Genomic DNA, 112894 nt, shown 5'->3' on the forward strand with positions numbered 1-112894 from the left:
CGGTATGCTTTGGGACTTTGTTATAAGACACGCACACCATCTTAACATCTTTGCCGTCTTTAAAAAGCCTAGCCTTTGAGCCTGCAACCGCGCCATGTATATAGACACTCATGCCCTCTCTTGCTATAGAGATAGGTATAGAAAATACTCCACCACTCTCATCTACGCAGCTTATAACGGCATATTCGCTTTTATCAATTATCTCAAGCGCCTCTTCGTCGCATAAATTTCTATCTTTTCTGCGCATATTTATCCTTAAATTTTCTTATATTTTTCGATCTGCTGCAAGGCGTAAATGTGATCTAAAATTGATTTTAAAATTTTAAAAATTTTCTTATCCTTTCTATAATCAGCCTCGGCGGCATAGGTGGCTCTTTTATATTTTATAAGCTCTTCGGCTTTAAATTTAGCGTTTCTTTTATTAGGTGGATAGACGGCTATAGAAAAGCCTCCTTGATAATTAACCATCTTCATAGCGGGTATATCCGTCTCTCCATCGCCTATGTAAATCATCCTGCTAAAAGGAATTTCTCTTTGCTCTTCGTCTACGTATTTGTTGATCAAAGAGTTGTCCCATGCGTTATCAATGCCTTTATTTATCCTGAATAAAAACTGCGTCTTTGTAGTGTAGTTTATAGCCATCGCAGGCCATATAGGTATATCGTGCTGATCGTAAAAATACGATGAAGCGTAGATGTATTTGAAATTTTTGGCTATAGAAGTGCCCTCTATCATCTCTTTGGTGCCTGAAGATATGATATAGTGCTCAAGCTCGATATTTTTGCTTTTTGCATACTCGTTGATCTTGCCAAAATACTCTTCAACTCCGCTAAACAACACAACGCTTTCTCCGTGCGCCCTTATGCTGTTTTTGTCGTATTTAGCTTTATTTAGCGACGCTTTTGAGATCATAAGATACATATAGGCTAAAATTTCATCCATCTCGTTTGCTTTGGATATCTGCTTTACCTCTTTCCAAAAGCTATCTTTGCTTGTGCCGATACTAGGCAAAAATGAGTTTTCTTGTATATTGCCTTGAGCTAAAGTCCCGTCAAAATCATAAACTATCGCCGCTTTAATTTTATTTTGCTTAGCCATTAAAACTCTTTTTAATACTTATAATTATTCAAATCCCAATCAATCGCTCTCATGCCTTTGCTAACAAGATAGTCGTTACACTTTGAAAAATGACGCGAACCAAAGAACGCACCACGAGCTAACGGACTTGGATGCGCAGCCGTTAGTACAAGGTGTTTGTTAGTATCAATTAGCGGCATTTTAGCCTTTGCGGGATTTCCCCAAAGCATAAATACTACATTTTCTTTTTTATCGCTAACAGCTCTTATAGCAGCATCGGTAAATTCCTGCCAGCCAAAATTTGCATGCGAATTTGCTTGCCCTGCCCCAACCGTCAAAGTCGCGTTTAAAAGCAACACCCCTTGCTTCGCCCAGTAAGTAAGATCGCCGGAATTTGGCTCGCTGATCCCAAGATCATCGTAAATTTCTTTATAGATATTAACCAGACTCGGCGGCACTCGCACTCCGTTTGGCACGCTAAAACTAAGCCCCATAGCCTGACCTGCTCCATGATATGGATCTTGCCCGAGGATTACGACTTTCACTTTATCAAAAGGCGTTAGATTAAAAGCGTTAAATATAAGCGAATTTGGCGGATAGACCCTGCCTAATCTCAAAGCACTTATCAAATTTTGTTTTATCTGAGCGAAATAAGGGCTTAAAAACTCTTGCTTGAGAGCCTCCTTCCAGCCCGCTTCGATCTGAACGTTATTGATATCTATCTGCATATAATCCTCGTTTTAAGCTTTATCCGCTCTAGTTTTCTTAAAATCATAACCAAATTAAGCTAAAATTTCTAAACTCAAATTTAAAATTTAGCGTAAGTTTAAGATTAAAAAAGGAAATTTATGTCAGAGCAAATTTTGAATAAAATCATCACTCTTTTAAACGAAAACGAAGCTGATTTTAGAGTCGTAAACCACGAGCCTGCAGCTACTTCAGAGGCCTCAGCTAAAGCACGCGGCACGATCATAGGACAGGGAGCAAAGGCTCTTGTGTGCGTGATAAAAGGAGTTAGTCCGCAAATTTCAACTACAATCAAAGAAAGCCCTACAGCGGAACAAACACGTCCAAGTAGTTCTCTTAAAAACTCAAAACATTATGTTTTAGCAGTTCTTCCTGCGGATTATAAAGCAAATTTAGAGGCTATTACTTGCGAATTTGACGGCACTAAAACCTCTTTGGCAAGTCCTGCGGAAGTTAGCGAACTTACAGATTGCGTTATCGGCTCGGTTCCGCCCTTTAGTTTTCATGAAAGACTTGAGCTGATCGTTGATAGCAGGCTGTTTGAAAGATTTGACGAGATAGCCTTTAACGCAGGCTTACTTGATCGCTCTATCATCTTAAGCACGAAAGACTATAAGCGAATAGTAAAGCCACGAATCGTGAATTTTGCCACTATTTAAATAAAAACATTAATGCGGTAAATTTCAAATTTGTTATAATCAATCTACTTAATACCCAAAAGGAGTGAAAATGTATCATTTTAGCTTTTATAACCCTGTTAGGATAGAATTCGGCGAAGGCAAAGAGCAGCATATCGGAACTTATATGAAAAAATTCGGCGCTAAAAAGACGCTTTTGCTCTATGGAAGCGAGCGAATCAAGCAGACCGGGTTATTTGACGTAGTGGCAAAAAGCCTAAAGCAAGAGCAGATAGAATTTAACGCTCTTGGCGGAGTTAAGAGCAATCCCGTGCTAAGTAAGGTAAATGAAGCGATCAAAATCGCACGAGAATTTGGCGCAGATAGCGTGCTCGCGGTTGGAGGCGGCTCGGTACTTGACAGCGCTAAAGCTATCGCTGTGGGAGCTTGTTATGAAGGCGATGTGTGGGATTTTTTCACGGGCAAAACTCCAAAGACCGCTCTTAAAATTTTTGATATCATAACTCTAGCCGCAACAGCAAGCGAGATGAATAACGGAGCCATCATAACCAAAGAAGAAACAAAAGAAAAGTACGCTATAAGCGGCGAAGCTCTATTCCCTAAAGTTTCCGTGATAAATCCAAAGCTTCAATCAACCGTAACAAGCGAGTACTTAGCCTACTCCGCAAGCGATGTGATCGCGCATTCTATCGAGGGGTATTTCACGGCAAGCATTCATCCTGAAATCATAAATTTACAAGTTGAAGCCAACATCAAAACGATAATAAAAACAACCGAAATTTTACTTCAAAATCCCGATGAATACGACGCAAGAGGTGAGTTTGCATGGGCTGCGACAATGGCTTTAAACCACATAACCAGAGCAGGCACGAAGGACATAAGCTTTCCAAATCACATGATAGAGCACGCCATGAGCGCGGTAACTGACTGTGCGCACGGTGCGGGGCTTAGCGTAGTGATGCCTGCATGGATGAAATGGTATAAAGATAAAAATTTAGCCCAGTTTGAGAGGTTTGGGCGAGAAATTTTTGGCGTAAATTCGGCAGACGAAGGCATACAAGCGCTTAAATCGTGGTTTGATAAGATAGGCACGCCGACAAGCCTTAAACAACTAAACATAGATAAAAGCACGCTAGAAGAGATCATTGATGTCGCCGCGCAAAATGCCGTAGCCTGGAGAATGGATAAAATTTACACTAAAAAGACGATAGAAGAAATTTTAAATTTGGCATACTAACGCCAACTAACAATACCGCATGTTAGCCAAAAACAGGAGTAAAAATGATAAAAGAAGTAGAACTCTCAAAAGTCTATAGACTGGTAAATACCGGCCCAACCTGCCTCATAAGCGCGAAATTTGAAGACATAGAAAACGCGATGAGCGCATCTTGGGTTTGTGCGCTTGATTACGACAAGATAAGCGTAGTTATTGATTCTTCGGCATTTACGCGCTCGCTTATAGAAAGAAGCGGATACTTTGCCGTTAGTATTCCGTGCGCAAGACAAGCAAATTTAGTTATGAAGCTAGGATTAATATCAAGGCATCAAAACTCCGCTAAAATGCAAGATATAAAGCTCTTTTATCAAGATAAATTTGACGTGCCGTTAGTTAGCGACTGCATAGCTTGGTTAGTATGTAAGGTGCTAACAAACAAAGCTAACCAGAGCGAATTTGATCTATTTATGGGAGAAGTTGTGGGTGCGTGGGCCGATACTAGAGTATTTGAAGAAGGTAGATGGAAATTTGACGAGTGCGAGGAGGAGTTAAGAAGCCTTCACTACGTAGCGGGCGGAGAATTTTATACGCTTGGTAAAAAGATAAATGTAAAGAGCTAAAATTTACTTTTGTTTAATAAAATTCAAAAATAATTTCATACCAAAAGGAAAAGAATGAAGAAATTTTTACCGCTTGCGATCTTGGCGGCGTTTTACGGATGTGGCGATAATAATATCGACACGGTTAAAAAATATACTTTCGAGCAAGACAAATCAATGAGCATAGGCACTGCGATCGATGGATTTAAAGAGTGCGAGAGCGTAAAGTGGCTTGATGAGAGCAACAAGGATCAAAAGATAGTAAGCGCTACTTGCACAGTAAAACCAAGCGTATTAAAGACGGAATTTGAAGATATAAACGGCAAATATCAAGCCGCACTTAAAAAAGAGCAAGACGAAAATCAAGAGCAGCTAGACAAAGCCGTAGAAAGAATTACGAGCGAATTTGAGCGCATAAAGCCGGGCGCAAAACTAAACAAAGAAAAGATCATTGAGATTGCAGATAAATTTTGCAAATATGAAAAAGAAAATATATTTCCCGCAACTTGCGATAACGAAGCGATTGCAAAAACGCTCGCCGAGGGACATGATATAAAACAAGGTTCATCATTTGCGTTAGCGGGCTTTGCTCACAACTTCTCTCATATCACGCTTCTTGCCAAACGCGAAGTTAAACCGCTGTGGCTAGGTGCGCTTCCTAAAGAGATCAAATCTCGCGAATACAAATTCAGCTTTTTTATCAACACCGACAAAAGCGTGAGTATCAAAGAGATCGTTTTAACCGAGGATGGCGAGAGCAAGAAAATCAGCAAATCGATACTATCTAAGGTTTATGCTAGATAAATTTAAGGGGCGCTTCGCCTCTTAAATCAAACAAACTCGTCAAAGAAATCCTTATCAACTTCGCAAATTTCGATATTTTGCCTGACCTCAACACCCACCTTATACTTTATCATCAATTCCGCAAGTCGCTCGCCGTCAATGAGAGCTATAGAGTGATCCTGCAAGTTTTTCGCATAATGCTCGGCATCTTTAGTAAATTTTGAAGTAGTGATGAAAATGCCCTTTTTCGTCTGCTTATCTAAAATAGCTCCTGCAAATTTATTAAGCTCAGGGCGAGTGATGCTTCCTTGCCGGCGCCTAGTTTTTGCTAAATTTGATAAATTTTTAAATTTTATAATCAAGATAAGCCAAAAATACTTCTCTTGCAAGCGATTTCAAAGCTCGTTTAAAAATTTTATATACTCTTTAGCGCCGCTTTCTATCTCATCATCACTTGATCTATAATCTATGCCAGGCGTTACTTCGGCTCCATAAAACGCAAAGAAACCGCTATAATCAGCATGGCAATACTGCTTAAAAGTCATATCAAAAGGGGTTAAAATTTGCTCTAAGGTATATTTGTAGCGTCCACTTGACTGATAATCGCTCTTTTTGATTCCGCAAGTTACGGCTAGTGCGACCTTGCGATCTTTTATTCCATCCGATTTACTGCCATAAGCAAATCCGTAAATAAGAACCTCATCTAGCCACTTTTTGAGAATCGGCGGCGAAGAGAACCAGAAAATAGGAAATTGAAGCACTAAAACCTCATGTTTTCTAATCAAAGCTTGCTCTTTTTCAACATCTATCGGTTTATCTATGTATATAGCGCTAATGTCATGGATGGTAAATTTATCGGGATATTTTTTAGCTTCTGCAATAAATCTTTTATTTATAACCGAATTTGAAATATCAGGGTGAGCTAAAATTATTAGCTTCTTCATAAATTTCTCCTTAGTATTTTAAATTAATAGTAATTTTACTCGCACTTCTTAAATAATAAACCACTTCTGAGCGGGGCTTTTATCCTCAAATGGCTTTGTAATGATAGTTCTTTCGCCGACTTTAGCGCTATACTCGCGCTCTTTATCCGCTCTTGTATAAGCAAGCGCAAGCCTAACGGCGAATTTAAGATCCTCCTCATCGGCATTTAAATTTATAAGACTAACCGCGCCCACAACGCTATCGTCAAACTCTATTTGAGCAAATTTCGGATTTTGAAGCGCGAGCAGTTTTTCATTATCACTCTCATCACGCCCGATAACCATCTTTGAGCCGTTTTTAAGCCGCAAATGCCGCCCGATCCTAAGAAGCTGCATGTCTTTTAAGCTCATATCCTTATCAAATTTTAAAAAGTCTTTTATCTTGTTTGCAAAGCCTTCAACCGTGAGCAAGCACCCACCCGCAGGGCTTTCAAAATCCACAAAACCGAATTTCTTAGCAAGCGCTATCTGAGGCTTTCTATCTCTTCCACTAAATCCAAGCAGACGCTCTCTATCCACCCAACCTTCGCGCTCTGGCTTGGTTGGCTTCATAAGAAGTGCCGACATCGGACGCAAGATAAGATCGTCTTCATCCCTAGCCAAAGTCTTTACATGCACCATCGCATCACGCCTTTGACTCATGGGGCGCTGCCCAAGAACCTCGCCCGTAGCGATAAAGCTCGCACCCTCGTCCTCCATCATACTAAGAGCCGTCTTAAACATATACGCGTGACAATCGATACAGGGATTAAAATGCTTGCCATAGCCAAATTTCGGGTTAAAAAGCACATTTTGCAAATATTCGCTTCTGATATCGACTATCTTTAACTCCGCTCCCGCCATCGCCGCACGCTTTTTAAGCACCTCAAATTTACTCTCGCCCGCACCAAATCCTATATCAATATGAATAGCAAGCACATCTACGCCTTGCTCCTTTAAAAGCCTGATAGCAAGCATACTATCAAGCCCACCGCTAAATAACACCAATGCCTTCATCGTTTGAGTTTCTCCAAAATCATCCCTATCTTTTTTAAAATTTCTATTTTGTCACTGCGATTTGAGGACAAATACTCTCTTCGCATATTTTCGTAAAATCTTATCTTGAGTATCTTTACCGCTTCTAAAATTTGCTCCTCGCTTTGCATGATATCCACCTCTTCAAGCGAAATTTCACGCAAGATAACTTCATCCTCGGGTGATCTGCGTAAAATAGCCTCAAAAATTTCGCCATGATGAGTAAAATACTCTTTTTTCACTAGATCCAAAATCATATCGCTAAGCCCGTTTGCCTCCGCAAGCGTCTTTAAAAGCTCAAGCTCAAGCTTGTCCTTTTGATAAATTTTGCTAGGCATAGCTTGTATAGCCTGTTGCCTAGGTGCATTAACTCGCGTGCGTCCGTTCGTAAGCGCAAAGGAATTCATATCTATCTTAAGCAAATTTGCCACAAGCGGCGCATAAGAATTTGCAATTATCGGCTTTAAACTCATCGTAAATTCACGCACCTCTTCAAGAGCCTTTTGCTTTTGTATCGGGCGAGTTAGGTCAAATTTAGCCACTAAATTTCTTATATAAAACTCCCCGATCTCAACTCCGCTTTCAAACATATCGCCAAGCTCTTTTATCTTGCCTGCTACGACCATATCGGCAGGATCGGCTCCGCCTTCAAGGATAACGACACTTCCGTCTATCTCGTTTTGTGCAAGCAGGTGAGCGGATTTAACCGCTGCGTTTATGCCCGCACTATCACCGTCAAAGCAAAGCACCACGCTTAGCTCGCCTCGTTTTAAAAGCGGCAAGTGCTTTTGCGTAAGAGACGTTCCAAGCACTGCTACGGCGTTGGTAAATCCCGCATGATGAAGCATAATCACGTCAAGATAGCCCTCGGTGATGATGATTTGATTTTTGGTGTGGATATCGCGTTTTGCCAAGTGATAGCCGTAAAAAAGCGTTGATTTATCAAAAATTTCACTCTGAGGCGAATTTACGTATTTGGCCTGATGTCCAGAAAGTGTGCGTCCTCCAAAGCCAACAAGCTTGCCCGTGTGCGTGTAGATCGGAAAGGTGATACGCTGAATGAAACTTGCGTAAATTCCGCTTTCATTTTGCTTGACGATGCCTGATTCAAGCGCTTCGTTTGGCAAAATTTGCTCGTTTTCAAGCAGTCTTATCGTCTGAATGCTATCAGGCGCAAAACCAAGTTCAAATTTCTCACAAAGCGCATCCGTAACACCCCGCGAGTATAGATACTCTATCGCCGCAGGAGTCTTATAAAGCAAACTGCGATAGTAGGCGTTTGCTTTTTCAAGGACGTGTTTATTTTCTTTCACATTTTCACGCTCGTTTTTTACGTAATTAAGCGTGAAATTTGAAAGCATCGCGATCTTTTCTATAGCTTCCGGATATGTAAGCTTCTCGTAATCCATCACGAATTTTATGACGTCTCCGCCCGCCTTGCATGAAAAGCAGTGAAATATCCCGCGGCTTGGGCTCACGCTCATGCTCGGGTTTTTATCGTCGTGAAACGGACATACGCAGACGTAGTTTGAGCCTGATTTTTTAAGTGGGATATAGTGCCCTACGATGTCGATTATATCGGCTTGTTCTTTGAGTTTTTCAATGGATTTTGGATCTATCATAAGCGAGATTATACAATCACTTGTTTGATTTCACACTGAACCGCTACCTAAAAGCCATGCGGGAAATTTATGAAGCTAAACTGGGCACCAAAGAGAAGCGGGAATAAAACCAAACGACATTTTTGCTATAATAAGCTTAAAATTTAGCGTTGGAATTTACATTGGATATATTTTTTATAGAGTTTAGAGATCCGATTTTCGGGCTTGTCGTGTTTGTTTCGCTTGTCCTTATGATAGCTGTTTTAAGCTACATCTGGGGTGTTTTTAGAAACAAAGACGAAAAGCAGGAGCTGGAGAAATTTTTAAAGAAATTTGACAAAACCGAAGGGCTTAGCAGCGAGCATAAAGATATGCTTGTCAAATTTGACGTAGATAGCGCCTCTCTTTGTTTTCTAGCAAACACGTTTGCAAAGAGCGGTTACTTCGAAAAGGCGATAAACATCTACTCGATCGCACTTAGCAAAGCAAAGAGCAAAAGCGAAAAAGAGCCTATTTTTACGGATTTGGGGCAGGTCTTTTTCAAAGCGGGTTTTTTACAAAAGGCTAGAGATATATTTTTAGAAGCGTTAAAGCTATCTCCGCGCAACCAAACCGCGCTTAAATTTCTAACAGTCGTTTATGAAAAATTAAAAGAGTATGACGAAGCGCTAAACGCTCTTGATGCGCTTGAAGAGCTTGGACTTGACGTCAAATCCCAAAAAGCTTATATCGATATCATGAAAATTTTGATAGATAAACAGATGAGTCTGGAAGAAAAAACCGATAAAATTTTAAAGCTTAAAGACAAATTTACTCTTGCCAATCGCATGGCGCTTGAAAACTGGCTGCAAAAAGGAGCGGATATCGTAAATTTCCCTGATTTTCCGCCATTAAAAGACGTTTTTGATATCATCTACAGACAAGAGCGGGCGGTAAATTTAAGCGATGAAGAGTATAAATCGCTATTTTACGCTAAAAATTTAAGCGACGAGCCGGCAAAAGAGCTTGGATTTGAGCTTGAAGTGATGACAAATTTAAAAAAAGCGGGCTTTAACAAAGCCGATCTTAGCTTTAATTACATCTGTAAAAATTGCAAAAACTCCTTTCCGCTTCATTTTTACCGCTGTCCGATCTGTCACGAGCTAGGAAGCGCTCAAATTTTGCCTCATATCACGGAAAAATCCAATGAAAACAGTATGCCTTTTTAGCGACGGCTCATGCCTTAATAACCCTGGCGCAGGCGGTTGGGCATATATCCTAGAATACGGCAAACACACAAAAGAAGCAAGCGGAGCCGAAGCCATGACAACCAACAATCAAATGGAACTTAGGGCTGTTATCGAAGGGCTAAAAGCTCTAAAAGAGCCTTGCGTCGTTAAGCTTTACACCGATAGCTCATACGTGGCAAACGCGATAAACGAGTGGCTTGAGGGCTGGGTAAAAAAGGCATTTAAAAACGTAAAAAACGTCCCGATGTGGCAGGAGTTTTTAGAAATTTCAAAACCTCACGACATCCGTGCCACATGGGTTAAGGCTCACAACGGACATCCGCAAAATGAGCGTTGCGACACGCTAGCAAGGCAGGCGGCAACTAAGATAAAAGATGAAGGCAACCTATAAAAATGCAAAATTTAAAAGCACTCGAAGAAAAGCTGGGATACAAATTTAAAGAGATAAATAACCTAAAAAACGCACTTACACACAAAAGCTGCAAAAAAGGCAAAAACAACGAACGGCTTGAATTTTTAGGCGATGCAGTGATGGATCTGGTGATCGCTGATTACTTATTTCGCAAATTTAAAAACACTGACGAAGGTGATATGAGCAAGCTTCGCGCCGCACTTGTCAATGAAAAAAGTTTTGCAAATTTGGCAAGCTATCTGAATTTAGGCGAGCATATATTTATATCCGCAGCCGAAGAAAACAACGGCGGACGCGAAAAGGCTTCGATACTCTCGGACGCTTTTGAAGCGGTAATGGGCGCGATTTACATAGAAAGCGGCTTTGAAGCGGTAAACGATATCGCGGTAAGGCTCTTTGAAATTTGCTATCCTGACATCGATCTTAAAAATTTGATGAAAGACTACAAAACAACCCTGCAAGAGATAACGCAAGCAAGACTTGGAGTAACGCCTGAATACAAGCTCGTGCGCTCATTTGGTCCAGATCACAAGAAGGAGTTTGAGATCGCGCTTTTGCTAAAAGATGTCGAGGTCTCGCGAGCGATTGGCAAGAGTAAAAAAGAGGCTCAGCAGCTAGCCGCCAAAACTGCGATAGAAAAGATCAAGGAAAACTCATGAATTCATTCGGACGAAAGCTTATCTTAACGACCTTCGGTGAGAGTCATGGAGCGGCAATCGGCGGCGTGCTTGACGGATTTCCTGCGGGAGTTAGGATAGATGAGGAATTTTTGCAAGCTGAGCTAGATAGGCGCAAACCGGGTCAATCAAAATTTGCCACCGCAAGACGCGAGGGCGATAAGATAGAGGTGTTAAGCGGGGTTTTTGAAGGTGTTAGTACCGGCACGCCGATAGGATTTGTCATCTACAACGAAAATCAAAAATCAAAAGATTATGAGAATTTGCGTGAAATTTTTCGCCCGGGACATGCTGATTATGCATACTTTAAAAAATATGCAATTCGCGACCACAGAGGCGGCGGACGAAGCTCTGCAAGAGAAACTGCCGTGCGAGTGGCGGGCGGGGCGTTTGCTCAAATTTTATTAAATGAATTTGGTGTGAAAGTAGAGAGCGGCGTAAGCGGAGTAGGAACCGTAAAAGCGCAAAAATTTGACTTTGACGCAGCGGGGAATTCTGAAATTTTCGCACTTGACAAAGAAAATTTGATGATGGATGAAATTTTAAAGGCTAAGCAAGCTCACGACAGCGTGGGAGCTAGCGTTATAACGAGAATTTTAAACGCTCCTGCGGGGCTTGGCGAAGGGTTATACGACAAGCTTGACGCAAGACTTGCTGCTGCGATGATGAGCATAAACGGAGTAAAAGCAGTAGAAATCGGCGAGGGTGTAGAAGCAAGCGCAATGCTAGGAAGCGAGAATAACGACTGCATGAATGAAGCGGGCTTTCTCTCAAATCACGCAGGCGGAATACTTGGAGGCATGAGCACGGGGGCTGAAATTTTAATAACTACGCATTTTAAGCCGACTCCTTCGATATTTCTTGCTCAACAAACACAAAATATCCACGGCGAAAATGCGATCTGCGAGCTTCGCGGCAGACACGATCCGTGTATCGGCATCCGTGGAAGCGTCGTTGCAACTGCGATGGCAAGACTCGTGATAGCTGATTTTATGCTTTTAAATTTGAGTGCAAATTTGGGGAATTTAAAGAGGGTTTATAAGTAAAAAACTTTAAATTTATTCTTGTTTTAATAACTCTAATGCCTTGTTTCGTATTTCACATTCAACCATCTTTGAGTTTGAAATAATTCTTAGGGCGTCTATTGCCTGATTTTGTTTTGCAATTTTTAATCCGGCCGATACTTTAGTGTTCAAACTTGTATCTTTATAATTTTCGTTGCTTCTCATTTTTTCAATAATTTTCTGGCGAGAAAAATATGGATCTACGAAGCATATATAATACTCTACAAATGTTTTCATTCCAATTCTTCTAAGATCTTCAAGCAATGCTTCTTTATTTGGTTTATTATTTTTTACATCCTCAAAAGAATTAGTCATTTTAGTTTGGATTTTTTTGTTTTATTTGATCCATAATTGTTTGTGCCTTTCTCATTTCATAGATGACTTTTTCATATTGCATCCAATATTCTTGCCAAAGATCACTCCCTGCATATTCTTCTAAATTTAATTTAGTCTTTTTAAATTCTATTTCATATTTTTCTATTAAACGAATTCTTTTATGTAAGTTTTTAGTTCTTTTAGAGTTTGGAGATAATGTTGCATTGCTAAGTATCCATTCCTTCCAGTCAGAATTACCCTTTGACTGATTGCATTTACCACAAGCAGGAACAAGATTTGAAATCTCTATAATATACCCTGTTGGATATTTTCCTTTAACAAGCGGATATAAATGATCCCACTCTGTCATCTTATCTCCACAATATACACAAGAAACATCATATTGACTTTGCTCTAAAATTTTTAAAGCTTTTAATATATCATTTTCAGAAGGCTTTTTTACTATTAGCAAATGAATTTGTTATACTAGAAGAACGACCCATAATTGTAACAGATTTTGGCAATTTAAATACTTTTTTGAAGCTCATTTCTTTTCCGTATCGTTAATAAAATTTAATCCATGCAAACTTTAGCTCTTAATTGTTATAAATTTACTGACACCCCTCGCACTCGATAGAGCGATCGGCTACATTATTTACTTTGTTGCTATCAGGGCTTTCGCTTCTTAGATAGTAGGTTGATTTAAGTCCAAGCTCCCAAGCAAGCGTGTAAATTTCGTTCAGATAGCCGCCACTTGCCTTATCAAGGCTCATGAATATATTTAGGCTTTGTCCTTGATCTATCCACTTTTGGCGGATAGCACCGGCTTTTACCAAGACTCTTTGATCAAGCTCATATGCAGGCGTGTAAAACTGCCACGTATCAGGGCTTAGATCAGGCACGACAGTCGGTATCATACCGCTTAAATTTTGTTCAAACCACTTGCGCTTATACACAGGCTCAATCGTCTGCGTGGTACCCACAAGGATGGATATCGAGCTAGTCGGCGCGATAGCCATTAAGTAGCCGTTTCTCATGCCGTCGGTTTTAACCTTCTGCCTCAACCAATCCCAGTCGCAAGTATCCTCATCAAACAGCCCTCCACGATTTACGAGAGCTTTTGCGTTTTCGTTTGCTACATCTATCGGGAAGATTCCCTTGCTCCATTTTGAGCCTTCAAAGGTCGGGTATTTGCCCTTTTCAACGGCTAAATTTGAGCTTGAGTAGATAGCCTGATAGCTGATATTTTCCATTATGCTGTCTATCAAGGCTAGGTGGTCGTAGCTACCCCATTTGATGCCTTTAAGCGCGAGCATTTGCGCTTCGCCCATCACGCCAAGTCCGATCGAGCGAGAGGATAAATTCGTATGTTTTACTTTTTTGTGTGGATAGAAATTTAGATCGATTACGTTATCAAGCATCCTAACGGCAATCGGCACTACTCGCTTGATGTCCTCTTTGGAATTTATCTTGCTTAAATTTATGCTTGCTAGGTTGCAAACCGCTGTTTTGCCCTCTACGTTTTCTTTCTCAACGATGAAAATTTGCTTTTTGTCTATGCTATCAAGCGCGCTTAGCTTCTTAGCCTTTTTCGTTATGCCACTATCGATAGTAACGTCATCTTCCTCATCAAACACCCTCTCTTCACCATTATCAAAAGTTATTTTGATCTTGTAATAATTCGGCTCGGTATTTTGGAAAATTTCGGTGCATAAATTTGAGCTTCTTATAAGTCCGTCGTGATCGTTTGGATTGGCTCTGTTTGCATTATCCTTAAAGCACAAAAACGGCATACCCGTCTCAAAGTAGCTGGTTAGAATTTTCTTCCAAAGCTCTTTGGCCAAGATAGTGTTTTTCTGAATACTCTCGTCATTTTCATATTCCACATAACGCTTTTCAAATTCTTCGCCATACAGGTCGCACAGATCACTAACTTGCGCAGGGTCAAATAGCGTCCAGCGATCATTTGACTTAAGTCGCTTCATAAAGAGATCATTTATCCACAGCGACGGGAATAGCTCGTGCGCCCTGCGTCTTTCTTCGCCCGAATTTTTGCGAAGGTCTAAGAAATCACCGACATCCATATGCCAAGGCTCGACATATACGGCTATAGCGCCCTTTCTCGTGCCAAGCTGATCGACCGCTACGGCTATGTCGTTAGTTACTTTTAAGAATGGTATAATTCCGCCTGCTGCGTTTTTATGTCCGTCGATACTGCCGCCCATAGCGCGTACCTTGCACCAATCCCAACCGATACCGCCTCCAAATTTGCTTAAAAGAGCCATCTCTTTGTAGCTATCAAAAATCCCTTCGATATTATCAGGCGTGCTTCCGATATAGCAGCTACTTAGCTGGTGGCGAGTTGTGCGGGCGTTTGAAAGCGTAGGAGTTGCAAGCATGACTTCAAATTTGCTGATAAGGTCGTAAAATTTCTTAGCCCAACCCTGAGAATCAAGCTCATTTTGCGCTAAAAACATCGCGATAGCCATAAACATCTGCTGCGGAAGCTCGATAGGCATACCCTTGCTATCCTTAATCAAATAGCGATCATAAAGCGTCTTTATGCCAAGATAGGCAAACTGCAAGTCGCGCTCAGGCTTAATGTAGGCGTTTAGATCGTCCAAATCGTATTTTTCTTTAAGTCCGGGGATAATGCGCCCTGCTTTCTCGCCCTTTTCAAAATATTCGCGCAGATGATTGTAGCCGTTATAACCCGTAACCTTATGATAAAGATCGTATAAAAACAGGCGCGCCGCGACAAAAGTCCAGTTAGGGCGGTCTATATCTATCTTATCCACGGCGGTCTTGATGAGTGTTTGTTGGATCTCTTCGGTCGTTATCATGTCACGAAACTGAATCTTAGCATCGACCTCAAGCTCGCTTAAATTTACGTTTTCTAGCCCTTCAACCGCGGCACCTGTGTATTTTTTGATCTTACTTATATCAAGCTCTTCAGCTCTTCCGTTACGTTTTATGACTTTCACTTACTTCCTTATCTTTTTATTCTGTTTGTTATTAAATTTAAGTTATTCATCCGCAAGAGGTTTAATTAAAATAAAAAAGCTCAAACCAGACATTAAGTCCAGTTTGAGCCGCCAAAATTATTATTTAAACACTCTTGCAAAAATTTTATCAACATTTTTCGTATAGTAGCTATACTCAAAACAAGCCTTTATCTCATCCTCGCTAAGCGCTTTATTTAAATCCTCGTCATTTAGCAAATTCTGCAGATACAAGCTCTCACCCTTTTCATTTATCGCAGGCTTGTTTTGCTGCAGATCAGCCCAAACTTTCATCGCGTTTCTTTGCACGATTTTATAGGCATCTTCGCGTGAAATTCCGCGCTTTGGAAGCTCTAAAAGCACGCGTTGAGAAAAGACAAGCCCACCCGTTAGATTTAAATTTTTCATCATATTTTCAGGATAAACGACTAAATTTTCTATCAAATTGCTAAGGCGAACCAGCATAAAATCAGCCGTCACAAAGGCATCAGGCAGCACAAATCTCTCAACAGAGCTGTGGCTGATATCGCGCTCATGCCAAAGCGCTACGTTTTCAAGCATAGGCATAATGTAGCCTCTAAGAACTCGGCAAAGACCGGTGATATTTTCGCTTAGAACCGGATTTCGCTTGTGCGGCATGGCGCTTGAGCCCTTTTGTCCGGCGCTAAAATACTCCTCGCACTCATAAACTTCCGTGCGCTGATAGTGGCGAACGGCTACAGCTATCTTTTCGCAGCTTGAAGCAAGGATTGCGATGGCGTTTATAACGTGAGCATAGCGGTCGCGCTGGATAACTTGATTGCTTGCGGGCGCGCAGCTTAATCCAAGCTCGGCGCAAGTAAATTCTTCAAGCTCAAGCGGAGCGTGAGCGAAATTTCCCATTGCGCCTGAAATTTTGCCGTAGCTTATGACCTCTTTTGCATTTTTTATAAGTTCAATACCTCTTTTTATCTCGTCATACCAGATCGCAAGCACAAGCCCGAATGTGATCGGCTCGCCGTGAATTCCGTGGCTTCTGCCGACCATCAATGTATGTTTATGCTCATAAGCACGTTTTTTAATCGCACTCATCAAATTTTGCACATCTTTTATGATAAGCTCTAGGCTATCTCTTACCTGCAAAGCAACGGCAGTATCGATACAATCGCTACTTGTCATGCCGTAATGCACAAAACGACTCTCATCCCCCAAACTCTCGCTAACACTGGTTAAAAATGCTATAACGTCATGCTTCGTGGTCTTTTCTATCTCGTCTATTCTAGCGATGTCAAATTTTGCATTTTTGGCTATCTTTTCACAGTCCTCATCGCTTATGAACCCAAGCTTGTTCCAAGCCTTGACCGCCGCTATCTCAACCTTTAGCCAAGCGTCATACTTAGCCTGCATACTCCACTTATCAGCCATCTCTTTGCGAGAGTATCGTTCTACCATAATTAGCCTTTTATGAATATTTTTGTATAATTTTTTAAGAAAAAAATTATACAAAAACTGCCCTGAAAGACGGGTTATAAACGGCTAAATTTGAACTTAAATTTCATATTTGGTTATTTAATAAAATTTAAATTAAAGAGTTAAATTTGCCATACGTTAATAGATTTATCGCACGCGCCAACGAGCAAAAAGCCTATGAAATTTTGATAAATTCTGGCTTTTCTATGAGAGAGGCTCAACGGCTGATTGATAAAGGAAGGTTAATTTGCAACGGAATAGTAGTGAGTGAAAAAAACGTTATTTTAAGCGGTGAAATTTGCCTGATTGACTACGAAACTAACCCGCGCGGACTAAAGCCGATATTTGAGTGCGATAAATTTGCGGTTTTTGACAAACCAAGCGGAGTTTTAAGCCACCCAAACGGCAGAAACTGCGAATACTCACTAAATGATGAAATTTGGCACTTATACGGGCGTGAGGCAAGTGTAGCACATCGCTTGGATTTCGAGACGAGCGGGTTAATCGTAGTAGCGCGAGATAAAATTTCGCAAATTCAATTAAAAAAGCTCTTTGAGAATAGAAAAGTTGCAAAAAGCTATGTCGCGATGGTCTCAGGCAAAATTTCTACAAATTTAATCATAAATGCCAAGATGGATCTAGCAAACGATTATGACGACGTCAAGATGAGAATGCAAATTTGCGAAAATGGTAAAGAGGCGATCACTGAAATTTCACCGCTAGAATACTTTGAAGATATTGACGCGACTTTTATTAGAGCCATTCCGCTTACGGGAAGGCAACACCAAATTCGCTTGCATTTGTTTCACGTAGAACGAAAAATTTTAGGTGAACCGCTTTACGGATTACAAAAAGAGCAGATAATCAAAATTTTAGATAAAAATATGAGTGAGATCGAGCGCATAAATTTAACAGGAGCTTCGAGGCTTTTACTTCATGCGGATAGAATTTCATTTGAGTTAGAAGATCAAATTTATGACATAGAGACAAAATTTGATGTAAAAAGAGAATTTTATAGGCTTGCGAAAGAGAAATTTGCTCACGAAGCTTAGCAAAAAGCTAAATTTTGTTAGTGAAATTCAACTAACAAAATTAAAAGTTAGTATTATTTTTGATCCCTATCTTCAAAAAACATAACTTTTACCATAAGAGATAGTCCCAAAACAACAACGATAGAGATAAAAATAATCTGAGCGATATCAAGAGCCGTCATATACTCTCATTTCTCTCTTTGAGTTGTCCGCAAGCAGCAGAAATATCAAGTCCCTTGCTTTGGCGAATAGTGCAAGTTACACCATGACCCCTAAGATACTCTTGAAATTTAAGCATATCCTCAAGCTCTGGTCGTTTATACAAACTTCCTTCGTGAGGATTAAAATATATCAAATTTACTTTTGCTTTGATGCCGTGAAGTAGCTTGACAAGCTTTTTAGCATCCTTAATGCTGTCGTTCATATCCTTGATAACAAGATACTCAAACATAACCCGTTTGCGCATATCGATGGGAAATTCTCTAACAGCCTGCATAACTGATTCGATATTGTAAGCTTTATTTATAGGCATTAATTTCGTTCTAAGCTCGTCGGTAACAGCATGCAGCGATATCGCTAACAACACACCCAAATCCATCTCGCCAAGCTTTTTTATCTGCGAGCCAAGCCCGCTGGTTGAAACGGTCTGACGTCTGGCGCCTATGGCAAGTCCGTCATTTTCCATAAGAATTTTTATCGCTTTACTAACGTTAGTAAGATTATCAAGAGGTTCGCCCATGCCCATATAAACGATATTTATTCGCCTCTCATAAGGTATATTGTTAGCTTTTTTTATCCACAAAATTTGACCTACGATCTCGCCGGGCGTTAGATTGCGCGTTAGTCCGCCTTTGGCGGTCAGACAAAACGAACATCCCATTCTACAGCCAACCTGCGAACTAACACATATCGTATAGCGAGCATGCCGTGTTAGCTTGCCGTCTTCATCGCTTTGCTCCTCTTTCATGGGCAAAAGAACACTTTCGATTCGGTATCCGTCTTTTAGTTCAAAAAGATATTTTATAGAGCCATCACTACTCTGTTCGGCTTTTACGCATTTAAGTGGATCGAAATAAAACTCTTGTGCAAGCTGCTCTCGCATAGTTTTAGGCAAATTTAACATCTCGTCAAACGAATTTGCATTTTTCTTATAAATCCACTCATAAATTTGTTTGGCACGAAATTTGGGACTAAATTCACTCTCAAGCTCATCAAGTGTATAATCAAGCATGTTTTTCATATCAAATTTCTCTCTTTAAGTGAATTTATAAGTATCTCTTTGGCTTTTTGGTGATTTTTCACAAAATCATCGTGTGCATTTTGGTTGCAAAAATTTGTTGCGACGAAGATACCTCTGGCGGGAATTTTAAATTTTGTCGCAACTTTTAAAACCGCAAAAAATTCCATATTTTCCAAAGTATAGCCAAGCTCAGCGAGTCTATATGCCAAATTTTCATCAGTTGTGATAAAGTTTGAAGAATTTACTCGGATAGTTTCATGTGAAACTTTGGTGTTTAAATTTTTGTCACAAATTTGTATTGATGAAATTTCTTTCTTGCATGGAGTATAGCTTTTGTCTTCCAAGCTTGAAATTTCGATGTTTGCACCAACCGTACTCTCATAAATTCCAAAAATTTTTCCATCTTTATAAATGCCTGCCGAACCTACAAATAAAATCTCATCAGGCAAATTTCGCTGATTTTCACATAAAAATTTTGTCAAATTTATGCTCATATCGACAAGTCCTACTCCCATAGGCAAAGCAAAATCAAAAATTTCATTTTGACCGGCAGAGATTATCATTTTTTAAGTCCCGTAAGACTAAAGCTTGAAAAATTCAACTTCATAAAATCAAATCCACAAAAATCAAATTTAGCCATCACAGCCTAACTTCAATCCCGTTTTCACGCAGATACTCTTTAAGTTTTTTTATTTCTACTTCCCTAAAGTGAAAAATCGAGGCAGCCAAGCAAGCATCGGCACCAGCTAAAAACGCCTCCTTAAAATGCTGCATATTGCCCGCTCCGCCACTTGCTATTACAGGTATACCAAGCTCGCTAAAAAGCCTAGTAATACGCAAATCATAACCGCTTTTAGTGCCGTCTTTATCCATCGTGGTTAGTAAAATTTCACCCGCTCCACGATCTTTAGCCTCTTTCGCCCAAGCAAGAGCGTCCTTGCCCGTATCTATCCTGCCGCCGTTTATAAAGACGTGATAATCTTCATCAAAACTCTTCGCGTCAATGGCGACTACGACGCACTGAGAGCCGAATTTCTTCGCAGCTTCGTCTATCAAATTCGGATTATGAATGGCTGCGGAGTTTAGACTTATCTTATCGCACCCCACGTTTAAAAGCCGTGAAATATCATCAAGAGTCTTGATGCCTCCGCCAACCGTTAGCGGGATAAAAAGCTCGCGAGCAACTTTTTCTACCACGTCCACGATGGTGTCTCGCCCCAAGTGAGTCGCCGTGATGTCAAGAAACGTTAGCTCATCGGCACCCTCTTCATTGTATCTTTTGGCTATCTCCACAGGATCTCCGGCATCTACAAGACCTACGAAATTTACGCCCTTTACGACACGACCGTCTTTAACGTCAAGGCATGGGATTATGCGTTTGGCAAATTTATTCACGGCTTACCCTTTAAGTAATTTTTGCCGATTTTATCAAAAATTTACTTAATAACCGCCAGAAGATCAAAGCAAGAAAAAGCAGATAAGAGCAAGCCAAATTTAAAAAGCTTGCTCTAAAAATTTTATTTTTTATCTAGAATTTGCGTTTTTGCAACCACATTTATAAACACAAGCGGCTCTTCGCCCGTATTTGCTAAAGCATGGCTTTGTCCGGGACGAGCGATAGTTACGTCACCTGCGCTCACTTCGGTCTGCTTGCCGTGAGAGTCCGTAAATACGCCTTTGCCCGAAATGATGATATAGACATCTTCGTTATCGATATGTTTATGAAGCCCTATGGAGGCGCCCTTTGGCAAGGTTAGCCATCCTATCTCTCTAAAAGCGTCTTGTTCGCTTGTCTGATGGCGGTTATAAGCAAAATCCCCAAGCAAAGGCCCCATACCTCCGCCTGCATTTTCACGGTTCCAAGGAACTAGCGCGTCTCTTTTATAGACCTGCACGCTCCTATCGGTCTCAGGTATGAGCGGGTGAGCGTTTAAAGCGCCAAATGATAGCGCGACAAAGCAAACTGCAAGACTAAATTTCTTCATAACTCTCTCCTTGGATAAAAGTTTCGTGGCTTTATTTTAGCCAAATTTTACACTTACTAAGCATTTTTAAAATGGCTCAAATTTAAGGTGCTTTAAGATGAATTTCATCAATTTTCTTAAAGTTATCCTTATCAAAAACAAACGCACGGTAGTCCTTGCCGTCATCAAATCTCACTTGCAAAAATTTCGGATCAAAGCTTACCCTAAGACGCATTGTATCCGGATCGAATTTGGTCATTTCAAGCTCTTTTAGTTCATACTCTTTGCTAAACAGATAAATCCTGCCTTCATTAAATGCAAGCCCCATAAATTCACTATTTTTACTCTCGTTTATATGCAGATACTCAAAATTTTTAAGGCTCTTAACCGCTTCAAAACTTACATTGTTATCATAAATTTTGATATTAAAAAACTCACCCGAGTTATCCTTAAAAAACACTCCCGCATCAAAAGGCTTTAGGTTAGTAAATCTTCCAAAAACAGCCTGAATCGGAAATTTCACGCCCAAATTTTTAGCCTCTTTATTTAAAATTTGGCTAAATTCGCCCTCCTCGTCACCGTCATGATGAAAAACGCGAAATTTATCCTTATCAAAATAAATCATATCGTCGCTAAAAGGTATGGCTGAAATTTTAGGATCGGGGTTAAAGAGCGGATAGAGCGGAATTTCAATCGGCACCCTGTCCTTTGGCGCGTAAGTCATCGACATCCTAGCCTGCCTTATATCAGCCTCACTAAATACCTCATCGCCGATTTTAACGGGCATTTTACCTTGCTGTTTTAAGTCCATATAGTAGTTAAAGGCAAGCTCGTTTTTATACTCCGTTTCGTTTTTAAAAACCTTTCCGCTAGCGCTTCTGTAGGCGAAATAATGCCCGCCCAAATTCTCTTGAAATACAAATTCTTTCAGGCTTGGCGAGTAAAATATATAATACCTTTCGGATTTGTTTGCGAATTTCTGCTCGTAAAATTTATATCCGCCAAATCCCGCTATGGCTAAAATTCCTGCGTAAATTAACGACAAAAAGGCTAAATTTATCGAGGTTTCCTTGTGAGATATGAGAGCGTTAAACCCAAGTAAAACGGACAGCAAAAGTAAAATAAAAATAAGGATAAAACTCTTAAAATAAAACGCAACCGCAAAGCAGATTATGACAAAAATAACGCTTGAGATAGCCGCTCTAAGGCTTTTTTTATCAATTAACGCCGAACTTGTAAATATATAAAAAACTGCCGAACTTAAGCAAAAATAACACCAATTTATAAAAATCTCTTTTGTGATGACGATAGGATAAAATTTGTTTGCTAAAAACACAAGCCAAGTGCCAAAAACAGCCCAAATAACCACAAAAAACAAGGCGGCAAAAATATAGTGCCAAATCAAAATTTGAAAGCTTGACACAGGTAGATGAAGCAGGCACTTTATGCGGTTTCGTTGCGGTAAAAACTGCGCCAAAGCCACACAGATAAAGCTTGCCGAAATAGCCGCAAAAGTTACAAATTCGGGCTCGTTATCAAAAAACACATAGCCGTACCAGATAACAGACCCTGGATGGATAGCGCCAAATTTATAGTTAAGATCAAAGCTGAACCAGGCAAAAAATAGTGCTAGCACCAAGATCAAAAAGGCAAAAAAGAGCCCAAGTCTACTAATCTCTTTTAAAAATATCGACCTCACTTCACCCTCCCTACTCGTATCTGCCTACAAAGCCTAAAAATTTATCCTCAAAACTTGCATTTTGCGCCTCAAAACCGTTGATATCTACAAATCCATAAGCCATTTTGTGATGTTTAAATTCGTCTATGTTTTTGAAGTTTTTTCCGCTTGTATCAAATTCTTTCGGCAGCCTATAAACCTTAAAATCCTGCATAAATTCACTCATCTTGCTTTGAAAAATTCGCCCTCCTCGCTCGACAATCAAAAACTCATCGATCAAATTTTCAAGATCGCTCATCACGTGACTTGTGACGATCACTGTCTTATCCTTGCCGTCAAGATAGTCCTTCAGATAATCGCCAAAAAGCCGCCTATATCCCGCATCAAGCCCCATGGAATAATCATCAAATATAAGCACTTTGGCATCTTGTGCAAACAGCGAAGCAAGGATAACTTGGGACTTTTGCCCAAAGGACATGGAATTTAGCTTTTGATCCTTGCCGAGTTTTAAAAGCTTTGCCAAATCGTTATAAATTTTGCTGTCCCAGCGCGGATAAAACGCGGATAAAAACTCCTCATACTGCGCGATACTTAGATGATCAAAACTCGTAAATCCCTCAAATAGCAAGGCGATATCGCGCTTGGCCTCGCTGTCAAGACTGAAGCTATTTTTGCCAAGCACCCTGCACTCACCACTTTTTGGACGGATGTAGCCCATTAGGATATTTATAAGCGTGCTCTTACCCACGCCGTTTCTACCCAAAATCCCAAACACACTGCCCTGCTTTACGTTAAAACTCAAATTTTCGTAAATCAGCTTTTTGCCGTAAAAATGCGTGACGTTCTTTACTTCGATAGCGTTCATAAAAAGCCTTATATAAAATATTACTGAAAATTCTATTACATTATTTATAAGAAGAATCTTAAGAGTTATTATCATAAATATGCCAAAAATTCAGGGCTAAAATTTCGTCCAAATTTAGATAGAAAACAAAGCCGTAATGATATTTATTTTTCAAAATAAACTTTTTATAAGCAAAGTTTGGATAAATTTGCCAAATGATCAAGGCAAAGAAACATTTTGGACAAAATTTTTTACACGATCAAAATGTGCTGAACAAAATCATCCAATCGATTCCCAAAGATATGCAAAATATAGTAGAAATTGGGCCTGGCTTAGGTGATTTGACGTCAAAAATTTTGCAAATTTCAGATTCGGTTACGAGCTACGAGATAGACGGCGAGCTTTACGAACTGCTTGAAAAAAAGTTTGCAAAAGAGATCAAAGACGGACGATTAAGACTTTTTTGCGTAGATGCGTTAAGTCGGTGGGACGAAAGCGGTTTGAGTGAGACAGACTACTTTTTAACGGCAAATTTGCCCTACTACGTCGCCACAAAGATGATTTTAAACGCTATCGAAGATGAGAGATGTCGCGGGCTTGTTGTGATGATACAAAAAGAGGTCGCGGTCAAATTTAGCACCAAAGGCGGTGAGAGCGAATTTAGCGCGCTGGCGATTTTAGCATCGCTTCAAGGTGGCTGCGAGCTACTTTTTGACGTGCCAAGCGAGTGTTTTAACCCGCCTCCAAAGGTAACTTCATCTGTTATAAAGATCCAAAAAAGCAAAAATTTGATAGGCAAAAATGCTGTTTTTAATACCGAATTCGAGTATGAAAAATTTAAAAAATTTCTAAAAACCGCTTTTAGCGCACCGAGAAAGACGCTTAGTAAAAATTTATCGGCAAATTTCGATAAATGCTTACTGGCTGAAATTTACGGCGAGCTAAATTTGAGCCAAAATTTACGTCCTCACGAGATCGATGTCAATCTTTATCTAAAAATATTTGAAAAATTAAAGGTAAAAGATGAACGAAGACAAAGTTGTAGTCTCCAAAGGAAAGAGCAATAAAAAGCGAAGATTTCGCCCTAAAAACAAAAATAATCAAGGCGAAAACAATGCAGAAATAAGTGCCGAACAAAAAGCGAGCAATAACGTTATAGATAATTTTTTTGCGACCTCTTTTGACGGCGAAACGCAAAATAAAAGCCACGAAAGCTCCGCTAAACAAAACGGTAAAAAAGCCAACTCAAAGCAGCACAAAAAACAAAATTCTCAAAATGGCGGACAAAATTCTCAAAACAATTCAAAAAACGGCAAGAAAAACGCTGAAAATAAAAATGCTAGCACTCAGCAAAATAACCAAAACGGCTCAAACGATGACACTCAAAAGCCAAAAAAGAGTAAAAAACCGAAAAAAAATTTGCCGGCCAAACTAAACGGTAACGAGCAATGGCAACAAGACATCGCAAGCGCGATAGAGGCGAACAAAGCCACTCAAGAACTTCGGCTTGAACCGCTAAAATATCTAAATTCAAGCGATCACAAAGTCCGAGTAACTCCGCTTGGCGGACTTGGCGAGATCGGCGGAAACATGACAGTGTTTGAGACCGAAACAAGCGCGATAATCGTAGATATCGGTATGAGCTTTCCAAGCGAGAGCATGCATGGAGTTGATATACTTATACCTGATTTTGACTACGTGCGAAAGATAAAAGACAAAATAAAAGGCGTTATCATAACTCATGCGCACGAAGATCACATCGGTGCGGTGCCGTATTTTTACAAAGAGTTTAAATTTCCTATCTACGCCACACCTCTTCCGCTTGGAATGATAAATAATAAATTTGAAGAGCATGGGCTAAAGCAGGAGCGTTCGCTATTTCGCTCGGTTGAAAAGCGAAAGCCTTATCTGATCGGTGATTTTGAAGTGGAGTGGATACATATAACTCACTCGATTATCGATTCATCCGCACTTGCTATCACGACAAAGGCGGGTACGATCTTGCATACGGGTGACTTTAAGATAGATCACACGCCCATAGACGGCTATCCGACCGACTTAGGACGTATCGCATACTACGGCGAGCGAGGCGTGCTGTGCTTGATGAGTGATAGCACAAACAGCTACAGAGAAGGTATCACAAAGAGCGAAAGCAGCGTAGGAAAGACCTTTGACGCTATATTTGCCAAATCCAAAGGGCGCGTGATAATGAGCACATTTAGCTCAAACATCCACCGCGTATATCAGGCTATCGAGTGGGGGCTTAAATATAACCGCAAAGTCTGCGTCATCGGCAGAAGCATGGAGCGAAACCTCTACACCGCGATGGAGCTAGGCTACGTAAAGCTTGATAAGAAAATTTTCATAGACGCAAATGAGGTCGGCAAATACAAAGACAATGAGGTGCTAATCGTAACCACTGGCAGCCAAGGCGAAACAATGAGCGCGCTATATCGCATGGCGACCGATGAGCATAAATATATAAAAATCAAGCCGACCGATCAGATTATAATCAGCTCTAAAGCGATCCCTGGAAATGAAGGAAGTGTATCGACGGTGCTAAATTTCCTCATCAAATCAGGCGCAAGCGTAGCGTATCAGGATTTTAGCGAAATTCACGTAAGCGGACACGCCGCGCAAGAGGAGCAAAAGCTCATGATCCGCCTAACAAAGCCGAAATTTTTCCTTCCGGTTCATGGCGAATACAACCACATCGCAAAGCACAAAGAGACAGCCATAAGCTGCGGAGTGGACGAAAGAAACATATATCTTATGAGCGACGGCGATCAGGTTGAAATTTGCCAAAAATACATGAAACGAGCAAAGACCGTTAAAACGGGCAAAGTCTTTATAGACAATCAAATCAACAAACAAATTTCAGATGATGTCGTTATCGACCGTCAAAATTTGGCAGAAGCAGGCGTAGTCATGATCATCGCTCAAATTTCACGCCACAGCCAAAAGCTCATAAACAAACCGCGCGTAATTAGCTACGGTCTTGTTGCAGACAAGCAAGACGGGGAATTTAGCAAAGAGATGGAAGAGGTGCTCGTGCAGTTTTTAAGCAACGTAAAAGAGGAGCTGCTAAAAGACAGCCGCATGCTTGAAAGCCAAGTGCGCCAAGTGATAAGAAAGCATATATTTAGAAAAGTGAAAAAATACCCGACTATCGTTCCGATAATTTATTTGATGTAAGGTTTAAAATGGAAGATATGATACAAATAGCAAGCGAAGTGCTGAAAGAAGAGGCCGCCGAGCTCATTCGTCAGGCTAACAAGCTTGGAAGCGAGATAGATGAGGCGGTAAATTTGATGTATAACGCCAAAGGCAAGGTCATCGTAACGGGAGTCGGCAAAAGCGGCCATATAGGCGCTAAGATAGCCGCTACGCTTGCAAGCACGGGCACGCCAAGCTTTTTTATACACCCGACCGAAGCGATGCACGGAGACCTTGGCATGATAGATGAAAATGACGTTGTTTTGGCGATAAGCTTTAGCGGCGAGAGTGATGAGCTCGTGCGAATTTTGCCGCATATCAAGCGATTTGGTATCAAGATAATCGGCATGGCAAAGAGCAAGGAAAGTAGCCTTGGCAAATTTAGCGACGCTCTTTTAAATTTAGACATCATCAAAGAGGCCTGCCCGCTAAATATCGCTCCGACAACATCAACCACGCTAACCTTAGCACTTGGCGACGCGCTTGCGGTTTGCCTGATGAGAAAAAGAGAATTTAGGCAAGAAGATTTTGCAAATTTCCACCCGGGCGGAAGCCTTGGCAAAAGGCTATTTGTCAAAGTAAAAGACGTGATGAAAACGCAAAATTTACCGATTATAAAAGATAACGTTAGTTTAAAAACCGCGATTGATGCGATGACTCACGGCAAGCTTGGCAATGTACTGCTGGTTGATGGCGAGGGCAAATTAAAAGCCGTTTTAAGCGACGGGGACTTGCGTAGAGCGCTCATGAGCGAGAGCTTTGACATCAACGAAAAAGCGATAACATACGCAACCAAAACACCAAAAACACTAACAAACAAAGAGATGTTAGCAATAGATTCGCTAAGGCTGATTGAAGAGTATAAGATCCAAATTTTAGTAGTGCTTGACGAGGGCGAAAGACCGATCGGAGTGCTGCACATACACGATTTATCGAGCTTGGGGCTATGATGGAAAATTCAAAAATGAGACTAAACAAATTTATCTCGCACAACACAAACTACTCGCGCCGAGAGGCTGATGAGCTCATCAAAAACGGCAAAGTTAGCGTAAATAACCGCGTTGTTAGCGAGCTTGCCACAAGCGTTAGCGATGAAGATAAAGTTAAGATAAACGGTCGCCCGGTCAAGCTTAAAAAGGATTTTACAGTGATCATCTATCACAAACAAAAGGGCGAGCTCGTTAGCAAAAAAGATGATCGCGGACGAAAGACGATATATGATAGCTTGCCGCGAAATTTTGCTAAATTTGTAAGCGTTGGCAGGCTTGATTATGCGAGCGAAGGGCTTTTGCTGCTAACTGACGCGCCTGCAATTGCAACTGCGCTCATGGAAAGCGACATAGAAAGAATGTACTATCTAAAAGTGAAAGGCGAAGTAGGGCAGGAGGTGATAACCGCGATGCAAGAGGGCTTTTTCGCTGCAGACGCAACCAAAGGCGCGCATGCTAAAACCGAGATCAAATCAATGGAATTTAAGCCTTTTTTGGCGTATAAAATTTTTGGCTCAAGCGGAGGATACACAAAGCTAAAAGTCATCATAAACGAGGGTAAAAACCGAGAGTTAAGAAGGTTTTTTGGATATTTTGATCTTGAAGTTATGGATCTGAAGCGAGTGAGTTTCGGGCGAGTTGATCTTGGTATGCTAAAGCCCGGGAAATGGCGCTACTTTGAAAACAGCGAATACGAAGACTTGAGGGATTTTTTAAAAACCAACAAAATTCGCTACTAAATTTAGCCGATTTTCTCGGCTAAATCTCAAATTTCACACTACATAACACTTCTTTTATTACAATTTTGCAAATTTTAAAAAATAGGACAAACATGCAAAATCTAATTCATAAATTTATAAATTCGGAATTCGAGATCAAATTCGCAAGATTTGCGCTCATCTTAGTGCTGTTTTTATTTGGCAACTACAAATGGTTTGAATTTGAAGTAGAGCTTTTAAAGCCGATCATCTCTGGCACTTGGCTAAATTTTCTCTATACTATTTTCGGCTTTCACGGAGCAAGCTATTTTCTGGGAGTTGTTGAAAGTATCGGATATATCGCACTTGCGGTTGGATATAAAAAACCAAGAGCCGGAATTTTAGGCGCGCTTATCGTTATCATGACGGGTTTTACCACACTTAGCCTTATGCCACAACTTGGCAAGCCAGATGGTTTCATACTAAAAGATATTTTCATGGTCGCACTTGGCTTTATAATCCTAAAACACGATCTAATCAGAATACAAAAAGCTAGCAACCAAGCCTCGCTAGTCTAAATTTACACTTTCAAGCTCGCACGATAAATAAGCCTAATCGCTAAAAAGCCGTGCGGGTTAATAAATCAAATTTGGCTTTTAATTTCAGCAAATTTCATCCTTGACAAACTATTTTTAAAGTTATATACTTGCTCAAATGAATAATTATTCATATATAAAGGCAAAAAATGCAAGAAAATATACAAAATAGCGATTTAGAAGCAGTTTGCGAAAGCACGATCATACATCAAGATGTAATAGAAAAAGTAAAAAGCGAGCTGAAAAGCGAAGAAATCCTATACGATCTTGGCGATTTTTTTAAAATTTTAGGCGACACGACGAGGATAAAAATTTTAAGCGCGCTATCCAAATCGCAAATGTGTGTCTGCGATATCGCGGCACTTTTTGGCATGAGTCACTCGGCCATCTCACATCAACTTAGAGTGCTCAAGCAAGGAAGGTTAGTTAAGCACAAAAAGCAGGGTAAGGTGGTTTATTATTCGCTTGATGACGAACACGTAAAAAGTATCATCGAACAAGGGCTTACACACATCATGGAGAGATAAAATGAGCACCAAAATAACTCTATCGCTTGAAAATTTAACTTGCGCTAATTGCGCTGCGAAGATCGAAGTGAAAATAGCAAAAATGCACGGTATCAAAGAGGCGAATTTAGACTTTTTGGGGCAAAAAATTTCAATAACAAGCGACAAAAAAATAAATACAAATGAGTTTATCAAAGAAATTCAAGCTCTCGTTGACAGCATAGAAGATGGTGTGCTAGTAAGTGAGAAAAAGGCGAATTTAAATTCGCATAAAAGCCTGCAAGAAAACACCAAAACAAAACTCATAGCCCTTAAGATAGCGATAGGTTCGGTGATATTTGCCTTCGCTCTTGTCGCTCCTATCGATCATGGGCTTAAATTTGCCCTGCTTTTCATAAGTTACCTGATAATAGGCGGAGGAGTTGTGGTAAATGCCGCTAGAAACATCATAAAAGGACGTGTGTTTGATGAAAATTTCCTTATGAGTATAGCTACGATCGGGGCTTTTGCCATAGGCGAGTACTCCGAAGCTGTTGCGGTTATGCTTTTTTACAGGATAGGCGAGCTGTTTCAAGAAACGGCTGTAAATAAATCTCGCAAATCAATCGCCTCACTAATGGACATAAGGCCTGAATTTGCAAATTTAAAACTCGGCACACAGGTTCAAAAAGTCTCGCCACAAAAGGTTCAGATAGGAGATCTCATCGTCGTAAAACCAGGTGAAAAAGTGCCTCTTGACGGCGAGATCGTAGAGGGATTTTCTACTTTTGACACCTCGGCTCTTACAGGAGAATCGCTTCCAAAAGAGATCGGCGTAGGGCAAAGCGCACTAAGCGGCTATATAAACAAAAGCGCACTAGTAACGATAAAAGTAAGTAAAATTTTTGCCGAATCAACGGTTTCAAAGATACTTGATCTAGTCCAAAACGCAAGCTCCAGAAAATCAAAAACCGAAAATTTCATCACTAAATTTGCAAGATACTACACGCCAAGCGTAGTTTTTATCGCTCTTATAATCGCCTTTATCCCGCCGCTTGTGTTTAACGAAGAGCTTGCGGGTTGGGTTTATAAAGCGCTTGTGTTTTTGGTTATCTCATGCCCTTGCGCACTTGTGGTTTCAATCCCGCTTGGGTTTTTCGGCGGAATCGCAGGAGCTTCAAGGCACGGTATACTCATCAAGGGTGCAAACTATTTAGAGGCGTTAAACAGCGTGGACACGGTCGTATTTGATAAAACAGGAACGCTCACAAATGGAATTTTTAAAGTAAGCCAAATCAAGCTAAACGACAAAAATTTACAAATAAAAAACCAAGAGGAATTCCTAAAACTAGTAGCTCACGCGGAATTTTTCTCAACCCATCCGGTAGCAACTTCGATCGTAAAAGAGTATGAAAGAACAAGCGGCAACATAGACGAGTCGCTCGTGCTTAAATTTGAAGAGATAGCAGGGCAGGGCATAAAAGCAAACATAAACGGCAAAGAGATAGTGGCTGGAAATGCTAAATTTATGTTCTCGCAAGGAGTTAAATTCAAAGCTTCAGCCCAACTTGAAACGGTGCTTTATGCAGCCATAGACGGTAAATTTGCAGGCAAATTTATAATAACCGACGAGCTAAAAACAGACGCCAAAGAGGCAATTTTGCAAATCAAAAAAGAGGGCTCAAAAGAGATAGTAATGCTAACGGGCGATAATCAAAATATCGCCCAAAACATCGCAAATAAACTTGGTATAACAAAATTTTTTGCAGAGCTTTTGCCGACGCAAAAGGTTGAAATTTTGGAAGAAATTTTAGCCCAAAAAGCAGGGCAGGGCAAAGTGGCTTTCATAGGAGACGGCATAAATGACGCGCCCGTGCTTGCAAGAGCCGACGTGGGAGTAGCTATGGGCGCGGCAGGAAGCGACGCGGCGATAGAAGCTGCCGATATCGTCATAATGAACGACGAGCCATCAAAAGTGGCAACCGCCATCAAAATAGCTAAAAAAACCCGCACGATAGTCTGGCAAAATATCGTATTTGCACTCGGCGTGAAAGTCGCTATCATGATAATGGGAGCTTTGGGATACGCAACTATGTGGGAAGCAGTCTTTGGCGATGTTGGCGTGGCGCTCATAGCGATATTAAATTCCATCAGGGCGATGAGATAGCGTAAGTTAGCTATGTTTTGGCTAAAAATAGAAGTATTGTTTTAAGAGAATTTATTACAAATGTCGTATAAAATCAAATAGCTGGTTGTGTTAATCAAGAATACAATAGAGCCGCCAAATACACCAAACCAACTTGATTTGTTTAAATAGCGATATAACAACTACTTTAAGGATAAGTTAAACAAAATTCAAAAAGAGACTGAAAATTTATATTACGAGCTTTTTATCACACTGGCAAAGACCGATCACGTCGTGTTTAAAGTAAACGGCTATGAGAAAATTTCAAAACAAGATCAAGAAAAAATGAGCGATCATCATAGCTGCAGACTTGGCAAATGGTATCAAGGCGACGGCAGGGAAATTTTTGGCTCAAGCGAGATATTTAAGCAGCTTGATAAACCTCACTCCGAAGTTCATAAGCTCATCAACGATTCGTTAGCTATAGATAGCGACGAGAGTCTGATCGCACAAAATTTCCAAAAAACAGAAGAAGCGTCGCAAACTCTATTTAGCTTATTTGATAGAATGCTTGAAGAGAGGCTTCATCGGCTTAATTGATTTAGACCTGTCAAGCCCGCGCGACATGAAAGCGAATTCGTAAATTTAACTCCAAAAAAACTACAATAAATTTGCGCTTAAATTTTATGCAAAGGATAAACCATGCCACGACCTACCACAAAAGACGATCTGATCTCGCTTGCGAATGGAAATTTTATTAAACTTTTTGATCTTATCGAATCTATGGGCACAGAAGAGCAGGAGATGAAATTTAACTTTGAAGATAGAGATAAAAATATAAAAGATGTGCTTATGCATCTTTACGAGTGGCATGTTTTGCTTTTAAATTTCATCAGATCAAATCAAAATTCAAAAGAGATAAAGCCGTTTTTACCGCATCCTTACAACTGGCGAACATATCCGAAGATGAATATTGAAATTTGGCAAAAACACCAAAACACACCGCTTAATACAGCCAAAATTTTGCTAAAAAATAGCCACAAAGAGGTCATAAAAGCAGTTGATAAATTCAGCGATGAAGAGCTTTTTACTAAAGGCAAATTTGCCTATACTCTTAACTCTACGCTTGGAAGTTACTGTATATCAGCCACCTCTTCGCACTATGATTGGGCGATAAAGAAGATAAAAAAGCATAAAAAGAGTTTTAAGAAGCTATAAGTACAAAGCTAGGCAAATCAACTTATACAAACATCAAAAACAAAAACACACCTAAAACAAGTCTGTAAACAACAAAAGGAAGCATACTCATCTTAGAGATAACCACCATAAACAGTTTCACGCACAGATAAGCACTTACTGCACTTACCGACATCGCTATAGCAAGATCTCCCCAAGCAACCGCCTCTTTAAGCCTTACAAGCTTAACCGCTTCAAGTCCGCCCGCAAGCAATATAACGGGTATAGACATGAGAAAAGAGAAGTTTGCACTTCCTGTTCTGCTAAATCCTAAAAATAGCGCCGCACTCATAGTAATGCCCGAGCGAGAAACACCCGGAATAAGAGCTAAAATTTGAGCCGCACCGATGATAAGAGCAAGCTTAATAGTCATATCATATTCGCTTTTTGAGCCGTGATTTTTATCCGCAAAATAAAGCACTACACCAAAAAATATAGTCGTAAATGCTATGATAATGCCGCTTCTTGCGTAATTTTCGATAAAGTCATTCAAGAGTAAGCCTGCAAGCCCCACAGGGATCGTCGCAAATCCGACCGACCAGACAAGCGCGCTATCGCCAACTTTTTTACGCGCCTTAATAGAAGCAAAAAAGTCGCTTAAAAGCGACAATATCCTATCTTTAAAATAAAACAAAATCGCCACAAGAGTGCCTACATGCACCGCCACGTCAAAGGCAAGTCCCTGATCGCTCCAGCCTAGCAGTTTTGGCACTAGCACGAGGTGAGCGGAGCTTGATATGGGCAAAAACTCGCTTATGCCTTGAATGACTGCAAGCAAGATGATATGTGAAATTTCCATTAAAGGCCTCTCTTTTCTAAAATTTCACCGAACACTTTAACTTCAAATTTCACTTAACGGCTTGCATAGCAAATTTACAAAGCTTTTCAGGGCTAAATCCAAAATGCTCAAACAGCATTTCAGCCTTGCCGCTTTCGCCAAAACTTTGCATTCCATAGACGATATCGGCGAACTTATACCACTCCATCGCGGTTGCAGCTTCAACGGCTATGATTTTGGTGTTTGGATCTAAAATTTTATCCACATACTCTTTAGGCTGTTTACAAAGCAGATCAAAACAAGGCGCAGAAACCACGTTTGCGCCTACGCCGTTTTCTTTGAGTAAATTTGCAGCTTTTACACACAAGCTCACTTCGCTACCGCTTGATACAAATGTGATTTTGGCATTTGGTTGAGATTTAAGAAGATAAGCTCCGTTTTCAACGCTACCGAATTCTCCGCTTTGCAGAGGATCAAGTCCCTGACGAGAACAAACAAACGCGCAAGGAGCGCTTAAATTTAAAGCAACTTGCCAGCATTTGGCGTTTTCATTACCATCGGCAGGACGAAATGTATAAAAATTCGGCATAGCTCTAAACTGACTTAGTTGCTCTATAGGCTGATGAGTAGGTCCGTCTTCGCCCACGCCGATACTATCGTGAGTGAAAACGAAAAAGTGTTTAATGCCCATAAGTGCGGCTATCCTAGCACTTGGCTTGAGATAGTCGCTAAATATAAAAAATGTCGCCGAAAACGGCAAAAATAGTCCGTATCTGGCAAAGGCGTTATTTATCGCAGCCATTGCATGCTCACGAATTCCGTAGTGGATATTGCGACCGTTTGGAAAATCGCCCATGCCTTTTAATTCGGTCTTGTTTGAAGGTGCTAAATCAGCACTTCCGCCGATAAATCCCGGCAAGACTTTGGCGATCTCGTTCATGATTACGCCGTTGCTATCCCTTGTGGCTACTTTTTTATCGGTAAAATCAGGGAAATTTATCTTTGAAAAATCAGGATTTAAAAGCGAATTTAAAATTTTCTTGCTATCCGCGCTTAATTTTTCTATCTGTTTATTCCATAAAGCCTCTGCCAAATCGCCTTTTTCCACAGCGGCTCTAAATCTAAAAAGCACGTCTTCATCTATGGCAAATTTTACTTCAGGGTCAAATCCCGCAGCCGTTTTTGCAGCTTTGATCACATCTTCACCAAGCGGTGCGCCGTGACTATGATGACTTCCTTCAAGCTCGCCCGCACCCTTTGCGATGCGAGTGTTTGCGATAATGAGATAAGGACACTCCTTCTCCTTTGCCTGCTCGAGCGCGAACTCTATCTCATCGTAATCATGCCCGTTGATACGAGCCACGTCCCAGCCTTGGGCTTCAAAGCGCGCCTTTACATCCTCGCTCCATGCTATAGAAGTGTCGCCTTCGATAGTTATGTTGTTTGAGTCGTAAATCACGACTAAATTATCAAGCTTTAAATTTCCGGCTATCGCACACGCTTCATAGCTTATGCCCTCTTGCAAATCCCCGTCACCGCAAAGACAATACACCTTATGATTTATCACTTCGTTATCAGGCAAATTTAGCAAATTCGCAGCATATTTTGCGGCCATAGCAAACCCAACCGCATTAGCGATCCCTTGTCCAAGAGGACCGGTTGCCACTTCAACGCCTTTTGTGTGAATTTCAGGGTGTCCCGGCGTAAGAGAGCCGAGCTGACGGAAATTTTTAAGCTCGTCAAGGCTTAGATCATATCCGCTTAGATGTAAAAAGCTATAAACCAAACTGCTTGCATGCCCGCCGCTAAAAACAAGCCTATCGCGATTAAGCCAGTTTGGATTTTTTGGATTGTGATTTAAAAATTTCATAAGCACGACCATGATATCCGCTAGCCCCATCGGCGCTCCCGGATGGCCGCTATTTGCCTTTTGAACCATATCCGCACATAAAAATCTTATAGTGTCCGCTTGTTTTTTTAACATCTTAATTCCCTTCTTAAAATTAACGCAAATGCTTATCTATCAAATTTAAGATCATCTCGCCCATTTTAGGCTCAAATTCCCTTAAATCGTCTTGAATTTTATCTATCATTTTGTTTTTTGTCTCTATGGCTTCTTTGACACCGAGTAAATTTGTAAATGAGTTTTTCATGCCGTCGTTTCCGGTAGGCTTGCCCGCTTCATTTGCACTCGTAGTGGCATCGATGATGTCATCTTGAATTTGAAATGCAAGACCTAGGTCAAGTCCGATTTGATAAATTTTCTCGCACACCTCATCGCTCATCTGAGCTATTACGCAGCCTGCTTTTAAACTAGCGGCGATTAGCTTTGCGGTTTTATGGATATGCAAGAAGGTAAGCTCCTCTAAATTTAGCCGCCTGTCCGCCACTTTAAATTTCTCTCTCGCGGCTTTTGCTTTTTGGCTCGTTTCAAAAAAGCAATCAATCGCTTGCCCCAAAACCATGCCCGATACGCCTGCGTTTAGAGATAAAATTTCAACGCATTTTAAAGCTGTTTTAGGATCTAAATTAGCCTTTGAAATTTGATAAAAGGCGTGAGTATTTAAGCCGTCTCCGACTAAAATCGCCGTTACGTCGTCGTATTTAACATGCAATGTAGGCTTTCCGCGTCTAAGATCTGAATCATCCATCAAAGGCAAATCATCATGTACAAGCGAATATGTATGCATAAGCTCAAATCCCAAAGCTACGTCAAATGCGCTCTTTAGCATCTCAGGCTTTAGTGCATTTACTACGCCAAGCACAAGCATAGCTCGAAAATGTTTGCCTCCCGCAAGAAGCATGTATTTTAAAGCTTCATCGAAATTTGGATGAAAACTAGGCGCACTTGGCAAATTTTCTCGTAAAAAAGACTTAAATTCCTCTAGTAAATTTTCGCTTCTCATCATCTTGCTTTATAGAAAAAATCAAATCCGTTTCGCCTAAACAGCAAGATATGCTCGGCGCTGTTTTTTGATGTTAGCTTGATGGCGTCGTTGCGATTTTTCACTTGATTTTTACCAACCTGTATCAGCTTATCGCCTGTTTTGATGCCGAAATTTGCCGCTTTTGAGCCTTCATCTACCTTCTTAACGTTTAGCTGTCCGTCAAGAGTTATGCCTTGAGTTTTGAAGAAATCATTAGTCGTATTTGCCTGCTTTATCTCTTTTGTCTCTTGGCTCTTAACATCAGGCTTCATCTCATCTTTGGATTTTTTATCTTTTGCACCAGCCGAGTCCGAAACGGCTATGTTAAATCTTTCGACAACTCCGTCGCGCATAATCTCAAAAGTTAAAATTTCGCCCTTTTTAGCAAATAAAATTCTCTCATTTAGCTCTCTTAAGGTTTTAAATTTCTCTTTATTTATAGATAAAATTTCATCTTTTGCCATGAGAGCTTGACCTCGCCCGAGCTGTTCTACGCTTTTTACGTAAAATTTGCCGTCCATTGCTTCAAAGACAGCCCCGACATCGCCATAATAAACATCTGGATAAGCTATAAAGTGTCTTAAATATCTATTCGGGATAAATTTGTTTCCGCCCACGCTAATGCCTCTTAAGTTGCAACATGCCGATAGCACGGCTGTGGTATCATTTACGTCAAAAGTAAGCGTATCAAGCTCGCCAAGCCTTTCGCCAAGAGATTTAACGTGCCCGTAAACGGTTGAGTTGATATCCTTTGTAACACTCACCCAATCGCTTTTTTTAGTTCTGTTATCCTCGCTCATCTTGATAGGATCAAGGCTCATATCCGAAGCGACCAGATAAAGCCCTAAAAAAGGATCAAATTTTATGTAGTTTCTAAGCGGCATCTCATCTTTTTTTACAACCGCGATTAGATTAGGGCTAAGTGCGATGCCTTCATGACCTGCGACGTTTACTATACTTGGGAGGTTTTTTTCGTAGCAGGCGTTAAAATCATCTTGAGTCGGGCGCGGTGCGCTAAAAGCCAATGCACATAAAGATATGAGAAATAAAATTTTTCTCATTTGCCGCCCATTCCCGCAAATCCACCAAGCATCTTTGCGGCAAGATGCCTTTTATCATCCTCGACCATTTTCATCACGTCATTTACCGCACTAATCAGTAAAATCTGCAAACTCTCCTTATCTTCAAGTAGACTATCGTCTATCGTGATGTCAAGCAGTTCGCCCTTGCCGTTTGCTTTGACGCTGATAAGTCCGCCACCGCTTTTTACGCTAAATTCTCTGCTTGAGGTCTCATTTTCAAGCTCGCGCGCCTTTTTTTGAACCTCTTCAAGCATATGGTTCATTTTCGATAAATCAAGTCCTTCAAACATAAAAAATCCTTTTCAATTTTGCTTGATTATAACAAATTTGAGCTTATATAATTTTTTCAAACAGCTTGCAAGCTAAGCGTAAAATCAAAATTTATGAGCTTTTTAAGCGGAATAAAAAATAAAATTTTAAGCAAATTTGTTTAATCAAACTATCTCGTTTTTTTCATTTACATGAACTATCGTGGGCTCAAATTTTTTAGCTTTTTTAAATTTCATAGTTGCGTAAGCTACGATTATAACTACATCACCGATACAAACTTTTCTTGCAGCAGCACCGTTTAAGCAGATCTCGCCTTTTTTGTCGCCTTTTATGACATATGTGGAAAATCTCTCGCCGTTATTTACGTTTAGAATTTCGACCTTTTGAAATTCCGTTAAATTTGCAGCATTTATAAGCTCTTCATCGATGGTTATAGAGCCTACGTAGTTTAAATTCGCATCCGTTACAACGGCTCTGTGGATTTTACTTGCTAAAACTTCTACTCTCAAAAAAACTCCTTATTTATCTCGCGCTAAAAATTAGGTCAAATTTCGCAGGCAATTATCTATCTTTTCTTCCTAAAAATTCCAAAACGACCTCCTTATCGCTAAAAGGATATTTAACCCCTTTTATCTCCTGATAAGGCTCGTCTCCTTTGCCCAAAATCACTAAAATTTGCCCTTCTTTTAGGCTTTTTAGCCCGATTTCAATCGCTTTTTTGCGATCAGGCTCGCAGATAACGGTATCGTTCATTTGCATGCCGTTATATATCTGCTGGATGATTGACATCGGCTCTTCGCTTCTTGGATTGTCGCTTGTTACTATGCAAAGCTTTGCAAAATGCTGCACGATAGAGCCCATCTTAGGACGCTTGGTGTTATCCCTATCGCCTCCGGCTCCAAAAACGACAACTTGCTCATAGTGGCAAAGTGCGCTTAAAACTTTCTCGATCCCATCGGGCGTATGAGCAAAATCAACGACAACGAGAGGATCTTGGCTAACAACCTCCATCCTGCCCTCAACGCCGCCAAAATTACTAACCGCAGATGAAATCTCCTCGCAACTCTTATCCGTTAAGCTAACAACGCAAGCGGTGGCGGCGATAAGGTTATAGAGGTTAAATTCACCCTGCAAATTCGAAGCTATCTCAAGATCGCCTTTTGGGGTTTTAATAATAGCGTTTATGCCGTTTTTTAGTCCGTAAGCGATAGGCGAAAATGATGCGTGCTTTCTAAGAGAGTAAGTAAGCGCATTTTTAGCGTTAAATTTCAAATTTCCGTCGTCTATGTTTATAATTTTTAAGCTGTCATCTTCAAAAAAGCTGCTCTTAACGCGTGCATACTCCTCAAATGTTTTGTGATAATCAAGATGATCTTGAGTTAAATTCGTAAAAATTTTAGCTGCGAATTTAAGCTCTTCTATGCGATTTTGATCTATCGCGTGAGAGCTTACCTCCATCACGAAATACTCGCATTTTTGCTCACCGGCGGATTTTAAATAACTAAGCGTGCGTAAAATTTCGCTTGTGGTAAGCGCCTTTTGATCTATTCGCTCATCATTTATAAAAGCTCCACGGGTTCCGCAAAGTCCGCACTTATAACCCAAATCAAGCAAAATAGAATAAATCGCCGCAGCAGTTGTCGTCTTGCCGTTTGTGCCTGTTATGCCTATTATCTTGATATTTTCATCTATGTTTAAGAGCTTTTTACACTCCTTTAGGCTGATGATTTTAGCGCCTTTATCTATAGCGTTTTGAGTAAATTTCGAGTTTGTGTGAGTTTGGACAAACAAACACTCCTCTTCGCATTCGTTTGAATTGTCCGTGATAAATGAATTTTCAATGTAAATTTTCACTTTTGCGCCTTTTGCTTATCTCGCAAATCAAAGAGTTTAACCTCTCGTCGCCAGCAAATAACACAGCCGCGCTTTCAAGGTAGTTTAATCCCATCTCTATAAAATCATTTTTAATTAAATTTTCTAAAAAGTCTAAAAAATCATCGCGATTGTTTATCATAACCCTAGTTGAGAACATTATATCTTCAAAAACGCTTTTGAAATTTCCCTCTTTTTTAACCGCATCCATAAAATCATCATAACTTATGGCGTTTTGAGCTTCAAGCTCGTCTTTTTCATCAAATTTAGACTCCAAAGTAGCTAAAATTTCGTCCAAATCCTCAGCGCTCATGCCGACTTTTTCTTTAACTTTAAAAATTTCAAACAGCATCATGGCTTCATCGTGTCTGGTTTTAGCAAGCGAGCAAATCATGATAAAAAACAAAAGCCTTTTATCCTTTTTTTTATCGTAAGCCAAAGAAAAATAATTTATAGCCTCGTCAAAGCTGCCTTTATAAAAGGCCTTGATACCAAGTTTTTTATAATCAATCAATCTAATCTTACCTCTTCTCCGATAGGGATATTTATTACCTCAAGCTCGGGGTGAATATCCATTCTAAGCTGTCTTTCGATACCGTATTTAAGAGTAGTTCCGCTGGCTGCACAACCGTGGCAATGCCCCGTTAGGCGAACATAAACTTTGCCGTTTTTTATACCTAAAAGCTCCATGCCGCCGCCGTCTCGCTCAAGCATAGGCATTACCTTTTGCAAGCTTGCGCTAACAGGTTTTAAAAGCTCTTCATCTGTAAATGGGATCATCTCTTGCCCTTTGTTTTTGTTTGAATTATACACCTACTTTGGCAAAATAAATTTTAAATTTTGGAAGTTTCGGGAGTTTTTAAGGTTTAAGGGCGAATCCGCCCTTAAAATTTTAGTTTAGCAGAAGTGATTTTATGTCTATTTTTTGCTCTATCATCTTACTTTCAAGCATAAATTCCTGAGTAGCCTCAAGCGCTTTTATATCTTCAGCCGTGATCTTTGAGCTAAAATCATACTGAGGATACATGCTTTTAACGGCCTCTATGCTAAGTCCTGTCTCCTCGGCGGTAAATTTAAGCGCCTCTTCTTCGTTTGCTTTTATAAATTCTAAAATTTCATCTTGAGTCTTTTTAAATTTTTCAACTAAATCTTTGTGCTTCTTATAAAACTCTCCGCTTGTCGCAGTTACTATCACGGGGCTTATCACGCCTTTGCCCGTAGTTACGATGTGAAGTCCCGATTTTTGTGCGTTATAGGCGGCAGGTCCCGCTAAAAGCGCCATATCAACGCTTCCGTTTTCAAGTGCGGCTTGCGCAGGCGGGATACCCATGGATATAAACTCAACGTCGTTTATGCCAAGTCCTCCAAGCGCAAGGTATCTAACTAAAAGCTCGTTTAATATCGTGCCTTTTGGCCCTGCGATCTTTTTGCCTTTTAGATCTTTTGGCGATTTTATGCTTTTATCTTTTGCAAATATCACAAAAGCTTCAGGCGCTCTTGAATACGCGCTTATGATCTTGATGTCAGCCTTGTTTGCGGCTGCTAGGATAACCGAAGTGCCGCCCACGCAGTTAAGAAACTGAAGCGAATTTGACGCAAGCGCTTGAGTCTGCTTGGCTCCTGAGGTTATCTCAAAGTATTCAACCGGCACGCCAAATGATTTGGCGTAAAAGCCTTTGAATTTATCGACGATTGAAGGGACGTTTAGCGGTGATTTGACGTAAGTTATGCCGATTTTGTCTAAGCCTTCTTTAGCGTTTGCAATAGAGCAAAGCAAAGAAAACGCACATAAAATTTTAAAAATTTTTCTCATCTTTTCTCCTTTTTGATATTTTAAAATAAAATTATATAAAAACTTAACTTTATCTTGGTTTTAATTATCAATTACTATAATGCTTTTTGCAAATTTCAAATCATTCAAAGGAGTAAAGATGAAAGATTTAGTTATTTTGGAAAATTCCGGAAATTTCAATCCCGCAGATATCGATGAGATAATGCTAAGTATCGGTTGGGCGAGTAAAGAGCACACCAGAAAAGATATGCAATGGGCGCATTATGATATGTTTAGGACGTATGACTATGTCGCTATGGCTAAGCTTGGGGATAAGACGATCGGCACACTTGAAGCGTTTTGCGACAGGGATAATTTTGCAACTTCATATCTTTACTCGATCATGGTGCACAAAGACTATCAACGCAAAGGCGTTGGAACTGCACTCATGGAGGCTTTCAACAAGAAATTTAAGAATACTACGACTTGGGTCGTAACGCCGATTAGCAAAGGTAAAGATGCGATCGCTTTTTTAGAGAAATTCGGCTTTAAGGATAACTCGGCAAATTTTGCCGTTTGCACTAGAATGCGAGATAGATCGCTAAATGTGAGCTAAAATTTCGCGCTTTAGCCTTATGAGATCGCCCTCAAGCAGATCTCTGGGCTTAGCTAAATTTGATAAATCATAACTTGCTTTGATAGCGCCGTTTTCAAGTAGGATTATCTCGTCGGCCAAAAACAGCGCTTCATCGATGTTGTGCGTTACAAAAAGGATGGTTTTATCCGCTTGAATCTTTAAAATTTCAGCCTGCATATTAGCTCTCGTAAAGGCATCAAGCGCTGCAAAAGGCTCATCCATGAGGATCAAATTCGCCTCATACGCAAGCACTCTTGCAAGCGCCACGCGAGAAGCCATGCCGCCTGAAAGCTGAGAAGGAGCAGCGAATTTAAACTCGCTAAGCCCTATCGTGTCGATTAGTTTATCGATTTTAGCCTCGTTTATCTCATGTTTTTTAAGCGAAAAAACGATATTTTCATATACGTTTAAAAAAGGCATGAGCCTAGCCTCTTGAAAAACAAATCCGATTTTAGCGCCTTGCTTGATATCAATCTCGCCTGCGGTTGGATTTTCAAGCTCTGAGATAAGACGCAAAAGAGTGGTTTTACCACATCCGCTTCTACCAAGAACTACGGTAATCTTGTCTTTTTTTATAGTCAAATTTAAATTTTTTAAAATTTCAAAGCTCTTATCTTGAATGACAAAGCTCTTGGATAAATTTGATATTTGTATCATCTGTCAGCCTTTAAGGGCTCAAATTTAGATATGAGCTTTAAAAATATACGGTCAATCAGCACCCCGCAAACTCCAATCGTAAAGATACCCACAAATATCCTATCTGCGCGCGAAAGCTCCTCTGCATCAAGGATAAGGTAGCCAAGCCCGCTTGACGCCGCGATCATCTCAGCTCCTATGATAGCCCTCATCGCATATCCAAAGCCGATACGCATACCGACAAAGATATCTTTAAGCGCGCTTTTTAAGATGATTTTGTAAAAAATTTCAAATTTGCTAAAACCGAAAATTTTACCTACTTCAATGAGCTTGATATCGCAACTCGTTAGTCCCTTGGAGATACTTAAAAACATCGGAAAAAACGAGGCAAGAACGATGATGATAACTTTTGGAGTCTCGTTTATGCCAAACCAAAGTACTAAAATCGCAATCAAGCTAAGAGGCGGGATATTTCTAAAAAACTCCAAAATCCACTCGTAATAAGAGGTGATTTTAGGCTTGAGCGATGCAAGTCCGCCAAGAAGTAAAGCAAGCGCAAAAGCAAAGGTATAACCTATAAAAATGCGCTTAAAGCTAATGAAAGTGTGAGTCGCAAGCTCGCCGCTTAAAACCATGTTAAACATTGTTTTAAAGGTTGCAGCAGGACTTGGCAGGATATAGGCGGTAAAAATTTCAAGCTCGCAAACCATATACCAAGCTGCAAATATAATAAAAATCAAAATGCTCTTTTTGAAAATTTGCCTCATAGGCCGTCTCCGTTGTGGCAGCCGTTTTCGCAGTGTAAAAGCTCGACGATCTGATATCTCTTAAGCTCGTGAAATCTATAAGTAAAAGCATTTTCTATCTCATCTTTGCTTTTTAAGCTTATGGCTTTAACGCCTAAATTTTCAAAAAATCCAACCGGAATAGGACTTAAATTTATCCTAACAGCAGGCAAATTTATCTCATTTAGCTCTCTAAATTCTTTCCATGTCAAAAATGTGGTTCGAGCCAAATTTAACCCTCTACCAAGCTCGGCTAAATCCTCGCAAGGAGTGGTTATAAAAAGATGTTCATCATCTTTTAAATTTGCGCTAAGCTCAAGTGCAGTCTCTATCAAGATGGGATTTAAGGTTGAAATTTGAGCTGATTTATCTTTAAAATTCGAACTTATAAAATTTACGGCTCTTGGGCATCTAGAGTCTAATATGAACTGTTTGGATTTTAATTGTGCTTTATATGAATTTTTAACATTTAGGATATGATTTATCTTGCACTCTACAATCTCAAATCCTTTGTCAGCAAGTAGCTTTTGCAAATTTTTTACTTGATACATACTTTTTACGACGGGATTTAGCCAAACTAATTTTTTCATAAGCTCTTTCGTTAAATTTATGAATAAACTTGATAATTAAACTTAAAATTGTATCCTTTGAAAATTTAAAATGAAGTAAAAATCGGATTTAAAAATATACTTTATGCAGATTATGTGGATTAAATTTTAGAGAGCCGAAGCTCTCTAAAAAATTATTCGCTTACTAGCTCTATATAAGCCATTTCCGCAGCATCGCCGCGTCTTAAGCGAGTTTTGATTATTCTTGTATAGCCGCCGTTGCGCCCTACGAATTTAGGAGCAATCTCAGTAACCAGCTTATTTGTAGTCTCTTTATCTTGAAGACTTGCAAAAACGGCTCTATGAGCGTTACTATCGCCTTTTCTGGCTCTTGTGATAAGCTTTTCTATATAGCTTCTCAGCTCTTTTGCTTTTGGCAGAGTAGTCTCAATTTTTTCGCTTTTTATAATTGCGATTGCTAAATTTTTAAGCAATGCCGAGCGATGAGATGATGTTCTGCCTAATTTTCTATAACCATGTCTATGTCTCATTTATTTTCCTTTACTCGTTTGCACTCATTTGTGATTTCAGCTCAGCAATCTTCTTTTTGAGCTGGTCTTTGCCGTCTTTTAGAACGTCGCCACCTACGGGATAACCGATCTCTTCCATAACGGCTTTTATCTCTTCGAGAGATTTTTTACCTAAATTTTTAAGCTCTTTTAACTCATTCTCATCCATTAAGGCAAGCTCGCCAATAAATCTAACTTCAGCTCTATCAAGACAATTAAAGCTTCTAGCGCTTAAATTTAGCTCTTCAACGCTTTGAAGTAGTTTTGCATGCTCTCCACTTATTGTACCGCTTCCGATCTGTGATGCAATGTCAATATCCAAAATTCCTTTAAATACAGACATCTGCTGATACATAGCATCAACAGCATTCTTAAATGCCTCAATCGCACCGACTTGACCGTCAGTTGTGACAGTAAAAACTATCTTTTCATAGTCTGGATTATCTTCAACCAAAACATTTTCAATATCATATACCGCTTTTTTAACCGGAGTAAAGAAAGCATCAAGAGCTATATAATCCTCTTCCATCGCATCGCGAATTTCTTCACTTGGAACATATCCTATGCCTTTTTGGATAATAACTGAAAATTTAAACTCAGCATCTTCATTTATAGTAGCAAGATATGCTTCAGGATTAACAACTTCTACTATAGAACTATTTAAGTCCTTTCCGTTTATCTCTTTCGGTCCTTTAAATGAGTATTCTACAACTTCACGCTCAGAATCGGTTTTAAGCTTAAATCTTAAATTTTTCAAATTTATAATAAACTGCGCGACGTCTTCAAGCATTCCTCTCATGGAGTCAAACTCATGAGAAACACCTTCGATCTTAACACCCGTAGGAGCAAATCCAACAGTGCTGCTATAAAGCAGACGGCGCAACGGATGAGCTAATGTTACGGCGTATCCTGCTTCAAAAGGATAGGTCGTTATTTTAGCAACATTCTCGCTTATACTTTGAACCTCAATCTCTGTAGGCATATAAGCTGATGTAGTAATCTTTCTCATTATTACACCTCTTATTATTTAGAATAAAGCTCTACTATAAATCTTTCCTCTACAGGAATGACAACCTCTTCTCTTTCCGGTGTTCTTGTAAAAATTCCAAATTTTTTATCTTTTTCAACATCAACCCAAGAAACAATTCCAGTTTGAGCGGTAAGATCAATCGCTCGAACGATTTGAGGATTGTTTTTTGACTTCTCTACTATTTCGATCTTAGATCCCGCATCAACTCTATATGACGGGATATCTACTTTTTTGCCATTTACCAATATATGTCCGTGAGTAACAAGCTGACGAGCAAATCTTCTAGTTGTTGCAAAGCCCATTCTATAAACTACGTTATCAAGTCTTTGCTCTAAAAGTTGAACCAAAAGTGCGCCCGTATTACCTTCTCTTCTAGCCGCTTCTTGAAACAATCTTCTAAACTGCTTTTCAGAAATTCCATACATAAATTTAGCTTTTTGTTTTTCGCGAAGCTGCAAGCCGTATTCGCTGATCTTAGCTCTTCTTTGTCCGTGCTGTCCCGGTGCATAAGGGCGTTTATCAAGCGCTGATTTACCGGCCAATCTTCTCTCGCCTTTAAGAGCCAAACTTACACCCAAACGTCTTTCTAATTTTTCAACAGGTCCTCTATATCTTGCCATAATAATTCTCCTAAATTTCTAATTACACGCGGCGGCGTTTTGGTGGTCTGCAACCATTGTGAGCAAGCGGAGTTATATCTTTAAGGAATACAACTTTAATGCCTTCGATTGCACCTACGCTTTTCACGGCTGTTTCTCTACCGCTTCCAGGACCTTGAACTTTTATGCCCACCTCTTTAATTCCATGCTCTTTAGCTTTATTCATAGCATCTTCTACCGCTTGCTGAGCTGCATATGGAGTTGATTTTTTACTACCTTTAAAGCCAAGCGCGCCTGCACTGCTCCAAGCTATAGCATTACCCATTTCATCGGTAACCGTAACCATAGTGTTGTTAAAAGTCGCACTGATATAAACAACGCCTTTGGCAATACTTTTTCTTACTACTTTCTTTTTAGTTATCTTTCTTTTTGCCATCATCTATCCTTATTTTGTTGCAGAGCCAACAGTTTTACGCTTACCTTTTCTGGTTCTAGCGTTTGTTTTAGTCTTTTGACCGCGCACCGGAAGACCCTTTCTATGGCGAAGACCTCTATAGCTTCCAAGATCCATAAGAGCTTTTATATCCATAGCAACGCTCTTTCTAAGATCACCTTCAACCACATGCTTCTCTTGGATCTCTTTACGAATAGCAGCAGCCTCATCTTCAGTTAGCTCATGAACTCTCTTATCATAAGAAATTCCCGTAGCCGTAAGAATCTCTCTTGATTTATGAAGGCCGATACCATAAATGTAAGTTAGACCATACTCAATTCTCTTTTTTTTCGGTAAATCTACACCTGCAATACGAGCCATTCTTTTATCCTTGTCTTTGTTTATGTTTTGGATTTTCACAAATTACGTGAACTATGCCTTTACGTTTGACAACTTTACATTTGTCACACATCTTCTTTACAGAAGGACGAACTTTCATCTTAGTCTCCTAAAAATTTATTCCACTTTTTTAGGGCTGCATCAGGTTTAAAGAAATTGTTAAACCAACTATTTTCAAAACAAGTGGTAGGCTTTGAAAACAATTCTTCATACAGCATTTGTTGCAAAGGGCTGATTTTAGCCAAATTTAGCTTTTATTTTACTTATGGCGATAAATTATCCTGCCCTTGTCAAGACTATACGGTGTGAGTTCTACCTTTACCCTGTCTCCGGGCATTATCTTGATATAATGCATTCTCATCTTGCCTGCGATATGGCACAAAATGACATGCTTATTATCAAGTTCAACTTTAAAAGTTGCATTAGGCAGAGCCTCTATAACGTTACCGTCAATCTCTATGACGTCGTCTTTTGCCACTATTTTCCTCCTTTCATAAATTTTATTTTTATTCGGTTGCAAGATTGCAACGTGAATAACTTTAAATTTTAACTCACCACAAATTAAAATTTTGCAATTCACAAATCAAATTTGTAAACTGCAAAAACTTAGGCGATAAATTTGATATAAATTTTACACTTTGCTTAAAATTTCAGCTCTTCCGTTTATAATGGCCACGCAGTGTTCATAATGGCTAGTTCTTAAACCATCCTTGCTAGTTACTTTCCACTTATCATCACCGACTACAGGAGTGCCTTCTTTTTGACAAATCATTGGCTCTATGCAAAAAACCATTCCGTTTTTAATTTTTGGACCGGCTTTTGGATTGTTTCCCTCTAAGTAGTTTGGCACTTCAGGCTCTTCATGTGGGCGCTTGCCTATGCCGTGTCCGCAAAATCCTCTTAGTGGTACAAACCCTGTTGCAAGGATAAATTTCTCAAGCTCATAACTAAGCTCTTTAAAATGCATTCCCTCCCTTATGATATCAATGGCAAAATAAAGTGCATCTTTAGAGCAAGCTATTAAAGCTTCATCTTCTTTTGAAATTTGACCCACTCCGAATGTACGAGCGGAATCACCGAAAAAACCGTTTAAATTCGTACCTATATCAACTCCGACTATATCGCCTTCTTGCAGGATTGTTTTATCAGGAATTCCGTGGATTACAACTTCATTTAGACTTATACAAGCCGCATTAGGAAAGCCGTAAAGTCCTTTGAAAGCAGGCTTTGCACCGGCTTTTATTATCATATCCTCACAAATTTTATCAATCTCAAGAAGCGAAATTCCTGGCTTTATGATACTTTCAACATAATCAAGAGTGCGAGCGACAATTTGATTTGCCGCTCTAAGCTTTTCAATTTCAGCCGGTTTTTTAAGCGAAATCGCCATTTTATAAACCTACCGCACTTAAAGTTTGGTATTTGTTCATATAAATTTGAGCCTCGATCCTTCTCATAGTATCAAGAGCAACCGAAACGACGATCAAAACAGATGTTCCGCCAAAATAAAACGGCACGCCCATAAATTTAACCAAAACCCAAGGTAGGGTTGAGATAAGGCCAAGATATATAGAACCGCTAAAAGTTAGTCTTGAAGCAATCTCATTTAGATATCCTGCAGTGCCCTCGCCCGGTCTAATTCCAGGTATAAATCCGCCTTGTCTTTTTAAATTCTCGCTGATATCTTTTGCATTAAATACGATTGACGCGTAAAAGTATGCAAAAAACACGACAAGCAAGAAGGTTAAGAAGTTAAACATATAGCTGTTCGGGTTTAAGAAGTCGTTAATCGCTTGGATGTATTTATTTGTACTTGCCTGAAAGATGGTGCTTGGAAACATCAATATAGCGCTAGCAAAGATAGGCGGGATAACACCGCTTAAATTTACTTTAATAGGTATATAGTTCATTATGCGCTTATTTTGATTTTCCATAACAACTTTTCTTGAGTAAGAGACAGGAATTCTCCTCTCGCCCATTTCGACAAATATAACAACGCCTACGGTTATGAGTATAACAAGCAAAATTCCAATAACTACCAAGAAATTCATCTCGCCCGTATTTACTAAATTTATAGTTCCGCCGATCGCTGCAGGGATTCCGCTAACGATACCTGCAAAGATGATAAGACTGATTCCGTTACCTATACCTCTTTGAGTTATTTGCTCGCCTATCCACATCAAAAGCATCGTTCCAGCCAGCATTGAAGCTGCCGAAATAGCTATAAACAAACTCATATCTATCATGATAGCTTGCTCGCCGCCTCTTCCGCTTAGACCTTGCAAGCCTATACTAACACCGATTGCCTGAACGATAGTAATGACTATAGTTGCATAACGGATAATCTGCATATATTTTTGCATACCGTCGCGATCTTTTTTCATTTTTCCCAGTGCTGGGAATGTGGCTGCGAGTAGCTCCATAATAATAGAAGATGTAATGTAAGGCATAATGCCAAGCGAGATGATACTTAATCTTTCTGCAGCATTACCGCTGAACATATTAAATAATCCTAGTGCATTAGAACTGTTTGAATCAAAAAATTCTTTAATGACGTCGACATTAACACCAGGAACCGGCACGTATGCCAGTATCCTGTAAGCAAATAAAAATGCCAACGTGATGAGTATCTTGTTGGTCAATGTCTTATTCATTATGCACGTCCGCTAACGGTTACGTTCTCGTCTTTGATTTTTGCAACAAGCCCTTTAGCTCCTGTTCCGATCAATTTAATTTTCAAAACGCTGCTTGAAATTTTATGAACGGTTGCTATGCTAGCCACAGTAATCTCGCTTAGCTCTTTTACGGCTGTTATCTTATCTACGTTGATTACATAAGGCTTTACTACTCTGGATGTAAATCCAACTTTTGGAAGACGTCTTTGAAGCGGTTGTTGCCCACCCTCAAAACCTCTTTTTTCGTTATAGCCTTTTCTAGCTCTTTGACCTTTATGTCCTTTGCCTGCAGTTTTACCTTGACCGCTACCTTGTCCGCGTCCTAATCTCTTAGTTTCGCGAGTTGAGCCGGCAGCCGGAGTTAATTTTTCAAGTCCCATATTCCCTCTCCTTAGCTTTTAAGCATACTTAATGCTTTGATTGTAGCGCGAACAACGTTTGCAGAGTTGTTTGAGCCAAGTGATTTTGTCAAGATATCCTTGATACCTGCAAGCTCTAGAATAGGGCGAGTTGAACCGCCTGCGATAACACCTGTACCTTCGCTTGCCGGACGAAGTAAAATTCTACTTGCGTTGTATTTTACCTCTATATCGTGAGGAATTGTCGAGCCTTTAAGCTTAACATTGATAATGTTTTTAAACGCATCATCAACGGCTTTTCTAATCGCATCAGGAACTTCTTTAGCTTTACCGAAGCCAAAACCGACTAGTCCGTTTCTATTTCCGACTACTATAAGAGCCGTAAATCTAAATCTACGACCGCCTTTAACAACCTTTGTAACCCGACCGATATCGACGATTACTTCTTCAAATTCTTCTCTATTATATTTTTCCATCGATTTTCCTTTGGGTTATAGCTTAATGCCATTTTCTCTTAAAGCGTCCGCAAAAGCCGCTACAACGCCGTGATACAAATAGCCGTTTCTATCAAATAAAGCCTCTTCTACGCCTTTTGCTTTAAGAGCTTTTGCAAATTCTTTTGCCAAAACTACGGCGCCTTCTTTATTGGCTTTAATGCCTAGCTTTCTTCCGTCAACCGCTGCAATAGTAGTTGCCGTAACATCTTCAATAGCCTGAACATAAAGCGTTCTATTTGATTTAAAAATAGAAACTCTAGGTTTTGATGCAGTGCCGGAAATTTTAGCTCTAATTCTTCTCTTTCTCTTTATTCTAAGAGCGAGTTTTCTTTTTAATACATTTGCTGTCATTACCTATCCCTTACTTCTTAGATGTTTTACCGGCTTTGCGGATAATGCGCTCTTCAGCATATTTTATACCTTTGCCTTTGTATGGCTCAGGCGGGCGATATCCTCTAACTTGAGCTGCTATTTGTCCTACAACTTGCTTATCATCGCCTTTTATAGTGATGACGTTTTTCTCTACGCTTATCTCGACACCTTTTGGTACTTCATGATTTATCGGGTGAGAAAATCCTAAACTTAGCTCAAGTACATTACCTTTTGCGGCTGCTTTATAACCAACACCGTTTATTTCAAGCTTGCGAACAAATCCGTCCGTAAGACCTGTAACGATATTATTAGCTAGCGCTCTGTATGTGCCCCAGTATGCTCTACTTTGTCTATCTTCGCCTTTAGGAGAAAATACTATTGAGTCGTTTTCTACCTTAACATCAACATGACCTTTTGTGTCAAGTTCTTTTGTATTATTGCCTTTTTTAAATTTAAGCAAATTTCCTTCTACGCTGACATCTAATCCGCTTGGAATAGCTATCGGCTGCTTACCTATACGTGACATTTTTTTCCTTTTTACTTGTCTAGGGTATGTCTACTTTATACGAATGGATACCACAATACCATAAAAAGCAGAAACTAAATTCCACCTCGTCCAAATTTTAAATTCGGACTATTAAAAGAATCGAAACTCTTTTAAACCTATTTGAATTCTTTGCTATCTCAAATTTGAGATTTATATCGTAAATTTAGCAAATTTAAAGCTAAATTTTGGAGTTTTGCAAAGTAGGCAATAAACTTAGCCTATTATATAAACTCCATTACAAAGTGTTATAAACGATGTTTTGACATCGTTTATATTCATTACCACACAGTACAAAGAATTTCGCCGCCAACACCCGCTTTATGAGCGTCTTCGTTGCTCAAAACGCCTTTGCTGGTGCTAACGATAATTGTTCCATAACCGTTTTTAAATCTTTTAATCTCGTCTTTGCCTTTATAGACGCGGCGACCAGGCTTTGAAACTCTTTTAAGTTCGTTTATAACGCTATTTCCACGCTCATCATACTTTAAAACAACGTTTATAAATTTCTTTTTATCCTCTTCAACTACATTGTAGCTTTCTATGTAGCCTTTTGCGGCCAAGATCGCCAAAGTAGCTTCAACAACGTTTGAGTGAAGTAGCTTCGTAGTCTCAAGCTTTCTCATAGAGGCGTTTCTGATGCGTGTTAGTCCATCTGATATTAAATCATTCAACATTTTTCTTCCTTACCAGCTTGCTTTTTTAAGACCAGGGATTAGTCCTTCGTTAGCCATTTTTCTTAGGCATACTCGGCAAATTCCAAAATCTTTATAAACAGAGTGCGGGCGTCCGCAAATTTGGCATCTTGTATAACCGCGAACCTTAAATTTAGGAGTGCGAGCTGCCTTTGCTATCATTGATTTTTTTGCCATATTACTTTCCTTTTGCAAACGGCAAACCAAAAAGCTCAAGCAATTTGAATGCCTCTTTGTCGCTATCTGTTGTCGTAACAATTACGATATTCATACCGTGAGTGCGCATAATCTTATCATACTCAACCTCAGGAAACATTAGCTGCTCATCAAGACCAAAGTTAAAATTTCCTCTTCCGTCAAAACCATCTCTCGGTAAGCCTCTAAAGTCCTTAACTCTCGGAAGAGCAACGCTTATAAGCTTATCTAAAAACGCATACATCTGCTCTTTTCTAAGAGTTACTTTGATACCCACAGGAAAGCCTTCGCGAACTTTAAAGCCTGCAACTGATTTTTTAGCATCGGTTACAACAGCTTTTTGTCCTGCTATAAGCGAGATGGTATCTGCCATATTTTGAAGAAGCTTTTGATCTTTTGCACCTTCGCCGGCACCTACGCTAATTACAATTTTTTCAATTGCAGGTATAAGCATAGGGTTTTTGATATCAAATTCTTTTGCTAAAGCCGGTTTAACAACTTCATTATATTTAACTTTTAATCTACTCATAATTAAGCCTCAACCTTCGCCACATTTGAAATATCAATTGGCATCTCTTTATTTATAAAGCCACCGTTTGGAGTCTTTTCACTTGGCTTGATAGCCTTTTTGGCTACTTTGCAACCCTCAACGATAACTTGTCCTTTTTTTGCTAATACAGATAAAACTTTTCCTGTTTTACCTTTATCATCACCGGCAATAATCTTTACGGTATCGCCTTTTTTAATCTTAAATTTAATATTAGCCATTATAAAACCTCCGGAGCAAGCGAAACAATTTTCATGAAGTTTGCATATCTGACTTCACGACCGACCGGTCCGAAGATACGAGTTCCGATAGGCTCTCTTTTGTTATCAAGTATTACAGCTGCATTTTCGTCAAATCTAATAAGCGAGCCGTTTTCTCTTTGAACCTCTTTTTTAGTTCTTACGACTACGGCTTTTACGACTTGACCTTTTTTAATTTTGCCGTTTGGAAGCGCCTTTTTAACAGAGCACACGATAACATCGCCAAGCGTTGCATATCTTCTTTTGCTACCGCCTAATACTTTTATACACATTAACTCTTTTGCACCGCTATTATCAGCTACTGCAAGTCTTGTAAAAGATTGTATCATTACTCAACTCCCTTTGCCAATACAGCTTTTAAGCGAAAGCTTTTGCGTGCAGAAAGCGGTCTACACTCAACTGCTATAACGGTATCTCCGGCTTTTGTCTCATTTTTTTCATCATGAATCATATATTTCTTAAAACGTTTTACAAATTTATGATATCTTGGGTGCATAACACGTCTTTCTACCAAAATAGTAGCCGTTTTGTCACCGGCCTTTTGCAAAACTACACCTTGAATTTCTCTTTTAAATGCCATTTCTCACCCCTTACTTTGAAGCGCTAATTGCAGTATTGATTTGTGCAATCTCTTTTTTAACTGCACGAATCTCGTTAGGGTTGCTTAGCTGCATAGTTTTTAGCTTTTGTCTTAATGTAAATAAAAGCACCTTTTTCTCTTTCAATAACGCGTTTAATTCTGCAACGCTTTTTTCTTTTAACTCAGTATATTTCATTTTCACTCTCTCGCGTTACAATTTTAGTTTTAAACGGCAACTTATGCATAGCAAGCGTAAGTGCCTCACGTGCTAACTCTTCATTAACTCCAGCCATCTCATAAATGATTCTGCCAGGTTTAATGTTCATAACCCACTCTTCAACACCTGCTTTACCTTTACCCATACGAGTTTGTAGAGGTTTTTTAGTTAGTGGCTTATCAGGGAAAACCCTAATCCAAGTTTTCGCTTGTCTTTTAACATGACGAGTCAAAGCAACACGAGCCGCTTCGATTTGGCGAGAATTTATTCTTCCGGCCTCAATAGCCTTTATACCGAATTCTCCCATCGCAAGATCTGTTCCGCGAGTAGCTTTACCGCGGTTACGACCTTTCATCTGTTTACGAAATTTCGTTCTTTTTGGCATCAACATGATTATTTACCTCTTCTTGCTCTGCGTGGTTTTTTTGGAGCTTCGTTCTCTTCGGTTTTTTCAGTTTGAACACCTTTTTGAAGAACTTCGCCTTTAAATATCCACACTTTTATACCTATGTTTCCATAAGTTGTATGCGCCTCTGCAAAACCGTAATCAATCTTTGCTCTTAGCGTATGAAGCGGCACGCGACCCTCTAGATACCATTCGGTTCTTGCCATCTCGGCACCACCCAAACGACCTGCAACTGAAATTTTAATACCCTTAGCGCCTGATTTTTGAGCGCCTTGGATTACCTTTTTCATAGCGCGTCTAAATGCGACACGTTTTTCAAGCTGCATTGCAACGTTTTCGGCGGCAAGTTGAGCAGAAGCTTGAGCTTTTCTCTCTTCTTTAATATTTACGTTAACCTCTTTGTTGATCAGCTTTTGGATATCCTCTTTAAGCTTTTCTACATCAGAGCCTTTTTTGCCTATTATTATGCCCGGGCGAGCAGCTACAACGGTTACTCTGATCTTCTTAGCCGTTCTTTCGATAAGAATTTGAGAAACCCCAGCATAATATAGTTTTTTCTTTAAAAACGCACGAATTTTATAGTCTTCACCGATATTTTCTACCAAATTTCCTTTAGCAGGAAACCATCTTGACTCCCAGTTACGGTTAATTCCTAGTCTTAAACCGATCGGATTTACTTTTTGTCCCATATTATGCTTCCTTCTTTTCAGGTTTAGATACTTCTACCAAAATGTGGGCAGTTGGCTTGCGAATTCTGCTTGCACTTCCTCTTGCTCTTGGTCTAAATCTCTTAAGTACGGGACCTGCGTCAACTCTACAAGAGCTAACGATAACTTCCTCAGGTTCAAAACCACCGTTTGCAACGGCAGAACTGATCGCGTTTGCTATAAATTTAGCTCCCTTGTTTGGCATAAAGCTTAGGCTTGCAAGTGCTAGTTCGGCATTCATACCCTGAACCTCTCTTGCTATAAGTCTTGCTTTAGTAGGAGATAGTCTAATAAATTTAATAATAGCTTTACTCATTTATCTCCCCTTATTTGCCAATTTTTTTCTGAACAGAGCCTTTATGACCCTTAAACGTTCTAGTTGGAGCAAATTCGCCAAGTTTATATCCGATGTGGTTTTCAGTTACATACACAGGGATAAAGCTTTTACCGTTATGGACATTAAATGTAAGTCCAATCATTTCAGGTACAATCGTACTGCGTCTTGACCATGTTTTGATCGGCTTGTTGTCGTTTGCTTTCTTAGCAGCAACAACTTTTTTCATTACATGTCCGTCTACGAAAGGACCTTTTTTGAGTGATCTAGCCATCTCTATTTTCCTTTCCTTCTTGAGATAATTAGCTTGTCGCTAGCTTTTTTGCGGCGAGTCTTAGCACCTTTTGTCGGTTTACCCCATGGAGTTACCGGATGACGACCTGAATTTTTCTTGCCTTCACCACCACCGTGCGGGTGATCAACAGGGTTCATCGCAGAACCGCGAGTTTGAGGGCGAATTCCTCTATGACGATTTCTACCTGCTTTACCGATAGTTACGTTAGCCCAATCTTCGTTACCGATAACGCCGACGCTTGCCATACACTCTGCTAAAATTTGTCTCATCTCACCACTTGGAAGTCTTAAGATGACATATTTTTCCTCTTTACCCATTAGCTGAGCATATCCGCCGGCAGATCTTGCTATCTGTCCGCCTTTACCAGGCTTAAGCTCGATATTATGAACGATCGTTCCCACAGGGATATTTCTTAGTTTCATAGCGTTGCCGGGTTTTATATCAAGACCGCTCTCGGCAGCTGCAACTACGTCACCTACATTTAGACCGTTTGGTCTGATGATATAGCGTTTCTCACCGTCTTTATAAGCGATAAGCGCTATACGGCAGTTTCTGTTTGGATCATATTCGATCGCTTCAACTTTGCCTTCGATGCCAAATTTGCGTCTTTTAAAGTCTATGATTCTATATAGTTTTTTAGCGCCGGCTTGTTTATGTCTTGATGTGATACGACCGTTATTGTTTCTACCGCCTGTTGCAGGTAGTTTTACAAGTAGGCTTCTAACACTTGGTTTAGCCGTGATATCTTCACTGCTAAGACCCGTCATAAATCTACGGCTCGGTGTATATGGTTTATATGTTTTAATCGCCATCTTACGCCTCCATGCTTTCTAGAGTTGAACCTTCAGGCAACTTAACGTAGAATTTTTTAACTTCACTGCGTTGTCCTGTTTGTCCTTTAAAACGCTTAACTTTGCCTTCCATTCTAAGTGAATTTACGCGAAGCGGCATCACTCCGAAATACTCTTTTAAAATTTCTTTTAGCCTATTTTTAGTCATTTTTGGTGAAGTTTGGATAACTACTACACCATCTTCTTGAAGGCCAAGAGTTTTTTCTGTATATAAAATTGTTTTGATATCAGTTATATCTGCCATTTTAGCCCTCTTTTGTTATAGATTCAAGTGCCGCTTTTTCAATGATAACCGCACTAAATACCGATACTAGATACGCATTTATCTCGCTTGCATCTACCAGATAGCAGTTTGATAAATTTCTAAATGCCAAAAGCGTGTTATCATCAAGTAAATCTTTAACTATCAACGCATCTCTTAAATTTAGGCTATTGATAATTTTTGCCGCATCTTTTGTCTTTCCGCTGTCAATGCTAATGCTATCAACTGCGAAAATTTTGCCCTCGTTAGCCTTTTGTGCCAATGCGCACTCAAGAGCTAATCTCTTTTGTTTTTTATTAACTTTTTGGAAATAATTTCTATTGTTTAATGGACCAAAAGATACTGCACCGCCAACCCATACGTTAGTTCTAGTTGAACCTGCACGAGCGCCGCCGCGACCTTTTTGTCTCCAAGGCTTCTTACCTCCACCGCTTACAAAAGCACGAGTCTTAGTGTGAGCCGTATTTGCGCGGATACCTGCAAGGTAAGATTTAACATATAGATAAAGGTTGTGTGGATTTACTTCTGCATAGTTTGCAGGAAGATCCAAATCTCCAGCCTTTTCAAATTTCTCGTTTAATACGCAAACTTTACTCATTTTACTATCCTTACTCTACCCATTGCACCGTTGTGTCCAGGAACTGAGCCTTTTAAAACTAAAATTCCATTTTCGCTGTCAAAACTTACAACTTCGTTTTTAACAGTTACTTTCACATCGCCCATATGTCCTGCCATTTTCATACCAGGTTGAACACGTCCCGGCCATTCGCAGTTACCGATTGATCCGTGGCGTCTGTGGAAACGTGAACCGTGACTTTTAGGTCCGCCACCAAATCCGTGTCTTTTAACAACGCCTTGATAACCTCTACCCTTTGAATCAAAGCTAACTTTTATGATTGCCGCTGAACTTAACGGACTTACGTCAAGATCGCCTGCTTCGCTATTTGCAACTGTTAAAGTAGCAAATTTATTATATTCAGCCGAAAGATTATATTTCTTTTGTTGGCCTGCTATAGCTTTATTCTTCGCTTTGCCTTTTGCATAAGCAACGATTGCGCGGTTATTTTCACCCACTTCGCAAACTTTAGTTTCTACAAGTTTTAGAAGCGTAACCGGCGTACTAGGAACCGAAATCGTCCTACTCATGCCTATTTTTTCTACGATATATTCCATTATCTAACCTTTCGCCTGATTACTTGCCCATCGCACGAACTTCGACATTAACTTCAGGAGCCAAGTCAAGTTTTGTAAGCGAATCGACTGTGTCAGGTGTAGCTGCTACGATGTCAAGCATACGTGCATGAATTCTCATCTCAAACTGCTCGCGTGAGTCTTTGTTGACGTGTGGTGATTTTAAGACTGTGTAGCGTTTGATTTTAGTAGGCATTGGCACTGGACCTCTTACGTCAGCACCAGTTCTTTTGACAGCTTCTACGATTGCTGCAACTGTGCGGTCTAGAACTCTATGGTCATAAGCTTTGAGCTTAAGCCTGATTCTTTCCATTTGATTTCCTTTAAAATAGAACTTGTCGCAAACATACGACCTTTTATGGCTTACATAAAAGACTGAGATTTTACTAAAATGAGCTTTTAAAGTCAATGTTTCAAGCTGTTTTAGTAAGAATTTGTAAAATTTATTTCCTTTTCATAAGGAAAGATTTTAATACAACACTGCTATTTTTATTCAAAATTTTCAAAATTTGATATTTTATTTTAGATTTTTCCTTATTAAAAGGAAAAATGTTATAATTCTTTCAAATTTTAAAAGGCTAAATTTGAAAGAACTGCTATCGCTTTACAACACCTCTTTAAAATCCATCAAATTTATAGATAGAAAATTTAGCATCTCATCTAGCAAAACTCTCATCACAGGAGGAGATGGAAGCGGTAAAACTTCACTTGCAATCGATCATCTAAAGCAGTTTAAAAACGAAGAAATTTTATATATAAACTTGCAGGATATAAGGATAAGCGAGGCCAAAATTTTAGATGATTTAGAGACATTCTTGAAAGACAATAAGACGATAAAAGCCCTTGTAATCGAAGGTATAACCTTACCGGAGCATATCGTGGCGATGGATAAAATTTCAAATTTGAACTTACAAAACATAATCATAACAACCGAACTAAAAAACATAAATTTAAGCGGATTTAAAAAGCTAAATTTAAGCGGTCTGGATTATGAAGAATTTATCGCATTTTTTCCTAAAAATTTAGATCAAGATCAGCTGTTTAGCCATTTCGTAACTCACGGCAATAACCTAAATTCAGTCTTTCTTGATCAAAACGAAGTTATAGAAAATCTCCAAAGCAGGCTTAAAAGCAAGCTTGGTGAAGTAGAGATAAATTTGCTAAAAGAGTGCGCTGCTTTTCAAGGAGTGAATTTAAGCGCTTATGAGCTATATAAAAATCTAAAAACACGCTCTAAAATATCAAAAGATCGCGTTTATGCAGGACTTGTGGATCTGGAAAATAGGGGTTTTATAAACCTCATAGCCAAATTTGACCAACCGACTGCGGCAAAAAAACTTTACTTTAGTGATTTTGCAATGAGAAATGCGCTGAGTTTAAAGAAAGATTTTGCAAAGCTTTTTTCAAATATGGTCTTTTGCGAACTTTTTAAATTCAAAGAGGAAATTTTTTATACTAAAGATTTTGATTTTTTCCTTTCTAAAAGGAAACTTGCCATACTTTGCATACCGTTTAGCGATAGTGATCTGATATTTCTGAAATTCAAAAAACTGCATGCAAGCTTGAAAGCTCTTGGAGTAAATAAACTTCAAGTTATCAGTGTGGCAAATCAAGCAGATCTTAGTATAGAAGGCATCAAGTGTGAAATTCTGCCTTTTTCGCGTTGGGCGCTTAGTTTTTAACTAGAATTTAGGAGAGTATATGAGAGTAATTTTGACGTTTTTTGTTGCTGTTTTGCTTAGCTTTGGATACGAGATAAATCATGAAAATTGGGGTAAATTTTATAAATTTACGGGAACGGCGGATGAGGAAAAATTTGAGCTTTATCTAAACTCGTTTGATAGCGAATTTGAAAATTTTAAAGGCGAAAAAGGCTTTGAACTCCCTGCTAAAATTTACGGACATCTCTTTTTTAAAGGAGAAAAATTTGAGTTTTCAAAAGGCAAGATAGAAAAAACTGATGATAATATAACCGCTTTAAACGCGCTCTCCGACTGGCTAAATTTAGATGTAAAATTTGATGAAGATGGCAAATTAAGCGGCAAGCTAGCCATAAAAGGCAAAGCACATAAAGCCACTATAACTAAGGAGTTAAGCTATGAAATTTTAGCTCTTGGGTTGCAGATAACAAATAGCCAAAACACAAGGTTTGAGGGGATAGTTAGTGATTTTTTCTCAGCCGATTTTGTTACAAAAAATAAAAACAATCTAAAAGAAAAACTAGAAAATTTTAAACAAGAATTTAAAGATAGTGAGCAAAATTTATTTAAAAACGACATTTTAACGCTCGAGTTTATCAACAAAATTTTTAAAACCACTTGTAGAAATCTCGGTAAAGAAGGCAAAATTTGCAACTCAAAATTTTTAAAAACAGGCAAAAATATCTCGGCTCAAGATGTTTTTATAAACTTAGATGATGAAAATTTAAAAGCTATTTTTGAAAGCAAAGAGATAAAAATGGATGAAAATTTTATGCTTTCTCCTGTAGGAATTACTTTTGAAAGCTCAAATAAAATTATCTCAATTGAGGAGATAAGGCCTTTTATGAAGGATAGTTTCGGGCTTTTTAATGAGTAAGATGAATAAAATTTGCGGTATTGACGAGGCCGGCAGAGGAGCGCTTGCGGGTCCTTTAGTCGTAGCTGCTTGCGTGCTAAATAGCGAAATTTCAGGGCTTAACGACTCTAAAAAACTAAGCGCAAAAAGACGCAAAGAGCTTTTTCATGAGATAGCCTTAAATTCGCAATTTTTAATCGCATATTTTTCAAATCGCCAAATAGATGAATTTGGGCTTAGCGAGTGCTTAAGGCGGGCTTTAAATCTTTTTAAAAGTCATTTTGCAAACTACGAGCTACTTTACGACGGCAACGCAAACTACGGCACCGGCATTAAAACGATGATAAAGGCTGATGGTAAAATCGCCGAAGTAAGCGCGGCAAGTATCTTAGCCAAAGTAAGCAGAGATGAGCTAATGGGCGCATGGAGCAAAATTTATCCTGATTATGGATACGCCTCTCACAAGGGTTACGGCACAAAGGCACACCTTGAGGCGATTATAAATTTGGGTGAATGTGAGCTAACTCGAAAAAGCTTTATAGTTAAAGCGTTTCAGCCCACACTTTTTTAAGACTGAACTTTGAAAAACACTATAAATTTTTCAGTATTTTAGTAACAACCTTGTAGAAATTTAACAGTTTTCATAAATTTTCGTTCAAAAATACTTGATTTTGATAAAAAACCATAATTTTTAGATACAATCAACTCATGAAAGCACTACTTTTTCCTATAGCAGCGATAGTTTTATCATTTATCGCTTACACGTTTCCGACTGGTTTTGTAGCTATCAAAGGCTACATCGTTCCACTTCTTGTTGTTATCATGCTTGGCATGGGTATCACGCTTAGCATTGATGATTTTAAACAAATTTTGCACAAGAAAAAAGCTCTGGGACTTGGAATTTTTATCCAATTTCTCATCATGCCGCTTGCTGCTTTTTTGATCTCAAAAGCGTTTGGATTTAGCAACGAAATAACTGCGGGAATGATGCTAGTAGGCACCAGTGCGGGAGGAACGGCCTCAAACGTGATGACCTACTTAGCCAAGGGCGATGTGGCACTAAGTGTGAGTATGACGCTATTTTCCACTCTGCTTTCAATAGTATTAATGCCGTTTTTAACGTGGCTTTACATCGGACAAGAAGTCCCGGTACCTGCTATGAGTATGCTTTTAAATTTGGTTAAAATTATGCTTGTACCGATAGTCGTGGGCGTGCTTTTAAATACCTTTTTTCATAAATTCGTTAAAAAGATCCTTCCTGCGCTTCCTATCATATCCATGGCGGCCATCATCACAATCATAGCTATCGTAGTGGCGCTAAACGTGAAAAATATCCAAACCGTAGGCGCACTAGTAGCGCTTGGCGTAGTCCTTCATAACGGCTCGGGGCTATTTTGCGGATACTTTTTATCTAAGATGTTTGGCTTTGATGAAAAGACGGCAAGAACCGTCGCTATCGAAGTCGGTATGCAAAATTCAGGCTTAAGCGTCGCGCTTGCCGTTAAGTATTTTGGCTCGCTTGCCGCACTTCCTGGCGCATTATTTAGCGTATGGCATAACTTATCTGGATCTATCTTAGCAGGAATTTGGAGCTCAAAGAGTAAAAGCGAAGCTTAAATTTACTACTTGACTATCGTCATTTTGGCTTGCAAAAACTCTAAATTTAGCCTTTCCGTAAGAGTATGATAGCTGTAATTATCAACGTAAATCCGACTATATCAATAAATACAAACTCGCTTCCAAGCCAAAAAGCTGCAAATAAAGCCGCAGAAACCGGCTCGATAGCAGATATCACGCTAGCCTTGCCGCCGCCTAAAATTTTAACCCCTTGCATATAAAGACTAAAGGCAAAGATAGTGCCAAAAACCACAACACCGCAAAGAGCCAAAAATCCGCCAAAATCGCCTATGCCCTTAAGCTGCCAAGGCTTAGCGTATAAGCTTAAAACAATGCCGCCTATAACCATCGCCCACGCGAGTATAAGCGTAACAGGATAGCTTCTCATCAGTCGCCGAGGCAAGAGAGTGTAGATAACTATAGTGCAAGCCGATATTATTCCGATGATAAGCGTCTTTACCGGGATAACGAGGCTTGTAAAATTTCCATGAGTGGCAAGCAAAAACACTCCGAAAATCGCACAAAATACGCTTATACTTTCCTTTTTATAAGGAAATCTCTTTTCTTCCATACAAAGTACAAATAACACCAAAACAGGCGCAAGATACTGTAAAATAGTAGCAATTGCGGCATTTGAAAGCTCGATCGTAACAAAATAAGTGTATTGGCACGCCATAATACCAAATAGAGCGTAAAAAAGCAGATCGGTTATATTTCGCCTTTGCTTAAAAATACTAAATATAAATTTACCGCTTTTTGCGTATAAAATCACAAGCATTATCACGCCTGAAAGCAGCAAACGAAGCGATGTAAGATACTCCGCGCTTATGCCTTTTCGCTCGAAAAGATACTGTCCGCAAGCTCCTGAAAATCCCCAGAAAATCCCGCCAAGAAGAGTTAACGCTATGCCGAAATTTTGACTATTTTTATCCATGGCGAGATTATAACCAAAAAGCCGATTTTAATGAATGATTATAAAACGGCTAAAGAGAATTTAACTGTGGCTTTTAAAATTTAATCAAAAAGCCGAATTTATCTTTTTAAAATCGCGTAGGCTCTAAGAGGAGCCGCATCGGCATTTGCTATCTTCAAAGGAGCGGCAGAGAAGAAGAAACTCTTATTTTCTAAAATTTGTAAATTTATTAGGCATTCGATGATCTGAATTTCTCTTTCAAAAGCCTCTTTGTGCCTTAAATTTGCTCCATTAGCATCGATTGTGGATAAATTTGTAGCAACGGTTTTAAAGCCGTTTTGTTGAGCTAAATTTAAAAAATCATCGTCCAAAAACGGCGAATTTATGAAAAAATCTTGCTCATTTTTAAACTCACAATGCACGTTTAAAAGTAAAATTTTAGCATTTTGCGGATTTGGCGGTATTTTAAATTTGATAGCTTCGTTTAAATTTGCTTTTACTCCAACACAAACGGCTTTGCCGACAAAACACTCAAGAGAGGCTTGCTCGCTCTTTACTCCTTTGATATCGCAATGCATGGCAAAATCGGTATGAGAGCCTGTATGAAGGGACATAGACAAATTTCCCGTGCAAAATCCGCTGTCTGAAATTTGCTCTATCAAAAACGCAGCGTCATCCGGATAAATTTGAGTTTTGGAGCTTAAAATAGGACTTAAGTCGATAATTTGCAAATTTTGCCTTTTGAAATTTTAAGAAGTGTAGCTAAAATTTCTTAAAATTTCAAAGATGGGAAATTCGGCTTTGAAATTTTATCCCAAAGCCAAAATTTGTTTCGCTTAAAAGGGATTAATGTCCGCAACCGCAGCCGCAACCGCCGCTTGACTTAATCGCATCAAAAACAGCGTCATAGTTTGGCTCATCTGCTATTTCAGGTACGATTTGCTTGTGAATGATAACTCCGTCTTTCACGACAAAAACCGCGCGAGCAAGCAAGCCTTTAAGCGCTCCTTCATCTATCAAAACGCCGTATTTTTCGCCAAATTCCTTAGCTCTAAAGTCGCTTCCAACGCGTAAATTCTCTATGCCTTCAGTAGAGCAAAATCTACCCATAGCAAACGGAAGATCAAGCGAGATAACGCTTAGTTTTATAGCGTTTTTGCCTGCCATTTTTTCGTTAAATTTGCGAGTTTCTGTCGCGCAAACTCCCGTATCAAGGGAAGGAACGGTAACTAAAATTTCGATTTTACCGCTATTGCCTCCTACTTTAAACTCGCTTAAATCATTTCCCGTAAGAGTAACTTCAGGAGCGCTTTGCCCTACAAATACCTCATCACCTCTTAAATTTACAGGCGAACCTTTGAAATTTACTTTTGCCATTTTTATCCTTTTGAACTGAAATATAACGCAAATATTACTATATTTTTACAAACAATTAACCCCAAACGGCTACAATTATAAATAAACAAGGAGTAAATATGAGCGAAAAAGAGATCTTAGAAAAACTGCAAGAAAAGCGCACTAAATGCGTGGTTTATACTCGCGTTATGGGATACCACAGACCAGTTGAGAGCTTTAATCTTGGCAAAAAAGGCGAACACAAAGAGCGAGTGAAATTTTGTGAGCGTGCAGAGTAAGCCGCTTCACTCCATTACCCCATTTACTACTCTTGACTTTCCCGACAAAACCGCTTGCATAGCGTGGTTTACAGGGTGTAATATGCGCTGTGCTTACTGCTACAATACAGCCGTAGTGCTTGGCGAAGGGTTTATCGGAGAAGATGAATTTTTGCATTTCTTAGATAAACGCATCGGCAAACTAAGCGGAGTTGTGTTTAGCGGCGGAGAATGCACTATAAACGGTAGCTTTTTGCCTCTTGCAAGAGAGGTTAAAAAGCGCGGGTTTTTACTTAAAGTTGATACTAACGGCTCGAATTTAAAGGCTTTAAAAGCGGCTTTAAGCGAAAATTTGATCGATTATATCGCACTTGATTTTAAAGCTCCTAGAGATAAATTTAAAGAGGTTACAAAGTCAAATTTATATGAGAATTTCATCCAAACGCTTGATTTTTTAATTCTGATAAATTTTAAATTCGAAGTTCGCACGACCGTGCATGCGGATTTGCTTTGTGAAGATGATATTACAAATATGAGCAAAATACTGCATAATCACGGATACAATGGAGTTTATTATCTGCAAAAATTTCTAAACACCGGTGAAAATTTCGGAAATTTAACCGCTTCAAAAAATGATTTTGATATCAAAAAAATAGATTCGGACATAAAGATAGAGCTTAGAAATTTCGCTTGATGAAATAAACTCTATGGCTAAATATGCAAATTTCCGCCAAAAGATTTATTTGCCGCCGATATGCTCTCTTATCTCAAGATAAGTTATGATATCCTTAAGCTCGGGCGTGTCGTTTAAAGCTTCTATTTTGACGTTGTATTCGCCTTTTGCAAGCTTTATCGTTATAAGTCTTTTGCTTCTTGCCATACTTCCGTTTGGAGCCTGAAAAGTCGAGTCGTTACCATAAGTAGAAAGATCAAAATCCTCATTGATATCGCTTGCTTTTTGGATGATATAATTTGCAAAATTCACATCATCTCCTCTTGCATACTCCCACTCGGTATCGCTATTTTTAGCAGGCTTTTTAATAGGCGTTATAACTAACTTTAGCATTATTTTAGCGCCCGTGCAAACTTTTTTGTCTTCATCTGTTTTGCCGGTTGGCACATAAGAGTTATCGTCAATATTTCTTGCGTACATGCCTGCAAGCTTGTCTATAGAGTATTTCGTGCAAAGCCACTGATCAAATTTATCGCTTGTATATCCGGGGAAATTAGCTTCGCCGTCTTTATGCTCTTTTGCCTGTATATCACGGTCTTGGGCATACACAAAGCCAAATCTATAAAATTTCTCCTCACTTACGGTTAATTTACTTTCAAAAAAATTTCCTATCATTGACATATCAACCACTTCATAAATGCCGTCTTTTAGGTCTTTAACATCAACTTCATTTGCTAAAACAGATACCGCGATCATAAAAGATAAAATTAAATTTTTCATATTTCCTCTTTATTATTTACTCACCGAGTAGTTTTTAACCTCGTAAAGCAAAAAATCATAAACTCTTTGCTGTATCAAGGTCTCTTCTTCATTTCCCGTCATAAGCCGTCTTAAGTGCTCAAAATCTATCTTTGAAGCATACCTTTTATGCGTTTTAATGGCTTGATCTATGCTTAAAAGCAGCGCATCAAGCGTCATATGATCTTTGCGTTTGACTTTGGCTACGTACTCTTTGGTAGTTTGGATTAAAACCGCTCGGCGATTTTCGTCATCGCAGTAAATTTCCCCTGAAATTTCATATAAAATCGCAAAATCATCTTCATCAGGATCAAGTCTAGCGCCTATAATAGCGGCAAAAATTTTCGCACGAAATTCTAAAGATCTATGATGATATACAAAAAATTCTCTAAAAAACGACAAAAATTTAGATTTTATCCCGACTGCCATAAAATGCCTCAATTAGTTTTAAGTTATACTTTAGTAAAATTGCACTCGCCTCTTCTTAGACCTGTGCAATGCCTCTTTTGAGCACCGCTTCAGGGTGGGAACACAGCAGAGCACTTGAATTTGGTGTGTGCCGCAGTCATCTGAGAAGGGGTTTTGAAATTCCATTCTTCAGATTATCGCACAAATTTTTAAATTTTTACTTGCAAAAGAGAAAAATGCTCTTTAAATTCATCGCAAATTTTAGCGAAATTCATACCATCCACGCTTGGCTTATTCTTAAAAAAACTATCCATATTGTTAAAGCCGTCAATCAGCTCTTTTGACTTCACGCCATAGCTTATAGAAATCCCCGCCTCGATAAATGCCGCAAGCTTATCACAGTGCTTAAGCGCCTTACCATCGATTGCGTTAAATTTATCCTCATTTACATTGTCCATCGTACCTTCGTGATAGGCAGGCTTTTTCTCGCAAATTCTATTTTCAAACTCGTTTTTTACGAATTTTCCGTTTTGTTCTCTGATGCCTAAAATGTAGCTGAACTCGTCTCTAAAGCTATCAGGCACAAAAGGCAAAATTCGCTCGTCAATGAGTCTCATTTCGTATTCCGTTATGATCTCGTTTAGTCCTTCAACTCCGTATTTCACGGGGCTTATGATGTCCCTTGTAAGGCTTTCGGGAAGGTCGTGAAAGAGTGCGCAAAAGAAGTTATTTTCAAGCCTTTTTGCGCAAGCTTTAACTTCAAGAGAATAAAAATAACTCAAAATCGCAACCACAAGCATATGCCCAAGCACGGCAGTTTCGGGAATTCGCGGAGTTTGAGCCCAGCGCTTTTGAAAGCGAAGCCTTCCGCTTAGATCCACAAGCTTGGCTAGCTTTTGATTCATCACGATTTTTCGCACTCCGATTAACTCGTAATAGTCCTCAAGCTCCTCTTCGACCTTGCTTTTTAGCTCTTCTATATCGCTTAAAAACTGACTTGTTTGATATACGATAGAAAATTCCCAGCGAGTTGCAAGATAGCTTGCCGCCTTTAAGATAAGGCGCTCTTTGGCATGCTTTTTATCTTTTTTAAGCAGATAATTTCTAAGACGTTCTAAAAATTTGCCTCCGTCGATGTCGCGAACCAAATTTTCAAGTATATTTAGCACCCAGCCGTTTATCTGCTCACTCTTTTGCTTTTGTATCTGATGAAATACGTCAGGGCGGATATCGGTAACCACTACTCGCGCAAAAAACTCGAAAATTCCCGCTTCAATGATATAGTTCATATCGACGTCACGTTCTAGTTTTGCTATGAAATAAGCGATTATGAATTTATGAGCCTGCTTATCAAGCTCGACTAAATTCGTCATTTTCGGATAGTCGTTCCAGCGCGATATGGAGGCGGCTTTAAAGATATGTTCGATCAAATTTGCATTTATCATCATTTATCTTTTTTAACAACTCTTGCACGTTTTTCGCCTAGAAATTCAGGCTTTTTAAAACCTTCTTTTTTAGCCCCTCGCTTATCGCTGCTTCTTGAAGCGCTTTTAGCTCTGGAACCTTTATCATCTTTGCTTCTATCGCGACTACCGTCTCTTTTGCTATCTCGTTTAGAAAAATCCTTAAAATCAGATCTTTTTTCTCTTTCAAAAGCAACTTCGGCAGTCTTTACAGGCTCAAGTAAAGCTTCTTTTAAAACACTTTCGGAGCAAATTTCAATAACGGTATGAACGTTGCCGCGTGGGTTAAAGTCGCCTATAATCTTCATCCATTTTGGCTCAAGCTTTCTTTCAAGCACGGAATAAATTTCATTTATGCTGTCTTCGTGGCTTATATTTCTGTTCATAAAGCTATTTATATAAAGCTTGATAGCCTTTAATTCGACAACAAATTTCCCCGGAATATACTCAAGATAAATCGTCGCAAAATCAGGATAACCGCTCCTTGGGCAAAGACAACAAAACTCAGGCAAAGTAATCTTAATCTTATAATCTCTGTTTTGTTTATTTTCCCAAATTTCAAGATCACGCTCAACGTCAAATTCCTTTAAAATTTTCTCACCGTATTTCATCTGCTCTTGCAAATTAACTTCATTAACTTCTTGCATATTTTTCCTTTAAATTTCTTTCGGTTTTTCTATATAAAAACCCTGCGCATAATCTGTATCATAAAGCTTAACAATGTCTAAAAATTCAGCCTTATCTACAAATCTAATAATTGATTTGATACCTAAATCCTCCGCCGTAGCGTTTAAATTTCTAAAGATATTTTTAAATTTCTCATCATCTAAATTTTTATTAAATTCGATGTCATAAATTATAAAATCAATCGGAAGATATTTTAGGTATTCAAAACCTGCGTTGTTACCGCCAAATTTATTTAAAGCAAATCTAAAGCCGAGGTTTTTATACTCGTTTATGATCTCTTTAAATCTGTTTATCTCATCATAAACAAGCTTTTCGCTAAATTCAAATATGATATTTTTAGGATCTATCTTGCCTTGATCTATGAAATCTTTTATAAATTTATTAAATTGCAAATTTCTAAGCGAAACTGCCGAAACTTCGATGATACAGGCATCTTCATCCGTTATTTTTGTCTCGCTAAATTTCTTAATAGAATTTATATCAAATAAAACTTCATAACCGTTTTTATTTGCTATATTTTGGGCTTTTTGCTTTGATATAAGCGCAAATTCCTCAGTGTAAATTTTAACCAAAAGACTCTTTAAATTTTTACTATCTTTTAAGTCTTTTACAAGCTGAGTCTGAAAAGTAAAATTCCTATCTAATATAGATTTACAAACTGAGCTTTCAAATTCATCTGTTATGGCAAATTTAGCATTTTCTTCGGAGCTTAATTTTTCGGTTAAAACCGAAATTGACTTATCTAAACTTTTAGAATAATTTATATTAACAAGCTCAAATTTGATCTTTAACTCTATATCATCGATTCCGTCAGCTAAGATGCTCTTTTCAAAAACGTTTAAAAAATGAATCAGTTGAGAGCTTTTAGCGACGCAAAAAATCAAAAAGCTATCATTTGAGTATCTGCCTATAAAAGTCTCTTTTGATATGTTTTTTTCTAAAAAAATTTCAAGCTTTTCAACCAGTTTTTTAAGTAACAAATCACTACTTTCAAAGCTATATCTTTCATTTAGATCATCTAAATTTCTAATTTTAAGCATTACGATGTTGCCATCTTGCCTATGTTTAAATTTACTCATTTTTTTTGAAAGCAAATTTAAAATTTCAGCCCTGTTAAAAGAGCCCGTAACGCTATCAAGCACGCTTACTTTAAAGCTTTTATATATCATATAAACCGTATAGTAAACCAAACACAAGCTTAAAATTGCAAGCAGAACTATCTCGTCATTGTCTAATTTTATATTGTCATTTCTTATAAAAATAAATAAAAAAACACCTGCAGTAATAATAAAAGGAAATGAGATCTCAAGAGCGAGTAAAAACCGCCTTGATCTCTCACGAAGTTCAGATCTTAACATCACACATCCAGATGTTTAACGTCTTTTGCGTGCTCTTGTATATAATTTCTTCTCGGCTCTACCTCATCGCCCATAAAGAGATTAAACGTATCACTGGCACTCATCGCATCATTTATGTTTATCTGTAATAAACGGCGATTTTCAGGATTCATCGTAGTCTCCCAAAGCTGATCGGGATTCATCTCACCAAGACCTTTATAACGCTGTATATAAGCACCTTTTTTAGCGTTTTTCTCGACTTCATCAAGAATTTCAATCACATCTTTACTAAAGCTAAATTCGCGATCTTTTATCTTTTGATTTATATAAAGTGCCTCTTCATAAAGCGGATTTGTAAATAAATTTTCATTTACGACAAGCTCTTCAAGACCGCTTTCAGTCTGGACATAGATGCGAATTTCATCTTCATTTATGTATGAATTTAGGATATTGTATCCTTCATTTTCAAGGTATATTTTTAAAATTTCAAAAATTTCATTGTAATTTTTAGAAACTATATCAGGATTTTCTATCATATATCTAATCGCACTTAACACGTTAAATCGCTTTTCAAGCTCTTTTAACACGCTTCTATAAGCGGCAACTATTTTAAGAAAATCAATCAAATCCTTATTTCCGATTCCTTCAAATTCCACCCCTTCAATTCCCGTTTCAATCAAAAATTCATTCAGAGCCTTTTCATCTTTAAGATAAATTTCCTTTTTACCTTTTTTATAACGATAAAGCGGCGGTTGAGCAAGATATATGTAGCCGTTTTCAACTACAGGATTTAAAAATCTAAAGAAAAATGTTAAAAGCAGAGTTTGGATATGGCTTCCGTCAACATCAGCATCAGTCATTATGATGATCTTATGATAGCGAAGTTTTTCGGCATCAAATTCATCTCCGATACCACATCCCAAAGCCGTTATCATATTTTTAATCTCATCTGATTTTAAAATTTTATCAAGTCTTGATTTTTCAACGTTTAAAATTTTACCTTTCAGAGGCAAAATCGCTTGAAAAACTCTATCACGACCCTGTTTTGCAGAGCCTCCCGCAGAGTCGCCCTCAACTAAGTAAAGCTCGCTTATACTTGCATCTTTACTTTGACAGTCAGCCAATTTTCCCGGCAAGGTTCCTACGCTAAGTCCCTCTTTTTTACGAGTTAAATCCCTTGCTTTTTTAGCTGCTTCTCTTCCGCGAGCCGCCATTAAAGCCTTATTCATTATAGCTTTTGCTTCGATAGGATTTTCTTCAAAATACTTAACCAAAACCTCAAAAGTCATCTTTTGAACGATAGGTTTTACATAGCTTGAACCAAGTTTTCCCTTAGTTTGACCCTCAAATTGCGGCTCAGGAACTTTAACGCTTACAACAGCAATAAGTCCTTCTCTGATGTCATCGCCCGTTATTTTTGTATCTTTTTCACGCACGGAAGCGTTTGCTGCGATGTAGTTTGTTATCGCTCTTGTTAAACCAGCACGAAAACCGGCTTCGTGAGTTCCGCCGTCAGGAGTTTTGATATTATTTACAAAACTTAGTAAATTTTCACTATATGTTTCGTTATACATCAAAGCAAAATCAACTATCACATCCTCTTCACCACCGCTAAATGATACGGCTTTGCTAACCGGATTTGATCTGTTCATATCAGTTACGAAGCTCTCAAGTCCGCCTTCAAAGTGATAACTCTCGCTTCTACCTGTGCGTTGATCTTTAAAATTTATAGTTATTTTTGGATTTAAGTATGCAAGTTCGCGAAATCTCTTAGTCAAAATTTCATCGTCAAATTCCGTTACTTCAAATATACTGTCATCAGGCCAAAATTCAACCATAGTTCCGGTTCTATTTGTAGTTTTTATGATCTCCATTTCGCTTGTTGGAATTCCTTTTGCAAATTCTTGTCTATGAAGATTTCCGTCACGCTTAATATTTACAACCAATTTTTTTGAAAGCGCATTTACTACAGATACACCGACACCGTGAAGACCGCCTGAAACTTTATAAGTGTCTTTATCAAATTTACCGCCTGCGTGAAGTACGGTCAGTACAACAGTCGCAGCCGAAATTTTCTCGGTAGGGTGCATATCTACAGGAATTCCGCGACCGTTATCGCTAATTATCGCTGAGCCTTCGTTTGTAATTTCAATATTTATCGTATCACAATACCCAGCCATCGCTTCATCGATAGAGTTATCCACAACTTCATAAATCATATGATGAAGTCCGTTTATATGAGTATCTCCGATATACATTCCAGGGCGTTTTCTAACGGCTTCTAAACCCTTTAAAACTTTAATATTTTCTGCGCCGTAATTTTTTTCCATAAAATAACCTTAATTATAAATTTATTGGCATTATTATCGTTTTTAGCTCATTTGAACTAACAGTAAATGCCAAATTTGAGTCGTTAAAACCAAGCTCAAAGCTATCTTCTTCGATATTTGTTAAAAAGTCTATCAGGTATCTATTTCTAACACCTACGAAAAATTCCTCGTCAAGTCCTGTTTGAAAATCAATCACAGTTCTAGCCTCTGAATTATCTTCGATAATACTTTCAAAAGTTATGGTTTGAGGAGCGAAAATTATCTTCATACTATCTGATAAAATTGATATAGTTTTAATTCCCTCTATCATCTTATCTCTGCTTAGTTTTAGTCGTTTTTTAATTTCTTTTGGAATTACCCTATCGTAATCAGGGAATTTACCGTTAATAAGCTTTGTAAAGAACTCAAAATTTGCACTTTGAGCTATCAAAATGTTTTCATCGTAATAAATCTCTATCTTATCGTAAAAAAGTTTTTGAATTTCGCTTATCGCTTTTTTTGGGATTATAAGCGAAAATTCGCTTTGAGTCGGAGTTTCAAATTTAAATACACTTAGTCTTTTAGTATCGGTTCCTACGATATTTATGTAGTTTTGCTTAATGTCTATAAGCGCTCCGTTTAGCTCGAATTTCGGATTGTTCGTATCTATACTAGGAAATATCTTTTTAAGGCTTCTTCCAAGCATTATAGCGTCTATATCGAATTTATTTTTTCCCTCTATAGTTGGGAATTTTGGAAAATCTTCAAATTTATACATAGGAAGTTTGTATTTTGAGTTTTTTTGTTTTATATAAAGGTAATTATTTACCGTTTCAAGAGTTACCTCTTCGTCTTTTAGGCTTCTTATTATGTCAAGCAGTTTTTTTCCGTTTGCGGTAGCATTTCCTTCATCTAAAATTTTAACATTTGTAAGTTTGTATGCAAGTCCTATCTCGTGATCTGTGGCTTTTATGTTTAAAATCCCATCTTTAGCGCAGATGTATATGTGAGATGTTATAGCACTTAAATCCTTTTTTTCCAAGTAAGGATTCGTGTTTGTAACTATGCTTTCAAGAGCATTTTTGTTAATTACCGCCTTCATAGTTTTCTTCCTTTATTTTTTAAATTTCTTTTAGTATCAGTAGTAGGTATCATGAATATGTGAAAAACGTTTTTAAATCTTGAAATTTCAGCTTTTAGATAGTTAAAAACTAAATTTGATTTTTCACATTTATTCACATAATTCATCTTAAATTTTTATCCCTTTGTCAAAATTTTGTTTTTAATCTCTTCAACTTTTATCTTAAAATACTCATCTTCATTTATCATTTCATTTATCTTTTTGATATTATGGCTAACTGCCGAGTGATCTTTCATATTAAAATAACTTGCTATTTGAGGCATTGAATTTGGAGTTAAATTTTTAGCTAGATATATTACGATTCGCCTTGCTTCAACGATGTTTTTAACTCGTGATTTACTCTTTATCTCGCTTGGTTTTATATTTAGTTCTTTGCTTACTATTTCGATTATGCTTTCTAAATTTATATTTTCACGCTTCTCTTTTATCTGATCTCTTAAGATATTTTTAGCAAATTCAAGGCTTATTTCTTGTCTCATAAGTGTTGCGTAAGCGTTTAAATTTATGATTGCACTTTCGATTTCACGGATATTATCGCCCATATTTGTTGCGATATATTCAATCACGTCTTTAGTCAGATAAATTTTATCAAATTCGCATTTTTTCTTAATGATGGCTATCTTAGTATCAAGTTCAGGCGGAGTGATATCGGCTATTATTCCCCATTCAAAGCGGGTTCTAAGTCTATCTTCAAAGCCTTTTAGGTGTTTTGGCTGGCGGTCTGAAGTCATAACGATCTGACCGTTTTTTGAGTGAAGTTCGTTAAAAGTGTGAAAAAACTCCTCTTGAATTTTATCCGTTTTACCTAAAAACTGCACATCATCGATAAGCAAAACATCGCAGTTTCGGTATTTTTCACGAAATCTTTGCATTGAATGGTTGTTGATATGATATGTAAAATCCGTTATAAACTGCTCGCTTGTGATACAAATCACCACTTTTCCGTTATTTAAGCAAAAATTTCCTACAGATTGAAGCAGGTGTGTTTTGCCAAGACCTGTCGGACCGTAGATAAATAGCGGATTATAAGCTCTTCCAAGTTGCTCGGCGGCTGTTTTTGACGTGATGTAGGCGTATTGATTTGAGTCGCCTACAACGAAATTTTCAAATGTATAGCTTGGATTTAAGAGGCTGCTTTGAGATTTTATCTGATTTACATCTACTTTAGCAACTCTGCTTTGGGTTTTACTCTTTTGAGAAGTGATGTTTATATGCGGTTTTGCACCTGTTTTTACTTCAAAAAGATGAGCTATTTTGTCTGAGTATTTTGTCTGGATAAATTTAGCTATTAGTTCATTTGGAGCGTTAAATACCATAACTTCGGAGTTTGAAGCTTTTTCGTTAAATTTAAGCTGCTTTATATAGCACTCGTATTCGGATTTTAAAATTTCGTGTCCAAGTAGCTCTAAAACCTCGTTTGCAAGCAAATTTATCCCTTTTCATTATAATGACTTTTCATTTTATCTTAAATTTCATAAAATCTTTGTTAAAATGCTCTTAGAATATGTTTTTCACAGCGTGAAAAAAACGTGAAAAACTTTTTATATGTTTCAGATTAAGGATGTGATGAAAATTTTAGGAATTGATCCCGGAAGCAGAAATTGCGGCTATGCGATTATCGAAAAAACTGCGTTGAAAACAAATTTAATCGAAGCTGGACTTATAAAAATTAAGCCCGATTTGCTTCAGTATCAGATAACGCAGCTTTGCGAGGGACTTGATCTTATATTTAAAAATCATAAATTTGATGAAGTTGCGATTGAGGATATATTTTTTGCGTATAATCCAAAAACGGTTTTAAAGCTGGCTCAGTTTCGAGGTGCGTTAAGCCTTAAAATTCTCCAAATTCACGGAGAATTCGCAGAATACACGCCGCTTCAAGTTAAAAAGGCCGTAACAGGCAAAGCAAAGGCGGATAAGGAGCAAGTCGCTTTTATGGTAAAGAAAATTTTAGGTATCGCTAAAGATATAAAACCGCTTGATATAACTGATGCTATCGCGGTTGCGCTAACTCATGCAAATAATTTACGGATAAGAAAAAATTAAAGGAGATAAAATGAGGAAAATTTTGGTTGTTTTAGCTGTTTTTACATCGCTAAATTTATTTGCAAACGAGACCGTAAAGGATGATTATATTATCTGCAAACATTCAAATTTAGGCTCTGAAAATAAAAATGTGACAAAAGTAAAGCAGTTTATAAATATAAGCGCTACTGCCTCTGAAAGCGGTTTAAATAAACATAGCTTAAGAAAAACCTGCGCTGCTTTAAACTGCGTTATTGATGATAGCTTGGAAAATAAACAAGCTTTTTTAAAGAGTGCCGCGCTTACGATACTAAACTCAGATGACGAGATATCCGATATGGCGGTTGATTATTTCAGCTCGCGCGAGTTTGAATTTGCTAGAAAGTTAAGACACAAAGAGCTGGTTTTAAAATTTGGATGTGATTATAAACTTGTGCCTTTTGAAACAAGAAACGGCGTAAATAAAGTCTTTGTAAAGGCTTTTGTCGTGGTTGATGGTAAAGAGGCGGCTAAGATTGAAATTAACGGCAGAGTGCTTGCCATAAGAGGAAAATTTGGCATGGTGCAAGACATGCAGGTTTATAATCTGAAATTAAAAGAGATAAAAGAATAATTTAATCGCGTGGTTTAATCTGCCACGCGAATTTTACTACTTTATAACTTGTTAAAACTTACAATATATGCAAATTTTCTCACCATTTTACCCCCATTTCAAGCCAAAAATTTCTTCCTGCGCCAAAGTGTTTTTTAGAAGCTACAATAGGGTATTTTTTATTCAAAACGTTGTTTATATCAAGGTTTGCAAAAAATCTAAAATCATCTTTTAAATTCTTTTCATAAGATACTCTCATATCCCAGATGGTGCGACTTGGCAAATTTATCTTGGAGTATTGGGTTTTTCTGTGAGTTCTATTGTATTTGCTTGTCAAAGCAGGCGTTTTGCCGATATGATTTATGAAATTCGTAACATTAAAAGATGAAAAATTTATTTTATGAGTAAATTTTGCAGTAAATGGTACATTATAATCAATCTGCGGAAGCTCTGAAGCTTTAATAAATTTATTTTCATAGATGACTAAATCCTCGCTGTTTTTGTCCGCATAATCTCTAAAATTGCTCTTTTTGGAAGTTTTGGCAAATGAGAGTTCAAAGTCGTTTTTTGTGCTTAAAATTTCTACAGGCATGATATTTGCAATGCTGAAAGTGTAAATTTGAGTGCTGCTTTTGCCGTTATTTACGAAGTATAATTTATCTTCATCACGGCCTATATGCTTGCCGTTTAGAGTTAAAACTTCGTTTTTGCTATCTCTTTTTACGTATTTTAAATTTAACCTTACATTACCGATATCTCCGCGATAAAATATACTTTTTTCATCATCGTGCGGAGTTTTTAGATCATTTTCGCCGTTTGTTTCAGACTCTTTAAAGGGATTTACGAAAGGATCGCTTGCCTTATTTCTAGAATAAAACAGACGATGTTTTTGCGTATCTTTATAAATTTTATATGCAAATAAATTTCGTCCGTAGTATCTGTTTAGACCAAAACCTATGAAATTTTTATCGTAAATTTCGTATTCGGTTACAAAGCGCGGCGCTATTAAAACATCATTATCAAAACTATCCTTTTGCACTCTAATGCCCGGACGAATTTTAAAGCGGTCAAATTTGATCTCATCCTCGACATACAATGCCGCTTTATTCATGACGGTTTTATTTCTCACATCGCCGTAATAACTCTTCTGGGATAAAAATTGCCCCGTAGCTCCCGGAATTTCTGCAAAGCTATCGTCGTTTACGCAGGTTTTGTCATCAGGTGCGCATATATGCCCGTCTAAAATCGGCTTTGGATCCAGATAATGTTCGTAAGGTTTTAAAATTTCATAAATTCCGCTTGTTTTAGACAGCTCAAATCCGCTTGAAAAAGCGTGCGATACGCCAAAAAAATCAAAATCTTCCATCTTTGCATTTAGTTTGTACTCAAGGCTGGTTTGATCTTGTCTTACATCGCTTATACCGCCGTAGCTTGATATGTCGTTATACCCCCAGTTTTTAACGCTTGATTTTTTGTAATCGTATTTAGCACCTTTGTTGTCGGTGTATCTTGAAGTCTCAAATTTAGAGTAGCTTAAAGTTTGTTCTAAAAATACTCTGTCAAGGTCGATTTCGGCGTTTAAATTCGCAGCTATTCCGCCATATTTATATGACATTGAAGAATCAAGACTATCTTCTTCAAACATCTTATTTTTTTGCAGCGAATAAAGCACGCTAGGCTTTAAAACCACTCTATCGTTTATTTGCCAGATATTTTTTAAAAAGTAGTTTTCAACCAGTCTCTCATCGTTTGGAATTTGGGCTATATCGGTATTTATTAATTGAGATTTGATGTCGTATTTTATAACAGAGCTAAATCTAGTATAATCAAATAAAAGCCCGAAATTTTCGCTTGTGTAACCTTCTATTCCAATTCTGTGGCGTCTTTTTTTAAAGTTGCTTTTATCATAACCGCTTTGGTTTGAATAAAATTTTTTATTATCCTCGTGTATAAAAGTCTTCTGCCAATCTCCGCTTGTGTATTGTGAGCTTAAAATACCGCCAAATTTGCGCTTTGGATCGCGCGTCTTGGCATTTACGACACCACCTTGAAAATCACCGTATCTAGCCGACACGCCACTATCTATCACCTCTATACTTTCAAGCAGATCCGTATCAAGCGTGAGTGATTGTGAGCTTAAAGACGCAGCTCTTTCTACGTGATAATAAGGTGTTTCGTACCCGTTTGAATTGCGATTTGCGGGATTTATGTCATGGTTAAAATTTGCGCCGTCGATGAGAAAGTTGTTTTGATAAAATTTAGCTCCGTTTATACTGAAGTCTTGCGGCTTTATCTCGCCTGTATCGGTTCCTAAATCATATAATCTATTAAATGATACATTTGGATTACTCTTTAAGCTATCTGCTATCGTGTGGTTTTTAGAAGTCATTTTATCTAACTTATCGCGAGTTAGTTTTGAAGATGATGAATAAGCTGAAGTCTCGTTTGTGTCGTATGTCGCAACTACTTCTATTTTTTGAAGCGAAATTTCGTTTGCACTAAGTGCAGTTGATATAAATGCAATTTGTAAGGCTTTTTTCACATATTTTCCTTTTTTGATAGAAAATTTTTGCGAAAGTATATCAAATGCAACTTAGTTGCAAATAAAATAAATTGCTATAAACATCCTAAAATTCAACAAATTTAAATTTATATTTCAGATTTTATATATCGCAGGCAAATTTTTAAGTATTACGAATCGGTATTTTTAAAAGTATTTATTTCATAAATTTTAGATTTTCACTTATTTTATATTTGTTCTTTGGTTTCAGGCACGTAAATATGATTTTCAAAAATAAATCTATGCTCATCAGGCAAAGCGCCGTAAATTTTATGAGCGAGATCTCGGATCTCCCAAAGAGCGGATTTTGAGCTTCTAAGCGAGAGGAAATTTTGAAGGCTTCTAGCGTTTACGCTCCATGTTAATTCTGTTTTATAACACTCAGGCAAGCAGTATTTAACTATATCAAGACTCGTTGTAGTCGTAGCTAAAATTTCGCGCAGATTATCAAGCGCTTTTATGCTTGCGTTATCAATTAGCTCGTTACCCGTTAGCACGATGTATCTGCTTGCATTTTCAAAGTCGCTTAGCTCAAATTTCGCCTCATTTTTAAGCTCTTTTAGCGTGTAGCGCGTGGATTTTACACTTAGGCTTGCTATGCGGTGGCGGGCTAGCTCTTGAAGAAGTGCTCGTGAAATTCCTTGGATGTAGAAGTTATAATACAAATGCTCAAGCGTGCTTGCGTGCTTGTATTTGTTGCCCACACGATCAATCAGCTCGATATCTTTTTCACCTCCATTATCACCCTTGTCAAAGCTTTGCCAGCAGGTGCGAATCGCGTGCGAGCAGATATTAATAGGAGTGAAATTTAGAAGTGTTACTTGCATTTTAACTCTTTATTTTTGAAATTTGATGTGTAAATTTAGCTAAAAATTGATGAAATTTGGGTTAAATTTAAGGGGCGTTAATAGCCCCCAAGAGTAAATAAAAGGATTAATTTTTAAGCTGCAAGAGTGTATTTAACATCTCGTTGCTTGTAGTGATCGTCTTTGAGTTTGCTTGAAAACCGCGTTGAACGACGATTAGCTGAGTTAGCGAGCGGCTTAGATCGACGTTACTCATTTCTAAGCTTGAAGCTGAAATTTTGCCGCGCCCTGCGGTATTTGCCGCGCCTATGATAGGATCGCCCGAGTTTGCCGTCATTGAGAATAAATTCTCGCCTTCGCTTACTAAGCCTTCGTTATTTGTAAATTTAGCTACCGCAACTTGCGCAAGCCCAAGGCTGCGACCGTTTGTAAATGTGCCTACCAGAGTGCCTGACTCATCTATCCTAAGTCCGTTTAGTTCGCCTCCGGTAAAGCCGTCTTGACTGATGTCGCTTGTGCTTGAGTCGTTATCATAGCTTGTCATGCCCGTAAAGCCTTGAGTATTGCCTAAATTTAGCTCTATATGCTGACCTTCGGAAGAGCCGTTTGCCGCGCCAAATGTAATACTCGCAGGGCTGTATGTGCCAAGCGAACCGTCGGCGTTAAATCTTATATATCCTGTTATGACATTGGATGGCTCATCTGTTGTGGTATCGAAATTTATCTTATTTGGCTCGGCGACTTGAATTATCATCGTCCATTCCGTTCCGTTGTTTTCGGTATAAGCGCGCTTTGTGAAGTCAAGTTTTACGTTGTGCTTTGCGCCAAGGCTATCAAACACGTCTATACTTGAGCTGTGGCTTGCCATATGAAGGCTGTCGGTTACGCGCTTTGATTCGCCCGTACTTAGTGAGCCTGCTAAAACCGCCATAGAGGCTTTAAATTTAACGTTTTCAGTTACGTTGTTTTTAGCATTGCTTAAACCGGTTATGGTTAGATACATATTGTGGTCGTTGTCGGCATTATCAACTGCTAAATTAACTGGATCTTGCGCTCCTGTAAGCGGATTTACAGGACGATCTGTTGTGCCGTCTGTTTGCTCTCCGTCGTCTTTATTTGTAGCATCGCCTTTTGGATTTTTTATCTGAAATTGTCCATACTCGTTTACGGTTACTTCTACACCGTCATTTTTATTTTGAGCTCTTGCAGCCACAAATGCGGCTTCATTCGGCACTCCTGCAGCACCGTTTCCTACGACTGTTCCAGTATAATTTATCCAAAGCCTTGCATCTTTTTGCATAGCTTCGCGCAAATCTTCCGTGCTAGTTACTTTTCTTTCGGTAGCGTCATTGTAAGTGTGTGCTGCACTTGTTCTAGTCTTGCTATATGTGTATTGATAAGCTGTAATGATATTTGTGGTTACAAAATCATTTCCTATGTTATTTCCTGCGTTTACAGTCATCTTAATATTTTTAGTATCAGCTGAAGTGCCACTATTATTTCTGTTTGTTAGGACAAGTTGATTTCCGTTTGTTACGCTTGCCTCAACACCTGTTTTATTGTATTTTTCGTTGATTGCGGCTGCGAGTTGGCTTATGTTTAATATATTTGCCAGTCTGATATTTTCGCCATTTAGTTTAATATCCAATGTTCTTGCACCACCGAAATTTCCAAGCGGATCAGCACCTACGTTTAATGCCTTAGTCTTAGCATCTGCATAACTTACCCAAATTCCTTGACCGTCTCTTAAGTTGTAAGCATCTCCGTCGTTATTAAATAGTACTCCAAGATCAGCACCTCGCTCTTTTAATCTTTGCTCGCCGTTTTTGGTAGTGTAAAACTCATTTTCTCCGACGTTGTTTTCATCGTGCTTTTCGTTGTCTGTTTTGATGCCGTCAACCGGGCTTTTTTCTACCCAATTTCTATACTGATCAAGTTGGTAGATAGGAATTTTTTTAGTGCCTACGCTATCGCCGCTATCTAAATTCGCTTTTAGTGCGATTTGAGTTGTTGCACGTGCAGGCGTAGTAAGTCCCGGTGGGATTATGATATTTTCTATCGGTCTTGTCGGATCTATCTCGCCGGTTGTCTCATCTCTCATCCAACCTTGAACGATATGTCCGCCGTTATCTACGAAATTTCCGACACTGTCGCGCGAGAAGTCGCCGTTTCTGGTATAAAGTCTTGTTTTGCCGCCGTCCGGGCTAACAATGAAAAAACCGTCACCTTGAAGCGCGATATCAGTCTGCTTATCGGTAGTTTGAAGCGAGCCTTGCTTGAAAATTTTTGTAGTAGTATTTATCTGGGCTCCAAGACCTACTTGAGTGGAATTTAGTCCGCCGTGTCCGTTTTGTGGAGCGGTGGCTACGCGTGAAGTTTGATATATAAGATCATCGAAATTTGCACGTGAATATTTAAATCCGACCGTATTTACGTTTGCGATGTTGTTGCCCTCAACGTCCATTGCTATTTGGTGAGCCTGAAGTCCCGTAACTCCAGACCAAAGAGATCTCATCATAATTTTATCCTTTTAGTAATTTGCAAAGATAAAAGCAAAAGATGTTCCAAAAATTTAAGAGAGATTTTTTAAATTTACAAGAGCGGTAAAAACTAAAATTTTAAGTATGAAAAATCTTAGCAGGCAGGTTAATTATACGTAACCGCCTGCTAAAAGAGAATGAGTTATAGCACCATTGCGCCGATAACTGCGCCTATCATTAAAGGGATATTGAAAAATAAAAATGTCGGCACGCAAGTATCGTAGATATGGTTGTGTTGTCCGTCGGCGTTAAGTCCGCTTGTAGGTCCAAGAGTGCTGTCACTAGCAGGGCTTCCCGCATCTCCAAGAGCGGCTGCAACGCCTACAAGCAAGATAATCGCCGCAGGGCTAAATCCAAGCTGAAGAGAAAGCGGCACATAGATAGAGGCTATGATAGGTATGGTTCCAAAGCTGGTTCCTATGCCCATCGTTACCAAAAGTCCGATAGCAAGCATCATGATTGCGCCTCCTATCTTGCCGCCTGCGATATCGCTAGCGAAATTTACAAGTTGCTCGATGCCGCCGCTCTCTCTTAAAACAGAGCCAAAACCGGCTGCAACTAGCATGATAAATGCGATAAATCCCATCATCGCAAGCCCGTTATCCATAATCTTATCTACTTTTTTGTATTCGATTCCGCCAAAGATGATCATCACGATAAGTCCGATAAGCGCGCCAAGAGGCAAGGACTGAGCGTAAAGTTGTATCGCAAATGCTATTACCGCACCGCCAAGTACCGCCCACTCTTTGCGCGTCATCTTTAAATTTTTAGCAATCTGGGCATCGCGCATCTCTTTTTCTTCAAATTGAGTATTTTTGTAACTTCTCTTTTTAGAATAAAAGACAAAAACGGCCAAAAGCAGACCCACTAGCATCGATGCGCCGCCTATCCACATAACGCTTGTTATATCGCTTAAATTTACGACTACGCCATTGTTTTCGAGCTCTTTTTTGATGATGTTATGAAAAAGCAGACCAAATCCCACGCTAAGGCTCACGTAAGGCGCTTTAAGCCCGAATGTAAGTGCGCAAGCTAGGGCTCTTCTGTCTAGTTCAAGCTTGTTCATAAGCGGCAAAAGCGGCGGTATAAGTATAGGTATGAAAGCAATGTGAACGGGGATTAAATTTTGAGAAAAGCACGCTATAAACGCTATAGAAAGCACAAAATAAGTTCGCTTCTTACTTAAAATTTTGCTTATGGCGTTTATCAAAATCGCAGTTAAATTCGTATTAGCGATAGCCGCTGCAAGCGCACCTAGCAAGATGTAGCTGAGCGAGGTTTCTAAATTTCCTTTCATGCCCGTTATAAGCGTAGATGTTGTACCGCTAAGCGCAGTAAAAAGATCTGCAAAACCGCTTAAATCGCCCTTTGACATAACTCCTGCCACAAGAGCCGAGATCAAAATGGCAAGCAAGATGTTAAAGCGCAGCAAACAAAGCGCCGTCATCACAAGAATGCTTATAACAACCGGATTTGAAAGAATCATGGATGTCCTTTGTCAAAATTTATATGTTTTATCTGCAATTATACAGCCATTTATCTTAAATTTGAAAAGCGTTAATCAAATTTTGGCGATAAATTTGAGCCGCAGATGTATAATCTAAACACATTTAAATCAGGAGGACAGCTATGAAAAAGTTAGTTTTAGCCTTAGTTTTCGTTGTAGCGCTTTTTGCTAAGCCAAATGTCGTCATACTCGCAACCGGCGGGACTATAGCGGGAAGCAGCACGGGTTCGACAAACGCTCAATACGATGCGGGCAAGCTTGGAGTTGAGGTGCTTTTGCAGGCCGTTCCTGAAATTCACAACGTCGCAAATGTAAAGGGCGAGCAAATTTCAAATATCGGTTCATATAATATGAACAATGAAATTTGGCTCAAGCTCGCAAAGCGCGTAAATGAGTTACTAAGCGCAGATACCGACGGCATCGTGATAACTCACGGTACGGATACGCTTGAAGAGACGGCTTATTTTTTAAATTTGGTAGTTAAATCAGACAAACCCGTCGTGCTTGTAGGAGCTATGAGAAGCGCAACTTCAATGAGTGCTGATGGACCGATGAATCTTTTTAACGCGGTAAATATCGCAGCCGATAAAAATAGCATGGGCAGAGGCGTGTTAGTATCGCTAAATGACGAAATTCACGCCGCAAGAGAGGTTACTAAGAGTAACACGACTTCTGTTCAGACGTTTAAATCGCCAAACACGGGCAAGCTTGGCTGGATATACTACGGTAAGGTCGTTTATATGAATAAAAATCCAAAAATCCATACCAAAGATAGCGTCTTTGATGTAAGTAAGCTTGATAGCCTGCCAAGAGTTGATATCATCTACTCTCATACAAACGATAGCGGCGATATAGCAGAGCTTTTAACAAAAGCGGGCGCAAAAGGCATAGTGCATGCAGGAACTGGTGCCGGAAGCATATATGACGATACCAAAGCCTCTCTTGCAAAGGCTCATGAAAGCGGAGTTAGAGTGGTGCGAAGTACGAGAACGGGAAGCGGATTTGTCTCGCCTAGCCCTAAGATGGACAATGACGGCAAATTTATCGTGGCAAACGACCTAAATCCGCAAAAAGCTAGAATTTTGCTTATGCTTGCACTTACCAAAACCGATGACGTAAAGCAGATACAAAGCTACTTTAACGAATACTAAATTTAAGCGGCTATTTCTTAGCCGCATCCCTCACTTTATACCTATATAATCAAATAATTGATAAAATCTCTAAAATTTTACTAAAAGGAAAGACATGAGAAGCGATATCATAAAAAAAGGCTACACAAGAGCGCCTCATCGCTCGCTTTTACGCGCTACGGGGCTTAAAGACGAGGATTTTGATAAGCCGTTTATCGGCATCGCAAACAGCTTTATCGAGATAATTCCCGGGCATTTTTTCCTAAATCGCTACTCTGAAATTTTAAAAGACGAAATTCGTAAAAACGGCTGTGTGCCGTTTGAATTTAACTGCATAGGCGTAGATGACGGTATCGCGATGGGGCATGGCGGTATGCTTTATAGCTTGCCAAGCCGCGAGATCATAGCAAATTCGGTCGAAACGGTTATGAATGCGCACGCACTTGACGCACTTGTTTGTATGCCAAACTGCGACAAGATCGTGCCGGGGATGGTAATGGGCGCACTTAGAGTAAATGTGCCTACCGTCTTTGTAAGCGGCGGTCCGATGAAAAAGGGCTACACAAAAGATGGCAGGCCGATTGATCTTGCTACGGCGTTTGAAGCGGTGGGTAAATTTGAAACCAAAGAGATAAGCGAAGCCGAGCTAAAAGATATCGAGTGCAACGCCTGTCCAAGCGGTGGAAGTTGCAGCGGAATGTTTACTGCAAATTCGATGAATACGCTTTGCGAGGCGATGGGTATAGCTTTAAGCGGCAACGGCACGATACTAGCGCTTACTCCTGAGCGAGAAGAGCTTGTGAGAAAAGCGGCGCGTAGAATTTGCGAGATCGCGCTTGACGAGAGATTTAAGATACGCAATATCCTAAACGCAAAGGCTGTCAGAAACGCACTTGTAGTTGATATGGCGATGGGCGGAAGCAGCAATACCGTGCTTCATATGCTAGCTATCGCGCGTGAGGCGGGAGTGGATCTGCAAATTTCAGAGCTAAATGAAATAAGCTCAAACATCGCTCACATAGCCAAGATAAGCCCAAGCTTGCCAAACGTGCATATGGAAGATGTGGGGCGAGCTGGCGGTATGAACGCCGTGATAAAGGAAATTTCACGCCGCGATAACGGAATGCTGTACTTAGAAAATTTAACCGTTTCGGGCGAAACCTTAGGCGAGCGCGTGGGGCTTAGCGAGATAAAAGATGAAAGCGTGATTCATAAGGTTGAAAATGCCTATTCGCAGGTTGGCGGACTGGCGATTTTGTTTGGAAATTTGGCCGAGCAAGGATGTGTGATAAAGACTGCAGGCATCGTGGGAGAGCGTAAATTTAGCGGTAAGGCGGTCTGCTTTAACTCCCAAGATGAAGCGATAGAGGGAATTTCAAGCGGTAAAGTAAATAAGGGCGATGTGGTCGTCATCCGTTATGAAGGTCCGCGCGGAGGTCCTGGAATGCAAGAGATGCTAAGCCCTACTAGCCTAATAATGGGGCGCGGTCTTGGTGCGGACGTGGCGCTGATAACGGACGGACGCTTTAGTGGTGCAACAAGAGGACTGAGCATAGGGCACGTAAGCCCCGAAGCTGCTGAAGGCGGTATGATAGGACTACTTCGTGATGGTGATATAATCGATATAGACGTGGATACTTATAGTATAAATGTGCGCTTAGACGAGGCTGAAATTTTACGTCGTCGCGCAGAATTTACACCACTTGAAAAGGAGCTAAATTCTCGCTGGCTAAGACAATATCGCAAGCTTGTAACAAATGCTAGTAGCGGCGGTATTTTGGAAGCGTGATGAAATTTAAGAGCATAGAACTTTTTGCAGGGGCTGGCGGGCTTGCTTTAGGGCTTGAAGCCGCAGGATTTTCTCATATAGGATTAGTAGAATTTGATAAAGATGCAGCTGAAACCTTAAAGCGCAATAGACCAAACTGGAACGTTATCTGCGATGATATAAAAAATATTTCAGAGAAAGATTTGGAACAAGAATTTGGTATTAAAAAATTTGAGTTAGATTTACTTTCTGGAGGTGCTCCATGCCAAAGCTTTAGTTATGCTGGCAAGAGGTTAGGGCTAAATGATGTACGCGGAACTTTGTTTTATTACTACGCTATTTTTTTAGATAAGCTTCAGCCAAAAATGTTTTTATTTGAAAATGTCAAAGGACTTTTGACTCACGATAAGGGAAGAACGTTTAAAATTATATGTGATGTTTTTAAAGATGAAGGGTATGATATAAAATTTGAAGTATTAAATGCTCTTGATTATGATGTAGCTCAAAAAAGAGAAAGATTGATTGTCGTTGGTGTAAGGGAAGACTTAAAAGATGATGTAAATTTTATTTTTCCTAAAAAAAAATCTAAACGCCTAAACCTTAGAGATGTGCTTAATGATGTTCCGCAAAGCGAAGGGGCTAGATATTCAAAAGAGAAAGAAAAGATTTTTTCACTTGTGCCTCCAGGTGGATATTGGCGGGATATAGATCCTGTAATTGCAAAAGAGTATATGAAGACTTGTTGGAATATGGGTGGAGGAAGAACCGGAATTTTAAGAAGATTAAGCTTAGATGAGCCATCACTAACCATACTTACTACTCCGCAGATGAAGCAAACTGATAGGTGTCATCCAACAGAAGTTAGACCTTTCAATATAAGAGAAAGCGCTAGGATACAATCTTTTCCAGATGAATGGGAATTCTTTGGAACAGTTGCCTCAAAGTATAAACAAATCGGCAATGCCGTTCCTAGCAACTTAGCAAAAGCAATAGGTTTTGAAATTATAAAATCACTAAAAAGAGAGACTAAATGCAAGATGAGTTTATTTTAAATTTTATCAGTCGCACAGATTTTGAAGAGCATGTTAAAAGAACACTTTTAAAATATGAAGATGTTCTACAATCAATTAACTTAGAAAAGTTTAATCATAATATCATAGACCCAATAAAGCTTTTGTTTGATAAAAATGTCTTTGATAAAAATTTTGACGAGATCATATCTCTTGAAATTAATAGACAAAGAGATAAGTCAAATAATAACTTAATAGGCTATTTTCATCAAGAAATTTTTAAATATATTGCATATTGTGAAGTGCCAAATAGTGGCTGGGATGTAGTTTTTAGTAATGAAGAAGCAACTTATTATATTGAGCTAAAGAATAAACACAATACCATGAACAGCTCTTCATCGGCTAAAACTTTTATGCGTATGCAAAACCATATTCTAAATGCAGATGATAGAGATAGAAGTATTTGTGCCTTAGTTGAAGTTATTGCAAAGAGGTCTATTGATACACCTTGGGTTGTGTCAATAGACGGTCAGAGGCAGAGTGAAAATGCACAAATTCGCAGAATTTCAATAGATAAATTTTATGAGATAGTAACGGGAGACAGCCAAGCCTTTAAAAAACTTTGTATTCAGTTGCCAATAACAATACAAAGCATAATATCTCAAGATAGACGTTTGACAGTGCAAAGAGATACGGTTTTGGACGAATTGCAGAATTTGGATGATGATATATTGGTTTCACTTTATAAGCTAGCATTTTCTACATACGAAGGTTTTGATGAGTTTTAAATATAATAAAAACTAAAATTTTAAAATTTCAAAAATTCTCACAACAGCAGATAAATTTTAAGGAAAAAAGAAAAGCACCCAAATTTGGGTGCTTAAAATATAATACTATCAGGGTTTAAAAACTAAATTTTATCTTCTTTTTTATCCAAACCGTCAAAATATCTCTCAGGATATTTCTCAACTTGATTTATGTTTAAAAATACGAATTTGTAGCCCAAAAATAGAGCTAAAATCCAAAGAAAAATAAAGAAAAGTGAAGTGCCCATCAATGCTCCTTAATATGCGTGATGATCGTTTTTGATCTCGTTTTGAGTGATCTTGCGACTATCCATTGCGCGCCAAACCACAAATATATATCCAAGCACAAACGGCACTAAAAAGCTTACATAAGCCATCACGCCAAGCGTATAGTGGCTTGAGCTTGCATTTTGTATGGTAAGCGAGCTTTGCAAATTTGAAAACGACGGATAAAACGCCGTGTTGTTAAGTCCGGTAATCAAAAATAGCCCCGTTACTACAAGCACTACGCCCACGCCAAAAGGCACTATGCCGTAGATACTTGTTGTAAATGCCCCTTTATAAATTCCGTATAAAACAAGCACTAAGCCAACCAGCATCATAAGTGTCACAAAAGGAAGTTTTATCAAATTCATTGCGTATTTAAATCCGACTAGGCTTACCACACCCTGCGCATCGTATTCAAAGCCAGTTTTTGTAAAAATCCAGATAGCAAAGATCAGGAAAAACGGTAAAAATAGAGCCGTGTTTTTAAGCACCGATTTTCTTAAATTTGCCCTTAGCTCATCATCTGCGATATTGTTTATCAGGTATAGCCCGCCGCCTACTCTGGAAAGGAAAAACATAGCGATTCCAAGCGGATAGAGCATGATGTTGCCAAGTGCTTCAAGACCTCGCCAAGGCGTTTGCCACTGGACGAAATTTTGCTCGTTTAATAAAAAATCACTTCCCGCAAAAAACGTGCTAACCGCCATTCCGATAAGTATAACGCCAAGAGAGCCGTTTATGAAAAGGAAAATTTCATAAGTTCTTGTTCCTAAAAAATTATCCGGCTTCTTGCGGTACTCGTAGCTTACGGCTTGGATGACGAAGCAAAAGAGTATCGCAAGCCAAACCCAGTAGGCCCCACCGAAACTTGTCGCGTAAAATAGCGGAAACGCCGCAAAGCAAGCCCCGCCGAACATAACAAGCGTAGTAAATGTAAGCTCCCATTTTCGACCGACCGAATTTACTATCATATCTTTTTGAATTTCGCTCTTTGGCAAGCCGAAAATCAGTGTCTGACCGCCTTGAACGAACATCATAAATACCAAAAGTCCGCCAAGCAGGCTAACGATAGCCCACCAGTAAATTTGTAAAATTTCGTGCGATAAACTAAGCATGGTTTTCAAATCCTATCTTTATCTGTCTAAGCATGATTTTTATCTCGGCTATCAAAAGTGCCGTAAATAGCAGAGCAAAGAGCGCAAATGAAATTTTGACATTCACGCTTCCTAAATTCGTAGCGGCTATACCCACAGGCATGAGATCTTGTATCGCCCACGGCTGACGCCCCACTTCAGCTACTATCCAGCCAGCTTCGGCTGCGATGTATCCAAGCGGGATCGTCCAGACGCAAAGCCAAAGTAGCTTTTTGAAATTTTCGATATTGTTTGCCATGCACAGATACATAACTACGAAAAACAGCACCAAGAAATAGCTTCCAAGCGCTACCATCACGTGAAAGCTGTAAAATGTAATGCCCACGGGCGGAACCGCATCACTCGGCTTTTCTAAGTAACCGTATCCGAGGAAATTCATATTTGCCTCAAGCTTATTTTGCGCTATTTGCATAGCCTCTTTATCGCCCGCCTTTTTGGCTTCTTTATACTCTCTTAGCGCTTCTACGGCGACTTTGCCCTTTTTCATTTTGCTTTCAACGCTTTCTATGCCGTGTTTTTCGTTTCCGAACACCAGATCGTCAATGCCTGCGATAAATGCGTTGATATCGCGTTTGCCAAGAAGCGAGAGCATATAAGGCACTTCAAAATCTACAATGAAAGGCTTTTGTCCGTCTCCGGGTTGCTTGTTTGGCGTTAAAATTCCCGCCATTACTATACCTTGCCTTGTATCTCCTTCATAAAGTCCTTCCATAGCGGCAAGCTTCATCGGCTGAGTTTTTGTAACCTGATAAGCGCTCTCATCGCCGCTAAACATCAAAAATAGGCATGTTACAAGCCCGAAGCTTGCACCCACGATGATGCTTTTTTTAGCCATGACAAGGTGTCTGCCTTTGATGATAAACCAGGCCGAAATTCCGATAACAAAAAGCGCGGATATCACGTAACCGCTCGTAACCGTATGAAGAAATTTGATGATACCCACAGGGCTTAGCGCAACTGCAAAGAAGTCTTGCATCTCCATTCTGGCGGTGTCGGGGTTAAATTTCATACCCACAGGATACTGCATCCAGCCGTTAGCTATTAAAATCCAAAGTGCGCTTAAATTTGAGCCGATAGCTACAAGCCATGTCGAGATGAGGTGAAATTTCTTGCTAACCTTATCCCAGCCAAAAAACATCACCGCAAAAAACGTACTTTCAAGGAAAAACGCAAGTAAGCCTTCAATAGCAAGCGGAGCGCCGAATATGTCACCGACAAACCAGCTGTAGTTCGCCCAGTTGGTGCCGAATTCAAACTCCATGATGATACCCGTAGCTACTCCGATGGCGAAATTTATACCAAATAATTTAAGCCAAAATTTGGTGATGTTTTTCCACTCCACGCTTCCCGTTTTTACGTAGATCGTCTCCATAATAGCGATGATAAAGCTAAGCCCAAGCGTTAGCGGAACAAATAAAAAGTGATAGATCGCAGTCAGTGCAAACTGCGCTCTGGACCAATCAACCGATGCAAGCTCTTGCATTTTATTCCTTTGTCAAATTTAAGATAACGAAGTTGGTTTTTTCTTCGTCACTCTTAAATTTTGTATTTAAATTTTCATCAAAAACGAATACTTTTAAGATTCCAAACATTATCACGAGTTTGATGGCAATTATTAGCCATAAGCTCTTGCCGACTTTCATATTTTTAAAGCCGTCTATGTATAAATCGGATATATTTTTTAGCTGTTTTTTAATCATAGTAATTGCAGTTTATAACAAATTTACTTAAGAATTTATTTTATATTTACAATTTCAAAAAACATCCGCAACTAAATTTAAGTTTTTACACGCTCTTATACATTTATAAAATTTAAAAAGCTATAATTAAGCCATTAAAATAAAATCACAGAGGAAATTTCAATGGATAAATCTCGGCAAAAAAAGCTACGCGAAGAGACGAAGTATATATTTATCACAGGTGGCGTGCTTAGCTCGCTTGGTAAGGGCATAGCGGCAGCTAGTATAGGAACTCTGCTTAAAAATACGGGGCTTAAAGTAAGCATACTCAAAGCCGATCCTTATATCAACGTAGATCCGGGCACTATGAGTCCGCTTGAGCACGGAGAAGTCTTTGTAACCGATGACGGAGCCGAGACTGATCTTGATTTGGGGCACTATGAGCGCTTTTTGGATGAGAGCTTAAGTCAGGATAATAACTTTACCACAGGGCGAGTTTATAGCTCGGTTATAGAAAAGGAGCGCAGAGGCGATTATCTAGGCAAAACCATCCAAGTTATCCCTCATATCGTAGGCGAGATCGTTGATCGTATCAAAAAAGCTGGCGAAGGGCAGGATATCCTCATCGTTGAGATAGGCGGAACGGTCGGAGACATCGAGGGCTTGCCGTTTCTTGAGGCGATTCGTGCGCTTAGAGTCGAAGTGGGTCGTAAGCGCGCTATGAATATCCACCTAACGCTAGTGCCATATATCAAGGTTGCAGGCGAGCTTAAAACAAAGCCGACTCAGCACAGCGTAGGCGAACTTCGTCGCATAGGCATAAGTCCTGATATGATAATTTGCAGAAGCGAACAGCCGTTAAACCGCGAGCTAAAAGACAAGATCGCATCAAGCTGCGGTGTCGAGAAAAACTGCGTTATCGAAAGCGTCGATAGCCAAAGCATCTATCAAATTCCGCTTACGTTTTTAAACCAAGATATACTAAGCCCGATAGCTGAAATTTTAGATCTAGGCGAGCTTGAAGTAAACATGAAAAACTGGGATAGTCTCGTTAAGCGCATAATAGCGCCTACAAAAGAGACTACTATAGCCTTTGTCGGTAAATACGTCGATCTTAAAGAGAGCTACAAAAGCCTTACGGAAAGCATAATTCACGCGGGCGCAAATTTGGACGCAAGAGTGAATTTAAAGTGGATTGATAGCGAAAAAATCGAGGCTGAAAATGTTGAAGAGCTGCTAAAAGACGTTGATGGCGTACTTGTGGCGGGCGGATTTGGCGAGCGCGGAGTAAGCGGCAAGATGCAAGCGATAAAATTTGCTCGTGAAAACAAAATCCCGTATCTTGGAATTTGTCTTGGTATGCAGCTTGCGATGATAGAATTTGCAAAAAACGTGCTTCATTTGGAAGGAGCAAATTCGGTTGAATTTGATAAAGAGTGCATAAATCCCATAATCTATCTTATCGATAGCTTCATAGACGCAAACGGCGAAAAGCAAATTCGCACTCACCAAAGCCCGATCGGAGGCACGATGAGGCTTGGAGCTTACAGCTGTGAGATAAAGAAGGATTCGCTTTTAAGCGAGATTTACGGCGGAGCAAAAGAGGTAAAAGAGCGTCACAGACATCGCTACGAAGCCAATCCGAAATATAGAGGCGAATTTGAAAAAGCTGGACTTATCGTAAGCGGAGAGAGCGACGGACTAATCGAAGTTGTCGAGCTAAACTCTCATCCTTGGTTTGTAGGCGTGCAGTTTCACCCTGAATTTACATCTCGCCTAACCAACCCAAATGCAGTGATTTTGAATTTTATCGACGCGTCGATAAAAAATCATGTTAAGTAAAAATGACATAAGGGAGTTACTGAACGAACGTTTTAGCAAGGATTTGCATAAAAAGATTTCAGAAATTCCCACGCCTGATGCGTTAAAAGATATCTTTAAGGGCGCAAATCGCATAAAAGAGGCGATAATGCGCGAAGAAAAGATCGTCGTAGTGGGTGATTACGACGTGGACGGAGTTATCGCAAGCGTCATCATGGCTGAATTTTTCGATGATTTGGGAGTTAGTAACTATTTTGTGCGCATACCAAACCGCTTTAGCGACGGATACGGCTTAAATGCGCAAATTGTTGAAGAGGTAAGAGACGCAGACCTCATCATAACCGTTGATAACGGTATCTCTGCGACCGAAGCGGCTGAGGTTTGTAAAAAATACAAAATTGATCTGATTATAACAGATCATCACATGCCGCCTGAAATTTTGCCCGATGCTTACGCTATCATAAATCCAAAGCAAAAAGACTGCCCTTTCCCAAATATCGAAATTTGCGGCGCGCAAGTGGCTTGGTATCTGGTAGGTGCGCTAAAGGATGTGCTAAAGATTGAATACGATATGGCGAAATTTATCGATCTTTTAGCGATTGCGATAATTGCTGACATGATGGAGTTAAGGGATCTAAACCGCATGCTCGTTAAGCTTGGCATAATCAAGCTAAATTCATCTAAGCGCGCCGCATTTACGGCTATTAAACAGTTTTACGGCAAGGATAAATTTGAGTGCGATGATATAAGTTTTCTCATCGCTCCTCTTATAAATTCCTCAGGAAGAATGGATGATGCGATAAATTCGTTTAAATTCTTACATACTAAAAACATAGACGAAGCCAACTTATATCTTGACATGATCGTTGATTTTAACAACTCTCGTAAAGAAGAGGAGAGAATGCTTTATGAGTGCTCGTTAAAAGATGTAAAAGAGGATGAAAATATCATCGTAACATGGGGCAAGGACTGGCACGAAGGCGTTATCGGCATAGTCGCAAGTCGCCTTGCAAAGCACTTTAAAAAGCCTGCGATCGTCTTTAGTATCGATGAAAACCGTGCAAAAGGAAGCGCAAGAAGTGTCGGCAAGGTTGATATACTATCTCTTATCGCAAAGCATGAAGAGCTTTTAAGCGGATACGGCGGGCACAAAGGCGCTGCCGGTATAGTGATAGATCCTTGCAACTTAGAAGCCTTTAAAACGGCGATAAATCAGGCTTGCTTTTTGATGGATATGCATGATTTTGTTAGCTCCGATGAGCTTTTAGGGGAGATAAGGGCTAGCGAGATTGACTTTGAATTGCTTGAAATTTTGGAATTTTTCGAGCCTTACGGACAGAAAAACCCGCGTCCGCTCTTTAGGCTAAACGAGGTCATCGTCAAAAACAAAAAGCTTATCGGCAGAGAGCAAAACCACTTAAAGCTTATCTTGCAAAAAGAAGGTAAGAGCCTTGAAGCACTGTTTTTTAACTTCGATAGGCAGCCTCACATCGGAGATAGTATAAATTTAGTCGTTTCGGTCTCTAAAAACTCGTTTCGCGGACTTATCACGCCGCAACTTTTGGTTAAAGAGATAGTTTGAGACAGAAAATGAAAAGAGCTGTTTTAGCGGTATTTTTAGCGTTTTCTAGCCTAAATTTTGCTTTTGCCGATAGCAAGTTGTGCGATAGTAAAGATATGAAAGAGATGCTTTTTAAGCTAAATAAAAATGCTCCCGAAAAGATAGATGACTCCGTAACTCTTATGGGTGCTGAGTGTAAAGAGGGCGTGCTTACTTATAAATATGAGCTAAAAGATAGCGCAAATTTTAAAATTTTAGAGTTTAAGGCTGAGGATATCGAGAATTTCAAATACAAGCAAAGCGCTATCCTTGGAGTTAATTATTGTAACGCATTTAGAGGACTTCATGCTTATACGCAGAAGGTTATTTGGCTATATGAGTTTGGTGGCAAAAAATTTGCAGAATTTGGATATACACCAAAGGATTGCAAGTCGTATGTGCGCTAAGTAAAATAAATTTGAAAGGATACGAGATGAGAAAATTTGGTTTGGCACTGCTTTTAGCTATGCTTGGCGTAAGTGGCAATGCGGCAAGTTGCGATAGCGAAGAGATGAAGGGTATGGTTGAGAGTGTAAATAAAATTTCATCTCAAAGGATAGATAGCGTAACTACGGTTATCGGGGCTGAGTGTGAAGACGGAAGCTTGAAATATCTGTATAGATTAAACGACGATAAGGAGGGCGGCATAGAGTTTTCTAAATTTGACGAAACGCAAAAGCAGGCCTTTTATGATACGCAAAAAAATATTCTTAACCAGATATATTGCACCTCTTTTAGACAGCTTTGGGAATACTCAAACGGACTTATTTGGTATTATGAATTTAATGGCAAGGAATTTGTCAGGTTCGAATTTAAACCAAGTGATTGTGACAAATAAATTTAAGGATATATATGAAAAAGGCAAGTTTGTTTTTGGCATTTGCGGCTGCTAGTTTGTTTGCTAGTGATCCTATTTGCGACTCTGATGATATAAAAAGTATGGTAAATAGCCTAAATTCCAAATCTCCCATGAGGGTTGATGTCGTAACTACGCTTATGACTACCACTTGCGCAAACGGCAAGCTAATGTATTTTTATACTTTAAATGATGATGTGGATATCAAGTGGGATAAGTTTACGCTTGAGCAGATCGAACATTTTCGCAAAGGTCAAAGCGCAATGCTTAAAAACCAATACTGCACCAATATAGATTTAATCTCGCTTCGTGAAGCGGTTTCGGGTCTTGTTTGGATATATAAAACTCCTTCGGGCAAGAATATCGCTAGGATTGAGGCGTCAAACGACGATTGTAAAAAATAAATTTTCAGCCATCGTTACGGCTAAAGATAGTTTAAATTTATGTTTTTTCTCAATTTGCCCATTAGTTCTTTTGGAATTTAGCAACGAATTTTGTTTGATCTATAGGTTTTGTGAATAGAATTTGAGATTAAGTAGTTGTTTGTTTAAATAAGTCGATAAGCTACTAAATTTGAGTTTGATTTCATACTAATTTGTCTACATGCATAAATTATGAAAATTTTATAAAAGTCAAAGAGCTATCCATGCTCCTTGACTTAAAAAAATAGATCTATTTTTTATCTTCCAAGCGATCTAAATGCTTTTTGATGAACCCGTCAAGATCCTCTTGTTTTAAGATAGTTTTGCCAAGCTTTTCCTTGCACTCTTTGCCGATCTCGCAAAGCACTTTACGGTTAGCCGCACTTTGGGATTTACCGTGTTTTGCAAGTATTGAGTTTAGCTCATGCTCTTCTGAGAAGTTGATTAGTTCGCGATCTGTTGCCATTTTAGCCCCTTGTTGGAAATTTGTGCATTAACTATACACTTTTATTGTTAATATTACTCTCTGCCTTTTAAAAGCGGCACAAACATGCACTCATCAAGCTTCGTTTCGCGGATATTTCCATTGTCGTCTTTTTGAAATTTGACGATGTATTGTTTGTCTCCTTTTTTGATTGGAGCAACCAAAATTCCGCCATTTTTAAGCTGATTAAACAAATTTTGCGGCACGCTTTCAGTCGCTGCCGAGAGCAAAATTCTATCATACGGCGCATAGCTTTTCCAGCCGTTGTTGCCGTCATCATATCTAACGTGGATGTTTTTGATGTTAAGAGTTTCGAACCTCTTTTTAGCTTCGGTTGCAAGCTTTTCTATCCTCTCCACGCTAAAAACCCTGTGAGCCAGCTTTGCCAAAATGGCAGCCTGATACCCACTTCCGCATCCTATCTCAAGCACATTATCAACACCGTCCGCCTCAAGCGCCAAAGTCATCTTGGCAACCGTTAATGGCGAGCTTATCCACTGATTGCCGCTTATGGGCTGCGCATCAAGTTTATAAGCGTGCGTGCTGACCGGAGCAAAGACCCCTCTTGGAGTTTGCCTTAGTGCTTTATAAAGTTCCGGCGACAATATCAGCTCGTCAGCTATCTCGTCAGCCATAATAGTACATTTTGAAATTTCTAATCCAGTCATATTTTTTACCTATTTTCCTATGCTTTGCCTAGCTTTTACGATGAGGTTTTTATCAAATTTCACCTCTTTTTTGAACTCACCGCTTGGCAAAAATACTCCGCTAAATTCCAAATCAAGCGAGCTTGATGCCACAACAAAGCAATTATTAACTATTGCTAAAGCCTTACAAAGCGTCATATAAGCTTCTTCTCTGGCTTTTCCCCACATTGCCGGCGCTAAGATTATGTCACACTCTTGTAACTTTACCCAAAATTCCGCAAATCTAAGTTCAAAGCAGATTAAAACACCTATCTTTATATTGTAAAACTCAAAAATTCTTATGCCCTCTTCACCTCCTGCGTCAAATTTTTCATCTTCTAAATTCGGCTTAAACAGCTTGTATTTGGCTTGTTTGTGAAAAATTTCAGCCGAATTTAAAAGCAAGAATTCGTTATAAATTTTAGTTCTTTGTTGGCTTTTTTGACTTTGTTTTTTAGCCTCGTCTTCGTGCTTGAAGCTTGTTAAGTGCGTAAAGCCAAGAAATTTATCCGCCTCAAGCGCTTCTTTAAGCTTTTTTATAAGCTTGCTATCAAGCTTATCAAGTGTGCTTGTATCGTTTTTGCTCTTTAAAAGACCGTCAAAATCATATCCGCTTATACAAAGCTCACTAGCTAAAATGAGCGAATTTGAAGGCGTGTTTTTAATAAAATTTGCCAATTCTTTCAGTCTGCCTTCATAATCCTTTGCAAAAAGCGTAACTGGAACCAAATTTAATTCACAAATTTCGTTAGAAATCGTCAAAACTCAAGCTTCCTTTTGAGTAGTTTGTGACTTTTCCTTCAAAGAAATTCGCCTTTTGATCGTTAAATTTAGCAAAGTCATCAACCCATTTTATCGGATGGGAAGCGTTGTAAATTTTGTTTAGCTTGATCGCTACTAGGCGCTGATCGATTAGATAGTGGATGTACTCTTCAATTATCTCGCCCGTTAGCCCCATGATCTGATTTTGAGTGATGTATTTACCCCACTTTATCTCAAGCTCACCGGCTTTTTTGAACATATCATAAATTTTAGCCTCGATTTCAGGAGTAAAGAGATCCGGGCGCTCGTTTCGAACCGAATTTATCATGTTTTGAAAGAGCAGCAGGTGGGTGATCTCGTCGCGCTGGATAAATCTAATCATCTGCGCGCTTCCAAGCATTTTGCCCGCACGAGCTAGTGCATAAATCGCCATAAATCCGCTGTAAAAATAAATTCCTTCTAAAATTTGATTTGCCACCATCGCAAGCAAGAGCTTTTCATCGGTAACCTCTCCTGCAAGCTCTTCGTATACGCTTGAGATGTAGTCGTTTTTCTCGCGCAATACGTCATCGTGCTTTTCCATCTCGTAGATAAGATCGGTATTATCGCAAATCGCTTCAACCATAACAGCGTAAGATTTACTGTGGTTTGCCTCCTCATACGCTTGGCGCGCTAGACACGCGTTGATTTCAGGAGCCGTGATGTATGGGTTGATGTTGTCTGCGAGGTTGTTTGTCTGAAAGCTGTCCATAGAGATAAGCTGGCTCCAAACCAGATCATACATGCGCTTTTCGGCTTCGGTTAGGTTGTATGTGTAGTCGCGCACGTCATCGGTTGTATCGACCTCTTTTGGAAACCAAGTATTAGCTTCCATCAGATCCCAAAGCTTAAGCGCCCATTGGTATTTGGCTTTGGTGAAATTTAAAATTCCGTGCGGATTACCGTTAAAAACGCGCCTGTCGGTTAGCGTTTCATCTGAACTCGGGTTGTAAATTCTTTTTCTTTCCATAGTTTATCTTTCATCTGAATTAAGTTGTGATAAAGATTTTATCTAAGATAAAATTTAAAAGCCTTTAAAGGCTTTTAAATTAAGCCCTAGAGTTATTTTCATAGGGCTGTATAATCGGAAATTATAAAAATTTATTTAGTATTTCTGTCTTAGTTGCAGCGATAAAGACCCGCTTCGCCACGAAGTGAAAAATAGTGTAAATTTGAGTTTGAAATTTTGGCGTAAAATTCTCTTGCCTCTTTAAGCTCGCCTTTCTTTTCAAGCTCGCTAGCATTTTTAAGAGCGCTAATTAGTTCGTCATACTCTTGCTTTAAAGCCTGGGATAAGCCTTCTTGCAAGATATTTTCGCCCAGTTTTTGCTTGGCTGAAATTAGATAAAACGCAGCAGTTGCAACTTCTTTTTTTATATCGTCACACGACTTGAATTTATCCTTTTGCATAATCTCAAGCATGGAAATTACTTCCTGTAGATAGTTTAAAGCACAATCTATTTCTAAATTCGCTTGCTTTAAAGGCTCTTTTGAAGGCTCGTCTTTAGTTTTTGGAATTTGATTCTTGCAACGATAAATTCCCGCTTGTGCAAAAAACTTGAAGTATCCATCGTCGGCTTTAGCAAGCAGCTCCTCGTATAGCTCTATGGCGGTTGTTAATCTATTTTGATTTTCTAGGCTGATTGCCTCTTTAAATATCCAACCCAAATTCTCAAATTTTATTCGTTTTTCTTCGCTTCCGTCAAGTCCTTTACCCATGCTTTCATTTAACTCGGGATAAATTTCATATATCTTTTTTAACGCGTTATAGACGTAAAATGATGATTGTAAGGTTTTGATGTCTTTAAAATCTTTATTTGTATCAATTAATCTGCCGGTTGCTTGATTGATTTGTATCTTTACCTCTTCAAGATATAAATTTATCTTTTCAAATTCTTCCATTTTTATCCTTTTAGATTAAATTTACTCTTTTAAAAAGAGCTAATATATAGATGTATATATTTAATAAGTTATTTTACATATCCTATCTCTTGGCAACTTTCTTGCCGATTTGCTATTATAATGAAAATTGGTATCATAATTTTACAAAATCAAGTCTTAGCTTGGAATAAATTTATTTTATATTTTTAAGTTTCAATTGAAATTTATAAATTCGGCGAATATAGCGCTTAGCTAAACTCGCCGAAAGAGAGGAGTTATCTTCTTAAATTTATCGCCGTTTTTATCATATCATCGCTTGTTGTGATGCTTTTTGCGTTTGCGTCAAATGCCTTTTGTATGGCGATTACTTCGGTTAGCGCTTGGGCTAAATTTACATTTGACTGCTCCAGCGTCGAGCTTGCGACTTTTGCTCCGTAGATACTCTTGCCGCTTTTATCTTTGTAAAATATTGGTGCACCAGAATTCGCACTTTGAGCGTAGATATTTTCGCCAAGCTTTGCTAATCCTTGCTTGTTTTGAAAGTGATAAAGCGCAACCTTGCCTACGGCTATTGATTTGCCGTTAGTAAAGCTTGCGAGGATATTTCCGCTACTGTTTGTGAAATACTCTTTGAGAATTCCTTCCGCTGCGCCGTCTTTGGTTACGGATAGAGTTTTTGCTCCTGCACTGCTTGTTAGCCCAACGTATCCTGCCGGAGTTTGCGAGCCAAAGTCGATTTTTAGAGGTGTTCCTCCATTACTAAGCCCGCTCAAAGTGTGTGAGATGAGCGTGCCTTTATCACCAAATACAAATTCGCCCTTTGAAGTTGAAAGCACGCTTTTATCGGGTGCTGTTACGGTAGCTACGGCTTGCCAGATTGTTTGGTTTGCGCCTTGAGGGATTTTTTTCGTAAAATCAATCGTAAGGGTGTTTTTCTCGCCGTTTGGTCCGTATAGTTCGGTTACGAATTTCTCTTTGTTTGCCTTTTCCTGTATGGTTGTTAATGTTGCGCTTATGCTAAGAGGTTTGGTAAGATCAAACGTCGCAGGTAGCGGCTCGTTTATGACCCAATTGCCCTCTTTATCAAGCGCGCCTATTACCGAAGTTTTGATCCCGTTTGCGTCGGTTAAATTTACCCGCACCATATTGCCCTCTTTTGGCTCGAATATAGTGTCGCTTTTTTCTACTTTTCCGCTTAAATTTATCCTTCTTGTGGCAAGATCTACGTTGCTTACGTAACTTTTTTCATCAATCGGCACTTCGACTTGCTCTTTTATGATGCTTGAGTTTAGGTTGCCTTTATAAGAAATTTTTGTCGTTACTTCGGATGGTAGATATAAAAAATCAGGCAGTTTTATTTTGCCTTGAGAGGCGATATCTCCAAGCTGAAGATCGCTTGCGGCAGCTAAGGTATAAGCCTCAAGATAAGGCGTTATAGAGTGGGTTTTGCCAAAAATTTGCAGAGCGTTTTTGCTAGGAGTTACGCTAGTTAACGGATTTTGCACACCTGTTACGTATCTGCCGCTATTATCTACCAAATACCCTTCTTTATCTACGCCAAAAGACCCCGTGCGGGTGTAGTAAGTCTGCCCATTTCTATCAAGCACTCCAAAAAACCCGTCACCTTGTATCGCCATATCAAGCCTGTTGTCAGTAGCTATCATCGAGCCTTGTTTGTAAAAGCTAAGAGCGGTAGTTTGTCTGGATGCTCCAAGCCCAGCTTGATCGGTTGTCGGCTTGTTGCCCGCGCTTATGACGCTTTGATAAAAGATGCTTTTAAACTCAGGGATAGAAGCCGTAAAGCCGACATTGTTTATGTTTGAGATATTGTTCGCCCAAACGTCCATGCCGAAATTTTGCGTCTTAACTCCGCTTACTCCGTTATAAAAGCTTCTTACCATCTCTTATCCTTTTTTAGGTTCGGTAAATTCTTTAATCGCGCTTAAATTTACATATTGCCCTGCGATTTTTACCTGCGCTTCTCCATCGACAAATCTAATCGCTTCGACAGGGTATGTGCCCGTGCCGCTGTTGTGATCTTTGCCGTCTTTGTCTTTGTAGGCTATCTCTACATTATAAACGCCCGCTTTTACTTCGTTGCCGGAGTTGTCCTTGCCGTCCCACTCAAGGGCAAAAACTCCCGCTTTAGCGTCTTTAAAGGTCTGCTTTCTTATGACGTTTCCTTCTTTGTCTTTGATAGTGTAAGTGCCTTCAGTGGCGTCTTTTTCGAAGTAACCGTTAAATTTAATATTAGTTGATTTATCGGTTTTTACTATTATGCTTTCGCCTACGTTTGCCATCTTGCCAAGAGCCGAAACCGCATACATACTTGTACTCATCTTAAGCTGATCTGCTAGCTTTTTCATCATCTGGTTTGTGTTTTCTTGAGTTTCAAGAGTGGCAAGTTGGGATGTCTGCGTGAGCATCTTTTCGCTATCCATAGGACTTGTCGGATCTTGGTATTGAAGTTCTGTTAAAAGAAGTTTCATAAACGCATCCTTATCAAGTTGCGCTCTAGGATTTGTTCCGTTTGCTTTAGCAAGTGCTTCAGCCTCTTTTTGCGCTTTCATTTTGTCGATTGTGAATTGATTTGAGCCTAAGCCGTTATTGATATTTGTAGCCATATTTTTTCCTTTTTTGATTATTAAATATACTTCGGTAACACGATTTCAAGCATAGGACTTTCGGCTATCTCCATGCTTTCGTTTTCTGTTAATTTTGAACCTTTATATGCTTTGCCGCCTTGATCTTTTCTTTGATTTTGATCGCTAAAATTCATCTCAAGCTCGGTAAAGCCCATATTAACTAAGCTCGCTTTAAATTCCGCCTGATTTTGCAAAAACAAATTCATGGTTTGCGTCGTGGAATTAAAATTTATATGCAGGTTGTTTCCGCGATTTACCATCGTGATCTCAACCTCGCCTAAATTTAATGGATTAAGCGTAATGTTAAAGCGCATAAAAGGCGATTTGTAAGCTTCAACCTGCTCTTTTAGAGTAGTGTTAAAGTTATCAAACGTCTGTTTTACAAGCTGTAAATTTTTGCTTTGGCTTCTTGCGTTTTGCATTATCTCACGCACCATGGAATTTAGCTCGCTTTCGCTGTTTGAGCTACTTTGTTCTCCGCTAGTTTCGCTTTGTTCTCTTTGGGGATAAAGCAAGCTTTGCAAATTTACCTTGCTTGTATTTAGGCTTTTTTCGTCTACTTTTAAAATTTCGGATTTTGAGATATCTGCTTTTATGGACTCTTTTTGAATTTCTTTTTGTATGTTTTGAGCCACTGCCTCTTTTGTCGTTTCGTTAGTTGCAATGCTTTTTGCTAAATTTCCATTTGAAATTTGAACTTGGGCGGACTTTAAATTATCCACTTTTGGAGTCTGCTTATCCCCTAAATTTGAGCTTAAATTCGCTCTTGCTTCGTTTGCTATTTCTTTTGAAATCTCTTGCAGGAGCTTATTTAGCTTAACGGGCTGGGTATCGTCTTTGCTAAGCTGCAAGGCTTCTTCGACTTTTGCTTTTAGCTCCATGCTATAAATTTCAGCAGGTTTTACCGGTAGAAAAAATTCTTTTTTGCCTAAATTCGGAAATTTAGCGCTTAGTTCGCTAGCTTGCTCTTTGCTTATCGTTATCTTTTCAAGCCCTAAATTTAGCTTTTTAGCAATGGCAATTAGCTCATGGATATTTTTTGCGCTCTTTAATTCGTGAATAGTCGATTCATTTGAAAGAGCTTTGGCAAGCGGAGCGGTGAAATTTGGAAATTTGGAAATTTTCTCGCCACCGTTTAACATCTCAAGGATTTGCAAAAGCTGCATAAACGTAACGTTTGTAAAAAGCTTGCCCGCCTCTTCGTCGCCTAAAATTTCTTTTACGTTTATATCCTCGCTCTTTTGCTCGGATTGCGCTCTTTTTTGAGCCGACATATTTACGGAATTTACGATATTTTTTATATCTTTTTCATCTAAATTTTCGCCCTTGCCCACTGCGGACTCAAGAACCAAAGATAGAAATTCGCCGTTTTCTTCGCTGCTTGAGTTTGTATTTGGCTGCTGCCTAATGCCGCCTGCTATACTAGCGTCAAACGAGAGAATTTTGCTCTGGGAAGTTTGCATAAATCGCCCCTTTAAAATTTAACTTCTAAAGTATATGCAAAATTTGTTCCAAATATTAAGTAGAGTAAGACCTGTGATCTTGGAAGAATACCTCGATCACAGGCTTAAAAATTAAAATTTATATTTCGCCGTTAGCGTGGCTCTTGCACCCTCGCCATAGTAGCAATAATATCCGTCACAACCGGTAAAATACTCTTTATTTGTTAAGTTGTTTACATTTAAACTAAGAGTAAATTTTTTGGCGTAATCATACTCCGCCATTGCGTCAAATAGAGTGTAAGAAGAGTTTTTAAAGCTGGAATTTTGACCGTCTGATGTTGAGCTGGTATATCTTATACCCGCACCTACTTTTAGCCCATGGTTAGAGGCTAGATTGAACCTATAGGTTAGAAACGAAGATAGAGTGTCTTTTGGCATCATTGCCGTTGTGGCTACTATCTCGCCCTTTGCACCGCCATGAGTTTTTGTATTCGTATAGTGTGTGTAGGCTAATAGCCAGTTTAGATTATCTGTTAGATTTGTATTCGCGCTTAATTCATAGCCCTTGCTTGTTTGCTTGCCTGCTTGAGATTGTATATATAGACCTCCGACCATACCTCCTACTAGAGCATTTTTCTCTTCTATGTCAAAGTATGATAGGCTGAATTCACTATCTATAAATTCAGGTAGATACTTTACGCCCGCCTCATATTGTCTACCCTCTATAGGTTTGTATCCGACTGCACTATTGCTTCCGACTACCGGAGTAAAGCTTTCCGAATAGTTAAAAAACGGCATTAGTCCAATCTCTGAAAAGTTATATAAAATTCCTGCTTGATATGTAGTTTTTGATAGATCGTAGTCGTTTTTAGTGCCTAAAGTATCTGAATTCTCTTTTAATTTATCGCGGCGAACAGCTGAGGTGATTATTAGATTATCAAAAAATGTCGCTTGATTGTTTATATAAAAACCAAGCTGACTTTGATCCACTATGTAGTCATACGGAGCAGTTGTTCTTGCTACTATAGGTCTTTGTCCGATAGCAAAAGGTGTTATGCTATCAAATCCATATTTTCCGTTAGCTTTGATCTTGCGATAGTCTGTGCCTATAGTTAAACTATTTTTAAAATTTTGACTATCAAAGTCATACGTTAGACGGTTGTCAAAGGTATGGGTATTTACGTCCGCGTCTATTTGTGTGCGTCCAAAAAAGCCTACATATAGCGTAGCCATTTGCTCTTTTTCTTCTCTATTAAATTTATAGCTTGATGAAAATTTGAAGCTATCGTTAAATTTATGCGATAACTCATACCCTGCTGAATACTGCTCTCTATGCAAAAAATCGCTTGCAGAGCTAGTATTGTCTTTTCTTGAGCTTTTTTGCACGCTAGGATACGGATAAAAGCCCGTTACACCCGTGCCTTTATCTTTTGTATAGCTAGATAGAAGTGTTAAAGTTGTCTCATCTCCTATTAAAAAGAGCAACGACGGAGCTAAATAGTAGTGTTCGTTTTTTGTGAAATCCATATCTCCGTGCTTTTTCTCGTAATTTCCGACTAAGCGAAATTTTACTTTGTCGGTAGCCAGATTATCGCTAACATCAAAAAACACGCCTCGCTGATTTTTATTTCCGAGTTTAAGACCGACTTCTGCAAACGGGGTATTTGTCGGGCGTTTGCTAACTAAATTTATAACACCGCCCGTGCTGGAAGCACCATAAAGAAGCGAATTTGCACCCTTTACGATCTCGATACTCTCAAGTCCGTAAAGATCGTGTTGGGCACCTAAATATCCGCCCTTATACGGAGTTGAGCCGTCTAGCGTAACGGTTGCGTTAAATCCTCTAAGCTTAAGCCAATCGGTAGTATCTAAGTCTGTACCGTAAGGATTGATGAAGCCAGCTTCGTATTTAACAGCATTATCAAGTTGAGTTGCGCCTTGTTCGACTATCTTTTTTTCATCTATTACGGTGGTAGTTCCGGGCTGCATAAACTCTATCTTGCCGCTTCCTTTAGCTACCGAGCCTACGACTGAAATTTCATCCAACTCAACACTCTCTGCTGCTAGTAAAGCGCAAGCACTCAAACTAAGAAGCAAACCGCTTCTAAAACTATTTTTCATTAATTCTCCTTTTTAAAATTTGTTCTAATCTATCAAATCTATTTTTATAAAACGGTTGTAAGAGATCTTTTTGTATCTCCTAAAATTTTTAACTTTATAAATAAAGCCGCTTAAATCATCTTAAAAATAGAGTTGATAAATTTATCCTCCTATAAAAATTTACAATTTACTTTAATCTCCTAGTCATTATCACAAAATATATGCTTCCGATAATAGTAGCCACAAGTCCCGAAGGTATCTCGTAAGGGCTTATCAAAGTGCGTCCTATAAAATCCGCCGTTACCATTAAAATTCCACCTATTAAAAGTGCCGAAATTATGTGTAAATGTATTCTATAAAATCCTAAAAACGAAGCTATATGCGGAGCTAGTAACCCAACAAAGCTAATAGGTCCGATACTTAAAGTCGCAATCGCACTAACAAAGGCGCAAATTAAAAATAGAATAATCCTATACTTGGTCGTATCTACGCCTATACTTGACGCACTTGCCTCTCCAAGAGTGAGTATAGAAATCTCGCGCGAGTAAAATAGTGCCGCCCCTAGTGCAAAAATCGCTACGGCTATCATCGCCAAAGCCCAAGATAAAGTAACAGAATACGTGCTTCCGGAAGAGTAGGAGATGAAGTTGTATATCCTGCTGTCACCCGTAGCTAGAAGTATCTTTTCAATAGAGCTTACAAACGCCATTATGGCAATGCCTGTTAGGATAACTTTTTGCGGTAGCATTTTGCTCTTATAATTTATTGCTACCATAAATCCAAGCATAATGCACGCTCCTATTACGCCAAAGATTATGCTCATGGCGGGCATAGTAAATATCGCCGCTAGCACGCCCAAGCTAACGCCAGAATTTATACCTAAAAGCTCCGGAGATGCCATGTCATTTTGACTAAGACGCTGTAAAATCACGCCTATCACACCCAGCATCGCACCGCTTGTAAGTGCCGCTATTACCCTGCTTATACGCACGCTAAATATATCAAAGACAAAATCGTAAGAACCAAAAAATAACGAAACTAAACAGATAGCTATTAGGCTTACGCCTAAAGTCGGCAATATAAATTTACTAACAGGTTTTGCAGGGGTTTTATCCTCGCTTTTTGCTGCGCTTTCTCCTTGTTTAATACTATAAAATACGAGCCATAAAAGAAGAGGAGCACCCAAAAATGCACTTATGCCGCCAGCGGGTAAATTTATCCCGCTTAAATTTAAGATGATGATTAAAATTTCATCGGTAACGCCAAGTATAAGTCCGCCACATAAAAATGCCGATATTAGTTTGATGCCAAAATTTCTAAATTTAAAGCGGTCTATAACCGTATAAGCCCCAAGTCCGATAAATCCTATGATGCCTACGTATGCCACTACTACGGCGGTAAGATAAGCGGCTATTAAGAGTCCTATGATACGAAGCAAATTTACATTTACTCCAAGCGATTTACAAGCGCTATCGCCAAGCATAAAGAGATGAAAAGAGCGTGAAAAATAGGCTATCATAATAAGTGCCGGGATAAAATAAGCCATCATCATTAAAAGATTATAAACCCCGTCTTGTGCGAGATCCCCACTCATCCAAACGGCTAAAAAGAAGCTCTCTTCTTGAAAAAATAGCATAAGCAAAGTCGTAAGCGAGCCAAAAAATAGCCCTATGATAAGCCCCGAAAGCGTCGTAGTAAATACCGAAAATCCACGCCCCAAAGAGATTAAAAATAGTATAAACAAGGCTGCTGTCGCTCCGATAAAGGAGTTAAATACGCTATTAAAGCCTAAATTTGGGAAAAATAAAGCTCCCGCCAACAAGAAAAATCCCGCCCCGCTACCAACTCCGAGTGTGCTATCACTTGCTAGCGGATTTTGCGTGATCTGCGCCATGAGTGTAGTAGCAAGAGCTAAAAAGCCCCCGCTTAAAAAGGCAACCGCAATACGGGGTAGGGTGTAGTTAAGCACCACCAGCTCTTTTATCTCGCTTGGTTGTGTATTTAAAGCGTTTATTTGAGACGATACGGCAAATACGGCTAGAGCGATAAAAGCTGTAAATAGAAATACAAAAAGACTTTTCATCTTAGTCCGTCTAGTAGCATGGTGGCAAATCTTTGCATGGAGATAAACCCACCCGCACTCCACACAGGCTTGATTTTGATATAATCGTTAAAAAACCCCAAAGCTCTGTAAATTCCGTTAAATTTAATTTCCCGCTCAATATCCACGGGATTTGGTTCAATCACGACCAAGCGAGTGTTTTTGGGTATAGAAAATAGCGACGTAATAGGGATTGTGGCTATACCCCAAAGATTAAAGTCAAATTCGTCACCAATCGCATTTTTAAGCCCAAGCTTTTCTAGGCTTACCCCGTAAATGCTGTTTTTCCCGTAAATTCTAACCCTTTTATTGTCTACAAATTGCACAACAGCAAAGGGTCTATCTCCGAATTTGATAAATTCATTCAAAAGCTTTTCAAAAAACTTCTCATGCTGTTCAATAAGCTCCTTTGCTTTACTCTCTTTATCGATTATTTTAGCTATTTTGTTTGTGGCTTTTATCAAATTTTCATACAAATCTCCTTCTTTATATGCGTCTATTACGGCTATATTTGCATATTGGACTAGAGTATTTTTGTTAAATTCAAAAAATGAGGGGATGATGATGACGTCTGCTTTAAGTTTTATTAGGTTTTCTAAATTCGGCTTCATTCTAAGCCCAAGATCAATAACCTCTTCGTCCAAATTCGGCTCTTTTACCCAAATTTTATAGTTTCTTTTGTCGCCGATTGCCGCTATTTTATACTCAAGAAAGCTTAAAATTTCAGCCGCCGTCCAATCAACGGCAACCACTCTTTTTTCACTCGCAAAGGAGACTAGGCAGAGTAAAAGTAAAAATAAAAATTTACGCATCAAAATACGGCTACACTCTGGTTTTTAGCAGGATGAGTAATAATACTAGCCTTGATACCGTAAATATCTTCTAGTCGATTTTCATTCATCACGTTTGAAGCCCTATCGTTAAAGATCACTTCGCCTGATCTAAGAGCGATGAGTCTATCGCAGTAAAGTGAAGCCAAATTTATATCGTGAATGACGATTATCACGCCCTTTTCTAGCTCCTTGCAAAGTTTTGATATGAGATACATAACCTCAATTTGATAGGATATATCAAGCGGAGCTAAAGGCTCGTCAAGCAGCAGAAATTGACTTTGCTGGGCTAAAAGCATAGCTAAAAATAGTCTTGATTTTTCTCCGCCTGAAAGCGTTCTTACCTCTTGATCTTTAAATTGAAGCGTCTTTGTCGCTTCAAGGCATTTTAGCACTATCTCTTCGTCTTTTGATCTATCTCTTACAAATCCGCTTTGATGAGCGTATCTGCCCATGTTTACTAGCTCAAAGCCGTTTAAATGAGAGGTATCAGGTAAAATTTGAGGTAGATAGGCTAGCTTTTTAGCAAATTCCTTTGAGCTGTATTCTTTGATATTTTTGCCATCTAGTCTTACTTCTCCTCTAAAACCTTTTTGTTGATTGGCTAAAATTTTAATAAGCGAGCTTTTTCCTGAGCCGTTATGTCCGATGAGTCCATAAATTTTACCGCTTTGAAATTCCAAATTTAATGAGTGTAAAATAGTTTTTTGATCTATCGTTAAACTTAAATTGTGTGTGGTTAGCATAAAAAATGATGCCTCTGATTATTTATAAAAACAAATGATTATAATGAAAATTAATTTAATTTAGAATTAAAGCTAAAAACCACTAAAACAAAATTTTAGCCTTTTTTGGATAAAATCGGCTGTTAGTTTAAAAAATAAACGGAGAGAAATTTTGGAAAAGATTAGAAATATAGCCGTCATCGCGCACGTTGATCACGGCAAGACGACGATGGTTGATGAGCTGCTTAAACAATCAGGCACATTTAACGAGCATCAAAACGTCGGCGAGCGTGTTATGGATAGCAACGATATCGAAAGAGAGCGCGGTATAACGATCCTTTCAAAAAACACCGCGATAAAATACAAAGATACAAAGATAAACATCATCGACACTCCGGGGCACGCGGACTTTGGTGGTGAGGTTGAGCGTGTGCTAAAGATGGTTGACGGTGTGCTTTTGCTCGTAGATGCGCAAGAAGGCGTTATGCCCCAAACCAAATTCGTCGTTAAAAAGGCTCTTTCTTTGGGTCTTCGCCCGATAGTCGTGGTAAATAAGATAGATAAGCCCGCAGGCGATCCTGATCGCGTAGTAAATGAAATTTTTGATCTTTTCGTGGCTCTTGAAGCAAATGACGAGCAGCTTGAATTCCCTGTTGTTTATGCAGCTGCTAGAAACGGTTATGCAAAGTTAAATTTAAGCGATGAAAATGTCGATATGAAGCCGCTTTTTGAGACGATTTTAGCGCATGTACCTGAGCCAAGCGGAAATTTGGAAAATCCTTTGCAGCTTCAAGTTTTCACGCTTGATTATGATAATTATGTGGGCAAAATAGGTATTGCGAGAATTTTTAACGGCAAAATTTCTAAAAACCAAAACGTAATGCTAGCCAAAGCGGACGGTACGAAATCAACGGGTAGAATTTCAAAACTCATCGGATTTTTGGGGCTTGAAAGACGCGATATAGAAGAAGCCGGAGTGGGCGATATCGTAGCGATTGCGGGATTTGACGCGCTTGACGTGGGCGATAGCGTGGTTGATCCAAATTCGCCTATGCCGCTTGATCCGCTTCGCATAGAAGAGCCTACTTTAAGCGTAGTTTTTTCGGTTAACGATAGCCCGCTTGCGGGAACGGAAGGCAAACACGTAACGTCAAATAAGATTGATGAGCGACTTGCAAACGAGATGAAGACAAATATCGCGATGAAGTATGAAAACCAAGGCGAAGGGAAATTTAAAGTTAGCGGGCGCGGCGAGCTTCAGATAACGATCTTGGCTGAAAATATGCGCCGAGAGGGCTTTGAATTTTGTCTTGGCAGACCCGAAGTAATCGTAAAAGAGATCGAGGGCGTAAGATGCGAGCCTTTTGAGCTGCTTGTGATAGACGTGCCTGATGAATTTAGCGGAACGGTCATAGAAAAACTTGGTCGCAGAAAGGCTGAAATGGTCTCAATGAGCCCTACGGGTGACGGACAAACCAGAATCGAATTTGAAATCCCTGCGCGCGGACTAATCGGCTTTAGAAGTCAGTTCTTAACAGATACCAAAGGCGAAGGCGTGATGAATCATAGCTTTTTGGAATTCCGCCCGCTTAGCGGAAGCGTGGAGCAAAGAGGCAACGGCGCGCTAGTTTCTATGGAAAACGGCGTAACGCTTGCGTATTCGCTATTTAACCTGCAAGATCGCGGCGTGCTTTTTGTCGATCCGCAGACTAAAGTTTATGTCGGCATGATAATCGGTGAGCATAGCCGTCCAAACGACCTTGACGTAAATCCTATCAAAGGCAAAAATTTAACCAACGTTCGTGCGAGCGGAAGCGATGATGCGATCAAGCTTGTTCCGCCTAGAAAGCTAAGTCTTGAGCGCGCTCTTGAATGGATCGAAGAAGATGAGCTAGTCGAAGTAACGCCTGTAAATATTCGCGTCAGAAAACGCTATCTTGACCCGACTATAAGACGCAGAATGGCGAAATCAAAAGAGTAAAATTTATTTTTACCGAGTTGAAATTTAAATTTTAAGCCTGATAAACTATCCTTGATAGCTTTGGTTTGAAATTTAAATTTTGCATAATAAAAACGTTTCAAATTTTTCTTTAGTCAGCTGAAATTTAACGCATATAACTTTTTGTAATCCTTATAATTTAAAAGCGTATTATTTTGTATATAAATAAAAATATTTTCGTTATACTTAAATAAAATCTTTATAAGGAGGCGGAAATGGAAATTGTTGCGATTTTGGTACTTTTCGCGGTTATAGTGCTTTATATCATAAATCTTTACAACTCTTTGGTTGCTAAGCGAAATCAGGTCTCAAGCGTTGAAGCCAGTGTTGATGCGCAGCTAAAACGAAGGTATGATCTTTTACCGAATTTAGTCTCTTCGGTGATTCAGTACCTTACTCACGAACGAAGCGTTTTGGAAAAGATAACCGAGCTGAGAACACAGGCTCAAAATGCATCTTCAAAAGAGCAAAAATTTGAGCTAAACGGTCAAATTTCAAGCCTCTTGCCAAGTATTAAAGCGGCATTTGAGGCTTACCCCGATCTAAAAGCAAACCAAAACATCTTGCACCTACAAGAGAGTTTAAACGAGATCGAAGAGCAAATTTCAGCTGCAAGGCGGGCTTATAACTCGGCAGTTGAGAGATATAATAATGCTGTAGAGATGTTTCCTTCAAACATAATCGCAAATTCTATGAAATTTGAAAAGGCGGTGTTTTTTAATATCCCCGAGGAAGAGACGAAGGTTCATAATGTAGGCGAACTGTTTAAGCGCAGCTAAAAGGATATAAAATGCAAAATCAAGAAAATAAAAAGCCATCAGGCGGGCTTATCAAAAAATTGCTTAAGGGCGTAGGCATAGTTATAGGATCTTTTATACTTTTTTTAATTATTCTAAGCGTGCTACCAAAAA

Annotated in this window: 128 protein-coding genes, 1 other RNA gene and 1 pseudogene (1 of these 130 cut by a window edge); 40 read left to right on the forward strand and 90 right to left on the reverse strand. The window is 39.1% G+C overall.

The window, feature by feature from the left end; all coding sequences use genetic code 11:
• The 3 genes from CDOM15925_RS04750 to ung form a co-directional block, all read right to left on the reverse strand.
• The coding region (locus tag CDOM15925_RS04750) for a pyridoxamine 5'-phosphate oxidase family protein (protein ID WP_169941624.1) at window positions 1–247 on the reverse strand (247 nt) is incomplete at its 3' end.
• An 8-nt stretch (window positions 248–255) separates the two neighbouring features.
• Window positions 256–1098 carry an HAD family hydrolase gene (locus CDOM15925_RS04755; RefSeq protein WP_169941626.1) on the reverse strand — a complete coding sequence of 281 codons (843 nt, stop codon included), beginning with the start codon at window positions 1096–1098 and terminating at the stop codon, window positions 256–258.
• A gap of 11 nt (window positions 1099–1109) precedes the next feature.
• The gene (ung, locus tag CDOM15925_RS04760) at window positions 1110–1805 is read right to left on the reverse strand and encodes a uracil-DNA glycosylase (RefSeq protein ID WP_169941628.1); all 696 of its coding nucleotides are present in this window, start codon (window positions 1803–1805) and stop codon (window positions 1110–1112) included.
• A 120-nt stretch (window positions 1806–1925) separates the two neighbouring features.
• Between ung and CDOM15925_RS04765 the strand changes: the two genes are divergently transcribed.
• The 4 genes from CDOM15925_RS04765 to CDOM15925_RS04780 all read left to right on the forward strand — a co-directional run bounded on the left by CDOM15925_RS04765 (window position 1926) and on the right by CDOM15925_RS04780 (window position 5081).
• A complete protein-coding gene (locus CDOM15925_RS04765; RefSeq protein ID WP_169941630.1) occupies window positions 1926–2483 on the forward strand; it encodes a YbaK/EbsC family protein in 558 nt (185 codons plus the stop codon).
• 70 nt (window positions 2484–2553) lie between these two features.
• A complete protein-coding gene (locus CDOM15925_RS04770) occupies window positions 2554–3699 on the forward strand; it encodes an iron-containing alcohol dehydrogenase (RefSeq protein WP_169941632.1) in 1146 nt (381 codons plus the stop codon).
• Window positions 3700–3743: 44 nt separating this feature from the next.
• Window positions 3744–4298 carry a flavin reductase family protein gene (locus tag CDOM15925_RS04775; RefSeq protein ID WP_169941634.1) on the forward strand — a complete coding sequence of 185 codons (555 nt, stop codon included), beginning with the start codon at window positions 3744–3746 and terminating at the stop codon, window positions 4296–4298.
• A gap of 54 nt (window positions 4299–4352) precedes the next feature.
• Entirely contained in the window at window positions 4353–5081 is a 729-nt protein-coding gene (locus CDOM15925_RS04780; RefSeq protein WP_169941636.1) for a hypothetical protein, read from the forward strand.
• A gap of 26 nt (window positions 5082–5107) precedes the next feature.
• Here CDOM15925_RS04780 and CDOM15925_RS04785 read toward each other — a convergent pair whose 3' ends face one another.
• From CDOM15925_RS04785 to dnaG, 4 genes are read right to left on the reverse strand one after another with little or no spacing between them, the layout of a single operon-like run.
• Window positions 5108–5449: a restriction endonuclease gene (locus CDOM15925_RS04785; RefSeq protein WP_169941638.1), complete on the reverse strand. Its 342-nt coding sequence runs from the start codon at window positions 5447–5449 to the stop codon at window positions 5108–5110.
• 6 nt (window positions 5450–5455) lie between these two features.
• Window positions 5456–6004 carry an NAD(P)H-dependent oxidoreductase gene (locus tag CDOM15925_RS04790; RefSeq protein ID WP_169941640.1) on the reverse strand — a complete coding sequence of 183 codons (549 nt, stop codon included), beginning with the start codon at window positions 6002–6004 and terminating at the stop codon, window positions 5456–5458.
• A gap of 48 nt (window positions 6005–6052) precedes the next feature.
• Complete coding sequence (locus tag CDOM15925_RS04795; RefSeq protein ID WP_169941642.1) at window positions 6053–7039, reverse strand: argininosuccinate synthase domain-containing protein; 987 nt, start codon at window positions 7037–7039, stop codon at window positions 6053–6055.
• Entirely contained in the window at window positions 7036–8679 is a 1644-nt protein-coding gene (gene dnaG / locus CDOM15925_RS04800) for a DNA primase (protein WP_169941644.1), read from the reverse strand. The genes CDOM15925_RS04795 and dnaG overlap by 4 nt, the downstream gene beginning before the upstream one ends.
• A gap of 161 nt (window positions 8680–8840) precedes the next feature.
• Here dnaG and CDOM15925_RS04805 point away from each other — a divergent pair, with 161 nt between their 5' ends.
• The 4 genes from CDOM15925_RS04805 to aroC are packed head-to-tail and all read left to right on the forward strand — an operon-like array spanning window position 8841 to window position 12022.
• Window positions 8841–9866, forward strand: a complete 1026-nt coding sequence (locus CDOM15925_RS04805) for a CDC27 family protein (RefSeq protein ID WP_249321679.1) — start codon at window positions 8841–8843, stop codon at window positions 9864–9866.
• Window positions 9844–10278 carry a ribonuclease HI gene (gene rnhA, locus CDOM15925_RS04810; protein WP_169941646.1) on the forward strand — a complete coding sequence of 145 codons (435 nt, stop codon included), beginning with the start codon at window positions 9844–9846 and terminating at the stop codon, window positions 10276–10278. The genes CDOM15925_RS04805 and rnhA overlap by 23 nt, the downstream gene beginning before the upstream one ends.
• Window positions 10279–10280: 2 nt before the next feature.
• Window positions 10281–10958 carry a ribonuclease III gene (gene rnc, locus CDOM15925_RS04815; RefSeq protein ID WP_169941648.1) on the forward strand — a complete coding sequence of 226 codons (678 nt, stop codon included), beginning with the start codon at window positions 10281–10283 and terminating at the stop codon, window positions 10956–10958.
• Window positions 10955–12022, forward strand: a complete 1068-nt coding sequence (gene aroC / locus CDOM15925_RS04820; RefSeq protein WP_169941650.1) for a chorismate synthase — start codon at window positions 10955–10957, stop codon at window positions 12020–12022. Before rnc ends, aroC begins: the two co-directional genes overlap by 4 nt.
• Before the next feature lie 12 nt (window positions 12023–12034).
• On the opposite strand, the gene CDOM15925_RS04825 is transcribed toward aroC, so the two are convergent.
• The 4 genes from CDOM15925_RS04825 to purB form a co-directional block, all read right to left on the reverse strand.
• Window positions 12035–12355, reverse strand: coding sequence for a hypothetical protein (locus CDOM15925_RS04825; RefSeq protein ID WP_169941652.1), 321 nt, complete (start codon window positions 12353–12355; stop codon window positions 12035–12037).
• A gap of 1 nt (window position 12356) precedes the next feature.
• Window positions 12357–12827, reverse strand: coding sequence for an HNH endonuclease (locus tag CDOM15925_RS04830; protein ID WP_283956671.1), 471 nt, complete (start codon window positions 12825–12827; stop codon window positions 12357–12359).
• A 139-nt stretch (window positions 12828–12966) separates the two neighbouring features.
• Complete coding sequence (locus CDOM15925_RS04835) at window positions 12967–15339, reverse strand: ribonucleoside-diphosphate reductase subunit alpha (RefSeq protein ID WP_169941656.1); 2373 nt, start codon at window positions 15337–15339, stop codon at window positions 12967–12969.
• 120 nt (window positions 15340–15459) lie between these two features.
• Window positions 15460–16788, reverse strand: a complete 1329-nt coding sequence (gene purB, locus CDOM15925_RS04840) for an adenylosuccinate lyase (RefSeq protein ID WP_169941658.1) — start codon at window positions 16786–16788, stop codon at window positions 15460–15462.
• A gap of 146 nt (window positions 16789–16934) precedes the next feature.
• On the opposite strand from purB, the gene CDOM15925_RS04845 reads away from it, so the two are divergent.
• Entirely contained in the window at window positions 16935–17858 is a 924-nt protein-coding gene (locus tag CDOM15925_RS04845; RefSeq protein ID WP_169941660.1) for a pseudouridine synthase family protein, read from the forward strand.
• Between the two features lie 157 nt (window positions 17859–18015).
• Here CDOM15925_RS04845 and rlmN read toward each other — a convergent pair whose 3' ends face one another.
• The 6 genes from rlmN to CDOM15925_RS04875 form a co-directional block, all read right to left on the reverse strand.
• On the reverse strand, window positions 18016–19077 hold the full coding sequence (gene rlmN / locus CDOM15925_RS04850; protein ID WP_169941662.1) for a dual-specificity RNA methyltransferase RlmN: 1062 nt from the start codon (window positions 19075–19077) through the stop codon (window positions 18016–18018).
• Window positions 19074–19640, reverse strand: a complete 567-nt coding sequence (locus CDOM15925_RS04855) for a nucleoside phosphorylase-I family protein (RefSeq protein ID WP_169941664.1) — start codon at window positions 19638–19640, stop codon at window positions 19074–19076. The genes rlmN and CDOM15925_RS04855 overlap by 4 nt, the downstream gene beginning before the upstream one ends.
• A 76-nt stretch (window positions 19641–19716) precedes the next feature.
• Window positions 19717–20472 (reverse strand): imidazole glycerol phosphate synthase subunit HisF, encoded by a 756-nt coding sequence (gene hisF, locus CDOM15925_RS04860; protein ID WP_169941665.1) that lies wholly within the window; start codon window positions 20470–20472, stop codon window positions 19717–19719.
• A gap of 122 nt (window positions 20473–20594) precedes the next feature.
• On the reverse strand, window positions 20595–21062 hold the full coding sequence (locus CDOM15925_RS04865; protein ID WP_169941667.1) for a cupin domain-containing protein: 468 nt from the start codon (window positions 21060–21062) through the stop codon (window positions 20595–20597).
• 82 nt (window positions 21063–21144) lie between these two features.
• Entirely contained in the window at window positions 21145–22740 is a 1596-nt protein-coding gene (locus CDOM15925_RS10200) for a DUF4857 domain-containing protein (RefSeq protein WP_169941669.1), read from the reverse strand.
• Between the two features lie 10 nt (window positions 22741–22750).
• Complete coding sequence (locus CDOM15925_RS04875; RefSeq protein WP_169941671.1) at window positions 22751–23584, reverse strand: ABC transporter ATP-binding protein; 834 nt, start codon at window positions 23582–23584, stop codon at window positions 22751–22753.
• A gap of 194 nt (window positions 23585–23778) precedes the next feature.
• Between CDOM15925_RS04875 and rsmA the strand changes: the two genes are divergently transcribed.
• The 9 genes from rsmA to CDOM15925_RS04920 all read left to right on the forward strand — a co-directional run bounded on the left by rsmA (window position 23779) and on the right by CDOM15925_RS04920 (window position 32890).
• Window positions 23779–24630, forward strand: a complete 852-nt coding sequence (rsmA, locus tag CDOM15925_RS04880; protein ID WP_169941673.1) for a 16S rRNA (adenine(1518)-N(6)/adenine(1519)-N(6))-dimethyltransferase RsmA — start codon at window positions 23779–23781, stop codon at window positions 24628–24630.
• Complete coding sequence (locus CDOM15925_RS04885) at window positions 24587–26758, forward strand: ribonuclease J (protein WP_169941675.1); 2172 nt, start codon at window positions 24587–24589, stop codon at window positions 26756–26758. The genes rsmA and CDOM15925_RS04885 overlap by 44 nt, the downstream gene beginning before the upstream one ends.
• An 8-nt stretch (window positions 26759–26766) precedes the next feature.
• Entirely contained in the window at window positions 26767–27729 is a 963-nt protein-coding gene (locus tag CDOM15925_RS04890; RefSeq protein WP_169941677.1) for a KpsF/GutQ family sugar-phosphate isomerase, read from the forward strand.
• Window positions 27730–27743: 14 nt separating this feature from the next.
• On the forward strand, window positions 27744–28508 hold the full coding sequence (locus CDOM15925_RS04895; RefSeq protein ID WP_169941878.1) for a pseudouridine synthase: 765 nt from the start codon (window positions 27744–27746) through the stop codon (window positions 28506–28508).
• Window positions 28509–28600: 92 nt separating this feature from the next.
• Window positions 28601–29044, forward strand: a complete 444-nt coding sequence (locus CDOM15925_RS04900) for a DUF417 family protein (protein WP_169941679.1) — start codon at window positions 28601–28603, stop codon at window positions 29042–29044.
• Window positions 29045–29211: 167 nt separating this feature from the next.
• Window positions 29212–29589, forward strand: coding sequence for an ArsR/SmtB family transcription factor (locus tag CDOM15925_RS04905; protein ID WP_169941681.1), 378 nt, complete (start codon window positions 29212–29214; stop codon window positions 29587–29589).
• A gap of 1 nt (window position 29590) precedes the next feature.
• On the forward strand, window positions 29591–31714 hold the full coding sequence (locus CDOM15925_RS04910) for a heavy metal translocating P-type ATPase (protein ID WP_169941683.1): 2124 nt from the start codon (window positions 29591–29593) through the stop codon (window positions 31712–31714).
• Between the two features lie 252 nt (window positions 31715–31966).
• Window positions 31967–32272: a CZB domain-containing protein gene (locus tag CDOM15925_RS04915; RefSeq protein WP_169941685.1), complete on the forward strand. Its 306-nt coding sequence runs from the start codon at window positions 31967–31969 to the stop codon at window positions 32270–32272.
• A gap of 102 nt (window positions 32273–32374) precedes the next feature.
• A complete protein-coding gene (locus CDOM15925_RS04920; protein WP_169941687.1) occupies window positions 32375–32890 on the forward strand; it encodes a ClbS/DfsB family four-helix bundle protein in 516 nt (171 codons plus the stop codon).
• A gap of 22 nt (window positions 32891–32912) precedes the next feature.
• Here CDOM15925_RS04920 and CDOM15925_RS04925 read toward each other — a convergent pair whose 3' ends face one another.
• From CDOM15925_RS04925 to CDOM15925_RS04970, 10 genes are all read right to left on the reverse strand, one after another.
• Window positions 32913–33707, reverse strand: a complete 795-nt coding sequence (locus tag CDOM15925_RS04925) for an undecaprenyl-diphosphate phosphatase (protein ID WP_169941689.1) — start codon at window positions 33705–33707, stop codon at window positions 32913–32915.
• 49 nt (window positions 33708–33756) lie between these two features.
• A complete protein-coding gene (gene tkt / locus CDOM15925_RS04930) occupies window positions 33757–35670 on the reverse strand; it encodes a transketolase (RefSeq protein ID WP_169941691.1) in 1914 nt (637 codons plus the stop codon).
• A gap of 19 nt (window positions 35671–35689) precedes the next feature.
• Window positions 35690–36592 (reverse strand): polyprenyl synthetase family protein, encoded by a 903-nt coding sequence (locus CDOM15925_RS04935; RefSeq protein ID WP_169941693.1) that lies wholly within the window; start codon window positions 36590–36592, stop codon window positions 35690–35692.
• A complete protein-coding gene (locus CDOM15925_RS04940; RefSeq protein ID WP_169941695.1) occupies window positions 36592–37674 on the reverse strand; it encodes a DUF7488 domain-containing protein in 1083 nt (360 codons plus the stop codon). The genes CDOM15925_RS04935 and CDOM15925_RS04940 overlap by 1 nt, the downstream gene beginning before the upstream one ends.
• Window positions 37671–37985: a YbaB/EbfC family nucleoid-associated protein gene (locus tag CDOM15925_RS04945; protein WP_169941697.1), complete on the reverse strand. Its 315-nt coding sequence runs from the start codon at window positions 37983–37985 to the stop codon at window positions 37671–37673. Before CDOM15925_RS04945 ends, CDOM15925_RS04940 begins: the two co-directional genes overlap by 4 nt.
• A 144-nt stretch (window positions 37986–38129) precedes the next feature.
• Window positions 38130–38474 (reverse strand): aspartate 1-decarboxylase, encoded by a 345-nt coding sequence (panD, locus tag CDOM15925_RS04950; RefSeq protein ID WP_169941699.1) that lies wholly within the window; start codon window positions 38472–38474, stop codon window positions 38130–38132.
• A gap of 52 nt (window positions 38475–38526) precedes the next feature.
• Window positions 38527–39819 (reverse strand): UDP-N-acetylmuramoyl-L-alanyl-D-glutamate--2,6-diaminopimelate ligase, encoded by a 1293-nt coding sequence (locus tag CDOM15925_RS04955; protein ID WP_169941701.1) that lies wholly within the window; start codon window positions 39817–39819, stop codon window positions 38527–38529.
• Window positions 39803–40351: a histidine kinase gene (locus CDOM15925_RS04960; protein WP_169941703.1), complete on the reverse strand. Its 549-nt coding sequence runs from the start codon at window positions 40349–40351 to the stop codon at window positions 39803–39805. The genes CDOM15925_RS04955 and CDOM15925_RS04960 overlap by 17 nt, the downstream gene beginning before the upstream one ends.
• The gene (locus tag CDOM15925_RS04965) at window positions 40348–40617 is read right to left on the reverse strand and encodes a NifU family protein (RefSeq protein WP_169941705.1); all 270 of its coding nucleotides are present in this window, start codon (window positions 40615–40617) and stop codon (window positions 40348–40350) included. The genes CDOM15925_RS04960 and CDOM15925_RS04965 overlap by 4 nt, the downstream gene beginning before the upstream one ends.
• A 112-nt stretch (window positions 40618–40729) precedes the next feature.
• Window positions 40730–41650, reverse strand: coding sequence for an ABC transporter substrate-binding protein (locus tag CDOM15925_RS04970; protein ID WP_169941707.1), 921 nt, complete (start codon window positions 41648–41650; stop codon window positions 40730–40732).
• Between the two features lie 118 nt (window positions 41651–41768).
• Here CDOM15925_RS04970 and CDOM15925_RS04975 point away from each other — a divergent pair, with 118 nt between their 5' ends.
• The gene (locus tag CDOM15925_RS04975; RefSeq protein WP_169941709.1) at window positions 41769–42224 is read left to right on the forward strand and encodes a GNAT family N-acetyltransferase; all 456 of its coding nucleotides are present in this window, start codon (window positions 41769–41771) and stop codon (window positions 42222–42224) included.
• Here the strand turns inward: CDOM15925_RS04975 and CDOM15925_RS04980 are convergent.
• The 32 genes from CDOM15925_RS04980 to rpsJ form a co-directional block, all read right to left on the reverse strand.
• Window positions 42210–42902 (reverse strand): ABC transporter ATP-binding protein, encoded by a 693-nt coding sequence (locus tag CDOM15925_RS04980; RefSeq protein WP_169941711.1) that lies wholly within the window; start codon window positions 42900–42902, stop codon window positions 42210–42212. The two genes, CDOM15925_RS04975 and CDOM15925_RS04980, sit on opposite strands and share 15 nt — an antisense overlap.
• Window positions 42899–43648, reverse strand: coding sequence for an ABC transporter permease (locus CDOM15925_RS04985; RefSeq protein ID WP_169941712.1), 750 nt, complete (start codon window positions 43646–43648; stop codon window positions 42899–42901). Before CDOM15925_RS04985 ends, CDOM15925_RS04980 begins: the two co-directional genes overlap by 4 nt.
• Window positions 43645–44256, reverse strand: coding sequence for a hypothetical protein (locus tag CDOM15925_RS04990; RefSeq protein ID WP_169941714.1), 612 nt, complete (start codon window positions 44254–44256; stop codon window positions 43645–43647). Before CDOM15925_RS04990 ends, CDOM15925_RS04985 begins: the two co-directional genes overlap by 4 nt.
• Window positions 44257–44408: 152 nt before the next feature.
• A complete protein-coding gene (gene rplQ, locus CDOM15925_RS04995; protein WP_169941716.1) occupies window positions 44409–44765 on the reverse strand; it encodes a 50S ribosomal protein L17 in 357 nt (118 codons plus the stop codon).
• 10 nt (window positions 44766–44775) lie between these two features.
• Complete coding sequence (locus CDOM15925_RS05000) at window positions 44776–45792, reverse strand: DNA-directed RNA polymerase subunit alpha (protein ID WP_169941718.1); 1017 nt, start codon at window positions 45790–45792, stop codon at window positions 44776–44778.
• Window positions 45793–45806: 14 nt separating this feature from the next.
• Window positions 45807–46433: a 30S ribosomal protein S4 gene (gene rpsD / locus CDOM15925_RS05005; protein WP_169941720.1), complete on the reverse strand. Its 627-nt coding sequence runs from the start codon at window positions 46431–46433 to the stop codon at window positions 45807–45809.
• 22 nt (window positions 46434–46455) lie between these two features.
• Window positions 46456–46848: a 30S ribosomal protein S11 gene (rpsK, locus tag CDOM15925_RS05010; RefSeq protein ID WP_169941722.1), complete on the reverse strand. Its 393-nt coding sequence runs from the start codon at window positions 46846–46848 to the stop codon at window positions 46456–46458.
• Window positions 46849–46857: 9 nt separating this feature from the next.
• Window positions 46858–47226, reverse strand: coding sequence for a 30S ribosomal protein S13 (gene rpsM, locus CDOM15925_RS05015; protein WP_169941724.1), 369 nt, complete (start codon window positions 47224–47226; stop codon window positions 46858–46860).
• A 4-nt stretch (window positions 47227–47230) separates the two neighbouring features.
• The gene (gene rpmJ, locus CDOM15925_RS05020; protein WP_169941726.1) at window positions 47231–47344 is read right to left on the reverse strand and encodes a 50S ribosomal protein L36; all 114 of its coding nucleotides are present in this window, start codon (window positions 47342–47344) and stop codon (window positions 47231–47233) included.
• A gap of 159 nt (window positions 47345–47503) precedes the next feature.
• On the reverse strand, window positions 47504–47722 hold the full coding sequence (infA, locus tag CDOM15925_RS05025; RefSeq protein WP_002943098.1) for a translation initiation factor IF-1: 219 nt from the start codon (window positions 47720–47722) through the stop codon (window positions 47504–47506).
• A gap of 153 nt (window positions 47723–47875) precedes the next feature.
• Complete coding sequence (gene map / locus CDOM15925_RS05030) at window positions 47876–48634, reverse strand: type I methionyl aminopeptidase (protein ID WP_169941728.1); 759 nt, start codon at window positions 48632–48634, stop codon at window positions 47876–47878.
• 1 nt (window position 48635) lies between these two features.
• On the reverse strand, window positions 48636–49898 hold the full coding sequence (gene secY / locus CDOM15925_RS05035; protein ID WP_169941730.1) for a preprotein translocase subunit SecY: 1263 nt from the start codon (window positions 49896–49898) through the stop codon (window positions 48636–48638).
• Complete coding sequence (gene rplO, locus CDOM15925_RS05040) at window positions 49898–50299, reverse strand: 50S ribosomal protein L15 (RefSeq protein ID WP_169941732.1); 402 nt, start codon at window positions 50297–50299, stop codon at window positions 49898–49900. The genes secY and rplO overlap by 1 nt, the downstream gene beginning before the upstream one ends.
• A gap of 11 nt (window positions 50300–50310) precedes the next feature.
• Complete coding sequence (gene rpsE / locus CDOM15925_RS05045; RefSeq protein ID WP_169941734.1) at window positions 50311–50754, reverse strand: 30S ribosomal protein S5; 444 nt, start codon at window positions 50752–50754, stop codon at window positions 50311–50313.
• Between the two features lie 15 nt (window positions 50755–50769).
• Window positions 50770–51126, reverse strand: a complete 357-nt coding sequence (gene rplR, locus CDOM15925_RS05050; RefSeq protein ID WP_169941736.1) for a 50S ribosomal protein L18 — start codon at window positions 51124–51126, stop codon at window positions 50770–50772.
• A 10-nt stretch (window positions 51127–51136) separates the two neighbouring features.
• A complete protein-coding gene (gene rplF, locus CDOM15925_RS05055) occupies window positions 51137–51673 on the reverse strand; it encodes a 50S ribosomal protein L6 (RefSeq protein ID WP_169941738.1) in 537 nt (178 codons plus the stop codon).
• 299 nt (window positions 51674–51972) lie between these two features.
• Window positions 51973–52368, reverse strand: a complete 396-nt coding sequence (gene rpsH / locus CDOM15925_RS05060; protein WP_169941740.1) for a 30S ribosomal protein S8 — start codon at window positions 52366–52368, stop codon at window positions 51973–51975.
• Window positions 52369–52377: 9 nt separating this feature from the next.
• The gene (locus tag CDOM15925_RS05065; RefSeq protein WP_169941742.1) at window positions 52378–52563 is read right to left on the reverse strand and encodes a type Z 30S ribosomal protein S14; all 186 of its coding nucleotides are present in this window, start codon (window positions 52561–52563) and stop codon (window positions 52378–52380) included.
• A gap of 1 nt (window position 52564) precedes the next feature.
• The gene (gene rplE, locus CDOM15925_RS05070) at window positions 52565–53110 is read right to left on the reverse strand and encodes a 50S ribosomal protein L5 (protein ID WP_169941744.1); all 546 of its coding nucleotides are present in this window, start codon (window positions 53108–53110) and stop codon (window positions 52565–52567) included.
• Between the two features lie 2 nt (window positions 53111–53112).
• Window positions 53113–53349, reverse strand: coding sequence for a 50S ribosomal protein L24 (rplX, locus tag CDOM15925_RS05075; RefSeq protein WP_169941746.1), 237 nt, complete (start codon window positions 53347–53349; stop codon window positions 53113–53115).
• Complete coding sequence (gene rplN / locus CDOM15925_RS05080) at window positions 53349–53717, reverse strand: 50S ribosomal protein L14 (RefSeq protein ID WP_169941748.1); 369 nt, start codon at window positions 53715–53717, stop codon at window positions 53349–53351. Before rplN ends, rplX begins: the two co-directional genes overlap by 1 nt.
• Window positions 53717–53968 carry a 30S ribosomal protein S17 gene (gene rpsQ / locus CDOM15925_RS05085; RefSeq protein ID WP_169941750.1) on the reverse strand — a complete coding sequence of 84 codons (252 nt, stop codon included), beginning with the start codon at window positions 53966–53968 and terminating at the stop codon, window positions 53717–53719. Before rpsQ ends, rplN begins: the two co-directional genes overlap by 1 nt.
• 10 nt (window positions 53969–53978) lie before the next feature.
• A complete protein-coding gene (gene rpmC / locus CDOM15925_RS05090) occupies window positions 53979–54164 on the reverse strand; it encodes a 50S ribosomal protein L29 (protein WP_169941752.1) in 186 nt (61 codons plus the stop codon).
• On the reverse strand, window positions 54151–54576 hold the full coding sequence (gene rplP / locus CDOM15925_RS05095) for a 50S ribosomal protein L16 (RefSeq protein WP_169941754.1): 426 nt from the start codon (window positions 54574–54576) through the stop codon (window positions 54151–54153). The genes rpmC and rplP overlap by 14 nt, the downstream gene beginning before the upstream one ends.
• Window positions 54577–54578: 2 nt before the next feature.
• Window positions 54579–55280, reverse strand: coding sequence for a 30S ribosomal protein S3 (rpsC, locus tag CDOM15925_RS05100; RefSeq protein ID WP_169941756.1), 702 nt, complete (start codon window positions 55278–55280; stop codon window positions 54579–54581).
• A 1-nt stretch (window position 55281) separates the two neighbouring features.
• Window positions 55282–55614, reverse strand: a complete 333-nt coding sequence (gene rplV / locus CDOM15925_RS05105; RefSeq protein ID WP_169941758.1) for a 50S ribosomal protein L22 — start codon at window positions 55612–55614, stop codon at window positions 55282–55284.
• 10 nt (window positions 55615–55624) lie between these two features.
• Entirely contained in the window at window positions 55625–55906 is a 282-nt protein-coding gene (gene rpsS, locus CDOM15925_RS05110) for a 30S ribosomal protein S19 (RefSeq protein ID WP_169941760.1), read from the reverse strand.
• Window positions 55907–55908: 2 nt separating this feature from the next.
• Window positions 55909–56739, reverse strand: coding sequence for a 50S ribosomal protein L2 (gene rplB, locus CDOM15925_RS05115; RefSeq protein ID WP_169941762.1), 831 nt, complete (start codon window positions 56737–56739; stop codon window positions 55909–55911).
• A 1-nt stretch (window position 56740) separates the two neighbouring features.
• Complete coding sequence (locus CDOM15925_RS05120; RefSeq protein WP_169941764.1) at window positions 56741–57022, reverse strand: 50S ribosomal protein L23; 282 nt, start codon at window positions 57020–57022, stop codon at window positions 56741–56743.
• A 1-nt stretch (window position 57023) separates the two neighbouring features.
• Window positions 57024–57638, reverse strand: a complete 615-nt coding sequence (gene rplD, locus CDOM15925_RS05125; protein ID WP_169941766.1) for a 50S ribosomal protein L4 — start codon at window positions 57636–57638, stop codon at window positions 57024–57026.
• The gene (gene rplC, locus CDOM15925_RS05130; RefSeq protein ID WP_169941768.1) at window positions 57635–58213 is read right to left on the reverse strand and encodes a 50S ribosomal protein L3; all 579 of its coding nucleotides are present in this window, start codon (window positions 58211–58213) and stop codon (window positions 57635–57637) included. The genes rplD and rplC overlap by 4 nt, the downstream gene beginning before the upstream one ends.
• Window positions 58214–58232: 19 nt before the next feature.
• Window positions 58233–58544: a 30S ribosomal protein S10 gene (gene rpsJ, locus CDOM15925_RS05135; RefSeq protein WP_002847957.1), complete on the reverse strand. Its 312-nt coding sequence runs from the start codon at window positions 58542–58544 to the stop codon at window positions 58233–58235.
• 271 nt (window positions 58545–58815) lie between these two features.
• Here rpsJ and CDOM15925_RS05140 point away from each other — a divergent pair, with 271 nt between their 5' ends.
• The 4 genes from CDOM15925_RS05140 (at window position 58816) to CDOM15925_RS05155 (ending at window position 62404) form a co-directional block, all read left to right on the forward strand.
• Window positions 58816–59913, forward strand: a complete 1098-nt coding sequence (locus CDOM15925_RS05140) for an ATP-binding protein (RefSeq protein WP_169941770.1) — start codon at window positions 58816–58818, stop codon at window positions 59911–59913.
• Window positions 59914–59932: 19 nt separating this feature from the next.
• On the forward strand, window positions 59933–60808 hold the full coding sequence (locus CDOM15925_RS05145) for a hypothetical protein (protein WP_169941772.1): 876 nt from the start codon (window positions 59933–59935) through the stop codon (window positions 60806–60808).
• Window position 60809: 1 nt separating this feature from the next.
• Entirely contained in the window at window positions 60810–61358 is a 549-nt protein-coding gene (gene rnhB / locus CDOM15925_RS05150; protein ID WP_169941879.1) for a ribonuclease HII, read from the forward strand.
• A 137-nt stretch (window positions 61359–61495) separates the two neighbouring features.
• The gene (locus tag CDOM15925_RS05155; RefSeq protein WP_169941774.1) at window positions 61496–62404 is read left to right on the forward strand and encodes a bile acid:sodium symporter family protein; all 909 of its coding nucleotides are present in this window, start codon (window positions 61496–61498) and stop codon (window positions 62402–62404) included.
• Window positions 62405–62450: 46 nt separating this feature from the next.
• Here CDOM15925_RS05155 and CDOM15925_RS05160 read toward each other — a convergent pair whose 3' ends face one another.
• From CDOM15925_RS05160 to tpx, 3 genes are all read right to left on the reverse strand, one after another.
• A complete protein-coding gene (locus tag CDOM15925_RS05160) occupies window positions 62451–63338 on the reverse strand; it encodes an EamA family transporter (RefSeq protein WP_169941776.1) in 888 nt (295 codons plus the stop codon).
• 98 nt (window positions 63339–63436) lie between these two features.
• On the reverse strand, window positions 63437–64048 hold the full coding sequence (locus CDOM15925_RS05165) for a cyclase family protein (RefSeq protein WP_169941778.1): 612 nt from the start codon (window positions 64046–64048) through the stop codon (window positions 63437–63439).
• Between the two features lie 115 nt (window positions 64049–64163).
• Window positions 64164–64694, reverse strand: a complete 531-nt coding sequence (gene tpx / locus CDOM15925_RS05170) for a thiol peroxidase (protein ID WP_169941780.1) — start codon at window positions 64692–64694, stop codon at window positions 64164–64166.
• A gap of 98 nt (window positions 64695–64792) precedes the next feature.
• Between tpx and nrdD the strand changes: the two genes are divergently transcribed.
• Together nrdD and CDOM15925_RS05180 are read left to right on the forward strand one after the other, a co-directional pair.
• Entirely contained in the window at window positions 64793–64951 is a 159-nt protein-coding gene (gene nrdD / locus CDOM15925_RS05175; RefSeq protein ID WP_169941782.1) for an anaerobic ribonucleoside-triphosphate reductase, read from the forward strand.
• Window positions 64935–65624 (forward strand): anaerobic ribonucleoside-triphosphate reductase activating protein, encoded by a 690-nt coding sequence (locus CDOM15925_RS05180; RefSeq protein WP_169941784.1) that lies wholly within the window; start codon window positions 64935–64937, stop codon window positions 65622–65624. Before nrdD ends, CDOM15925_RS05180 begins: the two co-directional genes overlap by 17 nt.
• 45 nt (window positions 65625–65669) lie before the next feature.
• Here the strand turns inward: CDOM15925_RS05180 and CDOM15925_RS05185 are convergent, their stop codons facing one another.
• Together CDOM15925_RS05185 and CDOM15925_RS05190 are read right to left on the reverse strand one after the other, a co-directional pair.
• A complete protein-coding gene (locus CDOM15925_RS05185) occupies window positions 65670–66383 on the reverse strand; it encodes a DUF5625 family protein (RefSeq protein ID WP_169941786.1) in 714 nt (237 codons plus the stop codon).
• A gap of 12 nt (window positions 66384–66395) precedes the next feature.
• The gene (locus CDOM15925_RS05190) at window positions 66396–66830 is read right to left on the reverse strand and encodes a hypothetical protein (protein WP_169941788.1); all 435 of its coding nucleotides are present in this window, start codon (window positions 66828–66830) and stop codon (window positions 66396–66398) included.
• Between the two features lie 52 nt (window positions 66831–66882).
• On the opposite strand from CDOM15925_RS05190, the gene ffs reads away from it, so the two are divergent.
• Window positions 66883–66980: signal recognition particle sRNA small type (gene ffs / locus CDOM15925_RS05195), an RNA gene on the forward strand.
• Between the two features lie 38 nt (window positions 66981–67018).
• Here ffs and CDOM15925_RS05200 read toward each other — a convergent pair.
• The 6 genes from CDOM15925_RS05200 to dnaA form a co-directional block, all read right to left on the reverse strand.
• Window positions 67019–68254, reverse strand: coding sequence for an HD domain-containing protein (locus tag CDOM15925_RS05200; RefSeq protein WP_169941790.1), 1236 nt, complete (start codon window positions 68252–68254; stop codon window positions 67019–67021).
• Entirely contained in the window at window positions 68254–68919 is a 666-nt protein-coding gene (gene queF / locus CDOM15925_RS05205; RefSeq protein ID WP_249934692.1) for a preQ(1) synthase, read from the reverse strand. The genes CDOM15925_RS05200 and queF overlap by 1 nt, the downstream gene beginning before the upstream one ends.
• Before the next feature lie 9 nt (window positions 68920–68928).
• Window positions 68929–70317, reverse strand: a complete 1389-nt coding sequence (locus CDOM15925_RS05210; RefSeq protein ID WP_169941792.1) for an EAL domain-containing protein — start codon at window positions 70315–70317, stop codon at window positions 68929–68931.
• Window positions 70317–72626, reverse strand: coding sequence for a DNA topoisomerase (ATP-hydrolyzing) subunit B (gene gyrB, locus CDOM15925_RS05215; RefSeq protein WP_169941794.1), 2310 nt, complete (start codon window positions 72624–72626; stop codon window positions 70317–70319). The genes CDOM15925_RS05210 and gyrB overlap by 1 nt, the downstream gene beginning before the upstream one ends.
• 13 nt (window positions 72627–72639) lie before the next feature.
• Window positions 72640–73707 carry a DNA polymerase III subunit beta gene (gene dnaN, locus CDOM15925_RS05220; RefSeq protein WP_169941795.1) on the reverse strand — a complete coding sequence of 356 codons (1068 nt, stop codon included), beginning with the start codon at window positions 73705–73707 and terminating at the stop codon, window positions 72640–72642.
• Between the two features lie 155 nt (window positions 73708–73862).
• Window positions 73863–75173: a chromosomal replication initiator protein DnaA gene (dnaA, locus tag CDOM15925_RS05225; RefSeq protein ID WP_169941797.1), complete on the reverse strand. Its 1311-nt coding sequence runs from the start codon at window positions 75171–75173 to the stop codon at window positions 73863–73865.
• Between the two features lie 139 nt (window positions 75174–75312).
• Here dnaA and ruvC point away from each other — a divergent pair, with 139 nt between their 5' ends.
• Both ruvC and CDOM15925_RS05235 read left to right on the forward strand, forming a co-directional pair.
• The gene (gene ruvC, locus CDOM15925_RS05230; protein WP_169941799.1) at window positions 75313–75792 is read left to right on the forward strand and encodes a crossover junction endodeoxyribonuclease RuvC; all 480 of its coding nucleotides are present in this window, start codon (window positions 75313–75315) and stop codon (window positions 75790–75792) included.
• Between the two features lie 10 nt (window positions 75793–75802).
• On the forward strand, window positions 75803–76384 hold the full coding sequence (locus CDOM15925_RS05235) for a hypothetical protein (RefSeq protein ID WP_169941801.1): 582 nt from the start codon (window positions 75803–75805) through the stop codon (window positions 76382–76384).
• A gap of 79 nt (window positions 76385–76463) precedes the next feature.
• Here CDOM15925_RS05235 and CDOM15925_RS05240 read toward each other — a convergent pair whose 3' ends face one another.
• From CDOM15925_RS05240 to CDOM15925_RS05255, 4 genes are all read right to left on the reverse strand, one after another.
• Window positions 76464–78905 carry a TonB-dependent receptor plug domain-containing protein gene (locus tag CDOM15925_RS05240; RefSeq protein WP_169941802.1) on the reverse strand — a complete coding sequence of 814 codons (2442 nt, stop codon included), beginning with the start codon at window positions 78903–78905 and terminating at the stop codon, window positions 76464–76466.
• Window positions 78906–79111: 206 nt separating this feature from the next.
• Window positions 79112–79750: an FAD-dependent thymidylate synthase gene (gene thyX / locus CDOM15925_RS05245; RefSeq protein ID WP_169941804.1), complete on the reverse strand. Its 639-nt coding sequence runs from the start codon at window positions 79748–79750 to the stop codon at window positions 79112–79114.
• Between the two features lie 106 nt (window positions 79751–79856).
• Complete coding sequence (flgE, locus tag CDOM15925_RS05250) at window positions 79857–82247, reverse strand: flagellar hook protein FlgE (RefSeq protein WP_169941806.1); 2391 nt, start codon at window positions 82245–82247, stop codon at window positions 79857–79859.
• A gap of 164 nt (window positions 82248–82411) precedes the next feature.
• Window positions 82412–83755 carry a Na+/H+ antiporter family protein gene (locus CDOM15925_RS05255; RefSeq protein WP_169941808.1) on the reverse strand — a complete coding sequence of 448 codons (1344 nt, stop codon included), beginning with the start codon at window positions 83753–83755 and terminating at the stop codon, window positions 82412–82414.
• Between the two features lie 143 nt (window positions 83756–83898).
• On the opposite strand from CDOM15925_RS05255, the gene CDOM15925_RS05260 reads away from it, so the two are divergent.
• From CDOM15925_RS05260 to CDOM15925_RS05275, 4 genes are all read left to right on the forward strand, one after another.
• Complete coding sequence (locus tag CDOM15925_RS05260; protein WP_169941810.1) at window positions 83899–84927, forward strand: type II asparaginase; 1029 nt, start codon at window positions 83899–83901, stop codon at window positions 84925–84927.
• A gap of 94 nt (window positions 84928–85021) precedes the next feature.
• Complete coding sequence (ilvD, locus tag CDOM15925_RS05265) at window positions 85022–86695, forward strand: dihydroxy-acid dehydratase (RefSeq protein ID WP_169941812.1); 1674 nt, start codon at window positions 85022–85024, stop codon at window positions 86693–86695.
• Window positions 86695–87726, forward strand: coding sequence for a DNA cytosine methyltransferase (locus tag CDOM15925_RS05270; RefSeq protein WP_169941814.1), 1032 nt, complete (start codon window positions 86695–86697; stop codon window positions 87724–87726). The genes ilvD and CDOM15925_RS05270 overlap by 1 nt, the downstream gene beginning before the upstream one ends.
• Window positions 87705–88472, forward strand: coding sequence for an Eco47II family restriction endonuclease (locus CDOM15925_RS05275; protein WP_169941816.1), 768 nt, complete (start codon window positions 87705–87707; stop codon window positions 88470–88472). Before CDOM15925_RS05270 ends, CDOM15925_RS05275 begins: the two co-directional genes overlap by 22 nt.
• Before the next feature lie 122 nt (window positions 88473–88594).
• On the opposite strand, the gene CDOM15925_RS05280 is transcribed toward CDOM15925_RS05275, so the two are convergent.
• The 4 genes from CDOM15925_RS05280 to CDOM15925_RS05295 are packed head-to-tail and all read right to left on the reverse strand — an operon-like array spanning window position 88595 to window position 91611.
• Window positions 88595–88738, reverse strand: coding sequence for a hypothetical protein (locus CDOM15925_RS05280; protein WP_169941818.1), 144 nt, complete (start codon window positions 88736–88738; stop codon window positions 88595–88597).
• Window positions 88739–88747: 9 nt separating this feature from the next.
• Window positions 88748–89872, reverse strand: coding sequence for a cytochrome d ubiquinol oxidase subunit II (locus CDOM15925_RS05285; RefSeq protein WP_169941883.1), 1125 nt, complete (start codon window positions 89870–89872; stop codon window positions 88748–88750).
• Complete coding sequence (locus CDOM15925_RS05290; protein ID WP_169941820.1) at window positions 89865–91394, reverse strand: cytochrome ubiquinol oxidase subunit I; 1530 nt, start codon at window positions 91392–91394, stop codon at window positions 89865–89867. Before CDOM15925_RS05290 ends, CDOM15925_RS05285 begins: the two co-directional genes overlap by 8 nt.
• 1 nt (window position 91395) lies before the next feature.
• Window positions 91396–91611, reverse strand: a complete 216-nt coding sequence (locus CDOM15925_RS05295) for a DUF4492 domain-containing protein (protein ID WP_169941822.1) — start codon at window positions 91609–91611, stop codon at window positions 91396–91398.
• Window positions 91612–91773: 162 nt separating this feature from the next.
• Here CDOM15925_RS05295 and pyrG point away from each other — a divergent pair, with 162 nt between their 5' ends.
• Genes pyrG through CDOM15925_RS05320 form a run of 5 tightly spaced genes read left to right on the forward strand, consistent with a single transcriptional unit; the run spans window position 91774 to window position 96271 of the window.
• Window positions 91774–93432: a CTP synthase gene (gene pyrG / locus CDOM15925_RS05300; protein ID WP_169941824.1), complete on the forward strand. Its 1659-nt coding sequence runs from the start codon at window positions 91774–91776 to the stop codon at window positions 93430–93432.
• A complete protein-coding gene (recJ, locus tag CDOM15925_RS05305) occupies window positions 93422–94993 on the forward strand; it encodes a single-stranded-DNA-specific exonuclease RecJ (RefSeq protein ID WP_169941826.1) in 1572 nt (523 codons plus the stop codon). The genes pyrG and recJ overlap by 11 nt, the downstream gene beginning before the upstream one ends.
• Window positions 94990–95418 carry a hypothetical protein gene (locus tag CDOM15925_RS05310; RefSeq protein WP_169941828.1) on the forward strand — a complete coding sequence of 143 codons (429 nt, stop codon included), beginning with the start codon at window positions 94990–94992 and terminating at the stop codon, window positions 95416–95418. The genes recJ and CDOM15925_RS05310 overlap by 4 nt, the downstream gene beginning before the upstream one ends.
• Window positions 95419–95444: 26 nt before the next feature.
• Window positions 95445–95849 (forward strand): hypothetical protein, encoded by a 405-nt coding sequence (locus CDOM15925_RS05315; RefSeq protein WP_169941830.1) that lies wholly within the window; start codon window positions 95445–95447, stop codon window positions 95847–95849.
• 14 nt (window positions 95850–95863) lie between these two features.
• A complete protein-coding gene (locus tag CDOM15925_RS05320; protein ID WP_169941831.1) occupies window positions 95864–96271 on the forward strand; it encodes a hypothetical protein in 408 nt (135 codons plus the stop codon).
• Window positions 96272–96539: 268 nt separating this feature from the next.
• Here the strand turns inward: CDOM15925_RS05320 and CDOM15925_RS05325 are convergent, their stop codons facing one another.
• From CDOM15925_RS05325 to CDOM15925_RS05380, 12 genes and pseudogenes are all read right to left on the reverse strand, one after another.
• Window positions 96540–96755, reverse strand: coding sequence for a hypothetical protein (locus CDOM15925_RS05325; protein ID WP_169941833.1), 216 nt, complete (start codon window positions 96753–96755; stop codon window positions 96540–96542).
• 53 nt (window positions 96756–96808) lie between these two features.
• A complete protein-coding gene (locus CDOM15925_RS05330) occupies window positions 96809–97441 on the reverse strand; it encodes a protein-L-isoaspartate(D-aspartate) O-methyltransferase (protein ID WP_169941835.1) in 633 nt (210 codons plus the stop codon).
• A 9-nt stretch (window positions 97442–97450) separates the two neighbouring features.
• Window positions 97451–98221, reverse strand: coding sequence for a carbon-nitrogen hydrolase family protein (locus tag CDOM15925_RS05335; protein ID WP_211436679.1), 771 nt, complete (start codon window positions 98219–98221; stop codon window positions 97451–97453).
• Entirely contained in the window at window positions 98208–99230 is a 1023-nt protein-coding gene (locus CDOM15925_RS05340) for a ribonucleotide-diphosphate reductase subunit beta (RefSeq protein WP_169941837.1), read from the reverse strand. Before CDOM15925_RS05340 ends, CDOM15925_RS05335 begins: the two co-directional genes overlap by 14 nt.
• A gap of 149 nt (window positions 99231–99379) precedes the next feature.
• Window positions 99380–100162, reverse strand: a complete 783-nt coding sequence (locus CDOM15925_RS05345; protein ID WP_169941839.1) for a hypothetical protein — start codon at window positions 100160–100162, stop codon at window positions 99380–99382.
• A gap of 254 nt (window positions 100163–100416) precedes the next feature.
• The gene (locus CDOM15925_RS05350) at window positions 100417–102042 is read right to left on the reverse strand and encodes a flagellar hook protein FlgE (protein ID WP_169941851.1); all 1626 of its coding nucleotides are present in this window, start codon (window positions 102040–102042) and stop codon (window positions 100417–100419) included.
• Between the two features lie 3 nt (window positions 102043–102045).
• The gene (locus CDOM15925_RS05355) at window positions 102046–102765 is read right to left on the reverse strand and encodes a flagellar basal body rod modification protein (protein WP_211436680.1); all 720 of its coding nucleotides are present in this window, start codon (window positions 102763–102765) and stop codon (window positions 102046–102048) included.
• A 20-nt stretch (window positions 102766–102785) separates the two neighbouring features.
• Window positions 102786–104249, reverse strand: a complete 1464-nt coding sequence (gene fliK / locus CDOM15925_RS05360) for a flagellar hook-length control protein FliK (protein ID WP_169941853.1) — start codon at window positions 104247–104249, stop codon at window positions 102786–102788.
• Between the two features lie 111 nt (window positions 104250–104360).
• Complete coding sequence (locus CDOM15925_RS05365) at window positions 104361–106349, reverse strand: TonB-dependent siderophore receptor (protein ID WP_169941854.1); 1989 nt, start codon at window positions 106347–106349, stop codon at window positions 104361–104363.
• 166 nt (window positions 106350–106515) lie between these two features.
• Window positions 106516–108411, reverse strand: coding sequence for an iron ABC transporter permease (locus tag CDOM15925_RS05370; RefSeq protein WP_169941856.1), 1896 nt, complete (start codon window positions 108409–108411; stop codon window positions 106516–106518).
• Window positions 108408–109241 carry an ABC transporter substrate-binding protein gene (locus CDOM15925_RS05375; protein WP_169941858.1) on the reverse strand — a complete coding sequence of 278 codons (834 nt, stop codon included), beginning with the start codon at window positions 109239–109241 and terminating at the stop codon, window positions 108408–108410. The genes CDOM15925_RS05370 and CDOM15925_RS05375 overlap by 4 nt, the downstream gene beginning before the upstream one ends.
• Window positions 109242–109498: 257 nt before the next feature.
• Window positions 109499–110005: pseudogene (locus CDOM15925_RS05380) on the reverse strand (ABC transporter ATP-binding protein); the annotation flags it as partial.
• Window positions 110006–110156: 151 nt separating this feature from the next.
• On the opposite strand from CDOM15925_RS05380, the gene typA reads away from it, so the two are divergent.
• From typA to CDOM15925_RS05395, 3 genes are all read left to right on the forward strand, one after another.
• Entirely contained in the window at window positions 110157–111965 is a 1809-nt protein-coding gene (gene typA / locus CDOM15925_RS05385; protein WP_169941862.1) for a translational GTPase TypA, read from the forward strand.
• A gap of 233 nt (window positions 111966–112198) precedes the next feature.
• Window positions 112199–112762 carry a LemA family protein gene (locus tag CDOM15925_RS05390; RefSeq protein WP_169941864.1) on the forward strand — a complete coding sequence of 188 codons (564 nt, stop codon included), beginning with the start codon at window positions 112199–112201 and terminating at the stop codon, window positions 112760–112762.
• A gap of 11 nt (window positions 112763–112773) precedes the next feature.
• Window positions 112774–112894: the 5' portion of a DUF3137 domain-containing protein gene (locus tag CDOM15925_RS05395; protein WP_169941866.1), read on the forward strand. The gene runs 1256 nt beyond the window's last position; only the first 121 of its 1377 coding nucleotides appear in the window; the start codon lies at window positions 112774–112776; its stop codon lies off the right edge, out of view.

It is taken from the genome of Campylobacter sp. RM15925 (assembly GCF_012978775.1).
Taxonomy (GTDB): Bacteria; Campylobacterota; Campylobacteria; order Campylobacterales; family Campylobacteraceae; genus Campylobacter_A; species Campylobacter_A canis.

Excerpts from the sequence above, each read along its gene's own strand:
- CDOM15925_RS04755 (WP_169941626.1), bottom strand. The coding sequence starts at position 1,098 with ATGGCTAAGCAAAATAAAATTAAAGCGGCGATAGTTTATGATTTTGAC.
- ung (WP_169941628.1), bottom strand. The coding sequence starts at position 1,805 with ATGCAGATAGATATCAATAACGTTCAGATCGAAGCGGGCTGGAAGGAG.
- CDOM15925_RS04765 (WP_169941630.1), top strand. The coding sequence starts at position 1,926 with ATGTCAGAGCAAATTTTGAATAAAATCATCACTCTTTTAAACGAAAAC.
- CDOM15925_RS04770 (WP_169941632.1), top strand. The coding sequence starts at position 2,554 with ATGTATCATTTTAGCTTTTATAACCCTGTTAGGATAGAATTCGGCGAA.
- CDOM15925_RS04775 (WP_169941634.1), top strand. The coding sequence starts at position 3,744 with ATGATAAAAGAAGTAGAACTCTCAAAAGTCTATAGACTGGTAAATACC.
- CDOM15925_RS04780 (WP_169941636.1), top strand. The coding sequence starts at position 4,353 with ATGAAGAAATTTTTACCGCTTGCGATCTTGGCGGCGTTTTACGGATGT.
- CDOM15925_RS04790 (WP_169941640.1), bottom strand. The coding sequence starts at position 6,004 with ATGAAGAAGCTAATAATTTTAGCTCACCCTGATATTTCAAATTCGGTT.
- CDOM15925_RS04795 (WP_169941642.1), bottom strand. The coding sequence starts at position 7,039 with ATGAAGGCATTGGTGTTATTTAGCGGTGGGCTTGATAGTATGCTTGCT.
- dnaG (WP_169941644.1), bottom strand. The coding sequence starts at position 8,679 with ATGATAGATCCAAAATCCATTGAAAAACTCAAAGAACAAGCCGATATA.
- rnhA (WP_169941646.1), top strand. The coding sequence starts at position 9,844 with ATGAAAACAGTATGCCTTTTTAGCGACGGCTCATGCCTTAATAACCCT.
- rnc (WP_169941648.1), top strand. The coding sequence starts at position 10,281 with ATGCAAAATTTAAAAGCACTCGAAGAAAAGCTGGGATACAAATTTAAA.
- aroC (WP_169941650.1), top strand. The coding sequence starts at position 10,955 with ATGAATTCATTCGGACGAAAGCTTATCTTAACGACCTTCGGTGAGAGT.
- CDOM15925_RS04825 (WP_169941652.1), bottom strand. The coding sequence starts at position 12,355 with ATGACTAATTCTTTTGAGGATGTAAAAAATAATAAACCAAATAAAGAA.
- purB (WP_169941658.1), bottom strand. The coding sequence starts at position 16,788 with ATGGTAGAACGATACTCTCGCAAAGAGATGGCTGATAAGTGGAGTATG.
- rlmN (WP_169941662.1), bottom strand. The coding sequence starts at position 19,077 with ATGAAAAACATGCTTGATTATACACTTGATGAGCTTGAGAGTGAATTT.
- CDOM15925_RS04855 (WP_169941664.1), bottom strand. The coding sequence starts at position 19,640 with ATGATAATCTCTGCCGGTCAAAATGAAATTTTTGATTTTGCTTTGCCT.
- CDOM15925_RS04865 (WP_169941667.1), bottom strand. The coding sequence starts at position 21,062 with ATGAAGAAATTTAGTCTTGCAGTTTGCTTTGTCGCGCTATCATTTGGC.
- CDOM15925_RS04875 (WP_169941671.1), bottom strand. The coding sequence starts at position 23,584 with ATGAACGCTATCGAAGTAAAGAACGTCACGCATTTTTACGGCAAAAAG.
- rsmA (WP_169941673.1), top strand. The coding sequence starts at position 23,779 with ATGATCAAGGCAAAGAAACATTTTGGACAAAATTTTTTACACGATCAA.
- CDOM15925_RS04885 (WP_169941675.1), top strand. The coding sequence starts at position 24,587 with ATGAACGAAGACAAAGTTGTAGTCTCCAAAGGAAAGAGCAATAAAAAG.
- CDOM15925_RS04890 (WP_169941677.1), top strand. The coding sequence starts at position 26,767 with ATGGAAGATATGATACAAATAGCAAGCGAAGTGCTGAAAGAAGAGGCC.
- CDOM15925_RS04895 (WP_169941878.1), top strand. The coding sequence starts at position 27,744 with ATGAGACTAAACAAATTTATCTCGCACAACACAAACTACTCGCGCCGA.
- CDOM15925_RS04900 (WP_169941679.1), top strand. The coding sequence starts at position 28,601 with ATGCAAAATCTAATTCATAAATTTATAAATTCGGAATTCGAGATCAAA.
- CDOM15925_RS04905 (WP_169941681.1), top strand. The coding sequence starts at position 29,212 with ATGCAAGAAAATATACAAAATAGCGATTTAGAAGCAGTTTGCGAAAGC.
- CDOM15925_RS04910 (WP_169941683.1), top strand. The coding sequence starts at position 29,591 with ATGAGCACCAAAATAACTCTATCGCTTGAAAATTTAACTTGCGCTAAT.
- CDOM15925_RS04920 (WP_169941687.1), top strand. The coding sequence starts at position 32,375 with ATGCCACGACCTACCACAAAAGACGATCTGATCTCGCTTGCGAATGGA.
- CDOM15925_RS04925 (WP_169941689.1), bottom strand. The coding sequence starts at position 33,707 with ATGGAAATTTCACATATCATCTTGCTTGCAGTCATTCAAGGCATAAGC.
- tkt (WP_169941691.1), bottom strand. The coding sequence starts at position 35,670 with ATGTTAAAAAAACAAGCGGACACTATAAGATTTTTATGTGCGGATATG.
- CDOM15925_RS04935 (WP_169941693.1), bottom strand. The coding sequence starts at position 36,592 with ATGAGAAGCGAAAATTTACTAGAGGAATTTAAGTCTTTTTTACGAGAA.
- CDOM15925_RS04940 (WP_169941695.1), bottom strand. The coding sequence starts at position 37,674 with ATGAGAAAAATTTTATTTCTCATATCTTTATGTGCATTGGCTTTTAGC.
- CDOM15925_RS04945 (WP_169941697.1), bottom strand. The coding sequence starts at position 37,985 with ATGTTTGAAGGACTTGATTTATCGAAAATGAACCATATGCTTGAAGAG.
- CDOM15925_RS04965 (WP_169941705.1), bottom strand. The coding sequence starts at position 40,617 with ATGATCCCATTTACAGATGAAGAGCTTTTAAAACCTGTTAGCGCAAGC.
- CDOM15925_RS04970 (WP_169941707.1), bottom strand. The coding sequence starts at position 41,650 with ATGAGAAAAATTTTTAAAATTTTATGTGCGTTTTCTTTGCTTTGCTCT.
- CDOM15925_RS04975 (WP_169941709.1), top strand. The coding sequence starts at position 41,769 with ATGAAAGATTTAGTTATTTTGGAAAATTCCGGAAATTTCAATCCCGCA.
- CDOM15925_RS04980 (WP_169941711.1), bottom strand. The coding sequence starts at position 42,902 with ATGATACAAATATCAAATTTATCCAAGAGCTTTGTCATTCAAGATAAG.
- CDOM15925_RS04985 (WP_169941712.1), bottom strand. The coding sequence starts at position 43,648 with ATGAGGCAAATTTTCAAAAAGAGCATTTTGATTTTTATTATATTTGCA.
- CDOM15925_RS04990 (WP_169941714.1), bottom strand. The coding sequence starts at position 44,256 with ATGAAAAAATTAGTTTGGCTAAATCCCGTCGTAAAAAGTATGTATCAA.
- rplQ (WP_169941716.1), bottom strand. The coding sequence starts at position 44,765 with ATGAGACATAGACATGGTTATAGAAAATTAGGCAGAACATCATCTCAT.
- CDOM15925_RS05000 (WP_169941718.1), bottom strand. The coding sequence starts at position 45,792 with ATGAGAAAGATTACTACATCAGCTTATATGCCTACAGAGATTGAGGTT.
- rpsD (WP_169941720.1), bottom strand. The coding sequence starts at position 46,433 with ATGGCAAGATATAGAGGACCTGTTGAAAAATTAGAAAGACGTTTGGGT.
- rpsK (WP_169941722.1), bottom strand. The coding sequence starts at position 46,848 with ATGGCAAAAAGAAAGATAACTAAAAAGAAAGTAGTAAGAAAAAGTATT.
- rpsM (WP_169941724.1), bottom strand. The coding sequence starts at position 47,226 with ATGGCTCGTATTGCAGGTGTAGATTTACCGAAAAAAAAGAGAATTGAG.
- rpmJ (WP_169941726.1), bottom strand. The coding sequence starts at position 47,344 with ATGAAAGTTCGTCCTTCTGTAAAGAAGATGTGTGACAAATGTAAAGTT.
- map (WP_169941728.1), bottom strand. The coding sequence starts at position 48,634 with ATGGCGATTTCGCTTAAAAAACCGGCTGAAATTGAAAAGCTTAGAGCG.
- secY (WP_169941730.1), bottom strand. The coding sequence starts at position 49,898 with ATGAATAAGACATTGACCAACAAGATACTCATCACGTTGGCATTTTTA.
- rplO (WP_169941732.1), bottom strand. The coding sequence starts at position 50,299 with ATGGGACTTGAAAAATTAACTCCGGCTGCCGGCTCAACTCGCGAAACT.
- rpsE (WP_169941734.1), bottom strand. The coding sequence starts at position 50,754 with ATGGAAAAATATAATAGAGAAGAATTTGAAGAAGTAATCGTCGATATC.
- rplR (WP_169941736.1), bottom strand. The coding sequence starts at position 51,126 with ATGACAGCAAATGTATTAAAAAGAAAACTCGCTCTTAGAATAAAGAGA.
- rplF (WP_169941738.1), bottom strand. The coding sequence starts at position 51,673 with ATGTCACGTATAGGTAAGCAGCCGATAGCTATTCCAAGCGGATTAGAT.
- rpsH (WP_169941740.1), bottom strand. The coding sequence starts at position 52,368 with ATGTTGAATGATTTAATATCAGATGGACTAACACGCATCAGAAACGCC.
- CDOM15925_RS05065 (WP_169941742.1), bottom strand. The coding sequence starts at position 52,563 with ATGGCAAAAAAATCAATGATAGCAAAGGCAGCTCGCACTCCTAAATTT.
- rplE (WP_169941744.1), bottom strand. The coding sequence starts at position 53,110 with ATGAGTAGATTAAAAGTTAAATATAATGAAGTTGTTAAACCGGCTTTA.
- rplX (WP_169941746.1), bottom strand. The coding sequence starts at position 53,349 with ATGGCTAATATTAAATTTAAGATTAAAAAAGGCGATACCGTAAAGATT.
- rplN (WP_169941748.1), bottom strand. The coding sequence starts at position 53,717 with ATGATACAATCTTTTACAAGACTTGCAGTAGCTGATAATAGCGGTGCA.
- rpsQ (WP_169941750.1), bottom strand. The coding sequence starts at position 53,968 with ATGGCATTTAAAAGAGAAATTCAAGGTGTAGTTTTGCAAAAGGCCGGT.
- rpmC (WP_169941752.1), bottom strand. The coding sequence starts at position 54,164 with ATGAAATATACTGAGTTAAAAGAAAAAAGCGTTGCAGAATTAAACGCG.
- rplP (WP_169941754.1), bottom strand. The coding sequence starts at position 54,576 with ATGTTGATGCCAAAAAGAACGAAATTTCGTAAACAGATGAAAGGTCGT.
- rpsC (WP_169941756.1), bottom strand. The coding sequence starts at position 55,280 with ATGGGACAAAAAGTAAATCCGATCGGTTTAAGACTAGGAATTAACCGT.
- rplV (WP_169941758.1), bottom strand. The coding sequence starts at position 55,614 with ATGAGTAAAGCTATTATTAAATTTATTAGACTATCTCCTACTAAAGCA.
- rpsS (WP_169941760.1), bottom strand. The coding sequence starts at position 55,906 with ATGGCTAGATCACTCAAAAAAGGTCCTTTCGTAGACGGACATGTAATG.
- rplB (WP_169941762.1), bottom strand. The coding sequence starts at position 56,739 with ATGGCGATTAAAACATATAAACCATATACACCGAGCCGTAGATTTATG.
- CDOM15925_RS05120 (WP_169941764.1), bottom strand. The coding sequence starts at position 57,022 with ATGGCAGATATAACTGATATCAAAACAATTTTATATACAGAAAAAACT.
- rplD (WP_169941766.1), bottom strand. The coding sequence starts at position 57,638 with ATGAGTAAAGTTTGCGTATTAAACGAGAAATTTGAAAAGGCTGGAGAT.
- rplC (WP_169941768.1), bottom strand. The coding sequence starts at position 58,213 with ATGGAATATATCGTAGAAAAAATAGGCATGAGTAGGACGATTTCGGTT.
- rpsJ (WP_002847957.1), bottom strand. The coding sequence starts at position 58,544 with ATGGAAAGAATCAGGCTTAAGCTCAAAGCTTATGACCATAGAGTTCTA.
- CDOM15925_RS05145 (WP_169941772.1), top strand. The coding sequence starts at position 59,933 with ATGAGAGTAATTTTGACGTTTTTTGTTGCTGTTTTGCTTAGCTTTGGA.
- rnhB (WP_169941879.1), top strand. The coding sequence starts at position 60,810 with ATGAATAAAATTTGCGGTATTGACGAGGCCGGCAGAGGAGCGCTTGCG.
- CDOM15925_RS05155 (WP_169941774.1), top strand. The coding sequence starts at position 61,496 with ATGAAAGCACTACTTTTTCCTATAGCAGCGATAGTTTTATCATTTATC.
- CDOM15925_RS05160 (WP_169941776.1), bottom strand. The coding sequence starts at position 63,338 with ATGGATAAAAATAGTCAAAATTTCGGCATAGCGTTAACTCTTCTTGGC.
- tpx (WP_169941780.1), bottom strand. The coding sequence starts at position 64,694 with ATGGCAAAAGTAAATTTCAAAGGTTCGCCTGTAAATTTAAGAGGTGAT.
- nrdD (WP_169941782.1), top strand. The coding sequence starts at position 64,793 with ATGAGCGAAAAAGAGATCTTAGAAAAACTGCAAGAAAAGCGCACTAAA.
- CDOM15925_RS05185 (WP_169941786.1), bottom strand. The coding sequence starts at position 66,383 with ATGAAAAATTTAATTTTATCTTTTATGATCGCGGTATCTGTTTTAGCA.
- CDOM15925_RS05190 (WP_169941788.1), bottom strand. The coding sequence starts at position 66,830 with ATGGCAGTCGGGATAAAATCTAAATTTTTGTCGTTTTTTAGAGAATTT.
- CDOM15925_RS05200 (WP_169941790.1), bottom strand. The coding sequence starts at position 68,254 with ATGATAAATGCAAATTTGATCGAACATATCTTTAAAGCCGCCTCCATA.
- queF (WP_249934692.1), bottom strand. The coding sequence starts at position 68,919 with ATGCAAGAAGTTAATGAAGTTAATTTGCAAGAGCAGATGAAATACGGT.
- CDOM15925_RS05210 (WP_169941792.1), bottom strand. The coding sequence starts at position 70,317 with ATGTTAAGATCTGAACTTCGTGAGAGATCAAGGCGGTTTTTACTCGCT.
- gyrB (WP_169941794.1), bottom strand. The coding sequence starts at position 72,626 with ATGGAAAAAAATTACGGCGCAGAAAATATTAAAGTTTTAAAGGGTTTA.
- dnaN (WP_169941795.1), bottom strand. The coding sequence starts at position 73,707 with ATGAAGGCGGTAATTAACAAAAATGCTCTTGAAAGCATAGTTACAAAC.
- ruvC (WP_169941799.1), top strand. The coding sequence starts at position 75,313 with ATGAAAATTTTAGGAATTGATCCCGGAAGCAGAAATTGCGGCTATGCG.
- CDOM15925_RS05235 (WP_169941801.1), top strand. The coding sequence starts at position 75,803 with ATGAGGAAAATTTTGGTTGTTTTAGCTGTTTTTACATCGCTAAATTTA.
- thyX (WP_169941804.1), bottom strand. The coding sequence starts at position 79,750 with ATGCAAGTAACACTTCTAAATTTCACTCCTATTAATATCTGCTCGCAC.
- flgE (WP_169941806.1), bottom strand. The coding sequence starts at position 82,247 with ATGATGAGATCTCTTTGGTCTGGAGTTACGGGACTTCAGGCTCACCAA.
- CDOM15925_RS05255 (WP_169941808.1), bottom strand. The coding sequence starts at position 83,755 with ATGATTCTTTCAAATCCGGTTGTTATAAGCATTCTTGTGATGACGGCG.
- CDOM15925_RS05260 (WP_169941810.1), top strand. The coding sequence starts at position 83,899 with ATGAAAAAGTTAGTTTTAGCCTTAGTTTTCGTTGTAGCGCTTTTTGCT.
- ilvD (WP_169941812.1), top strand. The coding sequence starts at position 85,022 with ATGAGAAGCGATATCATAAAAAAAGGCTACACAAGAGCGCCTCATCGC.
- CDOM15925_RS05270 (WP_169941814.1), top strand. The coding sequence starts at position 86,695 with ATGAAATTTAAGAGCATAGAACTTTTTGCAGGGGCTGGCGGGCTTGCT.
- CDOM15925_RS05275 (WP_169941816.1), top strand. The coding sequence starts at position 87,705 with ATGCAAGATGAGTTTATTTTAAATTTTATCAGTCGCACAGATTTTGAA.
- CDOM15925_RS05280 (WP_169941818.1), bottom strand. The coding sequence starts at position 88,738 with ATGGGCACTTCACTTTTCTTTATTTTTCTTTGGATTTTAGCTCTATTT.
- CDOM15925_RS05285 (WP_169941883.1), bottom strand. The coding sequence starts at position 89,872 with ATGCTTAGTTTATCGCACGAAATTTTACAAATTTACTGGTGGGCTATC.
- CDOM15925_RS05290 (WP_169941820.1), bottom strand. The coding sequence starts at position 91,394 with ATGCAAGAGCTTGCATCGGTTGATTGGTCCAGAGCGCAGTTTGCACTG.
- CDOM15925_RS05295 (WP_169941822.1), bottom strand. The coding sequence starts at position 91,611 with ATGATTAAAAAACAGCTAAAAAATATATCCGATTTATACATAGACGGC.
- pyrG (WP_169941824.1), top strand. The coding sequence starts at position 91,774 with ATGGATAAATCTCGGCAAAAAAAGCTACGCGAAGAGACGAAGTATATA.
- recJ (WP_169941826.1), top strand. The coding sequence starts at position 93,422 with ATGTTAAGTAAAAATGACATAAGGGAGTTACTGAACGAACGTTTTAGC.
- CDOM15925_RS05315 (WP_169941830.1), top strand. The coding sequence starts at position 95,445 with ATGAGAAAATTTGGTTTGGCACTGCTTTTAGCTATGCTTGGCGTAAGT.
- CDOM15925_RS05320 (WP_169941831.1), top strand. The coding sequence starts at position 95,864 with ATGAAAAAGGCAAGTTTGTTTTTGGCATTTGCGGCTGCTAGTTTGTTT.
- CDOM15925_RS05325 (WP_169941833.1), bottom strand. The coding sequence starts at position 96,755 with ATGGCAACAGATCGCGAACTAATCAACTTCTCAGAAGAGCATGAGCTA.
- CDOM15925_RS05330 (WP_169941835.1), bottom strand. The coding sequence starts at position 97,441 with ATGACTGGATTAGAAATTTCAAAATGTACTATTATGGCTGACGAGATA.
- CDOM15925_RS05340 (WP_169941837.1), bottom strand. The coding sequence starts at position 99,230 with ATGGAAAGAAAAAGAATTTACAACCCGAGTTCAGATGAAACGCTAACC.
- CDOM15925_RS05345 (WP_169941839.1), bottom strand. The coding sequence starts at position 100,162 with ATGGAAGAATTTGAAAAGATAAATTTATATCTTGAAGAGGTAAAGATA.
- CDOM15925_RS05350 (WP_169941851.1), bottom strand. The coding sequence starts at position 102,042 with ATGGTAAGAAGCTTTTATAACGGAGTAAGCGGAGTTAAGACGCAAAAT.
- CDOM15925_RS05355 (WP_211436680.1), bottom strand. The coding sequence starts at position 102,765 with ATGGCTACAAATATCAATAACGGCTTAGGCTCAAATCAATTCACAATC.
- fliK (WP_169941853.1), bottom strand. The coding sequence starts at position 104,249 with ATGCAAACTTCCCAGAGCAAAATTCTCTCGTTTGACGCTAGTATAGCA.
- CDOM15925_RS05365 (WP_169941854.1), bottom strand. The coding sequence starts at position 106,349 with ATGAAAAATAGTTTTAGAAGCGGTTTGCTTCTTAGTTTGAGTGCTTGC.
- CDOM15925_RS05370 (WP_169941856.1), bottom strand. The coding sequence starts at position 108,411 with ATGAAAAGTCTTTTTGTATTTCTATTTACAGCTTTTATCGCTCTAGCC.
- CDOM15925_RS05375 (WP_169941858.1), bottom strand. The coding sequence starts at position 109,241 with ATGCGTAAATTTTTATTTTTACTTTTACTCTGCCTAGTCTCCTTTGCG.
- CDOM15925_RS05390 (WP_169941864.1), top strand. The coding sequence starts at position 112,199 with ATGGAAATTGTTGCGATTTTGGTACTTTTCGCGGTTATAGTGCTTTAT.